At 44.3% G+C, this 97,529-nt stretch carries 93 protein-coding genes, 7 tRNA genes, 1 other RNA gene and 2 riboswitches (1 of these 103 only partly in view); of the genes, 54 read left to right on the plus strand and 47 right to left on the minus strand.

The annotated features are described in order from the left end of the window. On the plus strand, positions 1-933 hold the 3' portion of the coding sequence (locus tag AAC978_RS06625) for a methylenetetrahydrofolate reductase C-terminal domain-containing protein (protein WP_341547257.1). The gene continues 615 nt to the left of window position 1, outside the view; only the last 933 of its 1,548 coding nucleotides appear in the window; the start codon falls outside the window, past its left edge; it ends in the stop codon at positions 931-933. A 76-nt stretch (positions 934-1,009) separates the two neighbouring features. Here AAC978_RS06625 and AAC978_RS06630 read toward each other — a convergent pair whose 3' ends face one another. The 9 genes from AAC978_RS06630 to metG form a co-directional block, all read right to left on the minus strand. Then, on the minus strand, positions 1,010-2,779 hold the full coding sequence (locus AAC978_RS06630; RefSeq protein WP_341547258.1) for a methyl-accepting chemotaxis protein: 1,770 nt from the start codon (positions 2,777-2,779) through the stop codon (positions 1,010-1,012). 220 nt (positions 2,780-2,999) lie between these two features. Continuing rightward, positions 3,000-3,836 (minus strand): 16S rRNA (adenine(1518)-N(6)/adenine(1519)-N(6))-dimethyltransferase RsmA, encoded by an 837-nt coding sequence (gene rsmA, locus AAC978_RS06635; protein WP_341547259.1) that lies wholly within the window; start codon positions 3,834-3,836, stop codon positions 3,000-3,002. Next, positions 3,820-4,416, minus strand: coding sequence for a ribonuclease M5 (gene rnmV / locus AAC978_RS06640; RefSeq protein ID WP_341547260.1), 597 nt, complete (start codon positions 4,414-4,416; stop codon positions 3,820-3,822). Before rnmV ends, rsmA begins: the two co-directional genes overlap by 17 nt. A 281-nt stretch (positions 4,417-4,697) precedes the next feature. Then, positions 4,698-5,852 (minus strand): glycosyl hydrolase family 18 protein, encoded by a 1,155-nt coding sequence (locus AAC978_RS06645; protein ID WP_341547261.1) that lies wholly within the window; start codon positions 5,850-5,852, stop codon positions 4,698-4,700. Positions 5,853-6,090: 238 nt separating this feature from the next. Further along, positions 6,091-6,807 carry an N-acetylmuramoyl-L-alanine amidase family protein gene (locus tag AAC978_RS06650; protein WP_341547346.1) on the minus strand — a complete coding sequence of 239 codons (717 nt, stop codon included), beginning with the start codon at positions 6,805-6,807 and terminating at the stop codon, positions 6,091-6,093. A 218-nt stretch (positions 6,808-7,025) separates the two neighbouring features. After that, on the minus strand, positions 7,026-8,195 hold the full coding sequence (locus tag AAC978_RS06655) for a 3D domain-containing protein (RefSeq protein WP_341547262.1): 1,170 nt from the start codon (positions 8,193-8,195) through the stop codon (positions 7,026-7,028). A 104-nt stretch (positions 8,196-8,299) separates the two neighbouring features. Beyond that, positions 8,300-9,133: a G5 and 3D domain-containing protein gene (locus tag AAC978_RS06660; protein WP_341547263.1), complete on the minus strand. Its 834-nt coding sequence runs from the start codon at positions 9,131-9,133 to the stop codon at positions 8,300-8,302. Between the two features lie 190 nt (positions 9,134-9,323). Further along, complete coding sequence (locus tag AAC978_RS06665; protein WP_341547264.1) at positions 9,324-10,085, minus strand: TatD family hydrolase; 762 nt, start codon at positions 10,083-10,085, stop codon at positions 9,324-9,326. Further along, positions 10,082-12,064, minus strand: coding sequence for a methionine--tRNA ligase (gene metG / locus AAC978_RS06670; protein WP_341547265.1), 1,983 nt, complete (start codon positions 12,062-12,064; stop codon positions 10,082-10,084). The genes AAC978_RS06665 and metG overlap by 4 nt, the downstream gene beginning before the upstream one ends. A 322-nt stretch (positions 12,065-12,386) precedes the next feature. On the opposite strand from metG, the gene AAC978_RS06675 reads away from it, so the two are divergent. Continuing rightward, positions 12,387-12,653, plus strand: a complete 267-nt coding sequence (locus tag AAC978_RS06675; protein WP_015260614.1) for an AbrB/MazE/SpoVT family DNA-binding domain-containing protein — start codon at positions 12,387-12,389, stop codon at positions 12,651-12,653. A gap of 169 nt (positions 12,654-12,822) precedes the next feature. Here AAC978_RS06675 and rsmI read toward each other — a convergent pair whose 3' ends face one another. The 32 genes from rsmI to dnaA form a co-directional block, all read right to left on the minus strand. After that, complete coding sequence (rsmI, locus tag AAC978_RS06680; RefSeq protein ID WP_341547266.1) at positions 12,823-13,668, minus strand: 16S rRNA (cytidine(1402)-2'-O)-methyltransferase; 846 nt, start codon at positions 13,666-13,668, stop codon at positions 12,823-12,825. Between the two features lie 19 nt (positions 13,669-13,687). Next, a complete protein-coding gene (locus AAC978_RS06685; protein ID WP_341547267.1) occupies positions 13,688-13,999 on the minus strand; it encodes an initiation-control protein YabA in 312 nt (103 codons plus the stop codon). Continuing rightward, positions 13,996-14,850: a PSP1 domain-containing protein gene (locus AAC978_RS06690; protein WP_341547268.1), complete on the minus strand. Its 855-nt coding sequence runs from the start codon at positions 14,848-14,850 to the stop codon at positions 13,996-13,998. Before AAC978_RS06690 ends, AAC978_RS06685 begins: the two co-directional genes overlap by 4 nt. Then, complete coding sequence (locus AAC978_RS06695; RefSeq protein ID WP_341547269.1) at positions 14,851-15,729, minus strand: DNA polymerase III subunit; 879 nt, start codon at positions 15,727-15,729, stop codon at positions 14,851-14,853. Position 15,730: 1 nt separating this feature from the next. Continuing rightward, complete coding sequence (locus AAC978_RS06700; protein ID WP_341547270.1) at positions 15,731-17,182, minus strand: aminotransferase class I/II-fold pyridoxal phosphate-dependent enzyme; 1,452 nt, start codon at positions 17,180-17,182, stop codon at positions 15,731-15,733. Positions 17,183-17,254: 72 nt separating this feature from the next. Then, positions 17,255-18,493: a Ger(x)C family spore germination protein gene (locus AAC978_RS06705; protein WP_341547271.1), complete on the minus strand. Its 1,239-nt coding sequence runs from the start codon at positions 18,491-18,493 to the stop codon at positions 17,255-17,257. Then, a complete protein-coding gene (locus AAC978_RS06710) occupies positions 18,466-19,560 on the minus strand; it encodes a GerAB/ArcD/ProY family transporter (RefSeq protein ID WP_445900287.1) in 1,095 nt (364 codons plus the stop codon). The genes AAC978_RS06705 and AAC978_RS06710 overlap by 28 nt, the downstream gene beginning before the upstream one ends. Continuing rightward, positions 19,560-21,110: a spore germination protein gene (locus AAC978_RS06715; RefSeq protein ID WP_341547347.1), complete on the minus strand. Its 1,551-nt coding sequence runs from the start codon at positions 21,108-21,110 to the stop codon at positions 19,560-19,562. Before AAC978_RS06715 ends, AAC978_RS06710 begins: the two co-directional genes overlap by 1 nt. A 198-nt stretch (positions 21,111-21,308) precedes the next feature. Further along, positions 21,309-21,785: a ferritin-like domain-containing protein gene (locus AAC978_RS06720; RefSeq protein WP_341547273.1), complete on the minus strand. Its 477-nt coding sequence runs from the start codon at positions 21,783-21,785 to the stop codon at positions 21,309-21,311. Positions 21,786-21,978: 193 nt separating this feature from the next. Next, on the minus strand, positions 21,979-25,509 hold the full coding sequence (gene nifJ, locus AAC978_RS06725) for a pyruvate:ferredoxin (flavodoxin) oxidoreductase (RefSeq protein WP_341547274.1): 3,531 nt from the start codon (positions 25,507-25,509) through the stop codon (positions 21,979-21,981). 460 nt (positions 25,510-25,969) lie between these two features. Continuing rightward, positions 25,970-26,224, minus strand: a complete 255-nt coding sequence (locus AAC978_RS06730; RefSeq protein ID WP_341547275.1) for a pro-sigmaK processing inhibitor BofA family protein — start codon at positions 26,222-26,224, stop codon at positions 25,970-25,972. A 108-nt stretch (positions 26,225-26,332) separates the two neighbouring features. Beyond that, positions 26,333-26,929 (minus strand): recombination mediator RecR, encoded by a 597-nt coding sequence (gene recR, locus AAC978_RS06735; protein WP_341547276.1) that lies wholly within the window; start codon positions 26,927-26,929, stop codon positions 26,333-26,335. A 10-nt stretch (positions 26,930-26,939) separates the two neighbouring features. Beyond that, positions 26,940-27,275, minus strand: a complete 336-nt coding sequence (locus tag AAC978_RS06740) for a YbaB/EbfC family nucleoid-associated protein (protein WP_341547277.1) — start codon at positions 27,273-27,275, stop codon at positions 26,940-26,942. A 100-nt stretch (positions 27,276-27,375) separates the two neighbouring features. Beyond that, positions 27,376-29,058, minus strand: a complete 1,683-nt coding sequence (gene dnaX / locus AAC978_RS06745) for a DNA polymerase III subunit gamma/tau (RefSeq protein ID WP_341547278.1) — start codon at positions 29,056-29,058, stop codon at positions 27,376-27,378. A gap of 123 nt (positions 29,059-29,181) precedes the next feature. Then, positions 29,182-29,444: signal recognition particle sRNA large type (gene ffs / locus AAC978_RS06750), an RNA gene on the minus strand. Between the two features lie 88 nt (positions 29,445-29,532). Next, positions 29,533-29,622: transfer RNA gene (locus tag AAC978_RS06755), tRNA-Ser, on the minus strand. Positions 29,623-29,743: 121 nt separating this feature from the next. Next, positions 29,744-29,914 carry an aspartyl-phosphate phosphatase Spo0E family protein gene (locus AAC978_RS06760; protein ID WP_341547279.1) on the minus strand — a complete coding sequence of 57 codons (171 nt, stop codon included), beginning with the start codon at positions 29,912-29,914 and terminating at the stop codon, positions 29,744-29,746. 107 nt (positions 29,915-30,021) lie between these two features. Then, positions 30,022-31,359 (minus strand): B12-binding domain-containing radical SAM protein, encoded by a 1,338-nt coding sequence (locus AAC978_RS06765; RefSeq protein WP_341547280.1) that lies wholly within the window; start codon positions 31,357-31,359, stop codon positions 30,022-30,024. Between the two features lie 4 nt (positions 31,360-31,363). Further along, complete coding sequence (locus AAC978_RS06770) at positions 31,364-31,828, minus strand: hypothetical protein (RefSeq protein ID WP_341547281.1); 465 nt, start codon at positions 31,826-31,828, stop codon at positions 31,364-31,366. After that, positions 31,825-32,031 carry a helix-turn-helix transcriptional regulator gene (locus AAC978_RS06775; protein WP_341547282.1) on the minus strand — a complete coding sequence of 69 codons (207 nt, stop codon included), beginning with the start codon at positions 32,029-32,031 and terminating at the stop codon, positions 31,825-31,827. Before AAC978_RS06775 ends, AAC978_RS06770 begins: the two co-directional genes overlap by 4 nt. A 1,027-nt stretch (positions 32,032-33,058) precedes the next feature. Further along, positions 33,059-33,147: transfer RNA gene (locus AAC978_RS06780), tRNA-Ser, on the minus strand. A 58-nt stretch (positions 33,148-33,205) separates the two neighbouring features. After that, positions 33,206-33,652, minus strand: a complete 447-nt coding sequence (tadA, locus tag AAC978_RS06785; protein ID WP_341547283.1) for a tRNA adenosine(34) deaminase TadA — start codon at positions 33,650-33,652, stop codon at positions 33,206-33,208. Between the two features lie 17 nt (positions 33,653-33,669). Further along, positions 33,670-33,748, minus strand: a tRNA-Arg gene (locus AAC978_RS06790). A 169-nt stretch (positions 33,749-33,917) separates the two neighbouring features. Beyond that, positions 33,918-34,006 (minus strand) — tRNA-Ser (locus AAC978_RS06795). A 72-nt stretch (positions 34,007-34,078) separates the two neighbouring features. Then, positions 34,079-35,344 carry a serine--tRNA ligase gene (gene serS / locus AAC978_RS06800; protein ID WP_341547284.1) on the minus strand — a complete coding sequence of 422 codons (1,266 nt, stop codon included), beginning with the start codon at positions 35,342-35,344 and terminating at the stop codon, positions 34,079-34,081. Positions 35,345-35,374: 30 nt separating this feature from the next. Beyond that, complete coding sequence (locus tag AAC978_RS06805) at positions 35,375-35,944, minus strand: pyridoxal 5'-phosphate synthase glutaminase subunit PdxT (RefSeq protein ID WP_341547285.1); 570 nt, start codon at positions 35,942-35,944, stop codon at positions 35,375-35,377. 82 nt (positions 35,945-36,026) lie between these two features. Then, positions 36,027-38,546, minus strand: a complete 2,520-nt coding sequence (gene gyrA / locus AAC978_RS06810; RefSeq protein WP_341547286.1) for a DNA gyrase subunit A — start codon at positions 38,544-38,546, stop codon at positions 36,027-36,029. Between the two features lie 13 nt (positions 38,547-38,559). After that, a complete protein-coding gene (gene gyrB, locus AAC978_RS06815) occupies positions 38,560-40,494 on the minus strand; it encodes a DNA topoisomerase (ATP-hydrolyzing) subunit B (RefSeq protein WP_341547287.1) in 1,935 nt (644 codons plus the stop codon). 196 nt (positions 40,495-40,690) lie between these two features. Next, complete coding sequence (gene remB / locus AAC978_RS06820) at positions 40,691-40,948, minus strand: extracellular matrix regulator RemB (protein WP_341547288.1); 258 nt, start codon at positions 40,946-40,948, stop codon at positions 40,691-40,693. After that, the gene (recF, locus tag AAC978_RS06825; RefSeq protein ID WP_341547289.1) at positions 40,948-42,036 is read right to left on the minus strand and encodes a DNA replication/repair protein RecF; all 1,089 of its coding nucleotides are present in this window, start codon (positions 42,034-42,036) and stop codon (positions 40,948-40,950) included. Before recF ends, remB begins: the two co-directional genes overlap by 1 nt. Positions 42,037-42,048: 12 nt before the next feature. Next, positions 42,049-43,152: a DNA polymerase III subunit beta gene (gene dnaN, locus AAC978_RS06830; protein ID WP_341547290.1), complete on the minus strand. Its 1,104-nt coding sequence runs from the start codon at positions 43,150-43,152 to the stop codon at positions 42,049-42,051. A 265-nt stretch (positions 43,153-43,417) separates the two neighbouring features. Next, on the minus strand, positions 43,418-44,767 hold the full coding sequence (gene dnaA / locus AAC978_RS06835) for a chromosomal replication initiator protein DnaA (RefSeq protein WP_341547291.1): 1,350 nt from the start codon (positions 44,765-44,767) through the stop codon (positions 43,418-43,420). A 359-nt stretch (positions 44,768-45,126) separates the two neighbouring features. Here dnaA and rpmH point away from each other — a divergent pair, with 359 nt between their 5' ends. The 12 genes from rpmH to AAC978_RS06895 all read left to right on the plus strand — a co-directional run bounded on the left by rpmH (position 45,127) and on the right by AAC978_RS06895 (position 55,030). Beyond that, on the plus strand, positions 45,127-45,261 hold the full coding sequence (gene rpmH, locus AAC978_RS06840; RefSeq protein ID WP_015260586.1) for a 50S ribosomal protein L34: 135 nt from the start codon (positions 45,127-45,129) through the stop codon (positions 45,259-45,261). A 171-nt stretch (positions 45,262-45,432) separates the two neighbouring features. Continuing rightward, the gene (gene rnpA / locus AAC978_RS06845) at positions 45,433-45,777 is read left to right on the plus strand and encodes a ribonuclease P protein component (protein ID WP_341547292.1); all 345 of its coding nucleotides are present in this window, start codon (positions 45,433-45,435) and stop codon (positions 45,775-45,777) included. Between the two features lie 23 nt (positions 45,778-45,800). After that, positions 45,801-46,007, plus strand: a complete 207-nt coding sequence (yidD, locus tag AAC978_RS06850; protein ID WP_015263871.1) for a membrane protein insertion efficiency factor YidD — start codon at positions 45,801-45,803, stop codon at positions 46,005-46,007. Positions 46,008-46,018: 11 nt separating this feature from the next. Continuing rightward, on the plus strand, positions 46,019-46,717 hold the full coding sequence (locus AAC978_RS06855) for a YidC/Oxa1 family membrane protein insertase (protein ID WP_341547293.1): 699 nt from the start codon (positions 46,019-46,021) through the stop codon (positions 46,715-46,717). Between the two features lie 47 nt (positions 46,718-46,764). Next, positions 46,765-47,406 (plus strand): RNA-binding cell elongation regulator Jag/EloR, encoded by a 642-nt coding sequence (gene jag, locus AAC978_RS06860; protein WP_341547294.1) that lies wholly within the window; start codon positions 46,765-46,767, stop codon positions 47,404-47,406. 85 nt (positions 47,407-47,491) lie between these two features. Next, complete coding sequence (mnmE, locus tag AAC978_RS06865) at positions 47,492-48,868, plus strand: tRNA uridine-5-carboxymethylaminomethyl(34) synthesis GTPase MnmE (protein WP_341547295.1); 1,377 nt, start codon at positions 47,492-47,494, stop codon at positions 48,866-48,868. A gap of 8 nt (positions 48,869-48,876) precedes the next feature. Continuing rightward, on the plus strand, positions 48,877-50,790 hold the full coding sequence (mnmG, locus tag AAC978_RS06870) for a tRNA uridine-5-carboxymethylaminomethyl(34) synthesis enzyme MnmG (RefSeq protein WP_341547348.1): 1,914 nt from the start codon (positions 48,877-48,879) through the stop codon (positions 50,788-50,790). Next, positions 50,780-51,499, plus strand: a complete 720-nt coding sequence (rsmG, locus tag AAC978_RS06875) for a 16S rRNA (guanine(527)-N(7))-methyltransferase RsmG (protein WP_341547296.1) — start codon at positions 50,780-50,782, stop codon at positions 51,497-51,499. Before mnmG ends, rsmG begins: the two co-directional genes overlap by 11 nt. A 300-nt stretch (positions 51,500-51,799) precedes the next feature. Further along, positions 51,800-52,561: a ParA family protein gene (locus AAC978_RS06880; RefSeq protein ID WP_341547297.1), complete on the plus strand. Its 762-nt coding sequence runs from the start codon at positions 51,800-51,802 to the stop codon at positions 52,559-52,561. Further along, positions 52,554-53,402, plus strand: a complete 849-nt coding sequence (locus AAC978_RS06885; RefSeq protein ID WP_341547298.1) for a ParB/RepB/Spo0J family partition protein — start codon at positions 52,554-52,556, stop codon at positions 53,400-53,402. Before AAC978_RS06880 ends, AAC978_RS06885 begins: the two co-directional genes overlap by 8 nt. A gap of 397 nt (positions 53,403-53,799) precedes the next feature. Then, entirely contained in the window at positions 53,800-54,492 is a 693-nt protein-coding gene (locus AAC978_RS06890) for a DUF554 domain-containing protein (protein ID WP_341547299.1), read from the plus strand. Positions 54,493-54,529: 37 nt separating this feature from the next. Further along, positions 54,530-55,030, plus strand: a complete 501-nt coding sequence (locus AAC978_RS06895) for a DUF4446 family protein (RefSeq protein WP_341547300.1) — start codon at positions 54,530-54,532, stop codon at positions 55,028-55,030. Positions 55,031-55,260: 230 nt separating this feature from the next. Here the strand turns inward: AAC978_RS06895 and yyaC are convergent, their stop codons facing one another. Next, positions 55,261-55,830 (minus strand): spore protease YyaC, encoded by a 570-nt coding sequence (yyaC, locus tag AAC978_RS06900; protein WP_341547301.1) that lies wholly within the window; start codon positions 55,828-55,830, stop codon positions 55,261-55,263. Positions 55,831-55,946: 116 nt separating this feature from the next. On the opposite strand from yyaC, the gene AAC978_RS06905 reads away from it, so the two are divergent. The 33 genes from AAC978_RS06905 (at position 55,947) to rlmH (ending at position 83,702) form a co-directional block, all read left to right on the plus strand. After that, positions 55,947-56,978, plus strand: a complete 1,032-nt coding sequence (locus AAC978_RS06905) for a YkvI family membrane protein (protein WP_341547302.1) — start codon at positions 55,947-55,949, stop codon at positions 56,976-56,978. 119 nt (positions 56,979-57,097) lie between these two features. Next, the gene (hypA, locus tag AAC978_RS06910; RefSeq protein ID WP_341547303.1) at positions 57,098-57,442 is read left to right on the plus strand and encodes a hydrogenase maturation nickel metallochaperone HypA; all 345 of its coding nucleotides are present in this window, start codon (positions 57,098-57,100) and stop codon (positions 57,440-57,442) included. After that, complete coding sequence (gene hypB, locus AAC978_RS06915) at positions 57,439-58,116, plus strand: hydrogenase nickel incorporation protein HypB (protein WP_341547304.1); 678 nt, start codon at positions 57,439-57,441, stop codon at positions 58,114-58,116. Before hypA ends, hypB begins: the two co-directional genes overlap by 4 nt. Next, complete coding sequence (locus AAC978_RS06920) at positions 58,113-58,517, plus strand: tetratricopeptide repeat protein (RefSeq protein WP_341547305.1); 405 nt, start codon at positions 58,113-58,115, stop codon at positions 58,515-58,517. Before hypB ends, AAC978_RS06920 begins: the two co-directional genes overlap by 4 nt. Positions 58,518-58,635: 118 nt before the next feature. After that, the gene (locus AAC978_RS06925; protein WP_341547306.1) at positions 58,636-59,262 is read left to right on the plus strand and encodes a CBS and ACT domain-containing protein; all 627 of its coding nucleotides are present in this window, start codon (positions 58,636-58,638) and stop codon (positions 59,260-59,262) included. Between the two features lie 444 nt (positions 59,263-59,706). After that, on the plus strand, positions 59,707-60,501 hold the full coding sequence (locus tag AAC978_RS06930) for a CvpA family protein (RefSeq protein ID WP_341547307.1): 795 nt from the start codon (positions 59,707-59,709) through the stop codon (positions 60,499-60,501). A gap of 122 nt (positions 60,502-60,623) precedes the next feature. Next, positions 60,624-60,824: a DUF951 domain-containing protein gene (locus AAC978_RS06935; RefSeq protein WP_341547308.1), complete on the plus strand. Its 201-nt coding sequence runs from the start codon at positions 60,624-60,626 to the stop codon at positions 60,822-60,824. Between the two features lie 104 nt (positions 60,825-60,928). Continuing rightward, positions 60,929-62,029, plus strand: a complete 1,101-nt coding sequence (gene ychF / locus AAC978_RS06940) for a redox-regulated ATPase YchF (RefSeq protein WP_341547309.1) — start codon at positions 60,929-60,931, stop codon at positions 62,027-62,029. Between the two features lie 147 nt (positions 62,030-62,176). Continuing rightward, entirely contained in the window at positions 62,177-62,464 is a 288-nt protein-coding gene (gene rpsF, locus AAC978_RS06945) for a 30S ribosomal protein S6 (RefSeq protein WP_341547310.1), read from the plus strand. 15 nt (positions 62,465-62,479) lie between these two features. Further along, positions 62,480-62,890, plus strand: coding sequence for a single-stranded DNA-binding protein (locus AAC978_RS06950; protein WP_341547311.1), 411 nt, complete (start codon positions 62,480-62,482; stop codon positions 62,888-62,890). 53 nt (positions 62,891-62,943) lie between these two features. After that, a complete protein-coding gene (gene rpsR, locus AAC978_RS06955; protein ID WP_341547312.1) occupies positions 62,944-63,174 on the plus strand; it encodes a 30S ribosomal protein S18 in 231 nt (76 codons plus the stop codon). Positions 63,175-63,274: 100 nt separating this feature from the next. Then, entirely contained in the window at positions 63,275-63,598 is a 324-nt protein-coding gene (locus tag AAC978_RS06960) for a MazG-like family protein (RefSeq protein ID WP_341547313.1), read from the plus strand. Positions 63,599-63,669: 71 nt separating this feature from the next. Continuing rightward, positions 63,670-64,626 carry a DUF2232 domain-containing protein gene (locus tag AAC978_RS06965; protein ID WP_341547314.1) on the plus strand — a complete coding sequence of 319 codons (957 nt, stop codon included), beginning with the start codon at positions 63,670-63,672 and terminating at the stop codon, positions 64,624-64,626. Between the two features lie 43 nt (positions 64,627-64,669). Continuing rightward, positions 64,670-65,116: a 50S ribosomal protein L9 gene (gene rplI / locus AAC978_RS06970; protein WP_341547315.1), complete on the plus strand. Its 447-nt coding sequence runs from the start codon at positions 64,670-64,672 to the stop codon at positions 65,114-65,116. A gap of 26 nt (positions 65,117-65,142) precedes the next feature. Next, positions 65,143-67,107: a Lon family ATP-dependent protease gene (gene lonC / locus AAC978_RS06975; RefSeq protein WP_341547316.1), complete on the plus strand. Its 1,965-nt coding sequence runs from the start codon at positions 65,143-65,145 to the stop codon at positions 67,105-67,107. Between the two features lie 13 nt (positions 67,108-67,120). Further along, positions 67,121-68,455: a replicative DNA helicase gene (gene dnaB, locus AAC978_RS06980; RefSeq protein ID WP_341547317.1), complete on the plus strand. Its 1,335-nt coding sequence runs from the start codon at positions 67,121-67,123 to the stop codon at positions 68,453-68,455. 259 nt (positions 68,456-68,714) lie between these two features. Further along, positions 68,715-69,998, plus strand: coding sequence for an adenylosuccinate synthase (locus AAC978_RS06985; RefSeq protein WP_341547318.1), 1,284 nt, complete (start codon positions 68,715-68,717; stop codon positions 69,996-69,998). 86 nt (positions 69,999-70,084) lie between these two features. Continuing rightward, a tRNA-Lys gene (locus tag AAC978_RS06990) sits at positions 70,085-70,160 on the plus strand. A gap of 260 nt (positions 70,161-70,420) precedes the next feature. After that, positions 70,421-71,602 (plus strand): ABC transporter substrate-binding protein, encoded by a 1,182-nt coding sequence (locus AAC978_RS06995; RefSeq protein WP_341547319.1) that lies wholly within the window; start codon positions 70,421-70,423, stop codon positions 71,600-71,602. Positions 71,603-71,725: 123 nt separating this feature from the next. After that, positions 71,726-72,607 (plus strand): branched-chain amino acid ABC transporter permease, encoded by an 882-nt coding sequence (locus AAC978_RS07000; RefSeq protein WP_341547320.1) that lies wholly within the window; start codon positions 71,726-71,728, stop codon positions 72,605-72,607. 10 nt (positions 72,608-72,617) lie between these two features. Then, positions 72,618-73,700: a branched-chain amino acid ABC transporter permease gene (locus AAC978_RS07005; RefSeq protein ID WP_341547321.1), complete on the plus strand. Its 1,083-nt coding sequence runs from the start codon at positions 72,618-72,620 to the stop codon at positions 73,698-73,700. 25 nt (positions 73,701-73,725) lie between these two features. Further along, entirely contained in the window at positions 73,726-74,538 is an 813-nt protein-coding gene (locus AAC978_RS07010) for an ABC transporter ATP-binding protein (protein WP_341547349.1), read from the plus strand. 4 nt (positions 74,539-74,542) lie between these two features. After that, positions 74,543-75,244, plus strand: a complete 702-nt coding sequence (locus tag AAC978_RS07015; RefSeq protein ID WP_341547322.1) for an ABC transporter ATP-binding protein — start codon at positions 74,543-74,545, stop codon at positions 75,242-75,244. Between the two features lie 139 nt (positions 75,245-75,383). After that, positions 75,384-75,459: transfer RNA gene (locus tag AAC978_RS07020), tRNA-Glu, on the plus strand. Between the two features lie 8 nt (positions 75,460-75,467). Next, positions 75,468-75,543 (plus strand) — tRNA-Phe (locus AAC978_RS07025). A gap of 250 nt (positions 75,544-75,793) precedes the next feature. Then, complete coding sequence (locus tag AAC978_RS07030; protein WP_341547323.1) at positions 75,794-76,339, plus strand: hypothetical protein; 546 nt, start codon at positions 75,794-75,796, stop codon at positions 76,337-76,339. Between the two features lie 81 nt (positions 76,340-76,420). Next, positions 76,421-76,561, plus strand: a complete 141-nt coding sequence (gene scfA, locus AAC978_RS07035; protein ID WP_014795945.1) for a six-cysteine ranthipeptide SCIFF — start codon at positions 76,421-76,423, stop codon at positions 76,559-76,561. 126 nt (positions 76,562-76,687) lie between these two features. After that, positions 76,688-78,136, plus strand: a complete 1,449-nt coding sequence (scfB, locus tag AAC978_RS07040; protein ID WP_341547324.1) for a thioether cross-link-forming SCIFF peptide maturase — start codon at positions 76,688-76,690, stop codon at positions 78,134-78,136. Between the two features lie 127 nt (positions 78,137-78,263). After that, entirely contained in the window at positions 78,264-80,270 is a 2,007-nt protein-coding gene (locus AAC978_RS07045; protein ID WP_341547325.1) for a molybdopterin-containing oxidoreductase family protein, read from the plus strand. Positions 80,271-80,378: 108 nt separating this feature from the next. After that, on the plus strand, positions 80,379-81,026 hold the full coding sequence (locus AAC978_RS07050; RefSeq protein WP_341547326.1) for a tetratricopeptide repeat protein: 648 nt from the start codon (positions 80,379-80,381) through the stop codon (positions 81,024-81,026). Between the two features lie 108 nt (positions 81,027-81,134). Beyond that, the gene (locus AAC978_RS07055) at positions 81,135-81,938 is read left to right on the plus strand and encodes an MBL fold metallo-hydrolase (protein ID WP_341547327.1); all 804 of its coding nucleotides are present in this window, start codon (positions 81,135-81,137) and stop codon (positions 81,936-81,938) included. Between the two features lie 20 nt (positions 81,939-81,958). Further along, positions 81,959-83,116, plus strand: a complete 1,158-nt coding sequence (locus AAC978_RS07060; RefSeq protein WP_341547328.1) for a S1C family serine protease — start codon at positions 81,959-81,961, stop codon at positions 83,114-83,116. A 103-nt stretch (positions 83,117-83,219) separates the two neighbouring features. After that, a complete protein-coding gene (gene rlmH / locus AAC978_RS07065; RefSeq protein WP_341547329.1) occupies positions 83,220-83,702 on the plus strand; it encodes a 23S rRNA (pseudouridine(1915)-N(3))-methyltransferase RlmH in 483 nt (160 codons plus the stop codon). A 359-nt stretch (positions 83,703-84,061) separates the two neighbouring features. On the opposite strand, the gene AAC978_RS07070 is transcribed toward rlmH, so the two are convergent. After that, positions 84,062-85,252 carry a coenzyme F420-0:L-glutamate ligase gene (locus AAC978_RS07070; RefSeq protein WP_341547330.1) on the minus strand — a complete coding sequence of 397 codons (1,191 nt, stop codon included), beginning with the start codon at positions 85,250-85,252 and terminating at the stop codon, positions 84,062-84,064. A gap of 133 nt (positions 85,253-85,385) precedes the next feature. Here AAC978_RS07070 and AAC978_RS07075 point away from each other — a divergent pair, with 133 nt between their 5' ends. Together AAC978_RS07075 and AAC978_RS07080 are read left to right on the plus strand one after the other, a co-directional pair. After that, on the plus strand, positions 85,386-86,270 hold the full coding sequence (locus AAC978_RS07075) for a LysR family transcriptional regulator (RefSeq protein WP_341547331.1): 885 nt from the start codon (positions 85,386-85,388) through the stop codon (positions 86,268-86,270). Between the two features lie 188 nt (positions 86,271-86,458). Next, the gene (locus tag AAC978_RS07080; protein ID WP_341547332.1) at positions 86,459-86,995 is read left to right on the plus strand and encodes a 2'-5' RNA ligase family protein; all 537 of its coding nucleotides are present in this window, start codon (positions 86,459-86,461) and stop codon (positions 86,993-86,995) included. A 39-nt stretch (positions 86,996-87,034) separates the two neighbouring features. Here the strand turns inward: AAC978_RS07080 and AAC978_RS07085 are convergent, their stop codons facing one another. Beyond that, positions 87,035-87,757, minus strand: coding sequence for an MBL fold metallo-hydrolase (locus tag AAC978_RS07085; RefSeq protein WP_341547333.1), 723 nt, complete (start codon positions 87,755-87,757; stop codon positions 87,035-87,037). Positions 87,758-87,881: 124 nt separating this feature from the next. Here AAC978_RS07085 and AAC978_RS07090 point away from each other — a divergent pair, with 124 nt between their 5' ends. Next, positions 87,882-88,256, plus strand: a complete 375-nt coding sequence (locus AAC978_RS07090; RefSeq protein WP_341547334.1) for a VOC family protein — start codon at positions 87,882-87,884, stop codon at positions 88,254-88,256. 108 nt (positions 88,257-88,364) lie between these two features. On the opposite strand, the gene AAC978_RS07095 is transcribed toward AAC978_RS07090, so the two are convergent. Further along, positions 88,365-89,747 carry an alanine/glycine:cation symporter family protein gene (locus tag AAC978_RS07095; protein WP_341547335.1) on the minus strand — a complete coding sequence of 461 codons (1,383 nt, stop codon included), beginning with the start codon at positions 89,745-89,747 and terminating at the stop codon, positions 88,365-88,367. A 146-nt stretch (positions 89,748-89,893) separates the two neighbouring features. Beyond that, positions 89,894-89,987, minus strand: a riboswitch (glycine riboswitch). Between the two features lie 401 nt (positions 89,988-90,388). Between AAC978_RS07095 and rnk the strand changes: the two genes are divergently transcribed. Both rnk and AAC978_RS07105 read left to right on the plus strand, forming a co-directional pair. Beyond that, positions 90,389-90,805 (plus strand): nucleoside diphosphate kinase regulator, encoded by a 417-nt coding sequence (gene rnk, locus AAC978_RS07100; protein WP_341547336.1) that lies wholly within the window; start codon positions 90,389-90,391, stop codon positions 90,803-90,805. Between the two features lie 34 nt (positions 90,806-90,839). Next, positions 90,840-92,498 carry a glutamine--tRNA ligase/YqeY domain fusion protein gene (locus AAC978_RS07105; protein WP_341547337.1) on the plus strand — a complete coding sequence of 553 codons (1,659 nt, stop codon included), beginning with the start codon at positions 90,840-90,842 and terminating at the stop codon, positions 92,496-92,498. A gap of 235 nt (positions 92,499-92,733) precedes the next feature. Here the strand turns inward: AAC978_RS07105 and ybaK are convergent, their stop codons facing one another. Then, entirely contained in the window at positions 92,734-93,225 is a 492-nt protein-coding gene (gene ybaK / locus AAC978_RS07110) for a Cys-tRNA(Pro) deacylase (RefSeq protein WP_341547338.1), read from the minus strand. A 174-nt stretch (positions 93,226-93,399) separates the two neighbouring features. Between ybaK and AAC978_RS07115 the strand changes: the two genes are divergently transcribed. Together AAC978_RS07115 and lysA are read left to right on the plus strand one after the other, a co-directional pair. Continuing rightward, positions 93,400-94,203 carry a sulfite exporter TauE/SafE family protein gene (locus tag AAC978_RS07115; protein WP_445900288.1) on the plus strand — a complete coding sequence of 268 codons (804 nt, stop codon included), beginning with the start codon at positions 93,400-93,402 and terminating at the stop codon, positions 94,201-94,203. A gap of 61 nt (positions 94,204-94,264) precedes the next feature. Then, a riboswitch (Lysine riboswitch) is annotated at positions 94,265-94,441 on the plus strand. A 196-nt stretch (positions 94,442-94,637) separates the two neighbouring features. Further along, a complete protein-coding gene (lysA, locus tag AAC978_RS07120; protein ID WP_341547340.1) occupies positions 94,638-95,888 on the plus strand; it encodes a diaminopimelate decarboxylase in 1,251 nt (416 codons plus the stop codon). 123 nt (positions 95,889-96,011) lie between these two features. Here the strand turns inward: lysA and gdhA are convergent, their stop codons facing one another. Further along, entirely contained in the window at positions 96,012-97,346 is a 1,335-nt protein-coding gene (gene gdhA / locus AAC978_RS07125) for an NADP-specific glutamate dehydrogenase (RefSeq protein ID WP_341547341.1), read from the minus strand. Positions 97,347-97,529: the final 183 nt, after the last annotated feature.

The following is a 97,529-nucleotide window of genomic DNA, read 5'->3' on the forward strand; positions in this document are numbered from 1 at the left end:
AAAATCCACGAAGTATTGCAGTTTATGAAGCTCAATGATTTGAATGTTCCCTTAGTCGGCAACATTTATGTTCTTCCCTACGGAGCCGCTAAAATCATGAACCAGAATCAGCTACCGGGCTGCGTGGTGACGGACAAACTCTTAGCTGAAATAGATAAGGAACGTGTTGCTGAGGATAAAGGCTTAAGTGCTCGCTTACTAAGAGCGGCCAAGATGTATGCCCTCATGAAAGGTATGGGCTTTAGCGGCGTGCATATCGGTGGACATAATCTCAAATACGAGCAAGTGGAGTATATCATCTCCAAGGGCGAGGAACTTAGCAAAGAATGGATGTCTCTCGTTCCCGAGTTTGATTACCCTATGCCTAATGGTTTCTACTATTATGAAAAGGACCCAGAAACCGGTCTCAACACCGATAGACCCGTCAATCGAAAGAGCTTACCTCTAGATGCCCCTGTCGGCGTGGCCTATAGCGGTATGCGCTTGATGCACAGTATGCTCTTCACCCCTAACAAAAACCTTTTCCCGGTCATGCGGAAGTTCTATAAAGCCCGGAACGATAACCGCAAGCATAGCTTAGAGCACCTTGCCAAAGTCATTACAAATGACTGTAAGGACTGTGGAGATTGTGCTATGTTCGAATTAGCCTATCTCTGTCCCATGTCCCAATGTCCCAAAAATCAGCGCAATGGCGCCTGTGGAGGTAGTTATCAAGGTTGGTGTGAAGTTTATCCCAACCAGAAACAGTGTGTTTATGTAAGAGCCTATGCCCGACTTAAAAAATATGGTGAAGAAGGAGACCTAGATTCTCATCACATTCCTCCCGCTAATTGGGATCTCTATCAGACCTCCTCATGGTCTAACTTCTTCTTAGGTAAAGACCATTCCGGAAAGATCTTGGGCATCCCTACTCCGGAAGAAGAACAGAAATAATTCTAATAATAGAGAAAGCGCCTGCGTTGCACTTTGTTATGCTTACGTAGGCGCTTTTCTATTATTGAACTAACCCTTATATCTTAAACTTACGTATGGCCTGATTCATTTCCTCGGTCATACGAGCTAAGACTTGACTGGAAGAAGCAATCTCTTCCACTGAAGCAGATTGTTCCTCAGTAGAAGCGGATACATTTTGCGTCTGACCAGCGATGGCTTGACTTATTTGGTCGACTTGGTGAATAGCAGAGCCAATACGTTCACTACCTGCAGCCACTTGTTCAATCTCTTGGGACATTCCCTTAACCTGTTCCGTAACTTCTTCAATGAGTTGAGCTATCTCATTGAATGTTTTCCCCGCCTCGTCTGTTACCTTAGCTCCGGACTCTACCCCCTGTTGCGCAAACCTCATGGCCTCGACAACATTGTTGGTATCGACCTGAACTTGCCCTATCAACTCGGCAATCTGTTTAGCTGCCACTTGAGATTGCTCGGCCAGTTTCCGCACTTCCTCGGCTACCACCGCAAAACCACGGCCTTGCTCTCCAGCTCTCGCAGCTTCAATAGCGGCATTAAGTGATAAAAGATTGGTTTGGGAGGCGATTCCAGAAATGACTTCCACAATTCTCCCAATCTCTAGGGAACGAACCCCTAATTGCTCCACTAAGGAGGTGGTATGGTTCATTCCAGTTTGAATTGTTCTCATGGCCTCTATGGTCGTGTTGATGGATTGATGACCTTGAATGGCAGCTTGCGCTGTCCCTTCAGCTGAGCCAACAACATGTTTGGTATTGTTCAACATATTTTCCATTGAAGCACTCATTTCTTCTACTATAGCAGCCACATCATTGACGGCATCCATTTGCTTTTCCGTACCCTTAGCAACCTCCATAATGGACGCTGCAACCTCATTGGCGGCCTGTGCCGATTGCTCTGCCCCTGCGGATAATTGTTGCGTGGATGAAGCTACATGCTCCGAAGACATAGAGACTTGTTTTACCAATTCGATCAGATTATCTCTCATCAAGTTAAAATCTTGAGCCAAGCGTCCTAGCTCGTCCTCACTATCGACAACTATCCTTTCAATAGTGAGATTGCCATGAGCAATCTCATTAGCTCCTTGAGCCACCAGGTTCACCTGCTTAGCCATTTTTTGACTACTTCGGTAAGCAAAAATTGCGACAGCTAGAAGACCTATGAGCATAGCAATCGCTATGCGAGAAATATTACTCCTCATTTGATCTTGATAGAACTGCTCGTGAGCAACTACTTTTTCCTCAATATCGTTGATCCAGTTCCCCGTCCCAACGACCCAACCATATGGTTTAAAGAGTTGGGTATAGCCTCTTTTCGGTAGAGGCTCAGTTTCACCAGGTCTAGGAAACAAATAATCCGTAAACCCACCGCCCTGTTCCACAGCGGTTTTAATTAAACCATCACGAATAAAGAAAAAACCGTTAGAATCTACCGAATCGTTCCGGCTCTTGCCCTCTGTGTCCTGTCCGAGATAAACCACGTTAACACCTGTAGTGGTGTCGATCCAGTAATAATTTCCATCATCAAAGCGTAGGCCTCGTATCAGATCTGCAGCTTTCTTTCGAGCTTCATCCTCCGAAAGTAAACCAGCTACTTGCTCTTGATAAACTTCTTCAATTAAACTAATGGCAATTTCCACATCTGTTTTAATTCCCCTGTCGTACTCCTCATAGAGAGTTTCCCGATAAGCTTGGGTATTGCTTTCTGCAACCTGGAATTGACTATAAATCGTATAACCACCTACCACAATGCCCATCAACGCCGAAGTAAAGATAAAAGCCATAATCAATCTTGTCTTGATGCTTTTCACTTACTGTCCTCCCGCTAATCATTAGAATAAATATCAACTCGTATTTTATTCTTTTTTATATTGTATATTATAATGCTATATTTATCAATGATTGCAATTTCTCGTATTTGTCGAAAGCGTTGAATGGATTGGCCGAGGATAGGGTATGATCGATCAATAGCAAGATGTATAAAAAAGAGAAACAGCAAAATATAAATTATTTTGCTGTTTCTCTTTTTTATCATCTAATAGATTTTAAAACGACTTCCGTCACGGCCTGGAATTCCTCGATGCTCAGAGTCTCAGCTCTCCGTTGCTGATCAATGCCAGCCTCGGACAAAATCTCACTCACTACTTTTTTATCCAGACTAAGCCCGCCGGCTAGGGAATTCCCTAAAGTCTTGCGCCGCTGGCTAAAGGAGGCCTTGACCACTCGGAAGAGATCCTTTTCCGACACGTGTAGACCTGGATAAGGACGAAGCTCAAAGCGCACGACTGCCGAAGTGACCTTCGGGGCTGGCCAGAACGCCCTCGGCGGAACCTCAAAAAGCTTCTCCCCTTGGGCAGAGATTTGCGCCGCCACGGAAAGGATACCATATTCCTTGCCCCCGGGCTTCGCGATCAAGCGATCAGCCACTTCCTTTTGTACCATGACCACCATACTTTGTAGAGAGTCCTTTTGCTCAAAAAAATGCATAAGCAGTGGGCTCGTAATGTAATAGGGGATGTTACCGACGAGAACTCCTTTCTGCTCACCCCAAATTTCCGCCAAATCCAGCTTTAAGGCATCCATATTCAAGATATCCACAGGTAAGCCTTGCAACTCTCGCTGGAGAAGGGTCACCTTTTCTCGATCCAGTTCCACCGCCCATAGCTTTTCCGCCTTTGTCGCTAAGACGCGGGTCAGTACACCTAACCCAGGTCCAATCTCCACGATCGGTAGCTCAGGATCCCGAAGACTGGCTGTGGCAATCTCCTCGATAATCCGGTCGTCAATCAGAAAGTTTTGACCTAAGGATTTGCGGGCCTTTGCTCCGCCCTTCTGCAAACGCCGAGTATAATTAGCTGCGTTCTCCATGCCCTGCCTCCCTTACTGCCTCAACAAACTCCTCACGGGTAATGCTAAAAAGGTTTAACCTCCGCAGAAACTGCTTGCCATTTGCATCCCCTATCCCCAATATCTTGCCCACTGCCAAGCGCCGCTGATTGGAGTCCTTCGACCCTACTAAGCCAGCCTCCCACAGATCCTTCGCTTCAAAGATGTTCTGGTCCATATGCTTATCCCTCTGGCTGCTCTTCTCCTGTCCAGTCTCGAGAGAACCACTTCTTATCTTCTCAAAAGCCTGTCGTATATCCTCAGGCCGGGCATTTTCAACCCCGATATCATCATCATTCTTCGAACGCGCATCCTTTTTAGCAAGGTACACATGTTTAGCACTCGGGACTCGCTGACAAATGCGGGCGCGGATTTGCTCCCCTACTGAATCGGGGTCCGTAAAAACAATGACTCCACTCCGTAGCGCCGCCTCAGCAATAAAATCCAATTTTTCCTGGGTTAATCCATACCCATCTGTCCACAGGATATCCACAGCCCCTAAAGCTCTTCGCACAGCATGTGCATCATTTTTTCCTTCGACCACTATCAATTCCTCTATCATATTGAACGCAATCCCTCTCTAAGACTAAGAATCAAATTTCCGTATTATCCACAGCTTTTCTATATTACCCTAACTAAGGAAATTTAACAAATTATAATGTTTGAGTCTAACTTTAAATCAATCTTTATACTTCAATCTTCGCCCCTTCTCAAAACACGTCGATACTATCCCTATTTCTCCATAGATATTTCATTCCCTGCTATGACAAGCTCAAAGGTGGATTTCCTCACAACAAAGATGGGGAACAGGCTTTAACTCCTGTTCCCCATACGAATTTGCTTTTACTTCTTATTTTTATTGGTTCCGTAGGTCTTAATTAGGCTATCCCAGATAGCGGGATCTTCCATACCCAATCTCCAGATTGCAACGCCATGGAGCTTATGCTCTCTAGCATATTCCATCTTCGGTTGTAGGCTCTGTTTGTTCTCGAAGTATACCTCATGACGTACACCATTAGCTGTGTAAGTATACCAAGGAACCTTATGCTCCTCGTCATACCCTACTTGTACTCCATGCTTCTTCGCACGTGCCATGCTTTGTCCAAAGGATAAGTAATCAGGCATGGTTGGTTTGTTGGAACCCCAGTCAAAGGAGTAGACAGGGAGCCCTAAGACAATCTTCTCTCTAGGAATCTTCGTTACTGCATAGGAAATAACCTTATTTACCCAGGCATGAGAAGAAATCGGTCCATGGGTCGTTCCCAGTCCATGCTCATCATAGGTCATCAAGACGATTTGGTCAGCGTTTTTACCGATTGATGCATAATCATATGCTCCGGACCACAGGTCGGATGGATAATCGATAAACTTAGCAGGAATAGATACGTTGAGTACCTTGTCTTTCGCCTTTAAGGCACCGTGGAGTTCACCTAAAAAGGCAGTGAAGTTTTGACGGTCGGCAGGTGGTGTTTTTTCGATATCGATAGCTACACCATCCCATTTTTCATTGAGGGTCAGCTGAAGAATGTTGTTAACGAACTTGGAACGCTTCTGTGGATTGGCTAACACACTGTGGACCAAATTGGCATCAAAAAGGCCACCGCGCATGTTATGGATCAAAGCATAGGCTTTGGCTCCATTTTTCTGAGCTGCTTCCTTGATACTTAGATCTTTTTTCCCCGTAGTCATGATTTTTCCGTTCGCATCAAAAGAATACCAGAAGAAGGAAACCTCATCAAGTAATTTGATGTTCTTCATCATGGCTTCCTTTGAACCGGGGATTTCGCCTTCAGGATCCGTATAGAATCCCATGACAACGCGTTTCTCTTCCCCAAGAACATCCTGACGGGTCTCTGCCTCAGCTTTTGGTGGCTCGCCACTCTCCGTGGCGATCTGATTAGGGGCTTGAGTGTTTTGCTGTTGGGCTGTATTACACCCCACTAAGCTAAGGCTCATAACCAAAACAGCAATTAAATTAAAAGTCAGAAACCGCTTCATTCAGAAATCAACTCCTTCATCTTGATTCGGTCACCTGACTTTATTGTCCCCTCTTCAATTCACCTTATGTATAAGGATGGCAAGAATACGAATCCACTATTTTACATTAGCAAAACTCAAGCTTTTAAAACATCTTAAAATCTAGCCTTCTTTCCCTAGCATTCCAATTTAAATCTTCATTTATTATTAAGTCATTGTAATTTTACGCCTATTCTATACTGTGTTTCCATTTTTTCACTTAGGGCAAACCAAAATAATTGGCCACACCTTTGGCAACGGCTTGTGCCAGCTGATCCTGATACCAGGGCTGCTGAAGCTTAGCAAACTCTTTCGGATTGCTGATATAGCCTAATTCCACAATCACCGCCGGCATCGGAGAATTCTTAATCAGATAAAAATCTCCCGGCTTGGCAATGCGGCGATTCATTCCTGGGACTTTAATAAGCTCTTGCTGAATGGTCTCGGCCAGCAGCTTTCCCGGTTCGGATTGGAAATGATAAAAGGTCTCAGCGCCTGTATTTCTTCCCGAGGGCGTGGCATTCAAGTGTAAACTAATCAATGCATCTGCCTCAGCCTGCGTAGCAAGAGAGATTCGATGATTAAGATCAGCTCGCTTTTTTGATTGTCTGCCACGTACCCCTTCGGGTACATAATCGATATCCTCTTCCCGAGTCAGGGATATCTCGATTCCCGCGGGGCCGAGCAACTCTTTAATCCGTTTCGCCATCTCCAAGTTTATTTCTTTTTCATAGATCCCTTGCTTGGTAATGGCGCCCGGGTCATAGCCTCCATGTCCGGCATCCAACACAACCTTATACTTAATTTCCTGTGGACCAAGTACCGCCGCTGAGCCTTGATAAAATACTGATACGACTAAGCCTAGCATAAGAGTTAACACAATAATGACCGCCATACCCTGGGTTCGTCTGCCAGGAATCACAACGGGTTTACGCAATCCGCTCACCCCTCGCATTTCATTAATCAGCAACGCTTTTTATATTCTCAATGCTTTCTGCATTCTCTATCAAGATATGATGGAAGAAGCAAAAAAATGAGGCCCTCCATGATTTGGAGAACCTCATTTTCATTTGTTTCCATAGTCTTCTTATCGATATACCATGAAAGGAGTGTAGGTCACTTTCATTTAATCAAATGGCATAAATAAAACTAATCTTATTTTACATAAACCACAACGGAGCGAACACCCCAAGACCAAGCTGCTGCTTCCGTATTCATATATAAATCAACCCGGTTCCCTTTAATCGCACCACCGGTGTCCAGTGCAGTTGCCTCACCATATCCTTCAACATAAACCTTTGTGCCTAAGGGGATCACTCGCGGGTCAACAGCGATCGTCCCATAGCGAACATTATGACCTGTAGCCGTTACGCCGCCTCCAGAATAAGCGGTCGCCCTCATTAAGTAAGCCCTTTTAAATTCAATGGTTTGCCCACCACGAGAAACTTTAGTCTGAGATCCACGGGAAACCACTTGAGTGACAGGGGCACGCAATACCTCCTGCCTCAATACTTGCCGTGAAACTTCTTTACCATCCTCGAGGGTAATCTTAACGACCTGTTCATGCTCGCCGCTTGTCCCTCTTGTCACAATGCGGTCGGGCAATCCTACCGGGAAATCCCCCGCTTGAGCAACAGTCTGGTAGGGGACCTCGCTCTTAATCGTTTCCACTTTTTCCTCTACCCGAACCACTCGGATCTCATCCTCAGCCTCTAGCATATGATTCATAGGTAGGGATACCTTATCTTTTTCACTTAATACGATCTCAAGCTTTTCTAAGGCCTCTTCAACTGTGCGAGGCGCTAAATATGTGTTGATTTCTTGAGCATCGACCTGGACCTTAATCGGTACTGCCCGACGAACTTCTAGCTTGGCATCGGCTGCCATAATAGATTCACGATCGATATTAACCTCATCCGTTACTTTGAGATTCAACCCTAAACGATTCGACAAATCCTCTAACGCTTCACCCACCGTGGGTGCAGTAGTTCTTCCTGAATACAGCTGTCCGTCAACCGTCAATTCGACCGGTACACTTCGTGTAACCTTAACCTCGAGTCCTTTGCTGACTAATGTGCCGCGGTTTGGTTCTACAATATCCTCTGGATAGATACCGAGCTTTGAACGCTCAAGAGCTACACCAACTGATGAATGGAGGGTTGTGAGGCTTTGTTTTCCTCCATCGATTTCAACGGTAAATGTCTTGGCCTTCAATAAAAATACTGATGCTACGATGAAAACTACAGTCAGTAATGTAACGGAGATTTGGGCTTTGCGGGAGCTACGAACTAAGGAAAAGACCGAAGTTCGTGTCTTCTCTAACATCTCATCCCTCCATAATTTAACTCTGACCTACATTGGGATTTTAACCTAAACTTGGCTGTATGTCAATAAAATATGGGTTTATCTTACATAGTTGTCACGTAATGTCATTCCTTTGCCAAGATGTGGATAGTTACTGGTCTTCTACCCCATTCGATGCAGCGTTGAAAGCTGGGGAAAAAAACATCGATAATATTGCCCTTAATGGCCCCCCCCGTGTCAGCTGCAATTGCATACCCATATCCTTCCACATAGACTTCGGTCCCCAAGGCAATTACCCGGGGATCTACCGCAATTAGACCCTCCCTGGGCCAAACACCCGTTGCTGTCGGGTTGCCTGTATAGGTATAGGCGGTAGCTTCTACTTTAAAGGTGCTGACAATATTAAACTGGCTTAGGTCGACCGGTAGAGGTTCAACAGGTCTTGTGTTTTGAATGACAACTCTCTTCTTCGGGGCATTAAGAGTAAACTGATGAATGATATGCTCATCAGTCAGCTCCCCCCCCACAGTTGTGGTGCGTATAACGTGACGTTCAGTACCTACCTGACCTTCCTCACTCACCTGGGAGCTTCCCGGTAGCACTTTGTCTGACTCGATATATTCTGTACCCACGGGGATTTCCACATCCTCAATCCGATAGGTCATAGCGACCTGCCCGCTAATACCCGGTAAGGCAGGCTCAACATTAATACTATCAACGCTAGAGCCCTCAATCCCCGTCGTCCCCTCTTCCCTGGGGATTGCAGTCCCTTCTGTCGTTAATGCTGTATCACCGATCTCTAGTACCGGAAGCCTCCACTCAATTTTCTCAGGAAAAGCATCAGGCGGTACCGTCATCAAAGTACTCCCGGCAATAACCAAGGTTCCACCCATAGTCAAACTACGATTCTTTGCGGAACGCCAATAATCGGTATAGGTAGCTATAGGTAATGAATACATACTATTCCCCCCTGCTAAAGGGTATGTTAGCAGGATAAAAAAAATAACACCAACCATTATTAATGATTGGTGTAAGAAGCATAAATTTTTCTTTTTTCCATTGTCTACTTGACAGAGAGCGGTTCAAATTGCCCAACTAGGGTCCCTGTAGTTGTTTTGGAGTAGTCCTCGATTCCTCATCATAGAGGCTTTATAACCCAAACAACCTGTTCCCGTTCTCAAAAGCCAACTGAGCAACTTCATCTATTTCCATGCCCCGAATCTCCCCCAACCTGGCAACTACTTCCCGAACGCGGGCAGGCTCGTTCCGCTTACCCCGATAAGGCTCCGGCGTCAAATAAGGGGAATCCGTCTCCACCAAGAAACGGTCGAGAGGGACATGCTTGGCCACCTCCACCGTATTCCGATTGTTTTTAAAGGTAAGAGGACCGGCAAAGGAAATATAAAAACCTAGCTTCAGAAGAATTTTCGCCATTTCCCAAGATCCTGAATAGCAGTGGAATACCCCACCCATTCTGGGATTGTGAGTCTTCACGATGTTTAAGAGATCCTGATGGGCATCCCGATTATGAATAATGATGGGAAGCCCCGCTTGATCTGCCAATTCAATCTGGCGAATAAACACCTCTTGCTGAATCTTGCGGGGGGATAAATCACGATAATAATCCAGCCCAATCTCTCCCCAGGCGATCACCTTATCTTCTTGTGCCAGTTCGCTCAGACGTTCCCAGGTCGCGCCTGTGGCTCCTTGAGCATCATGAGGATGAACCCCAATAGCTGCATAGATGGATTCATAGTGGTGGGCAAGGCGTACCGACCGTTCGGAAGAAGGCAAATCAAAACCTACATTGGTGACCCGAGTAATTTGTGCCAGCTTCATATTTTCAAGAACCTGCTGGAAGTCTCCTTCGTAGCGAGGATCATCCAGATGGGCATGAGTGTCCCAAATCATTTAACTCGCGCTCCCGCCGGAATATCCTTGTCTAAAGTGAGCACTTCCAAGACACCTTCATGGGAAGCCGCCAGAATCATCCCTTCAGACATAATTCCCCGTAGCTTAGCCGGTTTTAAGTTGGCCACAATCACCACATGCTTACCTATTAAATCTTCCGGCGCATAATGCTGGGCAATGCCCGAAACAATGGTCCGTGGTTTTCCCGCCACTTCGATTTCGAGCTTTAAGAGCTTATCGGTTTTTTCTACTTTCTCGGCATGAAGAACTTTAGCCACCCGTAAATCCAATTTCGCAAAATCATCGATGGAGATTTCCTCTTTCAAGGGCTCGAATTCACTCACGTTTTCTGAGGCAACTTCCTCTGCCGAAACGGTCTTCACTGCTTCCACGGTATTTTTATCACCATTTGTTTCACTCACTACTGTTTTCTCCTCTTCCACGATAAATTGTGATAGGTCGATTCTTGGAAATAAGGCATCTCCCCTTGCCACTTGAATCCCTTCTCCTAAGACATCCCAACGTTTGGCCTCTTCCCAAAGGAGCAGCTCCTCGGAGATTCCTAACTGCCCGAACATCTTCGGCGTCAACTTGGGCATAAAGGGGGTACAGAGAATACCAAGGATACGAATGGCCTCAGCAAAGGTGTGGAGAACCGTATCTAGGCGCGCTTGCTGATCCTCTTGCTTTGCCAAAGTCCAAGGCGCTGTCTCATCCACATATTTATTCATACGAGCGACTAAGCGCCAGAGGTTATCTAAAGCACCCGCTGGATCATGAGCCTCTAAGCGCTCTTCCAGCTTAGCGATAACATCTTGACTCAAGGTGACCAGTTCCTCTTCCAAGGTCGTTAAGGGCCCGATCTTGGGAACGACACCCCCACGATACTTCACAATCATCGCCAAACTGCGTGAAACAAAATTCCCTAAGTCATTAGCTAAATCACTATTTAACCGTTCCACTAAATTATCTTCAGAATAGGCACCATCAGCCCCGGCCTGCATATCTCGCAAGAGGAAATAGCGTATGGCATCTGAACCATAGCGCCGAATCAGTTCAAAGGAGTCTTGAACATTACCCCGGGACTTGGAGATTTTACCCCCTTCTTTGCTCAGATACCAGCCATGGCCATAGACCATCTTAGGTAAAGGAATATCTAAGGCCATCAAAATTATCGGCCAAATCACTGCATGGAAACGGACGATATCCTTCCCCATTAAATGCACTTCAGCTGGCCAATAGCGTTTATACAAATCCCCATCTGGATAACCCAAAGCGGAGATGTAGTTAATGAGTGCATCTAACCAAACATACACCACATGCTTAGGATTAAAAGGAACTTGAATCCCCCATTGGAAGGTGGTTCGGGATACACAAAGATCCTCTAAGCCCCCCTCGATGAATTTAACCATCTCATTGCGGCGAGATGAGGGCTGGATGAAATCCGGGTTGTGCTTTATGTATTGCAAGAGAGCATCTTGATATTTAGAAAGCTTAAAGAAATAACTCTCTTCCTTCAGTAACTCGACCTCACGCCCGCAATCGGGGTTAGGGCATTTTCCATCAACTAGCTTGTTTTCTGTCCAGAAGGTCTCACAAGGGGTGCAGTACCAGCCTTCATACTCTGATTTATAGATATCGCCTTGCTCATAGAGCTTCGTAAAAATTTTCTGCACCACGAGATGGTGACGCTCCTCCGTCGTCCGGATAAAGTCATCATAGGAAATATCTAGCTCATCCCATAAGGCCTTAAACCGCTCCACAATCCCATCCACATACACTCGCGGTTCTAAGCCCTTGCTTTCCGCCGTCCGGACAATCTTCTGAGCATTCTCATCGGTACCCGTTAGAAAATATACATCATCCCCTTTGAGGCGATGATAACGAGCAAAGGTATCGGCGGCTACAGTAGTATAGGCAGTCCCAATGTGAGGGCTGGCATTGGGGTAAAAAATCGGGGTCGTAATATAATATTTCAAGTCGGACCATCCTCTCTTCTAGGCGTTTCACCTATTTTATCACTTTTTATCATATAAACAAAACTTGGCAGCTGACAGAGGAAGCTGCCTTAGTTGCGTTATACTATCTTCCGATATATTTAATTAAAGATAGTGAAAACAAAACTTAGCAGGTGACGAAGGAAGCTGCTAAGAAAAGACTGTGATTATTTTTCTTAGCATGATAATATTCCCTGAAAAAAATTCCATTTTTCTTCAAAAACCCGTTGACTTTATATGGTATGATTGGTATCATAAGGTTGTTGCATTGTGTCGAAAGATGTAAGATAGAGGAGGACTTATGATGAAATCAACGGGAATTGTAAGAAAAGTAGACGAGTTAGGTCGTGTTGTATTGCCTATCGAGCTGCGCAGAACCCTCGGAATCGACGAAAAAGACGCTCTAGAGATCTATGTCGATCAAGAGAAAATCATTCTCAAAAAATATGAGCCTGCATGTGTATTTTGTAATAATGCTGCAGATATTCAAGTATTCCGTGGCAAAAATGTTTGTCGCGAATGTGCAGCCGCTATGGGTGAAGCTGCCTCTGGTCAATCTGAAGCTGTTTAATACAACATTAGCACTTAATGTAGAAGCCATTACTACACAAAAAGCTTAACTTACGTATAGAAGGCATCAAGCCTTCTATTTCTTTATCCTTTTTTAGCTATGTATTCAACCCATTAATTTTTTTATCTATCTATTCACCTATAAATTTATCTATTATTTAGCTATAGACTTAGTTATTTTTATGTTCAAGTACCGCTTGATAGATTTCGCGCTTGCTTACCCCATACTTTTGCGCAATCTCCTTCATAGCCTCCTTGGGCTTCAGGCCCTGCTCAGTAAGCGCTTCCACTTCCTGACTCCATTCCTCTGCCCCGCCAACCGGCAAGATGGGAATATAGGGTGCAATCAATAAGCAGATTTCACCTCGAGGAGCATTGACTTGAAATTCCTCAATGAGCGCACTTAAAGTCCCCTTATGCACATTTTGATGGAGCTTGGTGATCTCTCTCACCACTGCAGCTTCCCGCTCCCCAAAGACCGTGAGGACATCCCCCAAAGTTGCTAACAAGCGGTGTGGAGCTTCATAAAAAATCTGCGTAAAGGGCAACTGCGCATAATTTTGCAGCTCTTTCTTACGAGCACTGGTTTGAGAGGGTAAAAAACCATGAAATAGAAAATGGTCGTTAGGCATACCTGAAAGCAACAAAGCAGTAAGACCCGCATTAGCCCCCGGTAATACATCCAAGGAAAGTCCCTTTGCCAAACAAAGCTGAATGATCTCTTGACCCGGATCCGATATCCCTGGCATACCGGCATCAGAAATCAAAGCAATGGATGCTCCTTGCTCTAAGCGCTTGATCAGTTCTAAGGCCTTACCCTTTTCATTATGTTCATGATAACTAGTCAGAGGAGTCGTAATGCCAAAGTGATCCAATAATTTTCGAGAATGACGGGTATCCTCAGCCGCAATGAGGTCCACACTCTTCAGCACCTCTAAAGCTCTCAAGGTGATATCCCCCAAATTCCCAATGGGAGTTGCACAAACATAAAGGGTTCCCCCTTGAACCGTTGCCAAATGTACCGCTCCAATCTCACTAATCTTTGCGTAGGAAGCCCATGCAGAAGAGACAATCTCCCTCTTCCAAAGGCTGCCCGAAATGCAAATGGCAGACATGGAACCCTTCCCGATAAAGCCGCTCCAAGTTGTCATGGGCAACGCCCTGTATCCTCTCGGCATTAGCGATCACCCGCTCCGTCTCCTGCTCCGGCAGGGCACAAAGCTCCCGCTTCAACCTGGCATTTTCTTCTTCCAGGCTTGTCACATAAGGGCGCAAACGCTGCACTTCTTCAATCAAGGAGTTGAGTTTCTCCTCTACTTCTGTAAAGGCCTGGGTCAATTGACTCATACTTTCTCACTCTTTCCTTTGTACTTTTCCCCTTTCTTAAAGCGTCCTTCTTGACGACCTTTGCCCCCAACCGGCACCGCAGGTCCCCGATCTGGTTTATTGTCCCCCTCTAACTTAACAACTGCGTCATCGTCGAGGACAATAACCTCTTCATCACCCTTTTGGCAATGCTTTCCACAGCGCTCCCTGCCCTGAGCCGCCTTTTTTAATTCATCGTAATCTCCACTCTCATATTTTAGGCAACACATGAGTCGTCCACAAATTCCTGAAATCTTCGTTGGATTCAGGGAAAGCTTTTGATCCTTTGCCATGCGAATAGATACCGGCTCAAAATCCCCTAAAAAGCTAGAGCAACATAAAACTCTACCGCAGGAACCGATACCCCCCAGCATTTTAGCCTCATCCCGAACCCCGATCTGGCGAAGCTCAATACGCGTCCGAAAGACTGAGGCTAAATCCTTAACAAGCTCCCGGAAATCCACGCGCCCTTCCGCGGTAAACGAAAAGATAATCTTATTCCCGTCAAAGGTATACTCCACATCGACAAGCTTCATAGGCAATTGATGCTCTGTAATCTTCTTTAAGCAAACCTCAAAGGCTTCCTTTTCCTTGTTGCTGTTGGCCTCAACGATCAGTTCATCTTCAGGTGTAGCTTTGCGAATCACCGGCTTTAAGGGCATGACTACTTCTTCTTCAGACACCTGACGGGGTGCCATGACGCACTCCCCATACTCGACTCCCCGAGCCGTTTCTACAATCACTTTGTCATTGGCACTCAGGGCCAAATCCCCAGTCGAGAAAAAATATATTTTACCTGCTCGCTTAAAGCGAACCCCCACGACTTCAACCACTTAGATTCCCTCCTCACGGAATAATTCTAGGGCCAATCCCTCAATAACTAGGCGAGGATTACCCTGCATACGGATCTGCTCTATCGCCTTCCCCAAGGCTAGAATAGCCCGGGGATTGACTTCCTTTTGACGACCTAACCCCATGGCTAAGATCTGAAGATAAATTTCAGCTTCTTTCTTTTCAATCGCTTTATTACCGGCAAAAAGGGGGAAAAGCTGAAGGAAATCTCGTTCCTCCACGGCCTGCTGAAATCCGCGGACCCATTCCCTTGCTTTTTCTACGCCCACTGCCAAAATCTCATGGGCTAATTCGGGATTTTGACTGCCCATGTGAAAGGCTTCTTTGGCCTCTAGGTCATCGATGGATTCATCAAGAGATTCTAACCATTCCCTCTCCCCAAGGACTGGGAAATAAACAGCCTGAGCTCTACTTTGGATGGTTGGCAAAAGGGCTTCGGCATTTTGGGTGCTGAGAATAATCAGCGTCATTTCCGGGGGCTCCTCGATAACCTTTAACAAGGCATTAGCCGCCGGAATCGTCAACTTATCGGCCTCTTCCAGAATAAAAACTTTATATTTACCCTCATAATGTTTGCGGTACACTCGTTCCTGCCAAGCTAAAATCTGTTCTATACCAAGGGAAAGCTTGGCGGGCTTGATAACCTCTACATCGGGATGATTTGCAGAAATTATCTTCCGACAGGAAGGGCAATTCTGACAAGGCACCTCCCCTTCCTGATTGGAAGTACAATTCAACCTTTGGGCGATAGCTAAGCCAGCCTTACGCCTCTCAGGAGCACTCCCACCATGAAAAAGGAGCAGGTGAGCCAGCCGCCCTTCCTGAGCTGCTTTTTCAATTAGATGAAGTGCAACATTCACATTAAACCTCCTCAATGACCCAGACCCCTTGGCCACTGTCCTCCCAGCCCTGCCAGCGCCCTTTATGCAGGGCGAGGAGTTCTTGAATCTCAGGTGTCATCACTTCTCCCATAACGATCAAGGGAATCCCCGGGGGATAGGGAGAAATACTCTCTCCTAATATCTTGCCCACGCTCTCACGTAGAGGGATTTGACGCTTCTTAGCAAAGTAAGCCTGGCGAGGAGTGATTCTTCTCGTTGGCAAGGGCATTTCCCCAGCTGATATCGCCGGGTCCTCCGCTTGTCCCTGCTTTGCAATGCGCCCTTCCCCGGGTGTGAGCCTTTTTCTCAATCCTTTTAAGCTCAACAAACCTTCAGTAAGGATTTCAATCTCTTCTGGCGTATTGCCAATCCCTAATAAAAATAAAATATTTTCTTCATCCCACAGCTCTGGGTCGATTCCATAATTGTTTCGTAAATGCTCCACACAAGCTGGTGCTGAAATTCCTAGTTCTCGAGTATTAACAAGAATCTTCGACCAATCGAGGTTCGTAATCCCGTAAGTCCCAATATCCCGTGGGTTTAAAAGCCTTAAGCTCTCCCCGACGCAATGATGCAATTCCTGAACCGCTTCATAAAGCCGCTCCCAGCGCGTGCCATCTAAAGCATATTCCACCGCCCTCTCTAAGGACGCCATCAGCAAGTAGCTTGGACTGGAGGATTGCAATAGCTCAAGGGTTCTTTTGACTTCCGATGCATTTACCCGCGATCCCTTTACATGAAGCATAGCTCCTTGGGTTAAAGCGCTCAAGGTTTTATGTGTACTATGCAATACCATATCTGCCCCAAGCTCTAAGGCCCCCTTCGGGAATAGAGGATTCAGATAGTGAGCACCATGGGCCTGATCCACTAGAATCTTTGTCTGGGGGGTTTTTTGATTTCTCTCGGCAACGATCTTTGCCAGATCCGGCAATGTACCATAATAGCCGGGGTAGGTTAGATGAATCCCCAGAACCTTGTCCTTGGTTACATCCACCGGCTTCAGTCCCAAAGGTAGCCTGAATTCCGGATGCACTATACCGGGGATATATTCAGGCTCTAATCCGGATAAAACTAGCCCGGACATCACCGAACGATGGGATTGCCTCTCCACCAATACCTTAGCTGGTCCGGTATCCAACTCTTGTGTCTCCATATTGGCTAAGGCCATAAGCATGCCCTGATTTCCCACCGTGGCCCCATTGACGAGGAAAAAACTGGAATCACTTTGGTAGACTGCTGCCGCTCGCTTTTGGGCTTGCTCAATCACCCCTTGAGGGGAGTGCAGCATATCCAAACCCGGGAGCTCTGTAAGATCCTGCTCAGGAAAATGCAAATCCGTAAAGAATTCTTTCTTTCCTTTATGTCCGGGTGTATGAAACGAAATCAGCCCCTGCTTCTGATACTGAAGCATTTTACTGCCTAGATGTAACACATATTCTTCCTCCATGAGGATTTACGGTTTAGGTAATACTCATCATTATATCATAATTTTTCCATAGAATCACTACTGGTGGATGTTGCCCTCTCCTTTTGATTCGCTTTTTTGGGGGCTTACCGGTGAATTTCTAGCCAGTCCCGCGTGGTCAACATCAACTTCAATTTCAAATGCAACCGGGAAATCCTCTAATCCCTGAGGCCAGTTATCTTTAATTTCCGTCCAATACTTAGGGTTCTTTATTTCGATTTTTCTACCGATTCCGATAAAATCCAGCTGAAGCTTTTTACTTTTAGCCACTGCAGCTTCACATTCTTCTTGGATGGCTTGTGCCAAAATCGGCTCGACCTCTTGCAAAAAGTTCCGCCACTCTTCAGTACTCATTTCTCCTTGCTGACCTAAGATTTCATCAAGGGCCATACTCGCCTTGATGTAAAACTTTATACCCAGTTGCTCATCAATCATCTCAACCTTATACTTTGTTTTCGAGTTGTGCACCGATGCGACAATTTTGAGTCTGTCCCTTTCCCCTTCTAATCGGCGGGTTTTTATCTCATCATCTAACCAGAGATATCCTTTCGTCTCCTGATCACCTAAGAAATCTACCAACCTCCCATCTTCAAAGACTCCAGCACAACTCATGATTACTTCATTCCCTTTTTCATCGGATAAATATATCCCTTTATCCCCTGAACGGATAACCTCTGCACTCGGAATAACCGGATTTTGGCTTTCTCTCCCTAAAATCGTAAGATAATGCCCCAATCGCGTTACGGGAAACGTGCTCTGTCTTTTATTCCCCTCTATAATTCCTAACAAGCCTAATGCCGGAATGTTATGAGTAGTTGTCTTAGTTTCCAAGAGGTCTTTTGCGCTACCTTTTGCAACCACAAGATACATTGTTCTCCGATATTGATAATAGCGCTGGTAGAAGTCTAAGACCTCATTAATTCCCGTTCGAGCAAGGTCTTCTCCAATCACTATGACACGGACAGTCCCTGCAAAAAATTGTTTATCGAACATCTCATTCACTTTCTCAATAGTTGATGCTATGATGGGGCCTTCGACACTTAGTGTCCAATCTTCAAGCTCTGTACTCCCACCTCCACCGCTTGGCTTAGGCTTAGCGACTTGAATCGTTACAAGATAGCTTCCCTCTTGCTTTCCTTTGTCAATTCCTACACCCATCATAAAGGCTAGCTCTTCCACTTCACGCTTCCCACAACCTTCAAGTATTAACAGGGAAATCACAAGCACACACACAATGAGAAGACGCTTTCTTAGAGGCTTTTTTGGCGATGCTTCCATAAATCCACCCCCCATACCAATAAAATCCATAGAACGGCAAAAGGTAAAATTATATATCGGTCAATATAGGCCATTTCAACAACTACATTGACTCCCTTTCCACCTAATAGAGGAATAAGCACAAAAATAATACCAACAATTATAGCTGACTTTTTGCCTTTGAATCCAAAGACACTCTGTAGACCCCATATCCCTGCAAAAAAGAAAGCTGCAGCCTTTAAGGTTAAGGCTCCCGTCCAAAAGAGGGTAAAGACTGCCTCAATCCCAGCAATGGTACGTGAGATTTCTACCATATTACCGAGGACTAAAAGACCATAAGTGAGGCGTGCTGTTTCAAAAGGACCAAAGGTCATGATCTGGACTAAAACAACAATTGTACTTAAAACTATAATAAGTGCTAACGCTTTAAAAAAATTTACTTTAATTATTTTTAAGTCTTTTGGCTTGGCGGGTAAAAAGGGTAAAAGACCTGCCAAAAACAAAACATACTCAAATGGCCAAGGTGAAATATTTAGTGCAGCTGAGAGCACAGGGGTTATTCCGTTTTGCAAGATAGGAAAAAGCTCTCCGCGTTCGAATCGAGGAATGATAAATATCGCGATAAAAAGCAAAGCCATGCAAACCAGGGGAAAGATGACCTCAGCAAATCGGGCTAAGACTTCAATACCCGATAAATAAAGATAAAAGGTAATCAAAGATACTCCTAAAATAAGGACATAATGAGGGATCAAAGGAAGAACGGTGCGATTGTACATATCTACCCCTTGACTGGCAAAAAGGCCACCAAAATAGATCATAATCAAACTGAAAGATAAACCTAAAGCCTTGCCCAACCATTTCCCCAGGACCTTCTCAGATATCTTGACTAAGTCCTGATTTGGATATTTTGGCACTAAGGAGAAAATCATCCATGTAAAAGGGACACACATGAGAAAAGCAGGCATTACTGCCATCCAGCCATCTCTTCCTGCAGCTTGAGTTACGATTGAGCCAGATACCATAAAGGTCGTACCTAATAAGACTCCAGCCGTGAGCATCGTAAATTGGTGGGTAGATAATCGTTGCATCATTGCCTCCCCCCTGAATGCGGATGTTTGGTATCGATCAGATCAGGATCTTCTTTTAATGCCCACCAAGGTGCCCTTACAAGAGTATCTTGGAGAAAAGCGCGAATTCTCAAAGGGGCAATAGGACTCAGAAAGGGCGTTCCAAAAGAACGAAGTCCTAATAAGTGGATAAGGATAAGATACAGTCCAATCCCCAGACCAAAGAATCCCATTGTCCCAGCTAAAATCATCAGGGGAAGGCGAATAAGACGAATACCGATAGCTAGACTATAATACGGTATGGTGTAACCGGAAACAGCTGTAAGGCCAATCACAATGACCATAATAGGACTTACTAAGCTGGCTTTAACCGCGGCGTCACCAATAATCAGAGCCCCAACAATCCCGATCGTCTGCCCAATGGGCTTAGGAAGCCGCAGCCCTCCCTCCTGCAAAACCTCCAAGGCAATTAACATAAGCATAGCCTCACCTAAGGCTGAGAAGGGAGTCGCTTCTCTTGACCCGGCAATACTTAAGGCTAGAGTAACGGGAAGCAGCTCTTGGTGGAAGGTCGTTACAGCAATATAAAGGCTGGGGGCTAAAACAGCTATAGCTGCTCCCCAATAGCGTATAGAGCGCACAAGGATGACGATCATCGCCCGCTCATAATAATCATCATTCACCTGCATGAACATAGGCAGTGTGACTGGAACAATCAGGACAGAAGGTGTCCCATCCACAATAATGGCAACTCGCCCCTCGAGAAGACTAGAGGCCACAATATCTGGTCGTTCGGTATGAAGAATCTGGGGAAAAGGCGAATAGGGATGATCTTCTAAAAATTCCTCTAAAATATCACCCGCAATAACACCATCAATTTTTACTCGATTGAGCCGCCTCTTGACTTCAGCGACGACATCAGGGCTAACACGGTTCTCCACATAAGCTATCACTACATCCGTATTAGATAGAGCTCCAATTTTCATTGAGATAAGGCGCAAGGAGGGATGTTTTATTATTCTTCTTATTAAAGAAGTATTGGTTCGAAGTGTCTCATTAAAAGCCTCTTGGGGTCCACGAATGGAAGCTTCTCTCTGGGGGGTATTTACGCCGCGAGTTTGCCAACCCCGGGCACTAATCACGAGGGCTTCCTGACTCTGCTCCACAAAAAGTACAGCATCCCCAGCAAGCATGGCATCAATCGCTTCCCCCATCCGGGTAATCTTTTTTACTTCATTAGCAGGGGTGAAACGATCCATTAGGCTATTAATGATATTTTTTAAAGTCATCTCTTTAAATGCCGGGTCAACTGTCGCGTCAACCATAACGATTCGTAACACATAGGCATCCAGTAAATTCTTATCCACTAATCCATCCACCACGCCAAGGATACAGGTGATTTCTTCTTTACCACGGATCAAAAATTTACGAAAGACAATATCACTGCTTTGTGATAATTCCTCTTCAATTCGTGCATAAGATATGGGGTTTTCCCATTCCTTATCAATAGGAGTTTTGGGGTAGTTACGTATTTCTTTCGTATAAGGACGCTTGGTAAGATCCTTCATCATGCTGAAAAAGCTTTTTCTCAAGATTTACCCCCCTCTCCTTATTACTCTATTGTCCGCGCTAAACGATCACCTTATTCATCAATCCATTTATTCATATACTTCAGGTGAAATTTGCCAAAAACGACTTACACTGTACAAAAAGAGATAGGTCCGTAAAACATGGACCTATCTCCCTATTTCATCAATTAATCTCTATGACTAAATTCCCTCTATTTTATCCTCCATTAGATTCCCTCTTAGCATATCAAAAAACGCAGTATGGAGATGCTCATCAATAAAATTAGACTTCAATAGTATACAAGTTTCACCATCCGGGTCCTCTCCGCTTGACACTAAATCTTCAACGAGTTTTTTATAATCGCTCATGGCCTTTCTTTCAATTTCAGCATTGAGTTGCAGTGCTCTTTCCAGTCCGGTTAAAGACATTAAGCTTCCTAAGGACATGCCGATAATCGGTGAAATCACTTCTCCCAATGCAGTAGGCGTTCCTCCCATGGCTAGAATTCTTTTCTCAATATTCTCCACATGACCCTGCTCAATTTCTGCCACGCGCTCAAATACTTTCCCTGCATAGTGATCCTTAAACTGGTTACTTTGCACCTTATAGAGCTCAACTTGATTAATCTCTAGGCTATAAAACCAATTTAATCGACGAAGTAAATCCTCCCGATCCATACTATCTTCCTTCCTTAAGTACTTAGATGATTAAAAATTTTTCTTCTCTAAATCGAGTGACGCCCTTAAGTTAATATTTTTGAATATAAGCTTTCTATGCTAGTTTGACTCAGTCAAGTCAGAAATATGTAATGTCTTTAATATAAAAGAAAAGAGCGGGCAAGCCCGCTCTTCATGGATTCAAGAAATAATCTTATTCGTATTTTTGCTCCGCTAAGCGCTTATAGGAATCTAAGCGGACTTGAGCGTATTTCTCAGCACCTTGGAAGAGTTCTTCCGCAGTTTCTGGGAAGGTGTTAAGCAAGGAAGTGTAACGTACTTCGCCCATGAGGAAGTCACGGAAGGAAGCAGTAGGCTCTTTGGAGTCAAGGGAGAACGGATTCTTTCCTTGATCCTCGAGATCTGGGTTGAAACGATAGAGATGCCAGTAGCCAGACTCGACCGCTTTTTTAGCTTCTGTAACACTCTTAGCCATTCCGGATTTGAGGCCATGGTTGATACATGGAGCATAGGCAATGATCAAGGAAGGTCCATTATAAGCTTCTGCTTCTTTAATCGCTCTAATGGTTTGAGCCATGTTAGCACCGAGTGCAATCTGAGCTACATAAACGTAGCCATAGCTCATAGCCATCATACCCAAGTCTTTCTTACGAATCTTCTTACCGGCAGCTGCAAACTTAGCGACAGCAGCGCGAGGGGTAGATTTGGAAGATTGACCGCCGGTGTTGGAGTAAACTTCGGTATCGAGAACAAGGATGTTGACATTGTCGCCGGAAGCTAAGACATGGTCTAAGCCACCATAACCGATATCGTAAGCCCAACCGTCGCCACCGACAATCCATTGGGATTTCTTCACGAGGTGATCTTTTCTATCTTTGATTTGGCTCATCAGTTCATTGTCACCGTTATAAGCGTCGAGCAGAGGACGGATCTTAGCTGCGGCAGCCTTGGATGCATCTGCGTCGTCCTTGCCGGCAATCCACTCTTGGAAAGCTTCTTTCAGCTCGCTGCTGATTCCTGTTTCCAGAGCTTCTTCCATTAAGAGGGCAAGCTTAGCACGTTGTTGACCAACACCAAGGTACATACCATAACCAAACTCTGCATTATCCTCGAAGAGGGAGTTAGCCCAAGTAGGTCCTTGACCCTTTTCGTTCACAGTGTAAGGAACGGAAGGAGCACTGCCACCCCAGATGGAGCTACATCCGGTAGCGTTAGCAATCATCATGCGATCGCCAAAGAGTTGAGTTACAAGCTTAACATAAGCTGTTTCTCCACAACCCGGGCAAGCGCCGTTGAACTCGAGGAGAGGTTGAGCATATTGGCTACCTTTTACGGTCGTAAGATCGAAGAGGTCGCTCTTGTTCGAAACAGTCATGGCAAATTCCCAGTTAGCAGCTTGCTGAGCAGTCTGCTCTGCAGCATCCTTCATCACGAGAGCTTTACCTTTAGCAGGGCAAACTTCGGCACAGTTTCCGCAACCAGTGCAATCCAACGGACTGACTTGTACGCGAGCTTGAAGTCCTTCTGAACCCTTGCCGAGAGCTTTCTTGGTGACAAAGCTTGCAGGTGCCTTAGCAGCTTCTTCTTCATTCAACAAGATCGGGCGAATACAAGCATGGGGGCAAACATAAGAACATTGATTACATTGAATACATTTTTCAACATCCCACTCAGGAACAACTACAGCGATACCGCGTTTTTCATAAGCTGTTGTTCCGACAGGTACAGTACCATCTTCACGACCTTTGAAAGCACTGACTGGGAGACTGTCTCCTTCTTGTGCATTCATGACGTTTTGGATTTTTTCAACATATTCAGGAAGCTCAACTGTTGCTGCTGCTTCAGCCTGTGCATCAGTAGCAGTAACCCAAGAAGCGGGAACGTTAACTTGAACTAACGAATCTGCTCCACGATCAATTGCTGCATTGTTCATGTCAACAATATTTTGACCTTTTTTACCATAAGCTTTGACTACGGAATCTTTCAGGTAGCTGATCGCTTGGTCAACCGGAATGACATTAGCTAGCTTGAAGAAGGCAGCTTGCATAATCATGTTAATGCGGGATCCTAAGCCGATTTCGCGGCCAATAGCAACAGCATCGATGATGTAGAATTTAATTTCATTTTTAGCGATGAATTGTTTCATAGCTGCTGGAATTTTTTCCTCTAGCTCTTCAGGCTTCCATTGGCAATTCAAAACAAAAGTACCGCCTTTTTTCAGGCCCTTGGTCAAGTCATATTGACCGACATACGATTGGTTATGACAAGCGACGTAATTCGCACCGGTAACATAGTAGGGCGATTTAATTGGCTTTTTACCAAAACGAACGTGAGAAATGGTGATACCACCGGATTTCTTAGAGTCGTATTGGAAATAAGCTTGAGCATACATGTTGGTGTGGTCACCGATGATCTTAATAGCTTGCTTATTTGCACCAACAGTACCGTCAGAACCTAATCCCCAGAATTTACAAGCGATTGTGCCTTCAGGTGCAGTTTCAATCACTTCGTCTTCCGGTAAGGATTTGAAGGTTACATCGTCTACGATGCCGATAGTAAAGCCATTCTTAGGCTCTTTAGCAGCAAGATTCTTGTAGACAGACAGAACTTGGGAAGGGGTAGTATCCTTAGATCCTAAGCCATAGCGACCGCCAACAATGACGGGCTTCAGGTCATTGGTATAGAATATATCTTTCACATCGAGATAGAGAGGTTCGCCATTAGCACCTGGCTCTTTGGTCCGATCAAGAACAGCTATGCTCTTAACGGTCTTTGGAAGAACCTTAAGGAGATACTCAGCCGAGAAAGGACGATAGAGGTGAACTTTAATAACACCCACTTTTTCACCTTTAGCAACTAAGTAATCGACAGTTTCTTCGATCGTATCGCAGATGGAGCCCATAGCAATAATAATACGCTCTGCATCTTCTGCACCGTAATATTGGAATGGTTGATATTCACGGCCAGTGATCTTCGCATATTCCTTCATATAATGGGCAACAATGTCAGGAACAGCGTCATAGAAACGATTGGATGCTTCACGACCTTGGAAGTACACATCAGGGTTTTGAGCAGTACCACGGAGTACGGGACGCTCGGGATTAAGTCCACTATTGCGGAATGCTTGAAGTGCATCGCGATCTAAAAGCTTAGCCACATCTTCATAGTCTGTAACTTCGATTTTTTGAATTTCATGGGATGTACGGAAACCATCGAAGAAATGGACAAAAGGAACTCTTGCTTTAATCGACGCTAAATGCGCAATATAACCAAGGTCCAGAGCTTCTTGGACGTTATGGGAAGACAATTGCGCAAAGCCAGTCGCCCGTACAGACATTACATCTTGATGATCACCGAAGATTGAAAGAGCATGAGTTGCTAAAGCACGTGCGCTGACGTGGAAAACGCTAGGCAGCAACTCCCCGGCAATTTTATACATATTCGGAATCATTAAGAGCAGCCCTTGTGAAGCGGTATAGGTGGTGGTAAGTGCACCCGACTGCAGGGACCCGTGAACTGCACCGGCAGCTCCGGCTTCCGATTGCATCTCAACAACCTTTACAGGTTGACCGAAGATGTTTTTCTTATCATGGGCAGCCCATTCATCTACGAACTCAGCCATTGTTGAAGAGGGAGTGATGGGGAAGATAGTCGCTACCTCGGTAAACGCATACGACGCGTGAGCAGCAGCCTCATTACCATCCATAGTCTTCATTTTTGCCATTTGGTACATCCTCCTAAATGAAAATTTTAATTAATAATAAGGGTTTAAGAAAGGGCACCTCTCTGTCACCCAAATTACGCCAATTAAGTAGAAACCCCGATTCCTTTGCGAAAAAAGTAATTAAGTAAATATAAGCCTAGCTAATATAATAAAGATAAAAAAATAAATATTAGCCAGCTAAAATGCTTTTAATGCTTTTATATTTCGGATATCAAAAGATTCAATTTTCGCAAAAATCCCGTAAAAATACGTCGAGGGAACTATTTCGGCGTACAAAGCCGAAATGTCCCCCTGTAGTCAGTATCAGTATACTCTGCGTTTCATAAATTCGTCAAGTCGTAATATGGAGCATGGGCGAAAGTTTCTCTGAAAAAGCGACCAGATGACATAGAAAACCCGATTTCACCAGACCTCGAAGTCATGCTCCCCCTTGCGAGGCCGGTGGTTGCCCTGAGAATCCTCATATGCCCAAAATTTGTAGTCCAACTAAAGCCACTGCCCCAGGGAAACCTAAAAATCCCACCAGAAAAATCGTAAACACATTGATAGGAATCCCAATGCCAACAACACTCAACATAAGGTCGAAAATCCATAAACCCACTATTCCCCCGAGAATGTGAATTGTCGTCTTTAAAAATAAGTTAGGCTTACCTAAAGTGCTTTTAACCACCAAGGCAATCAGCAGAATAAATAATGCTAAAAAAATTAAGGTCATAGGACATCCCTCCATTACCACTACTAGTCCAACATTATGCACGAAGTGGACAAAGAAGAACGCTTCTGACCTTATTTTTGATAGATTTAGTTTAGATATGAATTCGATTTAGATTTGACGGCGACCCTCGAGAGCACGGGCAATGGTAATCTCATCCGCGTACTCCAGGTCACCACCTACGGGTAAACCATGGGCAATCCGCGTCACTCTTATGCCCAAGGGCTTCAACAGCTTAGCTAAGTACATGGCCGTTGCTTCACCTTCTACGGTAGGGTTCACGGCCATAACTACTTCCTTGATTTCCCCCAGGCGCGTTAAGAGCTTGGGAATCGTGAGTTGCTCTGGACCAATCCCTTCCAAGGGAGAGATTACACCATGTAACACGTGATAGAGGCCTTTAAACTCTCTCGTCTTTTCTAAGGACACGACATCTCTGGGCTGCTCAACAATGCATAAGAGGGTGCGATCCCTTTTCTCCCCCTCACAGATGGGGCAAGGATCCTGATCTGTATAATTACAGCAAAGGGAGCATTGTTTAATTTCCCTTTGGGCCTTGATGATCGTTTCTGCCAAGTTTTCTGCTACTTGAGGCTGTTGTAACAGATAGAACGCCAAACGCCCTGCGGTTTTCGGCCCAATTCCTGGCAAACGGGATAAACCGGCAATCAAATCCGCTAGGGGCTGTGGGTAGTTTAAAAAATCCATAGTTCCTCGCTTAGAAGAGGCCGGGAATTTTAAAGCCCTGGGTTAATTTACCCATTTCAGAGGAGGTCATCTCTTCTACTTTTCGCAGACCCTCATTGACGGCAGCTTTAATCAAATCTTCCAGCATCTCTACATCATCAGGATCTACAGCTTCCGGTTTGATTTTTAATTCAATCAATTCATTTTTTCCATTGACTACGACTTGCACAGCACCACCGCCAACGGATGCCTCAACTGTACGTGTTTTTAGCTCTTCTTGAGCTCTTGCCATTTCTTCTTGGAGCTTCTGTGCTTGCTTTAACATATTGTTCATATTACCCATACCGCCGCCGCCTTTAAATGCCATATCATTACACTCCTTACATTCTTTATTAATAGGATAAGCTTTTATTTATTCTTCAAGTCATTCTAGAATTACTCATGCACCAGAATGACAGAATAACACTTTATTCTTTAATAATTACTAAATCTGAGCCAAACAAATCAGCAGCTTTTTTGAGCAGGGGATTTTCTATCGAATCATCCACTGCTTCCGGGTTAGCCGCAGATTCTCCTTTACCATACTCTCCCTCCAACACACATTGCAAGGTTAAGGGACTGCCAAACATGCTCTTAAGAACCTGTTCGATAGTTTCCCGGTTTTCCTTCTGGTTGACTTTATCCCGATGAAAAGACAGGCCATCTTTAAATACAATAACCAAACCATTCCCATCTAATTCAACAGGCTTTCCTTCCATTAAAAAAGCATGGGTTGATTTCTTTGCTTTGCGCACCTGTTCCAAAACATCCTGCCAACGTCCTTGAATCTGTTGGATGGATTGGGAAGTGTGGGATTGCCCTCCGCTACCGTTGTGATCCAGAGGCTGGACTGCTGACTTGACATGATCCCGATTCCTTGGCGGAGTCGCTCCCAAAGCCACTTCCTTGGGTTTAGGCGCTGGACTTTTGCCACTTTCCTTTGGGCTAACCTGCCCCTTAGAGAGGCTCTTAATCTCTTCTTCTATCTCCTGCAATCTTTGCAGCACCTGCGAAGAATCCTGGGCGCCACCCTTTTGAGAGTCATAAATCACCTGAACTAAAAGAAGCTCGGCAGCTAAGCGGGCATTTGCTGCATGTTTTAACTGACTCTCTCCTTGCAGTAAAATTCCGATCCACTGCAATAAGGTCTTTAATCCAATCTTTTCACATTGAAAAGCTAATTTCTCCTTAAGATGAGGGGCAATCTGAGGAAAGGCCTGTGTTGCCGCATAGAGCAGAGCCTGACGTAAATACTCCAGTAACTCGCGAATGATCTGGCGTGGGTCCATCCCTTGATTAATTCCATCCCCCAGTCGAGCCAAGGTAGCCGCATAATCTCCTTCGGCAAGCTGATCGACCAGTTGGGCACTAAATTCCTCCCCAACCATCCCTAATACTTGGTAGACTTGGACAACCCCCAGTTTCCCATCGAGTAGTAGGCATTGATCGAGAATACTCAAGGCATCTCTAAGCCCACCCTCTGACTTTTGGGCAATCACCTGCAAAGCTTCCTCATCCACATCCCGACCGATGGCTTGGCACACCTTCTCTAGATGGTTTTGAATCTGTTCGAGAGGAATTCGATGGAATTCAAAGCGTTGCACCCGGGAGAGAATGGTCAAGGGTATTTTATGTACTTCAGTAGTGGCTAAGATGAAGACAACCCGTTCTGGAGGTTCTTCTAGAGTTTTAAGCAGGGCATTAAAGGCCTCCGTGGTCAGCATATGCACTTCATCGATGATGTACACTTTGAATTTGCTTTCGCCGGCACTTAAGCGAACTTTATCCCTTAAATCGCGGATCTCATCAATTCCTCGATTCGAAGCAGCGTCGATCTCATAGACTTCCATAGCACTTCCCTGATCAATACTCAGGCAGGAAGCACATTGATTACAGGGTTCAACTCCATCCCTCTGCTCACAGTTTAAAGCCTTAGCTAAAACCTTCGCTGTGGTGGTTTTTCCGGTTCCTCTTGGACCACTAAATAAATAAGCATGAGCGACTTTATTTTGCGCGAGAGCATTGATCAAGGTCTTTGTCACATGCTCTTGCCCAACCATCTCCCTAAAATTCTTCGGTCTCCATTCGCGGTATAAGGCCAAATAAGCCATTGGACTCCCACCTTACCTTTGCAACCTTTGAGCGCCTTACCCTCCCGGAAGGCACCCATAAGCATTGTACCATATACCAAAAAAAGATGGTACAAAACCACCTTTTTATATGAATATTATAGGCCGTGCACCTTTACTCGAACAGACGCTTCCGGACGAATCCAGGATTCATTGCTCAACCTAGGCAACCTTACGGCACACAGAGTTTGCTCCTTAGTGCTGCTTCCGTCAGGACCTGACACGGTTCGAAGTGCTCTGTTGCGTAAGACCCAGACCTCATCACAATTAGCCCTAGCCGCTCCACAAACGCTGCCCTCATGCAGGAATTCCACCTCGCTAAAGCGGGTTGCGAGTACAAGGATCCGCTACCTCCCCGTCTAGCACGGCCAAATCAATTATAACAAAATAAAAAGCCTAAGTCGAATACGGAACGAATCAAACTTGGCTAGATTACGTTTATGATCATAAAAATTATGGCGGAGAGAGAGGGATTTGAACCCTCGACACAGTTGCCCATGTACTCGCTTTCCAGGCGAGCGCCTTCGACCACTCAGCCACCTCTCCGTGCTTGTCTCAAAAAAAGACTTATGAAATTCGTGACGAAGCTTATTATAAGCCAAACATGGTGGACATGTCAACAAAAGTCGCAGAAAATATTATTTCCTCACTTGGCATTAGCTGTATTTTACCAAAAGGAAAGCTGCTCATTTGAGACAATCCTCTGATATTCGTTTAATAAGCGATCTAATTCTTGGCTCATCGCGACAACACGTGCATCGGTCAAGCAATAGGTTGTCCCATTTTGATATAAACTCTTACGAAGGGCTTCGATTTTCCTTAATAACTTTTCTTCCACTCTAATTCTCCTCCTGAACACACATCAAGAAGATTTTAATAGATGTAGAGCTTATTTTCAACGGTATTTTAACCATAAAAAGGGAAACTAATGTCGGAAAATGGTTATTATTTTATCTTGTAGGAAATCTGGGCCGCCAGTCTCCCCACCAAACGCATGGGAATAATCCGTGCCAGCAGCGCAGTCATCCGTCCGAATTTACGGTAAAGTAGATTAAACAAAAGATAGGATTTGCGCTGGGCTTTATGGTGTGGTATACGGCGTACTATGTTACGAAAGGAGTAAAACTCCCTGTAAATCCAAAGGTAGCCCTCATATAGTTCTGCTGCTGACATTCCTTTTGGCCGAAAAACTACATGCGCTGTATTATACTTGGTTAGTTCATAGTCGGCAATACGTCCTTCTCTCTCCATGCGTCGGTACAATGCTGTGCCGGGGTAAGGGGTGAGAATATGGGAAGTTAAGGTTTCAATTTTGTTTTTGACCAGCCATTCCAAAGTTCTGGTAAAAACATCCTGTTCATCCCCGTCTAAACCGAAGACCATACTGGCGTTAATCATGATACCCCGACCATGGATTTCGGCAGCCAGCCTTTCGTATTTTTCGAAATGGTTGTCTTTGTTTACCCCGTGCAAGGACGAGTTGTTGATAGATTCAAAGCCGATAAAAAGACTTTGACAGCCCGTCTCGGCCATCAGATCCAGTAAGTCGAGATGATCGACTATCTTAGTGGTTACAGCGGCACTCCATTTTAGATTCATGCCCCTTAGATTATTAAGAAGTTCACGGGTATAAGCAGGCGCACCGATAAAATTATCATCAATAAACAACACATGCCGGGTGCCAAGAGCTTTAATATCTTTGATCACATCCTGAATAGGGCGACGTACATAAATTCTGTTTTGACAGCTGTTATAGCAGAAATCACAGCGGTTTGGACAGCCCCGACTAGTGAGTATAACATTCGTATAGAGATAGCGACTTTTATCAATCCTGTGATACGCCGGGGAAACGATCTCCTCTCCGCGAAAATTGTCCATATCGTGATAGAGCTGTTGCAGCCTACCTTGTGCCGCGTCTTTGATCATGTCTGCCCATACCCTCTCCGCAGCGCCGATACAAATTGCATCAAAATGTTGGAGGCACTCCTCCGGGTTGCTCGTAATATGAATACCGCCGGCTACTACCGGAATCCCCAACCGGCGGAATCTTTGGGCGATCTCCACCGCCCTGGGCATCACATCCAGGGTTATGGTGATGCCAACCATTCCTACATCCACATGATCCTGTATTTCCTCCATATTTTCGTTGATCATGATAACTTCATGACCCTCAGGGGTGAGACTCAGCAAAGTCAACAGAGCCAATGAGGGAGACATCCGTGTTTTCAGGTCAGTATCCATGGGCCGCTTATTCATTTTCGGCTGGATCAGCATAATTTTCATGTCTTTATCTCCATCTACACACAAGCACATAGACTAAGTCGGCCAGTACCACGGTTGCCCAATGGATCACGATAAAAAGAGTAAACTTTTCAACAATACCGTTGGTATTGCTCAAAACCATAAGGTAAAATATTGCAATCGCAGCCAATGTAAGTATCGTTGCAACCGCCAGACATTGAATCAGGACGTCCGCGTGATACTCATCGTAGGGATGTTTACGCTTGAGCAGCATCAGCACAACCACGCTGGATAGGGCAATCAATGCATAGGCAATATAGGCCTGATATCCGGATGCTAAGAAATTGCTCCAGCCAGTCCAAAAAGGCTCAAGCGTAGTTGCCCCGTTGTAATACAGTAAATTCTCAAACTCCATATGCCCGGAAGTCACGATAAATATCAATCCGTAGAAGGCCGAAAAAATGCCTAGCCCAATGGCATTGATCGCCGGATTCTTAAGTAGATGCCTCATTTCCGATCCTCCTCCTTGAAAAGAAATAGCGTCTCAATCGATATTCCGAAATAAAGTGCCAAATCATAGGCAAGCCAAATCGAAGGATCAAACTTGCCCATCTCAATGGCGTTGATGGCTTGGCGGGAAACGCCTACCTTTTCACCAAGTTCTTTTTGAGTCAGCCCACGCTCTTCCCGGAGGCGCTTAACATGGTTTTGCACGGCAATACCTCCTTTTAAGGAATCCTCTCACTATGTAAGGTTTACCTTACATTGAATATAACAGCCTAGCCTCATCAAGTCAAGTAAACCTGACACGGAAATAAATAGCAAAGGGCAAGCTTACTGATTCCTTGTCTGGAACCCTGCTTACCCTTTGCTGGCTAGGATGTGCAACTTGAGCACTCCTCCTTTTGAAGTTTCCCTGAATTTCGTTTGCCTTAGCTCAAAGTCTCTACTTATCTCATCTACCTCATTACTCGAAGCTTAGGCTTTCTTACTCTTAACTCTAGTTTTCAGTTTCCCTAATCACTAAGTCTTTCAGCTAGCCTGTTTACTTACTTTAGCCTAGGCTTTTTCAGTAATTTCGCCAACAAAGCTTATGTCTTCAGTAGATTACTTCTTACTATTGCTCACTATTTTCAGGGTGGTATCTAATACTTTAACCTCCTTGAAGGTTATTTCTTAGATTAATCATAGTATAACCTAGAAAAATCGGCTTGTCAAGATATTGTCAGAAAATTAGATGAATTAATTCAGAATTCTTCGCGGATATTTGTCATCATGGTATTAGATTTTTAGATAGCTTTGCGGATAATAACAGTGTATGTTGATTATATAATTGATTTGCCGGCAGGATTACGGGTGGTTGGTGCGATAGCTTTACACATCTTGGGCGTGCTGCACTCTATCTTATATCATGACCACCGCCCAAGATGATGATACATGCTAATCACTCTAGGCCTGTCCCAAATTAGACAACGTTGTCTAATTTGGGACAGGCCATACTTTCACATACATTCATTCCAACAAAAAACCCGCATTAACATTCTAACGCGGGTTTCACTTTCTTATGGCGGAGGAGGTGGGATTCGCTCCGCTCGGATTCCCTCGCTATCACGCCGGGTCGGGAAAATGCTTCCAAAGGGCGCATTTTTTATCCCCCTCCCGTTCGAATCCCACCTCTCCACATACATTCATTCCAACAAAAAACCCGCATTAACATTCTAACGCGGGTTTCACTTTCTTATGGCGGAGGAGGTGGGATTCGAACCCACGGACGGTTGCCCGTCAACTGATTTCGAGTCAGCCCCGTTATGACCACTTCGATACTCCTCCGTATATAAGCTCAAATGATATGACAATACTCATTTCACTTGAGCAAAACTAACAAAAATTAGCGTAGCTTTTTAAAAAAATCCTTTAAAATCTGGGCGCATTCTTCTTCAAGAATCCCCGCCACAACCTCTACGCGATGATTCCAGCGATTAACGTCTAAGACATTCGTCACTGAACCGACGGCTCCACCCTTAAGATCAGCTGCTCCAAAAACAAGATTTTTCAAGCGAGCTTGAACAAGGGCTCCTGCACACATGGGGCAGGGCTCGAGGGTGACATAAAGCGTGGCTTCAGAAAGACGCCAAACTCCTAAGGCTTGGGTAGCCCTTTGTACGGCCAACACTTCGGCGTGTGCTGTGGGATCCTGCCTTAATTCCTTTTCATTATGGGCTTTGGCAATGACTTGATTATTATGCACAACTACCGCCCCGATCGGTACTTCCCCTTGCTCAAAGGCAAGCTGTGCTTCCTCAAGTGCTAAACTCATCCACTTTTGATGACTCATAGTACCTCAGTTTTCAATGGTGGCCCCGGGAGGACTCGAACCCCCGCAAGACAGGGTTTAGGAAACCCCCGCTCTATCCACCTGAGCTACGAGGCCAGAATTAGTAAAAAGGTTCGAAACTCGTGCCTCGAACCTCGAACATCGCTAAGTTGCGGAGGGAGTGGGATTCGCTCCGCTCGCTTCCCTCGCTATCACGCCGGGTCGGGAAAATGCTTCCAAAAGGCGCATTTTTTATCCCCCTCCCGTTCGAATCCTAATATTATGATGGCGGAGGGGGTGGGATTCGAACCCACGGCCCCTTGCGGAGTCACCGGTTTTCAAGACCGGCTCCTTAAACCACTCGGACACCCCTCCAGATGTGACGAAAGTTAGTATATCACAATTTTTTGACGGTGTAAATGTTCAATTTTGTGTAGTTCTATTTTGTTAGCCAATATACTCGACGCCCATATAGGGTTGAAGTACTTTGGGAACTCTAACCCGTCCATCAGCTTCTTGATAGTTCTCGAGAATGGCTGATACCGTACGGCCAATTGCTAAGCCGCTACCATTGAGGGTATGAAGGTACTCGGGCTTTGCTTTCGGTGCTCGACGGAAACGTATATTGGCCCGACGTGCTTGGAAATCTTCAAAATTACTACAAGAAGAAATCTCCCGATAGGTATTAAAGCTGGGCAGCCATACCTCTAAATCATAAGTCTTAGCAGAACTAAAGCCTAAATCTCCTGTGGAGAGCGCCATGACCCGATAAGGCAATTCCAACTCCTGGAGGATATTTTCCGCATCTTGGGTTAAGGCTTCTAGCTCCTCATAGGAATTCTCAGGCATAGCAAACTTCACCAATTCTACTTTGTTAAATTGATGTTGACGGATTAATCCCCGCGTGTCCCTACCTGCAGACCCGGCTTCAGCCCGGAAACAAGCGCTATAAGCGCAATGGTGAATGGGCAGCTGATCTCCCTCGAGGATTTCCTCTCGGTACATATTGGTCACCGGCACTTCTGCTGTCGGAATTAAGAAATATTCCGTCCCCGCCACCTTAAAGGCATCTTCCTCAAATTTAGGAAGCTGTCCGGTACCAATCATGGAATTACGATGGACCATATAGGGAGGAAGGACTTCCACATACCCTTTGGCAGTATGCCGATCCAGCATAAAATTAATTAGAGATCTTTCCAGCTTAGCCCCTAAGCCTTTATAAAAGGTAAAGCGAGCTCCTGTGACCTTCCCCGCTCTGGCGAAATCTAGAATATCCAGCTTTTCGCCAATTTCATAATGGGCCAGGGGTTGATAATCAAAATGTCCTGGAGTTCCCCAGGTACGCACTTGGACATTGGCGGATTCATCGCTACCTACCGGCACAGAGGCATGGGGAATATTTGGAATACCATAGAGTACGGTTTCCATATCATTTTCTATCTTCGTGAGTTGTTCCTCAAGATTCTTGATATCTTGACCAACTTCCCGCATTTCTAAAATGAGCTGTTCGGCATCTTCACCGCTCTTCTTCAGCCGTCCTACTTCTTCAGAGACAGTATTGCGTTTAGCCTTTAAAGTTTCCACATCAAAAAGAAGCTTACGTCGTTCCTCTTCTTGCTTTAAAAACTCGTCCAAGCTGACATTGGAATTTCGTTTTTGGAGCGCATCTTTTACTACCTCAGGGTTTGTGCGTACAAATTTTAGATCAAGCATCTGAAATCCTCCATATCTAAACACTTACTTTTAGATTTTGCCATTGACAATATCTAGAAAATAGCGGTAAACACGATCATCTGCACTGCTGTCAGGATGGAAGGCACTGGCTAACAGATTACCCTGTCTCACAAACACTATTTTACCATTATATTCTGATAAAATCCCTACATTCGGGGCAACTTCTTGGATATAATGCGACTCGTCAAAAGCTGCCTTCACCGGTTTTGTTCCCAAAGCAGGTATAGACAGATACGCATCGATCTTTCCCTCCATAGGTTCACCGGCGACAGCAACATCCATCAAGCCAAGTCTAATATTCCCTTGCTCCGGAGAACCTTTACTCATTAAAACCATTCCGGAGCATATTCCGTAGATAGGGAAATCTAGCCTGGCTAATTCCTTAATTCTTTCTCCTAATTCCTTTGGAAAAAGAATACTCTCCGGCAAGCTTTCGCTACCAACAATCATCAAGCCATGAATAGTATCACAATTCTCTCTTGTCCGAACCTCAATCACTTGAAAGTCTGAGTCTAAGCATGGCAGACAAGGATGAATAAAGGTTCTATCGAGAGACAACACCCCAATCCGCTTGTTCATGCATTTTCAGCCCCGTTCTTGTCTGTCTGGCAGTTTATACACTGAAATATTCAATCTTGCACCCTGGTCTTATATTATATTGTTATTCTTCGTTAGATTCTATTTCGGTTGCTTCTATTGTTGCTATTTCTTCATTTCCCATGTTTTCTAACTCTTCATCATCCTCTTTATTGGCGACTTTGGCGATGGAAACCACTTTGCTTTCGCCGGTTCGCATGGCCATAACGCCTTGGGCAGAACGTCCTTGCTTCGATATGCCGGTGACTTCTTGGCGAATAATAATACCATCATCGGTAATAATCATGAGGTCATCATCCGGTACAATCACTTTCAGTCCTACCAAGAGACCTGTTTTCTCTGTTAATCTCGAAGCGATGATACCCTTACCGCCCCTTCCTTGAACTCTATATTCTGAAGGATTGGTGCGTTTCGAGAAGCCATGCTCCGTCATGGATAGTATTTCCGCGTCTTCTTCATATATTACATCCATACTGACCACAGTATCTTCTTTGCCTAGAGAAATTCCTTTGACGCCATGAGCTGTGCGTCCCATCTGACGGACATCCGATTCTACGAAGCGAATACACAGACCCTTTTGAGTAGCCATGAGGATGTGTTCATCCGCTTTCGTTAAGCGGACGCCGATCAGTTCGTCATCCTCATGTAAGCTGATGGCGATTAGGCCATCTTTACGCGAGGAGTTGTATTCCCTTAACAAGGTTTTTTTCACGATACCATGCTTGGTAGCCATAAAGAGATGAAAATCTTCATCATATTCCCTTATCGATAATGCCGTGGTAATCTGTTCCTCGCTTGGGTTAATATTCAAGAGATTAACGATCGCTGTCCCTTTACCGGTGCGACCAGCTTCGGGTATTTCATAGGTTTTCAAACGATAGACCTTCCCACGGGTCGTAAAGAACAGAATATAATGATGTGTCGTGGTGGTAAAGAGATGTTCCACAAAATCCTCTTCACGGGTGGACATTCCTTGAACGCCTCGACCACCGCGGCGTTGGCTTTTATAGGTACTCAAGGGGATTCTCTTGATATAACCCCGATGAGACATGGTCACGACCACTTCCTCATCATCAATTAAATCTTCGATATCCATACGAGACACATCAATGGAAATTTCCGTGCGTCTTTCATCCCCAAATTTTTCTTTGACCTCTTGAAGCTCTTGCTTAATGATATCTAGGACCATTTGTTCCGACTCGAGAACAGCCTTTAAATAAGCAATGGTCTCTTGAAGTTTTTGATACTGTTCTTCGATCTTCTCCCGCTCTAACCCGGTGAGTCTCTTCAGACGCATATCCACAATCGCTTGAGATTGCTTATCACTAAGTCCAAAGCGTGACATCAATTTGTCTTTAGCATCTTGCTCATCAGCGGAAGTTCTAATAATACTTATGACTTCGTCAATATAATCTAAAGCAATTCTCAAGCCCTCTAAAATATGAGCTTCAGCTTCTGCCTTATTCAACTCAAAACGGGTTCTCCTGGTAATAACATCTTTTTGATGCTCAATAAAATAATGAATGATTTGCTTAAGGTTGAGTACTTTAGGTTGGCCATCCACTAAGGCTAAAAGATTAACTCCAAAGCTGTCTTCCATCTGGGTATGCTTATAGAGCTGATTGAGAAGGACCTGGGGGTTAACATCCCGGCGCAGTTCCATCACAACCCGCATGCCTGTACGGTCAGATTCATCGCGTAGGTCGGTGATCCCTTCGATCTTTTTCTCTCTTACCAACTCGGCAATTTTTTCTACAAGTCTGGCTTTATTGACCATGTAAGGAAGCTCGCTAACAATAATCCGCATTTTTCCGGACTTTTCCATTTCCTCAATATGGGCTTTAGCCCGTATTTTAAAACTTCCTTTACCGGTTTTGTAAGCAGAAATAATTCCTTCGGTTCCCATTATGGTTGCACCTGTCGGAAAATCAGGGCCTTTGATATAGGTCATCAGTTCTTTAATCTCAATATCGGGATTTTCCATCTGAGCTATCGTTCCATCAATCACTTCAACAAAATTATGGGGAGGAATATTGGTAGCCATTCCCACCGCGATTCCAGAGGAACCATTGACCAAAAGATTAGGAAATTTTGCTGGTAAAACCTTGGGTTCTTCTAGTCTCTCATCATAGTTGGGTTGAAAATCCACTGTATCCTTATCGATGTCAGCCAGCATATATTGCGTTATTTTAGACATTCTGGCCTCGGTATAACGCATAGCTGCCGCTGAGTCACCATCAACAGAGCCAAAATTACCATGTCCTTCGACTAAAGGATAACGAGTAGAAAAATCTTGGGCTAAGCGAACGACTGCATCATAAATGGAGCTATCACCATGGGGATGGAATTTTCCCATGCAATCTCCAACAAGCCTTGCGCATTTGCTGAAAGGCTTATTTGGGGTCATTCCTAACTCATGAAGTGTATAAATAATGCGCCTATGAACTGGCTTTAAGCCATCTCGTACATCGGGCAAAGCTCGGCTGACGATAACACTCATGGAATAATCAATAAATGATTTTCGAAGCTCCTCCGAGATTTCCCTCGGGAGAACTTTCCCTCCCTGGATTTCTTCAGTTGACATGTGCTATCCCCCCTTAAACATCCAGATTACGAACATATTTGGCATTTTCATGGATGAAATCACGCCTTGGTTCAACCTGATCTCCCATGAGAATCGTAAAGAGTTCATCTGCTTTAATAGCGTCATCCATGGTCACTTGCAGAATCGTCCTTTTCGCTGGGTCCATAGTGGTATCCCAAAGCTGGTCTGCGTTCATTTCCCCTAAACCTTTATAGCGTTGAATTTCTACTTTATCGCGGCCAATTTTATCTTGAATCTTTGCTAATTCTTCATCGCTATAGGCATAGTGAACATCCTTCCCTTTCTTTATCTTAAAGAGAGGAGGCTGGGCAATATAGACATAATTATTTTCGATCAAGGGTTTCATAAAACGGAAAAAGAAAGTGAGCAATAAGATTCTAATATGAGCACCATCCACATCCGCATCCGTCATAATCACGAGTTTATGATAACGTGCTTTGGTAATATCAAAATCCTCAGAGATCCCCGTACCCATAGCCGTAACCATAGCCCGAATCTCGGCATTACCTAAGATCCGATCCAAGCGAGCTTTCTCGACATTGAGAATTTTACCCCGTATAGGCAAAATAGCTTGGAAACGACGATCCCGGCCTGATTTTGCCGAACCACCGGCACTATCCCCTTCCACGATATACATTTCGCAGAGTTCCGCTTCCTTCCAAGAGCAGTCAGCCAATTTACCAGGTAAAGCGCTGACTTCTAGAGCACTTTTTCTCCGCGTTAGCTCTCTAGCCTTGCGTGCTGCTTCTCTGGCACGAGAAGCTTGCAGGGATTTTTCAATGACTTTCTTGCCTATCGCAGGGTTTTCTTCCAGAAAAACGGCTAAGCCTTCCCCTGTGATTGAATCAACAATTGATCTAATTTCTGAATTCCCTAGCTTGGTCTTCGTTTGCCCCTCAAATTGGGGTTCCGGCACTTTAACCGAAATCACAACCGTTAAACCTTCCCGGATATCTTCTCCGGTCAGATTAGACTCGTTGTCTTTAAGAATCTTATTCTTGCGGGAATAATCATTCACCACCCGAGTTAAAGCTGCCTTAAACCCGGATTCGTGAGTACCCCCTTCTTGTGTATGGATATTATTGGCATAAGAAAATAGATTTTCAATATAACCGTCATTATATTGCATACATATTTCAACTTGGACCCCATCCTTTTCCGCTTCAAAATAAATAGGTTCAGGATGAAGAACTTCTTTAGAACGGTTAATATATTTGACAAAGTCAAAGATACCACCGGTGTGGTAGTAAAGTTCTTTCTTGTCCTCTCTTTCATCAATGAGAGTAATCGCGACTTTCTTGTTCAAAAAAGAGAGCTCGCGCAAGCGATGCGCTAAAATATCAAATTGGAAGACGATCTCTTCAAAAATCTGCGGGTCGGGCGCAAAGGATATCTTTGTTCCTGTTCTTCCCTGTTCTGTTTCACCGATAACAGTAAGCTCGGATGTCGTTTTACCACGCATAAACTCCTGGTGATAAATCTTGCCATCCTTCATAACCTCAACATGTAACCAAGTAGACAAAGCATTAACAACGCTCATCCCCACGCCATGGAGTCCACCTGATACCTTGTAGGCACTGCCACTGAATTTTCCGCCGGCGTGAAGCACAGTTAAGGCAACTTCAACAGCTGGCTTACCAAGCTTTGGGTGTATATCCACCGGAATACCCCGTCCGTTATCTACCACAGATATGCTATTGTCTTCATGGATTTTTACTTCAATCGTATCGCAAAAGCCTGCTAATGCTTCATCAATACTGTTGTCAACAATTTCATACACTAAGTGATGTAATCCACGACTACTAGTAGAACCGATATACATGCCAGGACGTTTACGAACAGCTTCTAGCCCTTCAAGTACTTCAATCTGCCCTGCATTATAATCATCATTTGGCATATTTACCTTTAATTCAGCATTTTCTTGCAAAGCTGATCCCTCCCAATCATAATCCCTCATAATAAATAAAATGAATTAATTCTTATGTTTTTCAAAATATTTTTTTGATTAATTAAACAATTAACCTTTTAATTATACAACTTTTTTACGCTTTATACAAATATAGGATGATTAGGAAATCGAAGAAACCTCTCCTTAGTATTCAGGGAGGTTTCTTTTCAAATGCTTATTCTTCATATAAATCCTTTAAATTTGATCGCTTAAGTAAAGTGGTTGATGATATGGGTGAAAAAAAATTACCTTGATTCGTTATCACTAAGGATTTCTCTTTTCCGGGTTCGGAAATATAGTTTAAATTTTTACTCTTTTTGATGCCATTTAAAAATGTTACCGAGGTAGGATTTTGCATAGCAGATTCCAAATCCAATATTGCAATAATTCTATCTTGACTAATGAGTACATCTCCACCTAAGTGTAAAAACATCAATTAAACCTCCTAATCTGGCCATTTTCTACTTTCAGCATTAATGATGCTCTAGGGGTTAGGGTTTCCGCACTTGTTATGGTTATTATCGTCTGCTGTAAATTTTTTACATAATTTAATAAATAGTCTCTCCTTAATTCATCTAATTCAGACAGAACATCATCCAAAAGCAGCAAAGGATATTCACCTTTATTCTGACGAATAACCTCCAATTCAGCTAATTTGGTGCTTAGGACAATGGAGCGTTGCTGACCTTGTGATCCATAAAGACGTGCTGAACGATCATTTAATTTAAAGAGAATATCATCACGATGCGGCCCGACTAAAATCATTTTCCTTTCGATTTCCAGAGGTGTTTTTTCCTCCAAAAGCTTCGGAAAAATTTCTAAGGCTTCCATCAGATTCTCTTTGCCTAAAGAATGATACTCCATAGTAAGTCTTTCTCTACCTGAGGAAATTTGCCCGTAAATTTCCTGGCTTTTTTGGGAGAGTAAGGCTGTAAATTCCCAGCGATTCTTGATTATTTCCGAACCAATGCGGACCATTTGTTCATTCCATAATTCAAGCTGGCTCTTTATCCCATTTTGGCCGCGTTTGAGGAGAGCGTTCTTTTGCTGGATCACTTTGTTATAAGCATTAAGCAATTGTATATGCTTTGAATGATGCTGAGCAATATGTAAATCCAAGAAGCGTCTTCGTTCAGCGGGTCCTCCTTTGACCATCGCTAAATCATCAGGCGAAAAAAATACAACATTAATTGTGCCTACGTACTCAGATAATTTCCGGCAGGGAATTTGATTAATTTTGATAACTTTTCTTTTCTCTTTATAATGACTTTCTAAACGGAGCTTTCGCCTCTGAACAAGAAAATCTCCATAAAGGTGAAACTCATTTTCCCCCCAGCTCATCAACTCCTGTTCACGATGGACTCGATATGATTTTCCTGTCAATAGATAGTAGATTCCTTCCAGGATATTGGTCTTGCCTTGGCCATTTTCTCCTTGGAGGATGTTCAATCCGGATTGAAAACGAACCTCTTGATCCAGATAATTTCGAAAAAACTTTAGATATAGCCATTGTATTTCCATTTTGCAGCCAGCTTAAGAGGTGCGTACAGGTAAAGCGAGGTAAAGATAGTCTGGATCATCCACAGGTCGAATAATACCGGGGCTATAGGGCCCGGATAATTCAAAAATAATCTCTTCTGAGTCGATAATTTTAAGAACATCTAATAAAAATTTGGAATTAAAGGCGATCTTGACGTCATTACCTTCTTTGCGAATTTCCATTTGCTCGGAAATCTTTCCCAAGTCAGAGGTTTGATCAATGGATAAATGTTCCGTGTCGATGGTCAACTTGATAATGCTCGCATGACTACCATCCCGCGCTAACAAAGAAGCCCTTTCTACTGATTCTTGGAATAGCTTAGTTGGAAGTATAATCTTCGTCTGGCAGGATTGAGGAATGACTTGTTTATAATTTGGAAATTGCCCTTCAATTAAGCGAGAGAGAAGATAAACAGAGCCAAACTGAAAAACGATTTGGGATGGATTGAAACGAATAAGCAAATTTTCATCTTCATCTTTAAGTAAGCGATAGATTTCTCCTAAGGTCTTGGCTGGAATAATCCCTTGAAACTTAAATTTATCGGAGTTAGTGATTTCCGCAAATCGATAAGCTAAACGATGGGTATCGGTAGCAATTAATCGAATTGTATTATCTTCTATCTGCAAAAGACAGCCTGTAAAGACAGGACGGCTTTCTTCAGTTGAGCAGGTAAAGATTGTTTGCTTAATCATCGTTTTAAAAAGGGATACAGGTAAAGTGAATGTTTCTGCATCTAAGAGATCCGGTAATAAAGGAAACTCTTCTGGGTCATATCCTCTCAGGGATAAATCCGATTCATAATATCTAATAGTAAGAACATCATTTTCTAATTCTAAAACGATGGCAGCATCAGGCAGTTTGCGAACAAGATCAGAGAAAATTCGGGAGGGCAGAACGACGACCCCTTCTTCTTCAACTTGGGCAGGAACTACACAACGAATGCCAATTTCTAAATCAGTGGCTTCAAATATTAATGACTGTCCTTCTGCTTTAATCATGATACCTTGTAAAACAGGTAAGGTATTTTTATTTGAAACCGCTTTTTGGACAGTATTTACACCTGTCAATAAGGAATCCTTTGAACAATAAACTTTCATTAGGCAGCCTCCTATAAATAACTTGGCAACAACAAAACTTTTAGGAATATTTTAAGGGGAATAATAATAAGATATTAATTTAGTAGTATAAGTAGTATAGCTTGTCTCTATGTGGATAATTGGCTTAAGCCCTTGGGAGAGTATGTTTTAAAAAGAGTAAAAACATGTGAATTAATTCGGAATTTTATCCACATGTTAACATCCTCAATTATTTATAAATTTTATCCCAGCTTTACTGACATGTTATTCACATTATTATACCACATTAGGTGCTTTGAATGATTTTAATAATTTCATTGATTTTCCGATCAAACATTTGATCATTGCGGCGTGCTTCCGAAATTTTATCATGAGCGTGAAGGACTGTGGTATGATCTCTTCCGCCAAATTCATCCCCTATTCTCGGTAAAGAGCTATCGGTGAGTTCTCTAGATAAGTACATAGCAATTTGACGTGGAAAAGCAACTGCCCTTGTCCTCTTTTTCGCTTTAAATTCTGATAAAGAAAGATGATAGTAATCAGATACCGCTTGCTGAATTTTTTCTATGGTTATTTCCTTGGGTACATTAACAGGAATAATATCTTTCAATGCTTCGGTAGCAGTTTCAATCGTAATGGGATTAGAGGTGAGAGAACCAAAAGCCATAACGCGAATTAATGCTCCCTCGAGTTCCCTTATGTTGGAGTGGATTTTATCAGCAATATAAACCATCACTTCGTTAGCCACTTGTAAATTCTCTAATTTAGCTTTTTTACGGAGAATAGCGACTCGAGTTTCTAAATCTGGTGGTTGGATGTCTGTAATTAGACCCCATTCGAAGCGGGAGCGCAAACGGTCCTCTAAGGTAGGAATTTCTTTAGGAGGACGATCAGATGAAATGATGATTTGTTTGTTTGCGTCATGAAGGGCATTAAACGTATGGAAAAACTCTTCCTGGGTACCCTCTTTACCTGCAAGAAACTGAATATCGTCAATAAGTAATATATCCACATTTCGATAATGGTTACGGAACTCAATAGGATTCTGATCCCGGATCGATTCAATAAGTTCGTTGGTAAATTTTTCACTGGAGACATAAAGCACGCGTGTACCGGGGGAGCGCTGAATAACAGCGTTACCAATAGCATGCATCAAGTGGGTTTTGCCTAATCCAACCCCTCCATAAATAAATAAGGGGTTATAGGCAAGTGCTGGAGATTCAGCTACGGCTAAAGCTGCAGCATGGGCAAAGCGGTTACTGTTACCAATGACGAAGGTATCAAAGGTATATTTAGAATTTAAGGTCCGATTAGGGGGAGATTCCTCTTTGGTATCGGTCGAAGATATAAATACATCTTCTTTCTGATGTGCATCCTCTTGTTGCTGAGTAATAATAAAGCGCAGATTCATGGATTGGCCAAGGATCGATTGAACTGTAGAGCGAATCAAAGGGGAATAGCGACTCTCCAGCCAATCCTTCGCAAATTCATTGGGTACACTCACAATAAGTGTATCTCCCTCAATGTCGAGAAGGTGTGTCGAACTAAGCCAAGTCTCAAAGCTGGGTTTAGAGAGTTCAGTTTCTAATTTTGCTAGGGTTTCTTTCCAGAGAACATGAAGAGTACGGGGTGGCATTTTGTGATCCTCCCTTGTCGAATAAAAGTAGAAAATATGACAATAAAAAAGTTATACACAAACTTATACACATTTGTGGATAACTTAATAAAATTTTTGCTGTGAATAATATATTTGCATAAATACTGCTCATGTAAAGAGGGTGTAAAAATATAATACCAAGTTTCGAGGGGGTTATCAACAGGAAGTTGGTCCTAAAAATATTTTATTCACAGGTGGATAACTTTTTCTACCCAGAGGTTATCCACACAGTATTTAATAATGTCTGCTTGACAGAGCTAAAAAACTTAGAGTATAATCTCAAGAGATATGCAATTTTTAGTGGTTTTTTCCCTTTCAAAGGAGGTGCAATAAAAGTTATGAAACGTACTTGGCAACCGAAAAATCGTCGCCATCAGAGAGTACATGGTTTTTTAAGCAGAATGAGTAGCTCAACCGGTAGAAACGTGCTTAAACGCCGTCGTGCTAAAGGGCGGAAGAAATTATCAGCTTAAGGCCGCAATCTTGTGGCCTTTTTCATGCTATTGAAAAGAAAAATATTTACTTTTTTTAGTATGGGGTATTTTATTTCATCTTTATTTATAGAATAGGTTTATTCTAAGGTAGAGTGAGGAAAACTAAGTAAGATTAGGTAATACTACGACAATTGTGATTGTGGAGGAGCCATGTTACAGAGAAATCTTAGATTGCGTCAAAAATCTCTTTTCAAAAAGGTTTTTGCACAAAGAAAAAGTTTCTCTGGAAAGTATGTTGTCGTTTATGTGGCAGAGGGTCCCTCAAAGTTCGGATTCATTGCCTCTAAAAAAGTCGGTAATGCTGTGGTTCGTAATCGGGCCAAGCGTTTAATGAGAGAAGTCATTCGGCGCCATCTTCTAGAGATTAAAGAAAATACTCAAATTATTTGTATTGCTCGTTCTTCTATTAAAGGAGTTTCTTATTCAGAAGTAGAAAATAGTCTTGTAAAAAGCTTATATAGAGCAAAAGCTATCAAGGGTGTGGAGCTAGGTTAATTGTTCCATAGGATGGGATTAGTATGAAAGCTATTTTGGTTGGATTAATTCGGTTTTATCAACGATTTATTTCTCCTCTAAAACGGCCATCTTGCCGCTTTTATCCGACATGCTCAGAATATTCTATTCAGGCTCTACAGAAATACGGGGTTATCAAAGGAAGCTGGAAATCCCTTGTGAGGATTTCTAAATGCCACCCCTTTCACCCTGGCGGTTATGATCCGGTATAAGGAGGGTTCTTGTGAGTACTTTTGTTGAATGGATGACTATATTATTGAAGTGGTTATATAGTCTAACTGATATGGTGGGATTAGCTAGTTATGGTCTAGCTATTATACTTCTAACCATAATCATAAAAACTGTCATCTTCCCCTTGACCTGGAAGCAAATGAAATCTATGAGAAAAACCGTTGAGATTCAGCCAAAGCTTCAAGAACTTCAAAAGAAGTATAAAGGAAAGCCAGAGAAACTGAATCAAGAAACCATGGCTTTGTATAAAGAGCATAATGTGAACCCAGCAGGTGGTTGTCTACCCTTGATTGTCCAGCTGCCAATTTTCTGGGCCTTGTATCAGACTCTTTTTAAGTTTGGCAACTACATTTCGGATCCAAGTCAAGCGATGTTCCTAGGATTTGATATCACCGCGACTGGAAATATAGTTTTTGCCGTCCTGGCAGGGGCAACCACTTTTTTGCAGACAAAGCTTACTACCGCGACCAATCCAACTATGAATGCTGATAAAGGTGGCAAACCTGATCCGACTCAATCAACTCAAAAAATGATGCTCTATTTTATGCCATTTTTTATGGCCTATATCGGTTGGACTGTTCCTGCTGGACTGGCGTTGTACTTCTTAACAATGAATATTGTTTCGATATTTCAACAGCTTTATATCAATCGCAGACTTGATAAAGAAAAGTTAGATGCTGCTGCTTCATAAGCTTGGTGGCAACCTAGGTAAGTTTGCTTGACTGAGGGAGGGTATCCATGAGATTTGCTGAGAAAACCGGTAAAACTGTCGATGAGGCCATCAGTGCTTGTCTCGCTGAATTAGGGGTAGATCGAGATCGAGTAAAGATCGAGGTTCTAGAGGAGCCTACAAAAAAAGGACTTTTTGGTTTACTAGGAACCACCCAAGCGAAAGTGCGGGTTACATATGAGGATTCACCAGGTGAAATAGCTAGTGTCTTTCTTAAGGATGTATGCGACTCCATGGGAGTTAGTGCTGAATTTAATTGGTCACAGACGACGGGTCAGCATTGGCTTGTTAATATCACTGGAGAAGAGCTCGGTATATTAATTGGCCGCCGTGGAGATACTCTAGAAGCTCTCCAATACTTAACCAATCTTGCTGTTTCTAAACAGCTTTCTGAGAAAGTACGGATTATCGTGGATGTGGAAGGATATCGTCAACGGCGCGAAGAGACTTTAGTCCGTTTGGCGAAGCGACTTTCCGATAAGGTAAAGCGTACAGGAACACGAGTGGTTCTCGAACCTATGAATCCTCATGAGAGAAGGATTATTCATACAGCATTGCAAGAAGAAACTCACATCTCGACTTTTAGTGAAGGTGAAGAGCCCAATCGTAAAGTAGTCATTTCTTTAAAACGGACCAAAGAGAATTTCTGAGGGGTGAGAGGTACCCCTCTTTTTTTTTAATGTGTCGTAATTTTATTCAATACCAGTAAAATAGGATGGAAGTGGAGCGAATCCCATGGATGATACGATTATTGCATTAGCGACAGCCTTAGGTGAGGGAAGTATCCATATCATAAGAATGAGTGGACCTCAGTCCCAAGGAATTATAGATAGTACCTTTGTTCCTCGTCACAGAGAACGCTGGCAAGAGAATAAAAACTATACCTTGCATATCGGTCATTTTTATGGAGGAGATAAAATCCTTGATGAAGTCCTTGTGGGCAGAATGTTAGCTCCTAGCTCTTATACTGGAGAAGATGTTTACGAAATTAATTGTCATGGTGGCTTATTTGTGGCCGAACGGATAATGGAAGAATGTCTTCGCAAGGGTGCACGTTTAGCGGAAGCTGGAGAATTTACAAAACGTGCTTTTCTAAACGGTAAGCTCGACTTGATTCAAGCTGAGGCTATTGTGGACTTGATTGGTGCAAAAACTGATATTTCCGCAGATCTCGCTCTGAATCAGATGAGTGGTCAGCTCTCGGAGAAGATTTCGGTACTGCGCGAACAGGTCTTAGAAACCCTCGCTTTCATTGAAGCAGGTATCGATTTTCCTGAAGACGGTGTAGAAAGTCTGGATCGAGATGCTCTTCTTCAGAGAATTGAACTTGGGCTTCGACATGCTCAGGATTTGTTCAATGGCAGCAGAACCGGGAGAATTCTGCGTGAAGGATTGATAACAGTCATCGTTGGACAGCCTAATGTCGGTAAATCCAGCTTATTGAACGCTCTTATGGGCGAAGATAGAGCTATCGTTACCGATGTCCCCGGGACGACCCGGGATGAAATCCGCGAATCCGTGAATGTGGGTGGTATCGTTTTACAGTTAGTTGATACTGCCGGCATCAGGGAAAGCGACGACCTAGTAGAAAAACTCGGCATTGAGCGCTCATGGAAGGCCATGGCAAGAGCAGACCTTATTCTACTCTTGGTTCAGGCTGGTGAAAAGCTCACCGGGGAAGAGCTTGAGATACTAAAAAGATACCCTAAGAATACGATTGTCCTGGTTAATAAACTTGATCTTCTAGAAGGTGTGGATCTACCAGGGGATACCTTACCGGCGGAACCTCGACCTGGGGTGTGGATTCCCTTTTCAGTTAAAGAAGACATCGGTTTTGCCGAATTAGAAGCGGAAATCAAGAGGCGCGTCTATGAGGGCAACGAGGAAAGGGTTAAGGAACCCTTACTTTCGAATATTCGGCAAATCTCTGCTTTGGAGAGGGCAACTCTTGCTTTAACAAGTGGCCAAGAGTCCGTGCAGAAAGGATTGCCCTGGGATATCGTTTCCATTGATATTCGTCAAGCACTGCAAGAAATTTCGCAAATGACGGGGGATACTCTTCAGGAGTCCTTGCTTGATGATATCTTTTCAAGATTTTGTATAGGAAAGTAGGAGAAACAGTGGAGTACTTTGCTGGAAAATATGATGTTATTGTGGTTGGGGCTGGACATGCCGGTTGTGAGGCGGCTTTGGCTTCCGCACGCATGGGATGCCAGACCTTGCTGATGACCTTAAGCATTGACACGATTGCTCATATGCCCTGTAATCCTTCTTTAGGAGGACCAGCTAAGGGACATCTGGTTCGGGAAATTGATGCCTTGGGTGGGCAAATGGCCATCACCGCTGACGAAACCTCTATTCAGGCGAGGATGTTGAATACAGGAAAAGGTCCCGCTGTTCACGCTTTGCGGATACAATCAGATAAACAAGCATACCACCTCCATATGCAAAATGTTCTTATGGAGCAAGAAAATTTAACCCTGCTTCAGGGTATGGTTGAGCAGATTAAAACGGCCCATGGTCAAGTTTGCGGTGTCGTAACGCGGACGGGGGCTTTTTTCGAAGCGCCGACGGTCGTCTTGACGAGTGGTACTTATTTACGTGGGCGGATTATTATTGGCGATGCCATGTATGAAGGCGGACCTAATGGACAGGAAACAGCGCAAAATCTTTCCGGGGCTTTAACTAAACTCGGACTGGAGCTGGGGCGATTTAAAACCGGCACCCCGCCACGGATCAATAAACGGTTTGTCGATTTTTCTAAATTCACTGTTCAGCCTGGGGATAGCACCCCTTGGCGATATTCCTTTCTGCCGACCCAAAGTATGTACTGGCAAAGGGATACAGACAAGCAGATCCCCTGTTGGTTAGGCTATACAACTCCGGAGACGCATGCAATCATTCAAAAAAATCTTCATCGAGCCCCTCTTTACTCTGGAAAAATCGAAGGCATTGGCCCTCGTTATTGCCCTTCCATTGAAGATAAGATAGTACGGTTTGCTGATCGTCCATCCCATCAGATTTTTCTCGAGCCGGAAGGTTGGGACAGTGATGAGCTTTATATCGCCGGTTTATCCACCAGTATGCCTGAGGAAGTTCAATATGAGATATTGCAAAGTATACCTGGATTAGAGAAGGCCATGTTGCTTCGCCCAGGCTACGCCATTGAATATGATTACGTCAAGCCCCATCAGCTTTCTCTGAGTTTGGAAGTACGCAAGCTCCCGGGTTTGTTCACTGCGGGTCAACTCAATGGCACTTCAGGCTACGAAGAAGCTGCTGCCCAAGGCTTATTGGCTGGAATTAATGCAGCTCAGCGAGTCAAAGGTAAAGATCCTTTTATTGTGCGACGTTCGGAAGGGTATTTAGGGGTGCTGATTGATGACCTAGTCAATAAGGGGGTGAAAGAACCTTATCGCCTTCTCACCTCACGGGCTGAATATCGCTTAATTCTCCGGCAAGATAATGCGGATCTTCGTTTAACACCACGGGGAAGAGAAATCGGTCTCGTTGATGACCAGCGTTGGGAGATCTTTCAGAAGAAAAAGGATTCGCTCACTGAGATACATGCCTTATGGAGAGGAACGACCTTTTCTCCGCTTAATGAACAATTGATCGAGATCTTGGCAGCAGCCGGTTCTACCCCGGTCCATGGTGGGATAACTGCAGAAGAACTGATGAGAAGACCGGAGATAACAATTAACGAGATGAAGCAACTCTTACCCCAATTAGCGGAATATGAGGAAGAGGCACTGCTAGAAGCGGGTATCGAAATCAAATACACCGGATATATCGAAAAACAACTCTTAGAGATTGAACGATTGGCAAAGATGGAAGAGCGATTGATACCCGAGGTCATTATATATGATCAAATTAAGGGTTTATCCACTGAAGGAAGACAACGACTTAAGGAAGTATCCCCGACGAATATGGGTCAAGCATCGCGAATTACCGGAGTCACCCCGGCAGATATTTCGGTTATGCTTGTTTATTTGGAACAGCGCCGCAGAGGAGGACATGTTGATGCAACCTGAGCATAAAGATCTTCTTCGCCAGCTCTCCTTGGCAAGGTTGAATCTTCATATAGCGGACGATCAACTGGAGAAGTTTTCGGTTTATGCAGATCGTTTAGTCGAGTGGAATCAAAAAGTAAACCTGACAAGTATTACGGATCCCGAAGAAATTATTCTTAAGCATTTTATTGATTCCCTTTCTTTAATACCCTTAGTAACTGGTGAGAAAATGGCAGATATTGGAACAGGTGCAGGATTTCCTGGTCTGCCTATTAAGATCATGTTGCCTCAGCTTAAGGTGTATCTTGTTGATTCTCTGGCTAAACGACTGGAATTCTTGAATGTCGTCCTTAATGAGTTAAACATTCAAGATGCAGAGACGGTCCATTCCCGTGCCGAAGACTTTGCCCGTAATCCTATTTATCGGGAGACCTTTGATTGTGTGACCTCTCGGGCTGTTGCTCGCTTACCTGTATTGCTTGAATATGCAATCCCACTTTTGAAAAAAGGAGGGGTTTTCTTAGCAGCTAAGGGACCTCAGGTCGACGAGGAAATACCCGAGGCAAAGAAAGCTGCGGAGATATTCGGTGCTGAGATAAAAGATATCCGAAGATTTAGCTTGGGTGAGGAAGCAGAGCACCGCGCCGTTGTTGTTATTGAGAAGATATCGCCAACGCCTAAGGCATACCCGCGCAAAGCGGGCACACCGGCAAAGAAGCCATTAATTTAATATTTTTAAAGCGTCCCCAATGAACTGAACCAATGGTTTATTGGGGACGCTTTTTTATTTTACTTAGGAAACGAATGACAAACACTTTAATTATTATGCTTTTCCTTGCCTTTTCAGTTCAAAGTCTCTAGTTTTCTTGAGGATGATTTGATACTATAAAAAGGTGGTGTTTAAACACCGGACTAATCCGCCTATTTTCTCCGTCCCTATAGACGGTGGGTGGTTAAGTCAATAGCTTAGTTCTAGATAGACACTCTTAGGAAAGAGTAAGCTTGATAGATTGAGAGAGGAGGTTACTGTATGGCTAGAATAATTGCAATTGCTAATCAAAAAGGTGGAGTTGCTAAAACGACAACAGCTGTTAACTTGAGTGCATGTCTTGTTGAACATGGCAAACGGGTTTTGCTTCTTGATCTAGACCCTCAAGGAAATGCCTCAAGCGGATGTGGAATAAATAAGAATAAGCTTGAGGAAAGTATCTATGATGTACTTATTAATGAAGTTCCTCTAGAGAATATCATCATGAAAACTGAAATACCAGGTTTAATGATTGCTCCTGCCAAAATTGAGCTTGCCGGTGCCGAAATTGAGCTGGTTGGTCTAGTAAAAAGAGAAGAAAAGCTTTCTTCTGCTTTGACGAAAGTAAAAGACGACTATGATTTCATTTTTATTGATTGCCCTCCTTCTTTAGGACTTCTTACCCTTAATGCTTTGACTGCTGCTACAGACGTACTTATTCCGGTTCAATGTGAATATTATGCACTTGAAGGCTTAACCTTGCTTATGGATACGATCCACCGGGTGAAACGCAACCTCAACCCCAATCTGAATATTTTAGGTGCATTGCTTACTATGTTCGACGCACGAACAAATCTTGGTATTCAGGTAGTTGATGAAGTGAAGAAGTATTTTAAGCAGAAAGTTTTCTCGACCATTATTCCTAGAAATGTTCGTTTAGGAGAAGCACCTAGTCATGGAAAACCAATTGTTCTTTATGATTCACGATCTCGTGGGGCCGAGGTTTATCGGGATCTTGCGGAGGAGGTATTAGAACGTGTCTAAAAAGGCTTTGGGACGTGGCTTAGAAGCTTTAATTGGTGCTGAGCCTATGGAAAATGAAAGTAGTAGCAGAGAAATAGAGCTGGAAAAAATCAAACCGAATCCTGATCAACCGCGAAAAGGCTTTGACCAAGAGGGATTGGAAGAACTAGCAGCTTCCTTAAAGGTCCATGGCTTGCTCCAGCCTATTTTAGTTCAAGCTAGAGATGATGAGTATATTATTATTGCGGGGGAAAGACGATTTCGTGCGGCAAAGCTAGCCGGACTTAGTAAAATTCCCTGCCTCATCCAATCGGGAAGTGAACAGGAGCTCGCTGAAAAGGCTTTAATTGAAAATATCCAAAGATCTGATCTATCACCAGTAGAAGAAGGAATGGCCTATGCTCGACTAATTCAAGAGTATGGATTGACACAAGAGCAAGTAGCTGAACGCGTTGGCAAGGGTCGACCGACTATTGCGAATCTACTCCGCGTTATTCAGTTGCCAGAGCCAATATTGAGATTGATCCAAGAAAGTAAGTTAAGTCTCGGCCACGCCAAAGTATTATTAGGGCTTAAAGACACCTCGCTGCAAGTTTTATTGGCACAGAAAGTCGCAAAGGACAATTTGCCAGTCAGAGAATTAGAGAACTTAATCCTAAAGTATACAGATCAAATAGAATCACCTAAACCCCCCAAGAAAATCCCTCCTGTTTTTAATCAGATCGAAGACAAATTGAGATCATCCTTCCAAACCAAAGTCAAGTTAAAGGGAAAACCTGAACGAGGGAAAATTGAGATAGAATACTTTTCTGAAGAAGAGTTTAACCGACTATTAGAGTTATGGCATATTCGAGTTGATTAAAAATGTTCCACGTGGAACATTTTTGTTTTACAGATCAGAATGGATTAGATAATTTGCTTCGCTGCATTTCAATGTTTTCTGGATAGCAATGATTGAATTTTGATCTGCCTTAGGATATAATCCTAATATTGTTTATTGATGGGGAATGTTCCACGTGGAACATTTGATGCATTCTGATTAGCCATCGCGTTATTCGCTTCGTGATTTTACAAAGTCATCAAAAGCATACAATGTAATATTTCGGAGCTGAGAGTTGAAGGCTTGCTAATAGTTATGCTTCAAGAGAATACTCTAAAATTGACAGTGCGACAGAAATGCTAGGAAGTTACTAAAGAAATAGAAAGAAACAATGTTCCACGTGGAACATTGTTGAACTTTGTAGTAAGGGTGATGGTCTGTGCTCGGAACGATTGTGAACTCATTGGCAATTATAATTGGTGCAATAGTAGGGATTCTCTTTGGTAAGGCTTTGCCGGAGAAAATTAAGAGAACAGTGACTCAAGGGATTGGTCTAGCGGTAATACTTATCGGTTTGAGTATGGCTTTAGAAACTCAAAATCCAATAGTCGTTATTGCTAGTCTTGTTTTGGGTGGAATCCTTGGCGAGTGGATCGATATCGAGCTGAGGCTCCAGCACTTAGGATTGTGGTTAGAAAGAAAATTTGCTAAAGGCGGGGCCGGAGGTAATTTCACTAAAGGATTTGTTTCTTCGAGCCTCATGTTTTGCGTGGGGGCAATGGCCATTATGGGGGCCTTAGAAAGTGGTCTCAAAGGAGTGCATGATATTCTCTACGCAAAATCCATGCTCGATGGGATTTCATCTATTGTTTTAGCATCATCGATGGGGATTGGGGTCCTAGTGTCTGCGATACCTGTGTTTTTATATCAAGGGGGAATAACGGTGTCTGCAGGGCTCCTTCAGAGCATGCTCTCCGAAGCGGTTATAGCTGAGATGAGTGCAACTGGTGGATTGCTAATTGTCGGAATAGGGCTGACTTTACTTGAAATTAAAGAAATTAAAGTGGGTAATCTATTACCAGGAATATTTGTTGCTATTCCTTTGACTTTGTTTTTTGCACAAGTAATGTAGAACAGATTTAGGTAATGAATTGATTGAGGGGGAGACTATGAATTTAGAACAAATCATGCCACTGTCCTATTGGGCTATAGCAGTTGTGGGGTTCCTATGCCTTATTGAGTTAATATCGATTCTTATGTTGAATAGTAAAATGAAGAAGTTTCAGAAGGCATATCTCGCATTACAAACCTTCGTAGAGGGTAGCTCCTTGGATCAGGAGCTTAGAGCCTATCGCGAAGAGGTAAAAGATAATAAAGCAGATATCAAACAAATTCAGGAGAGAGTAGACCGAACAGAAAAGAAACTTCGGGTATCCATAGATCGTGCAGAATTGGTCCGCTTCAGTGCTTTTGAGAATATGGGTAGCGATTTGAGCTTTTCCTTGGCGCTCCTCAACCAGGAAGCGAATGGTGTTGTCATTTCTTCGATTAACAATCGCGATGAATCAAGAGTCTATGCCAAACCGATCGTTCAAGGTGAATCAACATACCATCTTTCAGAAGAAGAGAAGTTGGCTATAAGTAAGACTAAAGATAGTGTAAAAGTATAAGCTGGACATCAACTGGCATAATGTGTATGAGCATGAGATGAGTGTAAATAGTGGTAATTAGTTTAAATAAAAATACTGATCTAAGTACAAATACTAATAAAACTACTAAAAATTGAATAGACAACAAAAATGGGAGACGATCGCTACTGACAAAAGTAGGTGATCATCTCCCTTTATATTAGAAAAGAGATCATACAATGCACAATTAAAGATGAAGTAACATGAGGTGGTTAAGAAACTCTCGTCTTAATATAGGCATTAGCCAATAGATCACTAAGTGCCTCAGACATCTTCCAGACTAGCCCGAGCCGTGTATTTTGTAAAACCATGTACTCCATAAAACCACCAACATTAACAATCCCGGTTAAGTGAACTTCGCCAACGGCTGGGAGCTCTTTATGAACTCCAGCACCTGGTTTAAGCGGTCCATTTGCAAGAGTAATATTGCCAACAGAGTCCATCTTGCCTAGGCAAGCATCAATAGCGACAATAAAGGGGTTATGATAAGTACTTTGGATGTATTGAATATTCTCGGCTAAGTTTGTGGCATGCACAGGCTGTTCTAAGGTGCCTAGAACAGTGAGTTTAGGCAAGCCTAAGCGGCTGAGATAGGTTCCAGTAAGTGGACCAAGGGCATCTCCGGTAGAACGGTCGGTACCGATGCATAAGATAACTAATGGACGGTGGCGTTCCTCATAGAGAACATCGATGAGCCTAGCCTCCATTTTTTGTGTCCCAATTTTATCATCAAAATGTGTTTTGAATTTATGAGATTCTGTAAAAACAGAAAGAATACTCATCAACAAACCTCCCGCTAAATAAAAAGATAGTCTCCACTAAATTCTTCCCCGAAAAAAGGGAATTTATGCATGGGACAAAAGAAGAGACCATATGCATGAGGCAGGGGGGAGTATTCATGCACATAAAAATAATTTTTCAAGTTGCAGCAACCTATGTCGGTGCAGTGATGGGTGCTGGCTTTGCATCCGGACAAGAAATACAGCAATTCTTTGCGAACTTTGGTGGTAGTGGACTATTGGGAATTTTAATTAGCACAGTGCTTTTCTCACTTCTAGGCTGGATTATGATCGATCTCCAAAGGCGGTGGCGGGTATCCTCCTATATGGAGTTTTTTGCGCGGCTTTTTGGGAAGACCTGGGGAGCGCGTATGGATGTTGTGATTAGTCTGCTTTTATTCATTGGCATGACGGCAATGATGTCAGGGGCGGGGGCAGTGTTTCAACAGTACTTTGAACTATCCCCTTGGGTAGGAATATTCCTGACTGCCTTAGTGATCACTATTGCTTTATGGTTTAGGAGCGAAGGTATTCTTTGGATTAATTCAGCGTTAATACCCCTCAAATTTATTTTTTGTCTGGGAATAGCTCTTTGGGCCATACTCTTTGCAGAAGGAATTAAGGGTGTTGATGTTGAAATCGTAGCGAATCCTATGATTCAAAACTGGGTGTTTTCAGGGATCCTTTATGTCTCATTCAATTTGACTTTAGCCATGGTCGTCTTTGCTTCTCTAGGAAAAGAAATACAAAAGCCAGGAGCACGCATTGGTGCAGTTTTTGGTGGCATAGCCCTAGGTGTCTTTGCTCTAGTCATCTGTATGGCACTCCTAAGATTTCCGGAGGTTAGAGGCTATGAAATTCCCATGGTCGCCGTTGCCGGTAGGTTAGGAGCTTGGGCGGGATTTTTCTATGTAGTTGTTTTATGGTTAGCCATGTTGACGGCCGCCATCGGGAATGGCTTTAGCCTCGTCAATCATATGGAAAAAAGATACGGATTCAATTATCAATATTCCATAATTTCCCTATTGTTGCTTGTCATTCCCCTTTCCAGCGTTCAATTCTCCTTTATCGTCAAGACAATCTATCCTCTTTTCGGTTATTTGGGTTTAATATTTATCCCTGTGCTGATTTGGAAGTATAGAAAAACATAACATCTCCCTTGTTCAAAGGCATTATTTGGGATAATATAGAGACAACTTATGTGGTGACAAGGAGGACGAGTTGTCAATAAGTCCATGCACAAGCTACAAGGAAGGCAAGGAGTGATGAGGTGCACGAGATGTCTTTGATGGGTGGAGTATTCGAGGTCATAGAAAGGACTTTGGCTCAACATCAGGTAAAAAAAGTGACATTAGTGAAGTTGAAAATAGGGAAACTCACCAACGCTGAGCCGGAGGCCCTCCAGATGGCTTTTGAGGCGTATGCTAAGGGAACGGTCAGTGAGGGGGCGGAGCTTCAGATCGAGTTGATACCTGTCAAGGGTCGCTGTAAAGGCTGTGGCGATGAATTTCTGGTAGCCGGCCTTTTATTTGCTTGTCCAACCTGCCAGCATATCGGTATTGACATCATCGAAGGAGAAGAATTGCTTCTGGAAAGTTTGGAGGTTGAAGAATGAGTTCGCAACGTGAGATCGCAGTGATGGCAAATTTGCTACAGAATAATGATATTCATGCAGAGATCAATCGTAAGCATTTTCAGAAGAATAATTGCTTAGCGATTAATATTATAGGTTCCCCTGGAGCAGGAAAAACAACACTCTTAGAGCGTACACTCTCTAACTTGAAGGAAAACCATCAGGTGGCCGTCATTGAGGGAGATATTTTTACAAGCAAGGATGCAGACCGGATCGCCCAACATGATATTCCTGTGATACAGATTAACACCGGTGGTGGATGTCATTTGGATTCTAAAATGGTCGAAAGAGTTCTGCCGGAGTTCCAATGGGGTCAACTGGATCTGATGATTATTGAGAATGTAGGAAATTTAGTATGCCCAGCTGATTTTGATTTGGGGGAAGATTTTAAGGTCGTAGTCCTCAGCGTAGTGGAGGGGGATGATAAGCCTTCAAAATACCCGGTCATCTTCCGCAGTTCCAAAGTTGCTATCTTAAACAAAATGGATTTGCTTGCTTTGGTTGAGACAGACCTTAATGTCATGAAGGAGGACATCCTGAAGATTAATCCAGAGATAGTTATCTTTGAGGTGTCTTGTCGTACCGGGGAGGGGCTTCAAGAATGGGTAGAGTGGCTCGATGAGCAAATACGGCAGACAAAGGGTAATAACCCATGAGTAATAGCTATTTTCAACAAGGATTAGACCATCTGGAGGCTGGACGCCTTCATGAAGCCGAAGAGGACTTCTTGCGCTATTTAGAGCAGTGTCCGGAAGATGCGATGGGTCATAATAAGCTAGGCGTGGTTTATGGTAGGTTTCACGACTTTACACGTGCCAAAGCGTGTTTTCAGAAAGCCATCGAATTAGACGAGCAATGTAACCATGCTTGGAACAACTTGGGTAATATTGCTCGACAGAATGGAGAGATAGAGCAAGCCATTCACTATTATCAAAGGGCGGTTGAGATCGACCCGCATAATCCCATTCCGGCTAAGAATCTAAAAACTGTTAAACGGCAAGCGAAATGGTCCCCTTCAAGAATTAAGGTCTTATTCCAAAAGAATAAAATTAATTGATATGGGTGAACATTTACAATACAAAGCCTAAGTATGCCCTCACTTGGTTTAGAGGAAGATCAGGGGTGTAAGTCGAATACTCATAGTAGGACTAGAGTGTTAGGAAGAGGTGATTTTCATGTATGTGAAGCAATTTATGACATCTCGTGTTTTTACAGTTAGCCCAGACGATAATATTGCGGATACCATGGCTCTTATGAGAGAGAAACAAATCAATCGTTTACCTGTGGTGGAAAAAGGAAGATTGGTCGGTATTGTTACGGATGGAGATCTTCGTGAGGTATCTCCCTCTCCGGCAACAACACTCAGTATTTTTGAACTCAATTATTTGGTGGGGAAAACCACCATTCGCAAGGTCGCTGTTAAAAATGTAATCACCTGTACTCCAGACACGAAGATTGAGGATGCAGCTCTATTGATGAGGGAAAACGGCATTGGAGCCTTGCCGGTCGTTGAGAACGATAAATTAGTAGGGATTGTCACTGAGTCGGATATTTTTGATACATTCTTGGATATTATGGGATTCAGAAGCCCGGGGCAACGCTTCGTTATCGAGACTAAGGATGAAGTGGGTGTGATGGTGGATCTGGCGTCTACTATGCAAGAACACGATGTCAATATCTCAAGCTTAGCGGTTTATCATCTCAGAGATAATCGTGTACAGATTTTAGCCCGTCTTAGTGGAGATCGGGTGGATGAAGTTAAGGCCAGCCTCGTTGCCAAGGGATATGAGTTAAGCCATTAGTCGATCTGGTTGTGTGTAACAATGGAGAATAGTAGCTGATGTGATGGGCACCCTTTTAGGGTGCTTTTTCTTTTTAGATAGCTGCAATCGTCTACGACTCGACACCTAATAAGTTTTGTTTTCACTATCTTCAATGGAAGCTTATCGGAAGATAGTATAACGCAACTAAGGCAGCTTCCTTCGTCACCTGCCAAGTTTTGTTTTCACTATTTTCTATTGAACTATATCGGAAAATAGTATAACGCAACTAAGCGGCTGCCGTCGTCTTCGACTTGGCACCCACTAAGTTTTGTTTTCACTATCTTCAATGGAAACTTATCGGAAGATAGTATAACGCAACTAAGCGGCTACCGTCGTCTTCGACTTGGCACCCGTTAAGTTTTGTTTAATCTTTTGGGGTGGATGAAGTATAATAGAGGGAACCTGGGTTTTAGGAGGAGAATCATGAATAGCTTCGATATCTTCATTCTGGCAATTGTTCTTATTGGGGCAATTCAAGGGTATCGCAAGGGTCTTATTTCCGGCATCATTAGTTTGGGTGGAAGTTTGGCCGGCTTGGTTCTTGCTGCGCAAAATTATCAAATCTTGGTGCAGTGGTTGGATCAGAGGCTTCCTTTGCGGGTTTGGTTGGAGGCTGCTATTTATAAGCGAATCCTTCCGACCATCGAGTCCAAAGCCGCAGTGATTGAGGAGCAGACCGTTGAGAAGTTTTTATCCATATTTCCGGAGGAGCTCAGAAGCGCCCTAGGGGGATCAAACCTTCCAGACGTAGAGCTTTATACGGATAGTGCCTTGCAGTCCATTACTCACAATTTTGCCCAAGCCCTTTCCGATAACGCCATGAAAATCATCGCCTTCGCCTTGGTCTATTTTGGAGTAATAATCATCATTGAGATTATTTCGGCACTCCTACTAGCTCCCTTAGGCTTCTTGTCGGGCACCATCAATGGCGGTGGTGGCTTGCTTACGGGGGGACTGGTCACATTTCTGGGGCTGGCTGTCTTTTTCGGATTGTTCTCTCCCCTCTTTACCATTGCCAACTCGGGAGAGACCATAGGATTTATCGAGGGCTCTACCCTGCATCCTTATTTGCTCCAAACCTATAGCTTTCTTGGGGATTTTTTGCGTTTAAACATTGAACAAGGCTTTCGCTTACCTATAGACCTTGAGGATCTAACCCTACCTAGCCCAAACATACCAGATCTAAACCTGAAGGATCCGAACGCTATCAATCTATAAAGGGCATGAGGAGCTTCATTTTGTTCATCGTATAAAGGGACTCCGGAGGAGTCATCCTTATAAGATAAGGTGATTTAAGAGTATTGAGCATGAAAAGAGAAGTTGTAAAGGGGGTAAGTTCTATGATTCCTTTGCAAGTGGGAGATATCATTCGTCTACGTAAACCACATCCTTGCGGAAGCTCAGATTGGAAAGTTATGCGTACGGGTATGGATTTTCGTATTCAGTGCTTGGGCTGTCAACATCAGGCTTGGATTCCTCGGGTTAAGCTTGAACGACAGCTGAAGGAAATTCTGCAAAAAAAGGATTCAAACGAGTTGTAAGAGGAAAGCTTGCGGTTTAGCCAAGATTCCCATATAATCTTAAAGGTTAATACTAACTAATAATGAAAGTACTGTTGCCTGAAATAAGCTGGAGGTTTTTTTAAATGACATTACACGCAGGGATTGTTGGTTTACCTAATGTAGGAAAATCAACCTTATTTAATGCTATAACCCAAGCGGGTGCAGAGGCCGCGAATTACCCTTTCTGTACGATTGACCCAAACGTAGGAATTGTGCAGGTACCGGATTCCCGGCTGCAGGTTCTGGCGGAAATGGTTAAGCCTGATAAAATCGTCCCGGCGACTGTGGAGTTTGTGGATATTGCTGGATTGGTCAAAGGAGCCAGCAAGGGTGAGGGATTGGGTAATAAGTTTTTATCTCATATACGGGAAGTAGATGCCATTGTTCATGTGGTTCGTTGCTTTGAAGACAGCAATGTGGTTCATGTCGAAGGCAGTGTGGACCCTAAACGGGATATTGACACCATTCAGCTGGAATTGGTTCTCGCGGATTTGGAGAGTGTCGAGAAACGCCTTGAACGTTCGGCAAAGCTTTTAAAATCGGGGGAGAAGAAGGCTCAGCTGGAAGTTGCTCTTCTCAATCGTTTAAAAGAAGTTTTAGATGAGGGTCAGGCGGCAAGAAGCTTAGACTTTAGCGACGAGGAGCGGGAGCTCTTAAAGTCCTTCCCCCTCTTAAGCATGAAGCCCGTCCTCTATGCGGCCAATGTCAGTGAAGAGGATATCGCCAACCCGGACGAGAATGCTTATGTCCAGAGGGTTCGGGAGATTGCTGCCCTTGAGAATTCCGAAGTGGTTGTGGTCTGTGCAAAGATCGAGGCTGAGATTTCCGAGTTGGAGGAAGAAGAGAAAACGGCCTTTTTGGAAGACTTGGGTCTTGCTGAATCTGGCCTGGATCGTCTGATTCGAGGGGCTTTTCACCTGTTGGGGCTGATGACCTATTTTACTGCCGGCCAAATCGAAGTAAGAGCTTGGGAAATCCGCCAGGGTACCAAAGCACCGCAAGCTGCCGGGGTCATTCATACTGATTTTGAACGAGGCTTTATTCGTGCCGAAGTGGTTGCTTACAAAGATTTTGTTGAATACGGAGGCCTGAACGGAGCTAAAGAAAAGGGCTTGGTTCGTTTAGAGGGTAAAGAATATGTGATGAATGATGGGGATATCGTTCATTTCCGGTTTAACGTCTAGTAAAATTCCCCATTAAAGATCTTTTGTTTGCATACTTTTCTAATACGTGCTATAATCTTTAATTGGTAGTCTTTAAAAAATAGTCTTGCTAGACTATGTATCCCTGCCCCTGTCATGGGGGCCGCAAGTCCGAGGGGAGGTGCAATTATGAAAGCGTACGAAGTACTTTATGTCATCCGTCCAGATTTGGATGATGAGGCTGTTGCCGCAGCAGTGGACAAGTTCTCCGAAGTTGTTACTAACAACGGTGGAGCAGATGTCGCTGTTGACAAATGGGGCAAACGCCGCTTAGCTTACGAAATTAATGATTATCGGGAAGGTTTTTACATTCTGATGAACTTTAATGGCGAAGCTCGTACGGCACAAGAGGTAGAGCGGATCATGAAGATCTCCGATACTGTTGTGCGTTTCTTGACCACAAAGAAAGAAGATTAGTAGGGAGGGGTTACTATGTTGAATCGCGTCGTTTTAATAGGCCGTTTAACGAAAGACCCCGAGTTACGTTATACCCCGAATGGGGTTGCGGTAGCCAGCTTTACACTTGCTGTTGATCGTAACTTCAAGAATGCTAACGGGGAACGGGAAGCGGATTTTATTCCATGTGTGGTATATAGACAGCTGGCTGAGCTGTGTGCGAATTATCTTTCCAAAGGGAAATTAGCAGCAGTCGACGGACGGTTGCAGGTTCGTACCTATGATGGTCAAGATGGACAGCGCCGTTGGGTTTATGAGATCGTTGCTGAAAATGTACGATTCCTCAGCCCCAAAGACGGGAATTCCGGACATGGATCATCCTCAGGTGCCAGTGATGTTGGGACATATGGTCATGAAGTGAGCTTAGATGACGATATCCCATTTTAAGTAAAGAAATTCCGAAGGAAGTAACCTTCTAAAACGGGAAGGGTGTGAATTGAATGAAGCGTGAACGCGGACGCAGACCAAGAAAGCGGGTATGTAGCTTCTGTGTTGATAAAGTAGAGTCTATCGACTATAAAGAGACTCATAAAGTTCGCAAATATATTACGGAACGCGGCAAGATTCTGCCTCGCCGTATTTCTGGCAACTGTGCAAAGCATCAACGTCAAGTGACTATTGCAATTAAAAGAGCACGCCACATTGCGTTATTGCCTTATATCGTAGATTAAAGAAGAGGGGAGCATGGCTCCCCTTTTTTGCACTCATGCAGGAGATTGGTGTTGGATTAGCGAACATTTTTGAGATAGAGATAATCATGGTATTATAAATATGACGGGAGGGGCCCCCGTGGTTGAAGTCGATGTAGTTAAAGGGCTAAAGGCTATTGAAGAGCTTAAGGTTGAGATGTTGAAAGCACAGTGGGAATTCCAGGAAGGGTCGATGCGTGGCTCGGAAGGTGAAATGCTGCAAGGTTTAGCGGATCTTGTGGCTTTAAGTTATTTATTAACGCGTCGCATGGGATTTGATTATTCACGTCTGGATCGTATCCTGTTGCAGCGGTTAGAGGAATGGAAAGAAAACGATCACCAAAAATTAGAAACCCAATGGGGTGACCTTAGCTTATTATTATGCTATTTGGCCCCTGAAGATTGAACGAGACTTCCTTCAGTGAGCCTACTGAAGGCCGTTTCTATACTAGTCCTGTAATAGATTGGAGCATCAGAATGTACGTCAGTGACCAAAAAACCACCAATATGTTGGCTGTTCTTGTCCTGGTAGCAGGGCCCTGGTTGGGAGTATCAAAAGAGGCTTGGGGCTGGATGCTAGATATCCTCTTACTACTGGCCCTTTTATGGGTGGGGCGAACTGATCGGGAACAGGGCTTGCGCTTTGGGGCGATTTTTTTGATTTTTGGCTATGGCCTAGCAGTGCTCTTGAACGGATTCCCCCCTTACACATCCTTTAGCTTTGTTCCTTGGGCAGGTCTAGTGACGATTTGGGGGATGAGAGCGACTATTTCTCATCGTGCAGTTGTTTTCTGGAGCTTAGTAGCCGCTGGTGTTGCTGGAATAATTCCTACCCTAGGTATGCTGTTGCAGGGTGTAACCCAAGATAGTGTACAAGTTTTGGTGCAAAGCCTGATGGACCAATATACTCAAGCCGGAATGTTGGAAAATCTCAAGACTCAAGGGATAACTGAGCGAGAGCTGCTAACTTTATTTGAACAGATTGTCAATACGATGATTATGCTGACTCCGGGCCTGGTCGCTCTTACGGCACTTGCCAAATGGGGGGCGGTCTATTATTTTTATACGCGCTGGTTTCCAATCCCCGAGCGAACTTATCAGCCCTTCACGGAATGGCGCTTACCTTGGTATGCAGTATGGGGAATGAACCTAGCCATAGCTAGTTACCTTATAGGGGATCTATTACAATGGGTAACCGTTAAGAATATTGGTCTTAACTTGATGCTAGTCTATGGGGCTGTAGCCCTCGTCTTAGGAAGTGCGATCTTTGTCTCCTTCCTAAAAAAACCGATGTTATCTGGCTTTATTAAATTTATATTGCTTTTTGCGAGTTTTCTCTATATCCAAGTGACGGCTCCTCTATTGATTATCATGGGGCTACTGGACTTGGTGTTTGATTTTCGCCAGAGATCTACTCCCAAGGAGAAAGAATAGGAACTGTTTAGAAAACAATGGAGTGCAGAATGGAGGATTTGCAATGAAAGTTATATTAAAGGAAGATGTCAAAGCGTTAGGCAAAAAAGGCCAAGTCTTTGAAGTTTCCGATGGATACGCAAGGAATTTTCTCTTCCCCAAAGGTTTAGCAGTCGAAGCAACTTCGGGCAACTTGAGTGATCTTGCTTCGAAAAAGGCGAATGAAGATAAGAAGAAGGAAAAAGAAAAAGAAGATGCGCAAGCTCTTGCGACAAAGCTGAATTCTATAACGGTAGAAGTACAGACCAAGAGCGGAGAAGGCGGACGACTTTTTGGTTCAGTTACCAATAAAGAAGTTGCCGAAGCCTTAAAAGCGAAACACAAGATTGAAGTGGATCGTCGCAAACTAGAAATTAAAGAACCCATCAAGGCACTCGGCACTTATAATGTGCAAGCTAAGCTGCATCCCGAAGTTACAGCGCAATTTCAAGTTCTTGTGAAAGCAACATGATCAGGCAATCGTGAAAGGGGTCCCTTATGAAAGGGTTATATACAAAGTGGTTTACCCAAGTTAAGAATAAATTGGAGGATTCGCCACCCGAAGAAAAGGACGAGCTAATCCCAACTGAAACATTAGATAACGAAAAATGGCATCATGAAGTGGATACCCTTTACACCCTGCTTGCCAATTTTTATGGCAGTGACAAATTAGTCCTAAAGGCCACTCGCCTTGAGGCTATTCACCTTATACAATCCAAGGACATTCAAAAACGAGCTGCTGGACTTCTTAAGCTTGTTTTAGATGATCCGACTGATCGCCCCTTGCCCGAGCCAGAAGAAATTTCACAGATTCTTCTGGAGATCGAAGATCATCTCGCTGAACTGATTGCTCGGCGAGCCGTGGAAGAACGCTTGGACAAAGCTGTAGCCGATAAAATGCAGGAGCGACATGAGGATTATGTCAAGGAAATAAAAAACCAGCTTGTTAAGGAGAATTCCGGTCCGGATAATGCTCAAACTTTAAAAAAATTGGCCCATATTGAAAAGATGAATCAAGTAAAGCTGGCCAATTCGGTCGCGGAGGTTTTACGGCCCCAAAGCGTGGAAGAAGTCATCGGTCAACAGATTCCTATGCAGTTTCTTTTAGCTAAGTTGGCTACACCCTATCCCCAACATCTACTTATTTATGGTCCCCCGGGGGTGGGAAAAACCTCTGCAGCCCGAGTGGCTTTAGAAGCTGTGAAGAACACTGCCCATACCCCCTTTGCCGCAAAGGCTCCTTTCATCGAAGTCGACGGGACGACCTTGCGCTGGGATCCAAGGGATATATCGAACCCTTTATTGGGATCCGTTCATGATCCGATCTATCAGGGGGCTAAGCGAGATTTAGCGGAAACGGGGATACCCGAGCCGAAGATGGGGTTAGTCAGTGATGCCCATGGAGGGATATTATTTATCGACGAGATAGGCGAGATGGACCCTGTACTTTTGAATAAACTCCTCAAAGTGTTAGAGGATAAGCGCGTATTTTTTGAATCCGCCTATTACGATCCTAATGATCCGCAAGTGCCACTGTATATTAAGAAACTCTTTGAAGAAGGTGCTCCTGCAGATTTTGTGTTGATTGGAGCAACGACACGGGATCCACGGGAGATTAATCCGGCTTTAAGGTCGCGCTGTGCTGAAATCTATTTTAATCCTCTCGAGCCCAAGGATATTCAACATATTGTTGTCCAAGCCGCTCAAAAGTTAGGCGCAACCTTAGAGAAACAGGTTCCGCAGATAATTAGCGACTACGTCTTCGAAGGTCGCAAGGCGAATACAATCCTTAGTGATACTTATGGGCTTGCTCATTATCGTCGCCCCCATCAGGAAGAGGTTATCCTGAAGACTGAGGAAGTCTATGAGGTGCTACGTTCAGCTCGACTTACCCCCTATATCTCCCATAAAGCCATTGAGGATGGTGAGGTAGGGAGAATTCTAGGACTTGGGGTCCATGGTTTTGTGGGTTCCGTCCTGGAAATTGAGGCCATCGTCTTTACGGGTAGAGAGGGAAAGGGAGCTATTCGTTTTAATGAAACCGCAGGAAGTATGGCGCGGGATGCCGTATTTAATGCAACAGCGGTCCTGCGCAGCCTGACAGGAGTAGATTTAAAGGATTACGATGTCCATGTCAATGTGGTGGGTGGTGGAAATATTGACGGACCTTCGGCAGGCTGTGCCACCACCTTAGCCATCTACAGCGCTCTAAAAAGTGCGCCTTTGCGCCAAGATGTTGCCGTGACCGGAGAAATATCCATTCAAGGGAAAGTGCGTCCGGTCGGAGGCATCGCTGAGAAAATATTTGGTGCCAAGCAAGCCGGGGTCAAAACCGTGCTCATACCCAAAGCTAACCAAGCTGATGTTCCGTCCGGTCTTCAAGGTATTCAAGTGATTCCGATTGAGACAATTCAGGAAGCCTTGGAGCATGCATTATTCACGAACAAAATTGTACGGCAATGAGGAGGAGAGAAGCATGGAACTGACCAAAGTTCCTCCCCATAATTTAGAGGCGGAACAATCGGTTTTAGGTGCTTTGATGCTGGAACCGGAAGTGGGAAGTTCCGTTTTCGAAGTGTTACAGCCTGAGGACTTTTATCGGGATAACCATCGACAGATTTTCCTAACCATCCGGAATCTTTTTGAACAGGGAGACCCTGTGGATTTGGTGTCAGTCGCCGAGGGTCTTCGTCAAAGCGGACGGTTAGAGCAAATCGGGGGTATCGCCACCATCTCGCAGATCGCTCGCTCGGTTCCTTCAGCAGTGAACTGCGAGTATTATGCGCGCATCGTGGCCGAAAAATCTTTGCTGCGCCAGCTCATTCGTGCTACCGGCCAGATTTCGGAGAGGGGCTATGAACCGGGAGAAGAGGCCACCGCTTTGTTGGAAGAAGCGGAAAAGATGGTCATGGATCTTTCACAACGGCAGGTCAAAGATGGCTTTGAATCCATCCGCAATATTTTATTGCATACTTTTGAAAAGATAGAAACTCTTTATGCTAATAAGGGGAACCTGACTGGAGTGCCTACCTATTTTACAGAATTAGATAGGATGACCTCCGGTTGGCAGCCTTCCGATCTGATTATTATTGCAGCGCGTCCCTCCATGGGAAAAACAGCATTTGTTTTGAATATGGCTCAAAACGCTGCGGTGAGAGCGAATGTTTCGGTTGCTTTATTTAGCTTGGAAATGTCCAAGGAACAATTAGTCCAGCGGATGCTCTGTTCAGAAGCTATGGTGGATCAGCAGCGGGTCCGTACAGGAGATTTATTAGATACAGACTGGCCGAAGCTTACCCGGGCTGTGGGTCCCCTTTCTGATGCATCAATTTATATTGACGATACGGTAGGAATTTCTTTAGCGGAGCTACGTTCAAAGGCAAGACGCCTCAAGATGGAAAATGGCTTAGGGTTAATTGTCATTGACTACCTGCAACTAATGTCCTTGGGAAGACGGGCAGAAAGCCGCCAGCAGGAGGTTGCCCAGATCTCGCGGGGATTAAAGGGTATTGCCCGAGAGCTAAAGGTTCCAGTTATAGCACTTTCCCAGCTTAATCGTGGGGTTGAACAGCGCCAGGATAAGCGCCCGATCATGTCTGATTTGCTAGAGTCCGGTTCCATTGAAGCCGATGCAGATGTTATTTCGTTTATTTATCGAGATGAATACTATAATTCCGAATCAGATAAAAAAGGAATTGCTGAAATCATTATTGCCAAGCATCGGAATGGTCCGGTGGGCTCAGTAGAATTAGGATATCTTAAGGAATTTACGAAATTTGTGAATCTAGACCGTCAACATATCTCTGCCTAAGGACAAATCGTCCTTAGGCTCTTTTTTTCTTCATCCTCACAATTTTACGCTTCCTAGCATAAGATAATAACAGAGTGGTTAAACCGAATATTATTTGAAAAAAATCGAATAATGTTCGTGCTTTGCATTGACAAGAATACTTGCTGACTGCTAAGATAAATTGAATTTATGAATGTTTTCCCGAAAATAAGGCAAAAGTAATAGAAGTTACAGTTAGCTGGAATATTACTGGGAACATTCGGGGATCGGGGGAATTTGGATGGCATCTGTTGTTTTAATAGGTACCCAATGGGGTGATGAGGGAAAAGGTAAGGTGACAGACTTTCTCGCTGAAAAGGCGGATTTAGTCGTTCGCTATCAAGGAGGGAACAATGCCGGTCATACTGTAGTGGTTAAGGGGGAGGAGTTTAAACTTCACCTGATTCCCTCGGGGATCCTCTATGAGGACAAGACCTGCGTGATCGGTAATGGAGTAGTGGTCGACCCCAAGGTATTGCTGGATGAATTGGATTATCTTGCTGAGCGCCAGGTGAAGACCGGAAAACTCCTAATCAGTTCTAACGCTCATGTGATCATGCCCTATCACCGTTTGCTCGATGCCCTGGAAGAAGATTCTCGTGGAGAGCATAAAATTGGCACCACCAAGCGAGGAATCGGTCCTGCCTATATGGATAAAACCAGCCGGATTGGTATTCGCATCTTAGATTTGCTCGATGCTGAGGAATTTGCGCAGAAGCTTCGCCGCAATTTGAAAGAAAAGAACGATATCCTAACCAAGCTATATGGTGTTGAGCCACTAGAATATGAAGCTATTTATGCCGAGTATACCAGTTATGCCCAGAGGATTCGCGGCTTAGTCGCCGATAGCTCCTTAGTTATTGATGAATCCTTAAAGGCCGGAGAAAAGGTTTTATTTGAAGGTGCCCAAGGGACATTACTGGACTTGGACCATGGTACCTACCCTTATGTCACTTCATCTCATCCGATTGCCGGTGGAGCCTGCATCGGTGCAGGAGTCGGACCGACACGCATAAACCGCGTGGTTGGAGTCATTAAGGCATACACAACAAGGGTTGGTGAAGGACCCTTCCCCACCGAGCTTCTGGACGAAACCGGGGAACGGATGCGCGAAAATGGTCATGAATTTGGTACCACCACAGGCCGTGCTCGCCGCTGTGGTTGGTTTGATGCCGTAATCGCTCGCTATTCTGTTCGGGTGAGCGGAATTTCTGATTTTGCTTTGATGAAGCTGGACGTCTTATCTGGTTTCGAGAAAATAAAGATCGGTGTTGGCTATCGAGTGAATAACGAAGTTATTTATGAATTTCCGCAAAGTCAGAAGATATTCAAAGCCTGTGAACCTGTCTATGAAGAGGTTGAAGGTTGGCAGGAGGATATTACAGGGGTGACTCGCTTTGCTGATCTGCCTAAGGCTGCTCAAGACTATGTGAAGCGTATTGAGCTTCTTACAGAAACCCAGGTGACCCTGATTGCGGTGGGACCTGGTCGGGAGCAGACGATTGTTCGTGGGGAGATTTTCTAAGACCATTATGAATGCCGGTTTTATTTTATAAAAAAGTTGACAAGCTATCGGTCTTCCTGTAGAATCAATATTCGTGAGTGAGTTATGAGCCATTAGCTCAGTCGGTAGAGCACCTGACTTTTAATCAGGGTGTCCCGCGTTCGAGTCGCGGATGGCTCACCATTATCTAATAAAAATGCTTGCATTCTTTTTAAGGGATGCAAGTTTTTTTGTTTATACACGATGAAGTATTAAAAGGACAGATAGGAAATTATTAAATTAAACTGTTATATTTGATTGGATAAAATTATTTATCTGTTGCATAATATTTACCTTGACAGGTAGGGCCTTGGAGGCTAAAATTATCCTATCTTTCTGATTATTCGGGGGCTAAAATTCACAAACACGAATAATCATAAAATCTGTGATAAGGGGAATGTATAATGAAAAGAATGTTCGGTATCGTATTCTCTCTCGCTCTGACCCTCGGTCTTCTGTCCGGTTGCGGAGGCACGGATAAAGCTCCGGCTGGACAAACCAATGCAGGCGGCAAAGAACCTGCAACAGTAGCCTTTAAGCTTGGCGGTACCGGTCCTCTGACCGGCGGAGCAGCCATTTACGGCAACGCAGCCAAGAATGGCGCGCAGATCGCTGTTGACGAGATTAATGCTTTGGGCGGCATCCAGTTCGAACTCAAATATGAAGATGATGAGCATGACGCCGAGAAGGCCGTTAATGCTTATAACAAGCTGAAGGATTGGGGTATGCAAATTTCCCTCGGCTCCGTGACCAGCACCCCCGGTGTGGCCACCAGTGCTGAAACTTTTAACGACCGGATATTTGCTCTGACACCCTCCGCTTCCGCTCCCGCTGTCATTGAGGGCAAGGATAATGTCTATCAGATGTGCTTCACCGACCCTAACCAGGGTTCAGCTTCTGCTCAGTATATCTTTGACAAAAAGCTTGGCACAAAAGTTGCGATTATCTACAAGAATGACGATGTATATTCCAAGGGAATCTATAATACTTTTGTGAGCAAAGCTAAAGAACTGAACCTCCCAGTCGTTTCTACAACCACCTTCACCGAAGACAGCCAGACCGACTTTTCCGTTCAACTGGCTGATGCTAAGAAAAACGGCGCTGACTTAATCTTCCTGCCTATGTATTACACCCCGGCCTCTCTGATCCTCCAGCAGGCTAAGTCTATGGACTACTCCCCTAAATACTTTGGGGTGGACGGCATGGACGGCATTCTAACTCTGGAAAACTTTGACGCATCCTTGGCTGAGGGCGTTATGCTGTTAACTCCTTTCAGTGCTGACTCTACCGATGAGCGCACTGTCAACTTCGTCAAGAAATACAATGAACTATTCAAAGAAACTCCTAATCAGTTTGCAGCTGACGGTTATGACGTGGTGTATGCCTATAAGAAAGCCATTGAGACTGCCGGCATCACTCCTGATATGAAGGCTGCTGATATCAATGAGAAACTGGTTCAAGTATTCCCCACGATCTCTGTTGACGGACTGACCGGTGAGAAAATGACGTGGGCCGCTACTGGTGAAGTTTCTAAGACCCCTAAGGGTATGGTCATTGAAAAGGGTGCTTACGTCGGTATGGATTAAGAAGATACTGCCCTTTCCATTGGTTTGTTGAGAGGGCTGCCGAGCACAAACTCGGCAGCCCTTTAACCTATCTATATATATACTTTTCTAAATATGCTCAAACTAAATAAAGGTGTGTGAGTTATGACCTTTCTTTCCTTTCTGATTAGCGGACTCAGTCTTGGTAGCGTCTATGCCATCATAGCTTTGGGCTATACAATGGTCTACGGCATTGCAAAAATGCTGAACTTTGCCCATGGCGATGTTATTATGGTCGGTGCCTATGTTACGTTTTTTGCCACTACCCGGGGAAACCTGCCCCCGGTTGTCGGCGTGCTTCTGGCTATGGTGGTCTGTACTGTCCTTGGGGTGGTCATTGAACGCTTAGCCTATAAGCCGCTGCGAGCAGCTACCTCCTTGGCTGTCCTTATTACGGCCATAGGTGTTAGCTATTTTTTGCAGAATGCCGCTTTGTTGCTCTGGGGTTCTAATCCCAAGGCGTTTACATCAGTAGTAGGAAATGGATCCTTAAAGCTTTTCGACGGACAACTGACTATATCCGTCATCGCTATCGTCACGATAGTCGCTTGTATTGTAATTATGGCCGCCCTGACCTGGTTTACTGGCAAGACCAAAATGGGCAAGGCTATGCGCGCCTGCTCAGAGGACAAGGGAGCAGCTCAGCTGATGGGCATCAATGTTAACTTTACCATCTCCGTCACCTTTGCGATCGGCTCAGCCCTCGCGGCGATTGCTGGCGTTCTCCTCTGCTCCGCTTATCCCACCTTAATGCCCACCACGGGCTCCATGCCCGGCATCAAGGCTTTCACTGCTGCTGTGCTTGGCGGCATCGGCTCCATACCCGGCGCTATGATCGGCGGTATACTCTTGGGCATTATCGAGATATTCGGTAAGGGTTATATCTCCACGCAGCTTTCGGATGCTATTGTGTTCTCTGTCCTTATTCTTACTTTGTTGGTCAAGCCCACTGGTCTTCTGGGCAAACAGATCAACGAGAAAGTATGAGGTAGCTGCAATGATAACCATGAAAAAAACTACACGTAATAACATCTATACTTACGCTTTTGTTATCGTGTCTTTTATTATTGTCCAATTGCTGATAAACAGCGGCAATATCAGCTCTTCCCTGCAAGGACAGCTGGTTCCTATCTGCGCCTATGTGATCTTGGCCATTTCGCTGAATCTGACCGTAGGCATCCTGGGTGAACTATCTTTAGGCCATGCGGGCTTTATGAGTGTCGGTGCCTTTGCGGGTGTCGTAGCGTGTATTAGCCTAGAGTCTATCATACCCATCACCCTTCTGCGCTTGATCGTATCTCTAATCGTAGGTGCACTTTTTGCCGGAATAGCCGGTTTCCTTATCGGGATACCTGTTCTGCGTCTTAAAGGTGACTATTTGGCCATTGTCACTCTAGCCTTCGGGGAAATTATCAAGAATATTATCAACATCCTCTATGTAGGGAAAGATAAAGACGGATTGCATTTCAGCTTTCTGACCGACTCTTCGGCACTGAATCTTGCTGAAGGTGGCAGAGTCATTATCGACGGACCTCTAGGAATCACAGGTATACCCAAGCTATCCACTTTTACCATGGGTTTTGCCCTCATTCTAATTACTCTGTTTATCGTACTCAATCTGATTGACAGCCGTTCGGGACGGGCCATCATGGCCTTACGCGACAACCGCATCGCAGCAGAGAGTGTGGGTATTCACGTCACTAAGTATAAGCTTATGGCTTTTGTCACCTCCGCTGCCCTAGCCGGTGCTGCAGGTACGTTGTTTGCCATGAATTATTCTACCATCATTGCCTCTAAATTCGGCTTCAATACCTCGATCCTGATTCTTGTTTTTGTGGTCCTGGGAGGACTGGGTAATATCCGGGGCTCGATCATCGCCGCCACCGTACTTACCATACTTCCCGAGATGCTGCGTCAGTTTAACAGCTACCGCATGCTTTTGTATGCCATCGTTCTCATTATTATTATGCTGGCCACCAACAACGATGAATTTAAGGCCCGCTTGCGAGCTTTAAGGGAAAGGTTGCTTCCCTCAAATCATCGAGCAGGGAAGGGAGGTGCGGAAGATGGACAAAGCTAATACACCCGAGATGCAGATGGCTACCATGCCCTCCGTCGACCTTGTTTCTGAGCGTGAAGCCGCTAAGAAGCCGGTCCTGGAAACCCGCAACCTAGGTATAAACTTTGGCGGTCTTATGGCTGTGAATGGTTTCAACATGACCATCGACCGCACGGAGATAGCCGGATTGATTGGCCCCAACGGTGCAGGAAAGACTACTTGTTTCAACCTGCTTACCAAAGTCTATCAACCTACTGACGGCACCATCCTGCTGGATGGTCGTGACACGAGCAATATGACTACGGTGCAAATAAACAAAGCCGGTATTGCCCGGACCTTTCAAAACATCCGCCTTTTCTCAAATTTATCGGTTGAGGACAATGTAAAGCTTGGCATGCATAATCATATCAACTATGGTATGTGGAATGGCATCCTCCGCCTCCCCGCTTACTGGAAGGGCGAGAAGCAGGCCCATGACAAGGCCATGGAGCTTTTGTCCATTTTCGATATGGAGAGCTTGGCGGGAAAACGAGCGGGATCTCTGCCCTATGGCGCCCAACGCAGACTAGAGATAGTTCGTGCTTTAGCTACGAAACCCTTGCTACTTCTCCTAGATGAGCCTGCCGCAGGGATGAACCCTTCTGAGACAGCTGAATTGATGGAGAATATTGTGAAAATCCGTGACACCTTTAATATCGCAATTATGCTCATCGAGCACGACATGAATCTGGTCATGGGTATCTGCGAGAAAATTACTGTGCTTAATTTTGGTAAAATTATTGCCAAAGGCACCCCTAGCGAAATCCGGAACAACCCTCAGGTCATCGAAGCTTATTTAGGCAAGAAGAGGGAGGGCTGACCACATGTTAAAAGTCGATAACATTAACGTTTTTTACGGTGCGATACACGCCATCAAGGGTATCTCCTTAGAGGTCAATGAAGGCGAGATAGTGACCCTGATCGGGGCCAACGGCGCCGGAAAGAGCACCGTCTTAAAAACTATTTCCGGCTTGTTGCGTACCAAGACCGGTGGCATCAGCTTCTTGGGGGAGGATATCACTTCCACAGCGCCCCACAAGATTGTTGAACGAGGTTTGGCCCATGTCCCTGAAGGCCGGCGCATCTTTCTGCAGATGACCGTCCAGGAAAATCTGGATATGGGTGCCTATACCCGTCCTTCTGGCGGCACCGAGGAAGACTTAGAAAAGATCTATACCTTGTTTCCGCGGCTTCTGGAACGCCGCAAACAGGTTGCAGGTACACTCTCCGGGGGCGAGCAGCAGATGCTGGCCATAGGGCGGGCACTGATGAGCCGACCCAAACTTCTGATGCTAGATGAGCCCTCCATGGGCCTTGCGCCGATACTGGTTGAACAAATCTTCACCATTATTCAGGAGATGAACAAGGCCGGAACCACGGTGCTCCTTGTGGAACAAAATGCTCAGATGGCCCTATCCATTGCGGATCGAGCCTATGTGCTGGAGACTGGTTCTATCTCAATTTCTGGTACCGGACAGGAACTGTCTGAGAGCGATGAGATCCGCAAAGCCTATCTGGGAGGCTGAGATACTCGATGGCGAGCGTATATTATATTAAGTAATAATGAAAAATTGTTATTAAAGGCCTGTTAAAAGGCCTTTACTTATAATGTTCTTTTGTGTATAATACAAAAGCGTGAGCGGAAGAATGGCTCACAGTCACCGTGGCCCATTGGTCAAGCGGCCTAAGACACCGCCCTTTCACGGCGGTAACACGGGTTCGAATCCCGTATGGGTCACCATTATATTTGCCTTGGTAGCTCAGTCGGTAGAGCAGAGGACTGAAAATCCTCGTGTCGGCGGTTCGATTCCGTCCTAAGGCACCATTCCGAATTTAAAGAAGACTCTTCTTTTGGGCTACACTGTCGACAGCAGTGTAGTTTTTATTTGTCCCTTAACCCCTTGTGCTCAAGGGAGAAAAACTTTGTTGGAATTTGTATAGTATGTTGCTTTGTTGTCGTACTATTTTTAAACTATTGTCAATAGACATAAAATAAGCTAAACTATAAAAGCTGATGAATTTGTATGTCTTGTTACGAAGAACTAAGATATTTTTGTATTACTGGAGGAAACCCTGTGAAACTTAAAAAACTACTGGTTAGTGCTATAATTCTAGCGACCATGTTAGTGAGTGGTTGTGGCTCCCTTGAAGAGGCTGTTCAAGAGGCCAAAAAAGTAGTTCCGGGTGACTGGGAGGTAATCCATTACCAAGAAGTTAAAGATGAGGCAAACATTGTTTTTTATATTAATAATGATGAACTTGGCTCAGGCCTGTTTCAAAAAGATGCTTTCGGTTGGAAATGGCTGGGAACCGAAGGAGGGCCATTAGTCACCCATCCGAAGGGATTATCCTGGCGCTATTCAAGCTTGGGCGATAAAACGACAAAATATTATTTTTATTATGGTTTTGTCGAAGACCCTAAAATTACCGAGATAGAAGTAAAGACCACTAGGGGAGAGGTATCGAAAGCAAAGATTGTGCAGTCCGGCGATTATCGCCTCTGGTATAGTTTGATTAGCAAGGATCAGGTTCCCTCAGTTGATGCGGATATTACAGGATACTCTAAAGAGGGAAAAGTGATATACTTATTCAGTCAACCCAAGCAAGGAAGCAATAAATGATTAATTTCATTTTGCACTCGAACTTGTCCTCATGGTATAATGAGTGACGAATTCTGATGTGTTTGAGAGGAGGTTACGAGGATGGCAAAACATATTCAAACAGTTGTGAAAGCGAATCTAAGCGAAACCTTAAAGACAGGTGGCTGCGGTGAGTGCCAAACTTCCTGTCAATCTGCCTGCAAAACATCCTGTACAGTAGGCAACCAAGTCTGCGTAAAGTAAATTTGTCAATCTGACCCATAGAGAACAGAAGCCATGATGAAGTGAAGATTGAACATAGGTTATCAAGAACCCACCTGATTCAGGCGGGTTCTGTTTATATTTGCTAGAGAGAAGGTAATGACCACTATGTTTCTTGAAGGATACGAGATAAAACGAAATGTTCATACTTACCGACAGGGTGACCTAAATATTGCTTATGATGTCAATTCAGGCTCCTTGCATATCTTAGATGACTTAACCTTTGCCATTGTAAAAGTTATGGAAAGACTACAAGAGGAAGGAAAATCCTTAGGTAGTGAAGAGGTTATTAATCAGCTAAAGGCACCAGAAATCAGCCTATCTCCTGAGGAAGTAAAGGAAATCCTTAGTGAAATAGAAGAACTTCAAAAGGAAGGGGTTCTATTCTCTAAGGAAGCAGAAGAAAAAGGTCCTTCCTACCCGGCCAAGCCTATCGTCAAAGCCATCTGCCTCCATGTCGCCCATGACTGTAATTTGCGCTGTAATTATTGCTTCGCGGGCACCGGGGCTTTCGGTGGTCAGCGCGGGCTTATGGATTGGGAAACCGGCAAGAAGGCAATCGACTTTGTTTTAGAAGCCTCTGCGCACCGTAAGCATTGTGAAGTGGACTTTTTTGGCGGGGAACCGCTGTTAAACTTTCAGGTGGTGAAGGACCTTGTTGATTACGGCAAGAAGGCGGCCCAAGCTAAAGACAAGACCATCAAGTTTACTCTAACTACCAATGCCGTACTGCTAACAGAGGATATCCAAAACTTCCTCGAGGCAGAAGATATCAGTGTCGTACTGAGTATTGATGGCCGCCCCGAGGTTCATGATCGCATGCGCCCTTATGCAAATGGCCGGGGTAGCTATGAGCAAGTAGCACCACGCTTACAGCAATTTGCTAAGAAGCGACCGGATAGCTCTCCCTATGCCGTGGGCACTTATTACTACGCACGAGGAACCTATACCCATTATAATTTGGACTTCGACAAAGACGTGACCCATCTGTTAGATCTGGGTATGAAGCAGATATCTCTAGAACCTGTGGTTGCCCAGCCTAGTGATCCTTATGCCTTTCAAGAGGGAGATTTATCAGAGATTTTAAAGACCTATGACCGTCTAGGGGAAGAGTTACTGGAGCGGCGGCGCCAAGGTGAGGATTTCAGCTTTTTTCACTTTAATGTGGCTTTAGATCAAGGTCCTTGCCTGCCCAAACGGTTATCCGGCTGCGGAGCGGGTCATGAGTATGTGGCGATCTCACCCGAAGGGGATCTCTATCCTTGTCATCAATTCGTAGGGCAAGAAGAATTTAAAATGGGATCTCTGAATGAGGAAAAGCCCAGTTTGAATCTGGAGATTGTCGATAAATTTCGTTCAGCGCATGTCTATAGCAAATCCGCCTGTCGTCAGTGTTGGGCGCGTTTTTCCTGTAGCGGTGGTTGTCACTCGGCAAACCAGGCTTTTAGTGGTGAACTTAACGATGTTTATACCTTGGGCTGCGAGTTACAGAAAAAGCGTCTTGAGGTGGCTTTGTACATGAAGATCAAAGAAGCATCACTTAATACTCAAGGCTAGGTATGGAGTGGGTATTTTTCTGCTATCTTATTTGTTCCGTGTAATTTGTCATGCAAAGGGGAACTTTGCAGACGCTAGACTCTGTAGGATAGATAATGGCGATTATAGTTTTTAGGAGGGGATAAAAATGACCGTTTTGCGCTCGGCTTGTCCGCTGAATTGTCCTGATAGCTGCGGCTTTATTGTGGAGTATAGTGAGGATAAAGGCATGCAGGTTCATGGGGATAAGGAACATCCCCTAACTAAAGGATTTATCTGCTCAAAGGCTCAGGTTCAGGCACAACGGGTTTTCTCGGCAGAAAGGCTTCGTTTTCCTCTTCTCAAGGAACAAGGAACATTTCGCCGGATCTCCTGGAACGAAGCCTATACTCTATTTGCCGATAAAATTAAAGAGACCCTTAAGGAAGTGGGACCTTGGGGGATTTTTCATCATTATGATTATGGTCACAACGGAACCTTAAGAGAGCTGGATCGGCGTTTCTTTCAGGCCCTAGGCGGAGTCACGGAGCCCAGAGGAAGTATGTGCTGGGGAGCAGGCTTTAGAGCCCAGGAGATTGATTTCGGTGGGGCTTATGCCAACGATTGGACCCAAGTGACCCAGGCCAAGCTCATTATCCTTTGGGGGCGGGATCCTGCGGTTACGAATCTGCATATGGTGCCCCATTTACTTGAGGCCAAGAAGGCCGGTGCGACCATTGTTGTGATCAATCCAGTCCGAGTCAAGAGTACGGATTTTAGCGCGGACTATATTCAAGTCAACCCGGGCAGTGATGGGGTCCTTGCTATGGGGATCGCCCACCTTATCTTGCGGGAGGGCTGGCTGGATTGGGAATTTGTCCGCCAATACGTCCATGGACTAGAGGCCTTCGCTTTACGGGCGAAGGAGTACGATCCGGAGAGAGTTGCCCAGCTGACCGGAGTATCCGTGGAAAAGCAAGAAGAATTAGCACAGAAAATGAGTCACACCCGACCAGTGACCATCCTGTCCGGATACGGATTGCAGCGCTATAGCGGTGGGGGTAATACCTTGCGCGCTATTGACGCGCTATTAGCCCTTACAGGTAACATTGGCAAGCCCGGTGCAGGAATCCAATATGGCTATCAATATCATCGAAGCTATCTTAATCAAGTTAAGTTAGATTCCAGCCGTTATCAGTCCCGGACCTTCCCCCATCCCTTTTTGGCGGAGGAAATAAAAATGGCCGATCCCCCTATTCAGCTGGCCGTGGTGACGCGCTCTAATCCCTTAGTACAGCAACCGAATTCCTTGCTTTGGCGGGAAGTCTGGCGAGAGATTCCCTTTAAAGTGACCTTTGATACCACCCTGACCGAGACGGCACGTCAGTCGGATTTAGTCTTGCCAGTAACGACAGCCTTTGAAGACGAGGACCTGATTGCCACTTCCTGGAGCCCCATTCTTCAGCTTACCCAAAAGATTGTCGAGCCCCAGGGAGAGGCCAGATCGGAGGCCGTTATTTTTACGGAGTTAGCACAACGCTTAGGCCGTGGAGAGGATTTCCTTTATACCCCTGAGCAATGGCTCGATTATGTGCTGTCACCTCTCAAAGAATATGGCATCACTTTGGCAAGCTTAAGGCAAGGGCCCATTCGGGCACCCTATATTCCGGAGGTAGCTTGGAGCGATTTGCAGTTCAAGACCCCCAGTGGGAAGATAGAGCTAGCTTCAGAGGTAGCGCTTGCTGAATATGGGGATGCTGTGGCGGATCCCCTACTTAACCACGCTAAGGAAGATCTGCAAAGGCATCAGGAGTTCTCGAAGTCAGAGGTTCAAGCGGGATACCCTTGGTATCTTCTTACTCCCCATCCCCATTATGCACTACACTCCCAGTTTCAGGAGACTGAGGATTTTCATCTCTATATTCATCCTCAAATAGCTGAGAAGTATTATTTATCTACTGGGGATCGAGCCTTGGTCGAGACAGAACACGGACAGATTCTGGCTTGGGTCTCTGTATCAGAGGATATACATCCTCAAACGGTAGTCATACCTGAAGGGGGTAGCGTCGATGGGTTCGGAGTTAACCAGCTGCTTATCGGGAAACCTAGCGATTTTGGAGAAAGCACACCCTATTATGAAGCACGCTGTCAGCTGCGCAAGTGGTTGGTGGATTGATACCACAGTAGTATTCAGTATAACAAAAGACGACAAAAAAGCTGTGTGGACTAACTTCCAACAAGATGATAAAATTAGAGTTACTTTGGATTAGGGAGATGTGAAACGGTGCGTAAAAAATCACAAAAGCTTACCGTATATGTGATAGTAGCATTATTAGTAATAAGCTTGGTGGGATCATCTTTTGTCATGTTCTTTGGGGATACAGGTAATACCAATGCCCCGGTGACCGGGACCTATGAGAGTCAAATTGCAAGCCTCAACAAAGCACTAGAGGCCAATCCGCAGGATTCCCAGACCCGTTTAAATCTTGCGAATATCTATTATGATTGGGCTCTTCAGACCCAAAGTGGAAACACACCCGAGAAAGCCGGAGTTATTTTCCAGCAGGCGGTAGCGGAATATCAAGAAGTTATTAAAGCGGATAAGAATGTGAACGTTTTAGTTGATATGGCTACAGCAGCTTTTTATGGGGGTCAGGATGACTTAGCAGAGCAGACTTTTAAAGAAGCCTTGGAGCTGGATCCGAAGTTCCTTAATGGTCTGTTTAATTACGGGATCTTTCTCATGTATGCCAAGGAAGATTACGGGGCAGCCATTGCCCAATGGGAAAAAGCCTTAACCATTGAAAACCTTTCGGAAGAGACTAAACAGCGTCTCGAAAGCAGTATTAAATTGGCCCAGGATAAAATTGTTGAGAACTTCGAGAAAACGGGTAGTGTGGATCCATCCGAATCAACCTCTGGGGCTAAATAGCCTCAGTTTTTTTCTTGCGCTCTGAGCAGATTTTGCTGTCATCAGCCTAGTTTTGTTTAAGCAAAGGATTTGTTATAATACACTTGTATAAGGGAAGAAGGAATGGATGTGCATCTAGCAACCCTAGCAAGTGGGAGCTCCGGCAATGCGATTGTGGTTGGGCATGAGAAGAGGAATCTTCTTGTGGATTGCGGTATCAGCCTCAAGGCAACTGTACATAATCTATCGATGCTGGATATATCCCCTATGGAAGTTGAGGGAATCTTTATTACCCATGAGCACTCGGATCATGTTAAGGGCGTTGGGGCAGTCGCGCGGAAACTAAAGATACCCATCTACGCCTCAGCGAAGATCTGGGACGAGCTCAACCCCGCGATTGGGAAGCTCAAGGACGAACAGCGGGTGATTGTCAAGGATTCCTTTACCTGTGCCGGCATGCAAGTGCGAGTTTTTCCGACCTCTCATGATAGTAAAGAAAGCTATGGGGTGCGCATCGAAGCGGAGAAAGGTGGCTGTCAGGCAATTGGTATTGCTACAGACACAGGAATCATCACGGAAGAAATGCACCAGGCCTTAAAAGGCTGCGATGCCTTAGTGGTGGAGGCTAACCATGATCAGGAAATGCTCTGGCAAGGTAGCTATCCTTGGTATCTTAAAAAACGCATCAGCGGCAATTTTGGGCATTTGGAGAATAGCCAGCTGGCGGAAGGGCTTCTCCAATGGATCGAGGGGAATACTAAGCGGATCGTTTTATCGCATTTAAGTGAAGAAAACAATACGCCGGAACTGGCCCTTGCGACCATTCTGCGTATCCTCAAGGAATCTCGAGTAGCAAAAGAGAACCCGGACTTGAGATTAAGGGTAGCTCCCCGATATACACCGCATGAACTGATTGTTTTAGATGAATACTAAAGCAGTGAGGAGGTAATAACATGGGCTATTATAACCAAAATGACTATCCGGATTATCCAGAGAAGAGACAAAGGCCGCGTTTTTTCTCAACGATTGCTTTGGCTTTGATTAGTGCCATCATTGGTGGCTTAATCTCCGTAGCCTTAGTACCCACTCTCTATGGAAATCAAGCACCTGTCCAAAAGGAGGTTATTTTAGGCCAAGGTTCTTCGACACCCCCGGTGAGCATTACGAATCCGACCGGGTTTCCGGTGGTGGAGGTCGCTAAAACCGTGGGACCCGCTGTTGTGGGTATAGCCAATTTCCAGTCCCGGGGCAGTATCTTCGGTGGTACGGGTTTGTCGGAAGCGGGGACGGGATCAGGCTTTATCATTGATGCCAACTATGGCTATATCGTCACGAACTACCATGTGATTGCCGATGCCTCACGGCTACTGGTTAGTTTAGCCGACGGGAGAAATGTAGAAGCCACTTTGGTCGGTCAAGACCCACGCACTGACCTAGCGGTAATCAAGATTGCTCCTGAGAATCTGACGGCGACACAGCTAGGCAATTCCGATCAGGTGCAAGTCGGTGAACCGGTCGTGGCCATTGGTAATCCCGGAGGAGAAGAATTTGCGCGTTCTGTCACCCAAGGGGTGGTTTCCGCTAAGAATCGGATTCTTTTAATCGAAGGTGAATCTAGCTTTAACTTAATTCAGACCGATGCAGCGATCAACCCGGGGAACAGTGGTGGCCCTTTGGTCAATTATAACGGTCAAGTGATCGGGATTAACTCTGCCAAGAATGCCGAAGTAGGCTTTGAAGGGATGGGCTTTGCGATCCCTATTACCGATGCCATACCCGTCATCCAGCAACTGATTGAGAAGGGCTACTTTAGCCACCCCGGACTCTTGGTCTCCATTGACACACGCTATAGTCCAGAGTGGGCAGTTCAAAAGGGCTGGCCGGCAGGTGCCTACGTCTCCAATGTGGATGCCAGAGGGCCGGCGGGTCAAGCCGGTATTCAGCCCGGAGATATTATCGTGAAGATCAACGGGGTAACGGTGCAGACATCCTTAGAGTTAACCCATGAGCTGTTTAAGTTTAAACCCGGAGACACCGTCACGGTGACTTATTATCGCAACGGTAAAACAACTGATGTGCAAGCGAAGCTCGTTGAGATAAGAACAAGTTAACCCAATTAAGTGGTGACTAAGATAATTGAGGGAGGAGATGATGAGTTCATCATCCTCCCTCGTAGTATTTATCCTAGATTATGATTGCCGAGGAGCGTCGAAAATGCTACAGATCAAGGTTGTTGCCGTAGGAAAAGTCCGAGAGAAATATCTCCTCGAAGGAATTAAAGAATACGTGAAGCGTTTAAGTGCTTATGTTCGTCTTGAGATTGTAGAAATAGCTGATGAGCCCTGTCCAGAGCGTCTCTCCACGGCTGATGAAGAGCGAGTGAAGGGAAAAGAAGGGGAGCGGATCCTGAAAGGGATTGGGCCCCAAGAGCATGTCATTCTGCTGGATCTCAAGGGGAAAGAATTTTCTTCTCCGGGACTTTCGGAGTACTTGGACCATCTCGCGTTGATAGGACAGAGCAATATCACCTTTCTTATCGGCGGCTCCCTAGGAGTTTCTGAGGAAGTAAGGCAACGTGCTGATTACCGCTGGTCTTTTTCCCAACTCACCTTTCCCCACCCCCTCATGCGCTTGATTCTACTGGAACAAATCTATCGTGCTATGAAGATCAGCAAGGGTGAGCCGTATCACAAGTAGATAAGATTTAAGAAACAGAAGAATTACCTTTCCCCTATAATATGCCAGCACTATGTCATTCTTACAGTGGAGGGATACCTATTGAAATGGATTTCTAAAAAGAATAAGAAACCTGTATTATTATTACTAGTTATTGCTTTTATCATTGCTGGTCTACTTGATATTAAGTATGAAGGATTATTCTTTCATCTATTACCTAACTCAGTTCAATCATATTTAGCAGATATTTTTTAAGAAAAGAGGTGCAGTTTCTTCAGAATACTTAATAGAGCAAGATAGAGCCCCCAGGTACCACTATTTTGGTGGTATCTGGGGGCTCTGTAATTCAGAGGTTTAAGTCTGCAGATTCATCTGGCAACTTATTTTGTATAGTTATCGAAGTAACCCTTAATATAAATCATGGGTGTCCCCTTATCGCCACTACCGGAGGTTAAATCCGATAATGAACCAATGAGGTCTGTCAGCCTCCGGGGTGTAGTTCCTTGGGATTCCATGGCACCTACCAGGTCTTCGCACTTATTTTGGATATAATCGGATATGGCTTGCTTTTGGTCTTCACCGCTGAGGTGGCAGAAATTGTTGTCAGCCAAGTATTTTAACTTTACTTCGCTTGGTGTACCGTTAAGTCCTTCGGTGTAAGCGGGCGAAACAACCGGGTCTGCCAGCTCCCAAATCTTACCCACGGGATCCTTGAAGGCACCATCACCATAAACCATGACTTCGATGGTTTTGCCCGTGAGCTCCTTGATCTTTGCTTGGATGCCATCAACGATCGGCTGGCAATTTGTTGGAAAAAGCTTTACGCTTTCCTCTGTTGCTTTATTGGAACCAAGCAGTCCATAGGATTCGTTGAAACCGCTTCCATTAATGGATTTAGTGAGAATATCATCTAGGCCTAAGACAGTCACAGCTCCATTGCTTTTGAGAATACGTTTTGTACGAAAACGGGAGTGAATATCACAAGTTAGAACATGCTTAGTATAATCTAAAATGGTTTTTGGATTATTGGAAAAGATAACCTGACAAGAAGCACCTTCAGCTTCGATTAATTCCTTATAGTACTCGATATAATCAACCCCAGTGAAGGGGTGCTTGATATAACCAAAATGCTCGCGGAACTCGCTTTCCGTCAATACATCGCTCCAGGGGTTGATCCCTTTAGCATCGAGTGCATCAATGTCTACAAGGTGGTTACCTACTTCATCTGATGGATAGCTCAGCATCAAAATGACGTTCTTGATCCCTTTGGCAATACCTCTTAAGCAGACAGCAAATCGATTACGGCTGAGAATAGGAAAAATGATACCCACAGTTTCCTCGCCAAATTTAGCTTTAACATCAGCTGCAATGGCCTCAATTGTGGCATAGTTTCCTTGGGCACGTGCTACAACAGATTCTGTGACAGTGACAATGTCACGATCCTCGATAGGAAAGCCCTCAACCTTTGCAGCATTTAACACAGTATCGACAACGATTTTTTCGATGTTATCGCCTTGATTAATAATAGGACCGCGAAGTCCTCGTACTACCGTGCCAACGACTCTTTCCAAAATAATCTCTCCTTCAAATGATAGCAATTTTATAATAAATTTTGCACAAATTACCAACCATATTCTACTATACTATTTTATGATATCATAAGTAAAGTTAATATTTATAATATCAGATATAAGGAGAGATAATATGATTGGAAAATTAGACTTATATCGAGTATTTAATGTGGTTAGTCGTAAGAAAAGTATTTCCAGAGCAGCAGAAGAACTCTATATGACCCAATCTGCTGTCAGTCAAGCCATTTCAAAGCTCGAGAAAGAATTAGAAGTACAGCTTTTTTATAGAACCTCCAAGGGAGTAGTATTGACGCAACAAGGGAGTTTATTAAATGAGCATATAAAATCTGCTCTAGGAATTATCAATGCCGCAGAGGACAAGATACTGGAATTTAAAACCTTGAAGACTGGGCAATTGCGCATTGGGGTTGGAGACACAATATCTCGCTATTTTTTATTACCCTATTTGGAGGAGTTTCATACACGTTACTCAGGTATTAAATTAAAGATATTAAATGGAACAACACTAGAGATCTGCAATTATATTAAATCAGGAAAGGCCGATGTGGGACTATGCAATTTACCTATCTATGACGAGCACCTCAAGGTTATACCCTGTAAGGAGATTCAGGACATCTTTGTTTGCGGAGAAAAGTATAAAAAAATAACGGAAGCTCCCATTAGCTTAGAGAATCTAATGGAATTGCCGTTGATTTTTTTAGAAAGGAATTCCAATTCGCGAATGTATGTGGAAAACTTCTTGAAAAAGAAAGGCTATCCTATTTCACCAGTGTTTGAATTGGGTTCCCACGATCTCGCCTTAGAATTTGCAAAAATAAATCTTGGTATTTCTTGTGTCATAAAAGAATTTTCCAAGGATTATTTAGAGCGAGGAGATTTATATGAGATAAAGCTAGAGGAGCAGATTCCCAAAAGAAGCATCGGCATCTGTTTTTTAGATCATGTTCCTTTATCGAACGCTGCTAAGGAGTTTGTCGAAAGTATCAATAAGGTATAAGCTCACGTCTGCAATAAAGAGGCACATAAAATAATCATAGTTGTCCAGCTGAGCTTTTTCATAAAGATATGACTCCTTCGGTTAATTATGCTAGTATTTTAATAGATGAAGTAATATCTATGGTAAATATGGCTCTTGTTTCGAAAAAGTTGTAGAGATCAATTGATTGTTTTTGGTGGAGGTATGGGATGAAGTATGCTGTAAATTTGTACTTTAATAAACAGGCAGAAAATGAGATACGGGACATTTGGAAGGAATTATCAACATTAGATAGTGGCAAATGTATGGCCTGTGATAATGGGAGACCTCATATTACTTTAGCCATTTATGATAACCTTAGTTTAGACATGGCCCAGGAAAGAATCCAAGAACTTGCTGAGGAGATCACTTCCTTTAAACTAAGGCTTCTGCAGATTGGCATTTTTCCTCATAATAAAGGGGCGATCTTTTTAACCCCCAACCTGATTGATGAATTGTTCTATATCCATCGACAGTTACATCAAATATTCCAAGATTATGAAGAGCAGGGTTCGGATTATTATAAACCTCAGGCCTGGTATCCCCATTGCACCCTTTCCCTGGAGACTCCACTGGCTGATATACCTGAGGTTCTTGGTCATATTCTTAAGATTTTTAGCCCTATCGATGTGACGATTGAGTCCATCGGGATTGTCAGTCTCGATCCAATCGAATATTTATTTGAGACTACTTTGAAAAAGGGGTAAAGAGGACGGAATGGATAAGGGTAGTTTAAGGTCATCATGTTAAAGGGTAAATTTCTGATTGGAATGGTTAATCTCAAAAATACGGGTCGGCGTCCCAGCCATTTTTTCTGCGAAGTTTTTTGTTGTAGTGAAATCATCCCAAAAATGCATGGGAAAGAGAATTTGCGGTTTTACCTCCTGAATAAAATATTCAGCCCCAAGGGAGTAATATTGCTCTAATCTTGGATCTACAGGGAAGAAAGCGATGTCGATGCTTTCTCCTTTTATTTTGGCTATCTCCTCTTTGAACATGGCTTCAGCTCTTTGAATATCTGCCTGAGGTTCTCCCCACCAATGCCACCAGTTAAGATCGCCGGCATGAAAGACTTGTGCTCCCCCTTGATCCACAAGTTCAAGGAGAAAGGAGATTCCTATATCAGTAGATCCATAGGCCTTAATTTTTAAATCATCAATAGGGGTTTTTTCATAGGGGGATAAAAAAGTGATATTTTCACCTTTTGGGGGGATGTGGGAGTCTCCCTCGATATCAGAGCTAAAAATGTAGTGGATGTTGGGATAATCCTTTTGCCATTCGAGAATTGCCGGATTAAAGTGGTCTGGATGGGAGTGAGAAGAAAAGACATAGATTTTCTTATTGTCGGGAAGTTGAAGGGAGCCTTGATAGTAGTCAAAGACCAGAAGGGACTGGTCTGTTTCTACTTTAAAACCACTGTGCTGGATATATTCAATAGTTATGCCAAGGCTTCTTATGGGAGTGTTCATGAAATGCCCTCCATTATATGAGATTTATACAAAAAGAGTTTGTGTTCTTTCTTAAAAATTACTACACTATGGATAAGGGTGCAATACGAATACGGGTCAATGTGGAAAAAAGGGGGATACCGCAATGAAGTTTAAATTTACCCACAATAATTTTAATGTGCTTGATCTCGAGAAAAGTCTGGCTTTCTATAAAGAAGCCCTAGGGTTCCAAGAGGTAAGGAGAATAGCGCCGGAAAGCGGTGAATTTATCCTCGTCTATTTAGGGGATGGAGCAACCTCACATACCCTAGAGCTTACTTGGTTGAGGGACAGGAGTGAACCCTATAATCTTGGGGAAAATGAATTTCATCTCGCCCTTGAGGTGGATGATTACGAGTCAGCTCATGCGCATCACCAAAAGATGGGCTGCATTTGTTATGAAAATGAGGCAATGGGCATCTATTTTATTAACGACCCCGACAATTATTGGCTAGAGATTCTGCCGAGTTCCATGGCCTAAGAAGCAGCCAGCCCACATTGCAGATGGAGAATTAATAGCGATAGGGTTCTGATTTGCGTTAAGTAAATCAGAACCCTTCTTTGTTAGAATCAGGACTATTATCAGCGACTACTTATTCTCGATAACCGGGATAGGCTCATTGGAGACTTCGTCCAAGCGATCTTCCCAGAGATATTTCTTGGTCTCCGATACAATCACACCACTTAGGAGCAAGAGGGCCACAAGGTTGGGGATCGCCATCATCGCGTTCATGGCATCGGCAAAATCCCAGACGAATTGGAGAGTGACTATCGAACCGAAGAAGACGGCCGTAACCCAGAGAAGGCGGTAAGGGAGAATTCCCTTTTTACCCAAGAGATATTCAACAGCCCTTTCACCATAATAAGACCAGCCGAGGATCGTTGAAAAAACGAAGGTTAATAGACCAAAGGTCAAAACAATGGGACCAACGACTGGAATTTGGTTAAAGGCCATAGATGTTAAATCGCCACCCTTTAATCCCTCAGCAGCCGTCGGATTGCTGATTATACTGCTGACGACGACTAGGCCGGTCATCAAGCAGACGACCACTGTATCCCAAAACGTTCCCGTGGCAGAGACAAGAGCTTGACGAACAGGGTTTCTCGTTTGAGCAGCAGCGGCCACGATTGGAGCGGAGCCTAAACCAGATTCATTGGAGAAGAGCCCGCGGGCAATACCATAGCGAGCGGCCATGATGACACTGGCACCGACAAAGCCGCCGCCGGCAGCGGTAGGAGTGAAAGCGGATTTACAAATTAAAGTAACAGCAGGCCATACGTATTGGGAATTCATAACCAGGATAATGAGACACCCCAGGACATAAGCAATAGCCATAAAGGGAACGAATTTTTCACATACGCGAGCGATCGATTTTACACCGCCAATAATGACAACCCCCGTCAAGGCAGCTAAGAGAAGACCCGTAATAATGGGGCTAATGTGGAATTGAGTATTCAGCATACCTGAGATAGAGTTAGCCTGAGTCATATTGCCAATGCCGAAGGCAGCAATCGAGGTAAAGATACAGAACAGAACTGCTAGCCATTTCATGCCCAATCCTCTTTCCAGTGCATACATGGGCCCACCGAGCATAGTGCCGTCAGAAGTCTTGACCCGATACTTTACCGCTAATAAAGACTCACCATATTTAGTGGCAATACCAAATACTCCAGTCAACCAGCACCAAAGCACCGCACCGGGGCCGCCTAAGGCAACAGCCGTAGCCACGCCGACGATATTACCGGTGCCGATGGTGGCCGCTAGAGCGGTCGTCAGGGCTCCGAATTGGCTGACATCCCCCGCTGCGTCGGGGTCCTTAGTGAGAGAGAGTTTAATCCCTTTGATGATATACCTTTGAATAAAACGAGTACGAAAAGTAAGAAATAAGTGCGTACCAAAGAGCAAGACCAGAATAGGTGGTCCCCAGAGGTAACCGTTCAACCAGATAATAAAGTTGTGCAAAGTCTCCATAATGTTTTCTCCTCCTTTAATCTCATGTATCTGCCCTCTCAACTGCTCATTAGGGTTGCGTTTATATAAAAAGAGCCAATCTTAAAGATTGACTCTGAGTAGGCGGACGAGGGGTACACAATAAGGAGAATGCTTTGTAGCAACTCCTTTTTATCTCTGTCCTTTTGCCTGAGAGATTTACAACACATCATTGTATTGCCCCTTCGGCGCCCTAAATCGAGTCTCTCCAGAGTTCTGTCCATTTCCGGTCTTCGACTTGTTTCGTCACCTGAAAGTTTAACTTCTTCGGCGGGCTAGAGCCCTTCTCCCGTAAATCTCATCCAGTAAAATTATGAAGTTCATGATTATCTGACTATTCAGATTAGTCCAATATCTCAATAAAGATATTTATAATTATAAAGAAACTATCCATTTTATTCAAGATATTTAGGAATATATTTTGATTTTTGAAAAGGGCTTGCCTGTTGCATTGAATTGCGCTTGCATATAATATTTACTTATTTTAGGAAATGGTATATAATAAAAGACAATTCAACATTCCCTTTTTTTCGAAAAATATATAACCATTATTAGCGGCTATCTGGCGATAGTCGCTCTATATTTATCACAAGTGATCACAAGAAAAGGAAGGTTCAGGAGAAATGAGAAGGAAAATTAGTATCACAGCCGTTGATCAGGAGCGTCTCTTAAAGCTTATCAATAAGGAAAGAGAGTTTGGTAGCGCTAAAAACCAGGATTATTTAAAAAACCTTGAGCAGGAATTGAATAATGCGGATGTGGTATCCTCAGCAGAGATTCCTCGTGATGCCATTACTATGAATACCCAAGTAACGCTTAAGGATATGGAGTCCGGAGAAGAGACTACATATACCTTGGTTTATCCTGAAGATGCTGATTTATTGGAAGATAAAATTTCCGTCCTTGCCCCTGTGGGGACGGCTATACTTGGTTATCGCCAAGGGGATACCATTGATTGGAAAGTCCCTGATGGTGTGGTTCGCCTCAAAGTCGAAAAGATTGTTTATCAACCTGAGGCTGCCGGAGACTATGATTTATAAGCCTTAGAACATTCTACAGGAAAGGTTGATATCCATGGACAATGATAATAAATCGTCCAATTTTCTACGCCACATTATTCTTGAGGATCTACGAACAGGAAAAGTGGATCAAATCTATACACGATTCCCCCCCGAACCTAATGGATATTTACATATTGGACATGCAAAATCTATTTGCTTAAACTTTGGTTTAGGTGACGAGTTCAAAGGGAAGACCAACCTGCGTTTTGATGATACGAACCCCGTGAAGGAAGATACGGAATATGTCGAGTCGATTAAAGAAGATGTGAAGTGGCTGGGATTTGAATGGGATAATCTCTTCTTTGCTTCAGATTATTTCGAGGAGATGCACAAACGAGCAGTGCTCTTAATTAAGAAGGGCAAGGCCTTTGTCTGTGATCTATCAGCAGAGGAGATGCGGAAAAACCGCGGCACCTTGACGGAACCCGGCCAAGAAAGCCCTTATCGCAATCGCAGTGTCGAGGAGAATCTCGACTTATTTGAAAGAATGCGGCAAGGGGAATTTAAGGACGGGGAAAAGGTTCTCCGGGCGAAAATTGATATGTCCTCCCCGAACATCAACATGCGTGATCCTGTGCTGTATCGGATTGCTCATGCCAGCCATCATAATACAGGGGATACCTGGTGCATTTATCCTATGTACGATTATGCTCATCCCTTAGAGGATGCTATCGAAGGAATTACTCATTCCATTTGCACCTTGGAATTTGAGGATCATCGTCCTCTCTATGACTGGGTGGTTCGGGAATGTGAGATGGAAAATGTCCCCCATCAATATGAATTTGCCCGCTTAAATATGACGAATACTGTGATGAGCAAACGTAAATTAAAACAGCTGGTGGATGACAAGGTTGTTGATGGTTGGGATGACCCTAGAATGCCAACGATCTCAGGATTGCGACGTCGGGGCTATACTCCGGAAGCCATTCGCGCCTTTGCTCAAGCGATCGGGGTTGCCAGATCGGAAAGTGTCGTCGATTCCAAAATGTTGGAGCACTTTATTCGCGAGGATCTGAAGCTCAGAGTACCTAGGCCTATGGCAGTAATCAGACCCTTAAAGGTCGTCATCACCAATTACCCAGAAGGTCAAGTGGAGATGCTAGACGCCGATAACAATAAAGAGAATCTGGAGATGGGTAAACGCCAAATTCCTTTCTCCCGTGAAATCTATATTGAGCAAGAGGATTTTATGGAGAATCCTCCGCCAAAGTACCATCGACTCTATCCGGGCAACGAGGTTCGCTTAATTGACGCTTACTTCATCAAGTGTGAAGAGGTCATTAAGGATGAGGCAGGCACGATTATCGAGATTCGTTGTACCTATGACCCGGAAACGAAAAGTGGTACCGGCTTTGCCGGACGTAAGGTAAAGGGGACCATTCATTGGGTAGAAGCTACTCAGGCAGTTCCTACTGAGTTTCGCCTTTATGACGCCTTGATTCTTGATGATGAGGAAGAAGAGGAAGGAAAAACCTTCTTGGATTATCTCAATCCGGACTCTTTGGAGATCTTACAAGGATTTGTTGAGCCCTCTATGAAAGAGGCAAGGCCTCAGGATAAGTTCCAATTCCCCCGTCATGGTTACTTCAACGTGGATCCGAAATATACGACTCCCGAAAAGTTGGTTTTTAACCTCATTGTTTCTCTGAAGAGCTCCTTTGTGATCAAATAAGGTAGCGTGCTGAGGATTAATCGGGGAAAGTCGGTATAACTCATTGTTGAGCCTACACGATATTAGAGGGGCGTTGCTTAGCGAAGAATACTTCGTTAAGCAACGCCCCTTTGTGCGTGCTTATTTCTCGTTGTAGAGGATCATAACGTAATGCTCCAAGAAGGCTTTCCATTGAATCTCAACAATTTCATTGCACTCCTATCCTCCCCTTAGGGGCTGGTCAGCAGCCCTGCTTTTAGTCGAATGTCGTGGAATGATGCGCGATGGGACCCACTTGTCCTTGGGTAGCTTTAAGCAAATCTTGGGCACGAGCATAGATTTGCAGTCCCCGTGTCCCAGCGCTGATAGCAATTTTCTCGTGCAGCAGAATATCTTCCTGAAAAAATACTGGATACTTCTTCTTGGTTCCTAAGGGCGATACACCACCGCGGATATAACCGGTCAAGGGCTGAACTTCTTTGAGAGCAACAACTTCAACTTTTTTGTTGCCACTTACTTGCGCTAAAGCTTTAAGATTGAGCTCATAATGAGCGGGGATACAAGCCACAAGAATGCCTGTTTTATCCCCTCGCGTGACGAGTGTTTTATAGATTAATTCCGGAGACATGCCAACCTTTTGGGCAACAGTGGTGGCAGAGAGGTCTGCCTCATCCACTTCATAAGGCATCAGTTCATAAGGTATGCCGGCTTGATCGAGGATCCGAGCGGCATTGGTTTTCTGGGCCATACAACGTCACCTTTCTTATTGTCGGAAAAATAGATTAGAAAAGTTCTTCTGCACTTACTATAGGAAAAGCTGTGGACGCTTGTCAAGTGATGACTTGACTAGACAAGCTGACTATTTCTCGTTATGATAGCTAAGATAATTAAAAAAGTAGTCTGTGTCGAAGAAGGTGTAGTTTTGGAGCTATTATCAATAGAGTTATGGCTGATGATGAGCGGAATTATCTTCTGTGCGACCTTTACTCAAGTTTTAACCGGTTTTGGCTTTGGACTGGTTGCAGTTCCCCTACTCTTATTTATCTTACCAAGCCAACAAGCACTTTTAGCAGGAATGATCTTATCCATGCTATCTTCGGCCATGCAAGGGGTGCAAATGCGTCACTTAGCTCGCTGGGATTTAATTTTTCGGCTTCTGCTGTTTAGTATTCCGGGGCTCGTCCTTGGTATTATCTTAAGTGAGTATATAAACGGACTATATATCAAAGGAATCGTCGGTAGTGTGCTCATAAGCTATGTGGGGTGGCAGTGGTTTAGATTAAAAACGCCTCCTTCAGAAGCCGCTACTGCAGACGAATCGGATGGAGCCGATCAAGGTCTCAAGACCTTCTCCCTAGTATTTATCCTCGTGGCTTTGTCTTCGGGACTACTTAATGGCTTGGCAGCTATTCCCGGTCCCCCCATCGTCGCGTTACTCATCAAATATTTAAAAAAGGATGCCTTCCAGGCCACGACCGTCAATTTTTTCTTTTTGCAATACGCTATGACATCTATCTCCAAAGCTGTTCTTTTTCAAGGGAACTTCACGTTTCCCTTTGCTGTCTTGCTGGCCAGCATGATTTTAGCTATTGTACTCGGCTATCTTATTGGACAGCCCATTCGAAAGCGTATCAATGAAGATCAGTTTAAAAAAGTTGTCTACGGACTGCTTTTGATTATTGGCTTAACATCAGTTGGCGAGCCAATATTTACACTATTGAATTAATGACAATGCTGCTATTGACAGGTGATGAGTCTTGTTCCATAATATAAAGATAATTCATAAAGTGAATGATAGAGGTGCAGTGGATTAAGAGTAATTATCCCGAGCTGGTCAGGCTATGACGGATAATGAAAGGAATCATTGCCGAAGCGTGGGGTCAAGGACAAAGGGCCTTTTGCTGGTCTTCCATTGAAGAAATGTAAGACTGTCACCGAAATCTCGGTGGAGTGCTATCTCGTGAAGTTAGAGGTGAAAGCTATCTTTTGCCTTTAGAAACGGTTACGAGCGGACTCGTAACCGTTTTTTAACTATCAGACTTCTATGCAGCCTAGGCAACACCACTTGCTGAGTCGAAAGTCTTGTCTGGGTCGAGGAGCCTACTCACATAGGTCGCAATAGTAGTAACGTTCATATACTAGGATTAGGAGGGTTGTCAAATGGCAGTAAAGAATTTGCCTTTTAGCCAAGAACAATTAATGAAGATTATCGAGCAGTTTGGAACGCCTTTTCATATTTATGACGAGCAGGCCATTCGACTAAATGCCCGGAGACTACAAGCAGCCTTTGCTTGGGCGCCGGAGTTTAAGGAGTACTTTGCAGTCAAAGCTCTTCCCAATCCCCATATCCTTAAGATTCTTCGGGAAGAAGGCTTTGGGGCCGATTGTAGTTCCATGGCTGAGCTGATTTTAGCTGAGGCGGCTCGCATCACTGAGGAGAACATTATGTTCACCTCCAATAACACTCCGGCTGAAGAATACGTAAAGGCTAAGGAATTATGGGCGATCATTAACCTTGATGACATCACCCACATTGATTATCTGGAAAAGCATGCGGGACTACCGGAAGTGATTTCTTTCCGCTATAACCCCGGGTCATTGCGAGCAGGTAATGCTATTATCGGGAATCCCGAGGATTCCAAGTATGGCTTAACGAAGGAGCAATTGTTCCAAGCTTATGAAATTGTCCGTGATAAGGGCGTCAAGCGTTTTGGCCTGCATACCATGATTATATCCAACGAGCTTAAGCCAGAATTCTTCATTGAGACAGCAGAAATGATGTTTGACTTAGCCATTGAATTAAAAGAGAAGCTGGGCATCCGTCTGGAGTTTGTTAATTTTGGTGGCGGTATTGGTATCCCCTATCGCCCGGAGCAAGAACCGGTCGATTTGGAGTATATCGGCGAGGGGGTAAGGAAAGCTTACGAGGAAAGGATTATCCCCAATAGCTTAGATCCTTTGCGCATTTGCTTGGAATGTGGGCGGATGGTGACCGGACCCTATGGTTATCTGGTAACACAGGTAGTGCATAAAAAAGAGATCTATAAGGATTATGTGGGTGTAGATGCCAGCATGTCGGACCTGATGCGTCCAGGTATGTATGGAGCCTACCATCATATCACCGTCGTGGGAAAAGAGAATCTGTCCAAGGATCATATTTACGATGTGGCAGGGGCCTTATGTGAGAATAACGATAAGTTTGCTGTGGATCGGGAGCTTCCTCAAGTGGAGATTGGCGATACACTTGTCATCCATGATACAGGTGCCCACGGGCATGCCATGGGCTTTAACTATAACGGTAAGCTTCGTCATGCAGAGTTGTTGCTGCAGACGGATGGCAATGTAAAAATGATTCGCCGGGCCGAGACTCTGGATGATTATTTTGCCACCTTGGACTTTAGCGATCTTTGAACCAAATCAGTTCAGTGATAAAAGGAAACGTGCCTGGAATTAAAAATAACCTGCTTCAAGGAGTTAATACTCCTTATGAAGCAGGTTTTCTTGTAGGCATAAACACAGTGTTGTTCTGAGGTGTTATACGGCGCCTTGAGCCTTCATTGCTTCAGCGACCTTCAAAAAGCCAGCGATATTGGCTCCGGCCACTAAGTTACCTTCGAAGCCATATTCGGCAGCTGCTTTGCTGGCATTATGGTAAATGTTGACCATAATGTCTTTCAATTTGGCATCCACTTCTTCAAAGGTCCAAGAATATCTCATGCTGTTTTGGGACATTTCCAGAGCGGACACTGCCACCCCACCGGCATTGGATGCTTTACCCGGTGCAAAGATAACTTTGTTCTCATGAAAAACGTCAACAGCTTCCGGAGTGGAAGGCATATTGGCCCCTTCGCCCACGGCATAGCAACCATTTTTAATCAGAAGCTCAGCAGCTTCTCTATCCAATTCATTTTGGGTGGCACAAGGTAGAGCAACATCGCAAGGAATAGACCAGATGCCGGCACAGCCTTCATGGTATTCAGCCGAAGGATGCTGGGATACATAGTCCTTAATCCGCTTCCTCTCCACTTCCTTCAACTGGCGAACCGTATCGAGGTGAATGCCGTCTCGATCGTAGATATAGCCGTTAGAATCACTCATGGCGACGACCTTAGCCCCGAGCTCGTTGAGCTTTTGCACGGCGTAGATAGCAACATTTCCGGAACCGGAAACAACCACGGTAGCACCGGCAAAGGTCTTATCGACGGCTTTGAGCGCCTCTTCCATGAAGTAAACTAAGCCGTAGCCTGTTGCTTCGGTGCGGGCTAAGCTTCCGCCAAAGGTTAACCCTTTGCCGGTGAGAACACCTTCGTATTTATTGGTGATCCGTTTATATTGTCCAAACATATAGCCTACTTCGCGACCGCCGACCCCGATATCCCCAGCGGGTACGTCAGTATCTGCGCCAAGATAACGATAAAGCTCAGTCATGAAGCTTTGGCAGAATCTCATGATTTCTCCTTCGGATTTCCCCTTTGGATCGAAATCACTACCGCCTTTACCTCCGCCAATAGGTAAGCCTGTCAGGGAGTTTTTAAAGATTTGCTCGAAACCCAAGAATTTGATGATACCAAGGTAAACCGAGGGATGGAAGCGGAGTCCCCCTTTATAAGGTCCGATGGCACTGTTAAACTCGACACGGAAACCTCGATTGACTTGAACCTCACCTTGGTCATCTAACCAAGGAACCCGGAATAAAATTTGACGCTCAGGCTCAACAATCCGTTCTAAAATTCCTGCTTTTTGAAGATCAGGGCGTTTTTTAAAAACGGGTTCGAGAGATTCGAGCACCTCTTTGAGAGCTTGGTGAAATTCAACTTCACCGGGGTTGCGTTTAATGGCTTGATTGAGAACTTCTTGTACATAGGACATATTAAATTTTCCCCCTAAACATCTTTGTTTAGATTTTTTTCTCCTGTTCCTATTAATGTAACAGAAGTAACGTTGAAATATTCTCTATGATCGGTTAAATCCCTTTTTGTTCTAAGCGTGTGTATTGTATTCATGAAGATGAAGGATTATCCTACAAATACGTAGAATAAATCGGGTATAATA

Source organism: Desulfitobacterium sp. THU1 (genome assembly GCF_038181555.1).
Classification (GTDB): Bacteria; Bacillota; Desulfitobacteriia; order Desulfitobacteriales; family Desulfitobacteriaceae; genus Desulfitobacterium.

Excerpts from the sequence above, each read along its gene's own strand:
- rsmA (WP_341547259.1), bottom strand. The coding sequence starts at position 3,836 with ATGGAGAACGCAGCTAATTATACTCGGCGTTTGCAGAAGGGCGGAGCA.
- rnmV (WP_341547260.1), bottom strand. The coding sequence starts at position 4,416 with ATGATAGAGGAATTGATAGTGGTCGAAGGAAAAAATGATGCACATGCT.
- AAC978_RS06645 (WP_341547261.1), bottom strand. The coding sequence starts at position 5,852 with ATGAAGCGGTTTCTGACTTTTAATTTAATTGCTGTTTTGGTTATGAGC.
- AAC978_RS06655 (WP_341547262.1), bottom strand. The coding sequence starts at position 8,195 with ATGTTAGAGAAGACACGAACTTCGGTCTTTTCCTTAGTTCGTAGCTCC.
- AAC978_RS06660 (WP_341547263.1), bottom strand. The coding sequence starts at position 9,133 with ATGTATTCATTACCTATAGCTACCTATACCGATTATTGGCGTTCCGCA.
- AAC978_RS06665 (WP_341547264.1), bottom strand. The coding sequence starts at position 10,085 with ATGATTTGGGACACTCATGCCCATCTGGATGATCCTCGCTACGAAGGA.
- AAC978_RS06675 (WP_015260614.1), top strand. The coding sequence starts at position 12,387 with ATGAAATCAACGGGAATTGTAAGAAAAGTAGACGAGTTAGGTCGTGTT.
- AAC978_RS06685 (WP_341547267.1), bottom strand. The coding sequence starts at position 13,999 with ATGAGTCAATTGACCCAGGCCTTTACAGAAGTAGAGGAGAAACTCAAC.
- AAC978_RS06705 (WP_341547271.1), bottom strand. The coding sequence starts at position 18,493 with ATGGAAGCATCGCCAAAAAAGCCTCTAAGAAAGCGTCTTCTCATTGTG.
- AAC978_RS06710 (WP_445900287.1), bottom strand. The coding sequence starts at position 19,560 with ATGCAACGATTATCTACCCACCAATTTACGATGCTCACGGCTGGAGTC.
- AAC978_RS06715 (WP_341547347.1), bottom strand. The coding sequence starts at position 21,110 with ATGATGAAGGATCTTACCAAGCGTCCTTATACGAAAGAAATACGTAAC.
- AAC978_RS06720 (WP_341547273.1), bottom strand. The coding sequence starts at position 21,785 with ATGGATCGGGAGGATTTACTTCGTCGATTAAATTGGTTTTATAGCCTA.
- nifJ (WP_341547274.1), bottom strand. The coding sequence starts at position 25,509 with ATGGCAAAAATGAAGACTATGGATGGTAATGAGGCTGCTGCTCACGCG.
- AAC978_RS06730 (WP_341547275.1), bottom strand. The coding sequence starts at position 26,224 with ATGACCTTAATTTTTTTAGCATTATTTATTCTGCTGATTGCCTTGGTG.
- recR (WP_341547276.1), bottom strand. The coding sequence starts at position 26,929 with ATGGATTTTTTAAACTACCCACAGCCCCTAGCGGATTTGATTGCCGGT.
- AAC978_RS06740 (WP_341547277.1), bottom strand. The coding sequence starts at position 27,275 with ATGGCATTTAAAGGCGGCGGCGGTATGGGTAATATGAACAATATGTTA.
- dnaX (WP_341547278.1), bottom strand. The coding sequence starts at position 29,058 with ATGGCTTATTTGGCCTTATACCGCGAATGGAGACCGAAGAATTTTAGG.
- AAC978_RS06765 (WP_341547280.1), bottom strand. The coding sequence starts at position 31,359 with ATGAAAATTATGCTGATCCAGCCGAAAATGAATAAGCGGCCCATGGAT.
- AAC978_RS06770 (WP_341547281.1), bottom strand. The coding sequence starts at position 31,828 with ATGAGGCATCTACTTAAGAATCCGGCGATCAATGCCATTGGGCTAGGC.
- tadA (WP_341547283.1), bottom strand. The coding sequence starts at position 33,652 with ATGAGTCATCAAAAGTGGATGAGTTTAGCACTTGAGGAAGCACAGCTT.
- serS (WP_341547284.1), bottom strand. The coding sequence starts at position 35,344 with ATGCTTGATCTAAAATTTGTACGCACAAACCCTGAGGTAGTAAAAGAT.
- AAC978_RS06805 (WP_341547285.1), bottom strand. The coding sequence starts at position 35,944 with ATGAACAAGCGGATTGGGGTGTTGTCTCTCGATAGAACCTTTATTCAT.
- gyrA (WP_341547286.1), bottom strand. The coding sequence starts at position 38,546 with ATGTCAACTGAAGAAATCCAGGGAGGGAAAGTTCTCCCGAGGGAAATC.
- remB (WP_341547288.1), bottom strand. The coding sequence starts at position 40,948 with ATGTTTTTACACTTAGGTGGAGATGTACTCATTAGTCAAGATAGAATT.
- recF (WP_341547289.1), bottom strand. The coding sequence starts at position 42,036 with ATGGAAATACAATGGCTATATCTAAAGTTTTTTCGAAATTATCTGGAT.
- dnaN (WP_341547290.1), bottom strand. The coding sequence starts at position 43,152 with ATGAAAGTTTATTGTTCAAAGGATTCCTTATTGACAGGTGTAAATACT.
- dnaA (WP_341547291.1), bottom strand. The coding sequence starts at position 44,767 with ATGCCACCCCGTACTCTTCATGTTCTCTGGAAAGAAACCCTAGCAAAA.
- rpmH (WP_015260586.1), top strand. The coding sequence starts at position 45,127 with ATGAAACGTACTTGGCAACCGAAAAATCGTCGCCATCAGAGAGTACAT.
- rnpA (WP_341547292.1), top strand. The coding sequence starts at position 45,433 with ATGTTACAGAGAAATCTTAGATTGCGTCAAAAATCTCTTTTCAAAAAG.
- yidD (WP_015263871.1), top strand. The coding sequence starts at position 45,801 with ATGAAAGCTATTTTGGTTGGATTAATTCGGTTTTATCAACGATTTATT.
- jag (WP_341547294.1), top strand. The coding sequence starts at position 46,765 with ATGAGATTTGCTGAGAAAACCGGTAAAACTGTCGATGAGGCCATCAGT.
- mnmE (WP_341547295.1), top strand. The coding sequence starts at position 47,492 with ATGGATGATACGATTATTGCATTAGCGACAGCCTTAGGTGAGGGAAGT.
- rsmG (WP_341547296.1), top strand. The coding sequence starts at position 50,780 with ATGCAACCTGAGCATAAAGATCTTCTTCGCCAGCTCTCCTTGGCAAGG.
- AAC978_RS06880 (WP_341547297.1), top strand. The coding sequence starts at position 51,800 with ATGGCTAGAATAATTGCAATTGCTAATCAAAAAGGTGGAGTTGCTAAA.
- AAC978_RS06895 (WP_341547300.1), top strand. The coding sequence starts at position 54,530 with ATGAATTTAGAACAAATCATGCCACTGTCCTATTGGGCTATAGCAGTT.
- yyaC (WP_341547301.1), bottom strand. The coding sequence starts at position 55,830 with ATGAGTATTCTTTCTGTTTTTACAGAATCTCATAAATTCAAAACACAT.
- AAC978_RS06905 (WP_341547302.1), top strand. The coding sequence starts at position 55,947 with ATGCACATAAAAATAATTTTTCAAGTTGCAGCAACCTATGTCGGTGCA.
- hypB (WP_341547304.1), top strand. The coding sequence starts at position 57,439 with ATGAGTTCGCAACGTGAGATCGCAGTGATGGCAAATTTGCTACAGAAT.
- AAC978_RS06920 (WP_341547305.1), top strand. The coding sequence starts at position 58,113 with ATGAGTAATAGCTATTTTCAACAAGGATTAGACCATCTGGAGGCTGGA.
- AAC978_RS06925 (WP_341547306.1), top strand. The coding sequence starts at position 58,636 with ATGTATGTGAAGCAATTTATGACATCTCGTGTTTTTACAGTTAGCCCA.
- AAC978_RS06930 (WP_341547307.1), top strand. The coding sequence starts at position 59,707 with ATGAATAGCTTCGATATCTTCATTCTGGCAATTGTTCTTATTGGGGCA.
- AAC978_RS06935 (WP_341547308.1), top strand. The coding sequence starts at position 60,624 with ATGATTCCTTTGCAAGTGGGAGATATCATTCGTCTACGTAAACCACAT.
- ychF (WP_341547309.1), top strand. The coding sequence starts at position 60,929 with ATGACATTACACGCAGGGATTGTTGGTTTACCTAATGTAGGAAAATCA.
- rpsF (WP_341547310.1), top strand. The coding sequence starts at position 62,177 with ATGAAAGCGTACGAAGTACTTTATGTCATCCGTCCAGATTTGGATGAT.
- AAC978_RS06950 (WP_341547311.1), top strand. The coding sequence starts at position 62,480 with ATGTTGAATCGCGTCGTTTTAATAGGCCGTTTAACGAAAGACCCCGAG.
- rpsR (WP_341547312.1), top strand. The coding sequence starts at position 62,944 with ATGAAGCGTGAACGCGGACGCAGACCAAGAAAGCGGGTATGTAGCTTC.
- AAC978_RS06960 (WP_341547313.1), top strand. The coding sequence starts at position 63,275 with ATGACGGGAGGGGCCCCCGTGGTTGAAGTCGATGTAGTTAAAGGGCTA.
- AAC978_RS06965 (WP_341547314.1), top strand. The coding sequence starts at position 63,670 with ATGTACGTCAGTGACCAAAAAACCACCAATATGTTGGCTGTTCTTGTC.
- rplI (WP_341547315.1), top strand. The coding sequence starts at position 64,670 with ATGAAAGTTATATTAAAGGAAGATGTCAAAGCGTTAGGCAAAAAAGGC.
- lonC (WP_341547316.1), top strand. The coding sequence starts at position 65,143 with ATGAAAGGGTTATATACAAAGTGGTTTACCCAAGTTAAGAATAAATTG.
- dnaB (WP_341547317.1), top strand. The coding sequence starts at position 67,121 with ATGGAACTGACCAAAGTTCCTCCCCATAATTTAGAGGCGGAACAATCG.
- AAC978_RS06985 (WP_341547318.1), top strand. The coding sequence starts at position 68,715 with ATGGCATCTGTTGTTTTAATAGGTACCCAATGGGGTGATGAGGGAAAA.
- AAC978_RS06995 (WP_341547319.1), top strand. The coding sequence starts at position 70,421 with ATGAAAAGAATGTTCGGTATCGTATTCTCTCTCGCTCTGACCCTCGGT.
- AAC978_RS07000 (WP_341547320.1), top strand. The coding sequence starts at position 71,726 with ATGACCTTTCTTTCCTTTCTGATTAGCGGACTCAGTCTTGGTAGCGTC.
- AAC978_RS07005 (WP_341547321.1), top strand. The coding sequence starts at position 72,618 with ATGATAACCATGAAAAAAACTACACGTAATAACATCTATACTTACGCT.
- AAC978_RS07010 (WP_341547349.1), top strand. The coding sequence starts at position 73,726 with ATGCCCTCCGTCGACCTTGTTTCTGAGCGTGAAGCCGCTAAGAAGCCG.
- AAC978_RS07015 (WP_341547322.1), top strand. The coding sequence starts at position 74,543 with ATGTTAAAAGTCGATAACATTAACGTTTTTTACGGTGCGATACACGCC.
- scfA (WP_014795945.1), top strand. The coding sequence starts at position 76,421 with ATGGCAAAACATATTCAAACAGTTGTGAAAGCGAATCTAAGCGAAACC.
- scfB (WP_341547324.1), top strand. The coding sequence starts at position 76,688 with ATGTTTCTTGAAGGATACGAGATAAAACGAAATGTTCATACTTACCGA.
- AAC978_RS07045 (WP_341547325.1), top strand. The coding sequence starts at position 78,264 with ATGACCGTTTTGCGCTCGGCTTGTCCGCTGAATTGTCCTGATAGCTGC.
- AAC978_RS07060 (WP_341547328.1), top strand. The coding sequence starts at position 81,959 with ATGGGCTATTATAACCAAAATGACTATCCGGATTATCCAGAGAAGAGA.
- rlmH (WP_341547329.1), top strand. The coding sequence starts at position 83,220 with ATGCTACAGATCAAGGTTGTTGCCGTAGGAAAAGTCCGAGAGAAATAT.
- AAC978_RS07075 (WP_341547331.1), top strand. The coding sequence starts at position 85,386 with ATGATTGGAAAATTAGACTTATATCGAGTATTTAATGTGGTTAGTCGT.
- AAC978_RS07080 (WP_341547332.1), top strand. The coding sequence starts at position 86,459 with ATGAAGTATGCTGTAAATTTGTACTTTAATAAACAGGCAGAAAATGAG.
- AAC978_RS07085 (WP_341547333.1), bottom strand. The coding sequence starts at position 87,757 with ATGAACACTCCCATAAGAAGCCTTGGCATAACTATTGAATATATCCAG.
- AAC978_RS07090 (WP_341547334.1), top strand. The coding sequence starts at position 87,882 with ATGAAGTTTAAATTTACCCACAATAATTTTAATGTGCTTGATCTCGAG.
- AAC978_RS07095 (WP_341547335.1), bottom strand. The coding sequence starts at position 89,747 with ATGGAGACTTTGCACAACTTTATTATCTGGTTGAACGGTTACCTCTGG.
- rnk (WP_341547336.1), top strand. The coding sequence starts at position 90,389 with ATGAGAAGGAAAATTAGTATCACAGCCGTTGATCAGGAGCGTCTCTTA.
- AAC978_RS07105 (WP_341547337.1), top strand. The coding sequence starts at position 90,840 with ATGGACAATGATAATAAATCGTCCAATTTTCTACGCCACATTATTCTT.
- ybaK (WP_341547338.1), bottom strand. The coding sequence starts at position 93,225 with ATGGCCCAGAAAACCAATGCCGCTCGGATCCTCGATCAAGCCGGCATA.
- lysA (WP_341547340.1), top strand. The coding sequence starts at position 94,638 with ATGGCAGTAAAGAATTTGCCTTTTAGCCAAGAACAATTAATGAAGATT.
- gdhA (WP_341547341.1), bottom strand. The coding sequence starts at position 97,346 with ATGTCCTATGTACAAGAAGTTCTCAATCAAGCCATTAAACGCAACCCC.